The sequence below is a fragment of the Corynebacterium propinquum DSM 44285 genome (assembly GCF_000375525.1).
GTDB lineage: Bacteria > Actinomycetota > Actinomycetes > Mycobacteriales > Mycobacteriaceae > Corynebacterium > Corynebacterium propinquum.
On the sequence record NZ_AQXC01000003.1, the window covers coordinates 115,343 to 221,777 of the forward strand.

Genomic DNA, 106,435 nt, shown 5'->3' on the forward strand with positions numbered 1-106,435 from the left:
TGTTTAACACCATGAATGCCGCGACCTCGGCAAAGAAGGCGTCGACAAGCTCGGCGCCAGTAACCGATGAAGTCAGCGACGTCGTTGTCGTCGGCGGCGGATCTGCAGGATCGGTTGTTGCCAACCGTTTGACCGAAGACCCAGACACCCGCGTCGTCGTGTTGGAGGCTGGCCGCCCCGACAGCATCTGGGACCTTTTCATCCACATGCCGTCCGGCTTTTCCTTCCCCATCGGCGACAAGGACTACGACTGGGTGTACGAAACCGAGCCAGAACCAGAAATGAACGGCCGCCGCGTGCCACACGCACGCGGTAAGGTGCTGGGCGGTTCCGGTTCCATCAACGGCATGATCTTCCAGCGCGGCAACCCGCTCGATTATGAAAAGTGGGCGGAAAACCCAGGCCTGGAACACTGGGACTACGCGCACTGCCTGCCGTACTTCAACAAAATGGAAACCGCGAAGGGCGCCGACGCCAACGATCCGCGCCGTGGCCACAACGGCCCGCTGTACTTGTCCCGCGGCCCGGCCACCAGCCCGCTGTTCCAGGCACTGTTCAAATCCGTGCAAGAATCCGGCTACGAGCTGACCAACGACGTCAACGGCTACCGGCAGGAAGGCTTCGCGCCTTTCGACCGCAATATTAAAAAAGGCCGCCGCCACTCGTCGGCACGCGCCTACCTGCACCCGATCTTGCAGCGGGAGAACCTGGAAGTACGCACCCAGGCTTTCACCCGTCGCGTAATTTTCGACGGCACCACCGCCAAGGGCGTGGAATACGAATGGCAGGGTGCTACCCGCCGCATCTACGCGGACAAGGTCATCTTGGCTTCCGGCGCTATCAACACGCCACAGCTGCTGCAGCTTTCCGGTGTGGGCCCACGCGAGTTGCTGGAAGAACACGGCATCGACGTTGTCAAGGAACTGCCCGGCGTGGGCGAAAACCTGCAGGATCACCTCGAGGTCTACATCCAGTATGAGGTGGACACGCCGCACTCCTCGCAGCCGTACCTGCGCAAATGGCGTTGGCCGTTCATGGGCCTGCAGTGGTTGCTGACCCACAAGGGACCAGTGGCAACCTCCCACTTTGAGGCCGGTGGCTTCGTGCGTTCCAATGACGACGAAGAATACCCGAACCTGATGTTCCACTTCCTGCCGATGGCCGTGCGTTACGACGGCACCCCAGCCAAGGTCAAGCACGGTTTCCAATGGCACGTCGGCCCTATGTTCTCCGATACCAAGGGCTGGGTGCGCATCCAATCGGCAGACCCACACGTCAAGCCAAAGATGCTGTTTAATTACCTGCGCACCGAGCAAGACCGCCGCGAATGGGTCGAGGCCGTGCACAAGGCGCGTGAGCTGATGGCCACCGACGCGATGGCAGAACACGGCACCCGCGAATTCTCCCCAGGCCCGGACGTGCAGACCGACGAGGAGATCCTGGAGTGGGTACGCAACGACGGCGAAACCGCTTTGCACCCATCCTGTACAGCAAAAATGGGCGCTGAGGACGATCCGATGGCCGTCGTGGACCCCGACACCATGCAGGTGTGGGGAACTGAAGGCTTGTACGTCGTCGACTCTTCGGTATTCCCATCTATTACCAACGGCAATATTTACGCGCCGACGATGATGGTGGCCGAGAAGGCAGCAGATTTGATCAAGGGCAAAAACCCACTGCCTGCCAACAATGCGCCGTTCTACCGCGCTGGCAAAAATATGCCGTTGTACGCCGAAGGAGAAGAACGCCGCGACCACGTCGAGGCGCCTAGCTCCTGGGAGTAATAAAAACCGGGCTTAGTTAAGCACGTGCGCCATCGACAGCTGCGCGCCTGGTTTCGTGCCCGGCGTGCCCGGCGCGCTTGCTCAGCAACACATCGGCAAGCAGCATCGCTGCCAAGCTAATTCCGAATAGCGGCAAGAAACCGCCCACGGCAACCAGGAATACCGCGACGATGATCCACTGCTTGGTGCTCAGCTTCGTGCGTGGCCCCGGGATGCCCGCGGTTGCACCTGGGGTTGGGCGGCGCTTCCACCAGATCAGGTAGCCTAACACCACCAGCCCGGCGATGGCCAGGGCGGTGACCAGCAGCAGGATCTGCAGCGGCAGGCCGAACATGATTCCCATGTGCAGGTAAATGCCCCACGAGGTCAGCTTAGAAAACAGCGGCAGTTCGGAAAATGGCAGGCGGTCGATGACTTCGCCGGTTTCGCCGTCGACAGAAATCGCATCCGAGGTGGTGCGCCATTCGGTCCAGCGCTCGCTGACCTGCCAGCCGTGCTCCACCGATTCGCCTGGGTACATGCGCAAAGAACCAGTCAGGCCCTCTTCGCGCGCCGTCGCCAAGACCTGGTCGGACTGCTCCGCGATTTCTTCGGGGGTCCAGGCGCGAGCTTCGGACTCGGACGCCGCGCCACCGCCATGCCCAGCGTGTTCTGCGTGCGGGTCTGCGGCTTCTGCTGATTCACCGCTGAGTTCCGTGGTGATCGGATCCGCCCGCCACTGCAACGCTTCCACGGTGCGGTTCACATTTCCGCCAGCGTAAGTAGACCACGTGATTCCGGTAACCGACAGCGCCAGCATGCCGACGAGCATCCAGGTGCCCGTCACGCCATGCAGGTTGACCAGGCGACGACGTCCGGAGCCTTTGTTTTTCGCTTCTTTGCCGGTACGCGCGTTACCGAACCCGAATAGCTGCTGCACCTTTTTATTGCGGGAAGCCCACAACACCAGCCCACCCAAGGCAAAGAACCACAGCCAGCTGGCAGCCAGCTCCGAGTACAACTCGCCTACAGGTCCCAGATGCATGCTTTCATGCAGGTGCGAAATCCACCGGCGCAGCGGCAACTCGCCCAGACCGGAATAAGATGGCTCATCACCAACGACGGCTCCGGTGTACGGGTTGACGAACACGCTGCGCAGTTCTGCCTCGTCAATGGTTTCGTCGATAAGCAGCACGCGGGTGGTTTCACCTGGTTCCGACGATGGCCACACCTGGGCAATATCCAAATCCGGGAAGGCTTCGTGGGCCTGCGTCACCTGCTCTTCCAACGAGATCGTGTTGGTAACACCTTCCGAGCCAGGTGGAGGAGTGACGGTCAAAACGTCCTGGTACACCAACTTTTCGGCGGTGGGTGCGACTGCGTACAACGCGCCACTGATGGCTGCGATGAGCAGGAACGGCCCGATGAACATGCCAGCATAGAAATGCAGGCGTCGGAGCAGCGCCACAAGTGCATTGGGTTTGCGTGCGCCACGTTTATTGCGCGCAGAGGTCTCGTCGACGGCGCCAGCAGGCATCGTGGTAGATGCTTGCGCTGGGCGATCTTGGCGTAGAGTCATAGACATGAGCCTTCGGGTTCGGGGACTAAAACTTGTGTGGTGAAGTTCTCGTCTGCAGCCGCGAACTACACAAAGTAGTCGCACCCCGAGTGGGAAAAGTTCCCAAGTAATTTTTAACGTTTCGGATTGGTGATCTTTTCAAGTCAACCTGTTGAAACTTCCCAGTGAAATACGCACGCGGCGCAAAATTGTTAGATTAGCACCCCCTCTAAATTAACAATTTTCGCCAATTCTCCGAATAATGCGCAATTAGCCGACAGCTGCCAACAACTGCCAACAACTACTGCGCACCTTCTACACTGCACATCATGACTTCTCACACTGCAGTGCAGATCTCCGCCGGCGCCTACACCGCCACGATCGACCCGCATGGCGCTGGCCTAGCCGCACTCGATTTCCACGAAAAACCCCTGGTTACAGGCTATACGCGCACCCGACCGATGACCGCCGGCGCACTTTTGGCCCCATGGCCGAACCGCACTGGCGACGGCATCTTCTCCCACCACGGCACCATCCACCGCCTGCCCTGCACTGAGCCCGACCGCAACAATGCCTTGCACGGCTACGCCGCCGATGCCACCTGGGAAATCACCGACCGCTCCCCCGGTTCCGTCACTATGCAGTGGCAGGGCCCGGCGCGCACCAAATGGCCCTGGCCGCTGGTGTATTCCATAACGTGGGCGCTTGCCGACGATGGCCTGTCCGCAGAACTCACCGTCACCAATAGCGGCGCCGACGCCAGCGCTGGCACCAGCACCGAAACTGCCCACCCCAGCACAGCATCCAGCCCTTTCGGCGTGGGCTGGCACCCGTACCTCAGTGCGCAGGGAGCACCGCTGGATGAATGCACGCTGGTTATGCCAGCAGCCACGAACCTGCCGTTGGATCCGGAGCGTTTGCTGCCTGCAGGGCCGGAAATTCCGGCCACGGAGATCGTCGGCAAGCACCAACACATGGCGGGAATCACGCTGGATCATTGTTTCCGGTTAGATGCGCCACCGGCCAGCAGTAACCACGCAGCCCACCACATCGAGCTGCGCAACGCCGCAGGTAGTGGCGCCAGGCTCTGGGCGGATGAACGTTTTGGCTGGTGCCAGGTTTATACGTCCCCGGAATCCGCCCCAACGATCGGGCGTGCCGTTGCCGTGGAACCGATGACCTGCCCGCCGAATGCACTGCGCAGTGGCGAGAGCTTGCTGCAGTTGGCGTCGGCAAGCAGCACGAGGTTCCGCTTCGGAATTTCCGCGATCTAGGCCCCACCTCACCCTAAACTTGCCCTTTAGGGTTATGATGAATGCGCCGCATCGCACCTAACATGTGATGGTTACCTAACTTGGGTAGTTTTCGCTGCTAGGCGCACATCCATTTTCCTTCGCACAGGGACCGAGCAGGCCAGCAATGCAGGTTGTCCTCGGCCGTGGGGAAGGCCTATTTTTCCGGGAGGTTCCCGCTATGCAGGAAGACGGCCTGCTTTTGAATGCGTCCTGGGTGGACTACACCCTGGTGGCGATTTATTTCTTGTTCGTGCTCGGCATCGGCTGGGCCGCGAAATCGAAGGTGTCGAGTTCCATCGACTTCTTCTTATCCGGACGCTCGCTACCAGCGTGGGTGACGGGCCTGGCCTTCATTTCCGCCAACCTGGGTGCTGTCGAAATCGTCGGCATGTCCGCCAACGGTGTGCAGTACGGCTTCGAAACCATGCACTACTTCTGGATCGGCGCCATCCCGGCGATGGTGTTCCTGGGTATTGTCATGATGCCGTTCTACTACGGTTCGAAAGTGCGCTCGGTGCCAGAGTTCATGCGCCGTCGTTTCGGCAACGGCGCGCACCTGGTCAACGCCTTGTCTTTTGCCCTGGCACAGCTGCTGATCGCCGGTATTAACCTGTTGCTGCTGGCCAAAGTTGTGAACTCGCTGCTGGGCTGGCCGCTGTGGGTCACGCTGGTGATCGCCGCGGTCATCGTGCTGTCCTATATCACCTTGGGTGGCCTGTCGGCTGCCATTTACAACGAGGTGCTGCAGTTCTTCGTCATTATCGCTGCCCTGCTGCCGCTGACCCTGATTGGTCTGCACAGCGTCGGCGGCTGGTCTGGCTTGAAGGAAAAAGTCGCTGATCCGAGCCACTTCAGCGCCTGGCCGGGTACGGAAATCTCCGGTTTCGACAACCCCATCGTCTCCGCGATTGGCCTGGTCTTCGGCCTCGGCTTCGTGTTGTCGTTTGGTTACTGGACCACCAACTTCGTCGAAGTGCAGCGTTCCATGGCTGCGGATTCATTGTCGTCGGCACGCAAAACCCCGATCATTGGTGCGTTCCCGAAGATGTTCGTGCCGTTCATCGTCGTCATCCCGGGCATGATCGCTGGCGCCACCGTCACCCCGCTGATGGATGGTTCCGCGGAACCGAACGACGCCATGCTGTACCTCATGCGCGATCTGCTGCCGAACGGCCTGCTGGGTGTCGCTTTGGCTGGTCTGCTGGCTGCTTTCATGGCTGGTATGGCCGCGAATATTTCTGCGTTCAACACCGTGTTCTCCTATGACCTGTGGCAAACCTACGTGGTCAAAGACCGTGAGGACGACTACTACACCCGCGTCGGCCGCTTGGCGACGATCGGCGCCACCGTCATTGCCGTATTCACCGCGCTGCTGGCGTCGAACTTCGGCAACGTCATGGACTACCTGCAAACCTTATTCGGTTTCTTTAACGCGCCGCTGTTCGCCACCTTCATCCTGGGTATGTTCTGGAAGCGCATGACCCCGACCGCTGGTTGGGCTGGCCTGGTCGCCGGTACTGGCTCCGCGATTGTTTATTGGGCGATTGCTACCTTCTCCGCCGCGGAATCCGGCCTGTTCAACCTGCCGGGCCAGGGCACCGCGTTCGTCGCAGCATCGCTGGCCTTCGTCGTGGACATCCTGGTTTCCATCATCGTGTCCCTGGTGACCAAGCCAAAGCCGGACGAGGAGCTGGTGGGCTTCGTCAAGTCCGTCACCCCGAAGGAAAACCTGACCGACGCCACCGAAAATGGCTTGCCGTGGTACCGCCGCACCGTCCCATTGGGTGTGCTGTGCCTGGTGTTGGTCGTTATCCTCAACATCATCTTCGTTTAATAAGGAGCACGCATAATCATGAGTACACAAGGATCGCAGCGCTCCCACACCGCCGGAGCATTCGACATCCGCAACGTCATCGGCGCACTACTGGGCCTGTACGGGCTGATCTTGCTGCTGAGCTTCCTCTTCCTGGACCCAGGCGTCGATGCCGCGACCGGTGCGGCGAAAGATTCCTCATACAACCTGTGGACCGGCGTGGCCATGCTGATTGCCGCCGGTGTGTTCTTCTGGTGGACGAAGGCCAACCCGATCAAAATCGACGAGGCTAAGGCTGGCACTGAGGCTGCAGCTGAGCCGCAATCCGGCGATTCCACCACCCGCTAAGTCTGGAGTTTTCCATGCAGCATCCGATGCGCATTACCCGCACGCAGCTTGCCGACGGCCGCGAGCTGCTCTACTTCGATGACACGCCTGAGTTTGTCTCCGGCGAGCGTACCCGCACGCTTGTCGACGAACGCGAGTTGCCCGCCGCCACCAGCGCTTCGGAGCTGCGCCAGGACCCGTTGACTGGCGCCTGGTACACCTACGCCGCGCACCGGATGAACCGCACGTTTTTGCCGCCGGCGAATGAAAACCCGCTGGCACCAACGCGCCCCGGTCAGCTGCCCACCGAGATTCCTGCCGACGACTACGACGTCGTGGTTTTTCAAAACCGCTTCCCGTCGCTGGCGCAGTCGGAATCGCAGGCTACCCCTGCAACAGGCACGGCCACGCCTGTTTTCGTGCCCAGCAAACCCGGGCACGGCCGCTGCGAAGTAGTCTGTTTTACCCCCAATTCGCAGGTTTCTTTCCGGGACCTGCCGTATACCCGGGCACGCACCATCGTCGAGGCCTGGGCGCACCGCACCAAAGAACTTTCCGCGCTGCCTGGCATCGAGTACGTCTACCCGTTTGAAAACCGGGGCGAGGAAATCGGTGTCACCCTGCAGCACCCGCACGGCCAGATTTATGCTTATCCGTTCGTTCCGGAGCGCGCCGCGCAGATCGCTGCCCGCGCGCAGGAATTTCGGGAAGCGCAGGGTGAATCTGGCGCTGGCGCTGGCGCTGAAACCGGCCCGGATCTGTTCGATCACATCCTGGAATGCGAGCATGCCGACGGCCAGCGCGTCGTCGTCCAGGGCGAGTATTTCACGGCGTTCGTGCCCGCCGCGGCAAAGTGGCCGGTAGAGATCATGCTGGTCCCGCACCGCGCGGTGCCGAATTTCGCGGAACTGCACGATGCCGAAAAAGACGAGTTGACGCGGTTGTACCTGGATATTCTCGAGCGCATGGATCGCTTTTTCGACGGCGTCGAACGCACCCCGTATATTGCGTCCTGGAACCAGGCGCCAGTGAATGCGCCGGAGGATGGCCGCTTGCATTTGCAGCTGTTTTCGCTGATGCGTTCGCCGGGTCGCATGAAGTTCTTGGCTGGTAGTGAATCGGGCCAGGGTGCTTGGATTTCCGATACCACCCCGGAGCGCATCGCCGCACGGTTCCGAGAAGTCGCTGAAGAAGAGGTCGCCGATCACGATGGTTAATTGGTTTTCCACCCGCAGCAACGAGCAGGCAATCGCCGATGTCACCGCGCTGTTTCGCGAGCATTTTGCGGAACCCGCTGGTGTGTGGTCGGCGCCGGGACGGGTGAACCTGATCGGTGAGCACGTCGACTATGCCGGTGGTATCTGTTTGCCGTTCGCGTTGTCGCAGCGCACTTATGTGGCGGCGGCGCTTAATCAGGATGGCGTCTACCGCGTGGTCTCGCAGTTCGGTTCTAAAACCATGCGCGCAGAGATCGCCATGGACCAGGTATGCCCTGGTTATCCGGATGATTGGGCGGGCTATGTTGTGGGCACCATCTGGGCCGCAGGCTTGGACCTGCCGGGCCTGGATATCGCGATTGTCTCTGACGTTCCGGTGGGCGCTGGGTTGTCGAGTTCGGCGGCGCTGGAGTGTTCGGTGGCTTTAGCAGCGGCGGATCTATCTGCGCCGGACCTGGCAGAAACCAGCACTAACGGCAAAACTCAGCCAGACCGCACTGCGTTGATGCAGGCCGCGATCCGCGCGGAAAACGAGGTCGTCGGGGCTTCCACTGGCGGTTTGGACCAGCGCATTGCCCTGTTTGCCGAACCCGGCCACGCCCTGGCGATTGATTTCGCCACCGATTCCACCCAGCAGGTGCCATTCCAGATCGCTGACCGTGGTTTGGCCGTGCTGATCACCAACACGAATGCACCGCATTCGCTTGCCGACGGCCAGTACGCCTCACGTCGCGCCGTCGTCGATGGCGTGACTGCTGACTTGCAGGTGACGAGCCTGCGGTATGCCACTGATGCCGAGGCCGCATCTGCGCGCTGGGCGGAGGCCAACACCCCGGATGGGGTGGATGCTGCTGCGTGGCAGGAGGTCGTCGGCAAGCGGGTCCGGCATATCGTCAGCGAGATTGCCCGTACTGCCACTGCGATCGAGCAATTGCAGCGTGGTGATCTGGCCGGTTTTGGCGAATCCATGCAGGCCAGCCACGCTTCGCTACGTGATGATTACGAGGTCAGCGTGGCGCAGTTGGATGTTTCGGTCGACGTCGCGATGGAACACGGTGCACTTGGTGCGCGCATGACCGGCGGCGGTTTTGGTGGCTCATCGATTGCGTTGTTGCCTTCCGAGAAGGTGGAACAGGCCGCGGAGGCAATCGCGCGGGCTTTTGCCGAGGCAGGTTTTGCCGAACCCGAATTTGCGGTGGCTCTTCCGGGTGCGGGTGCGCGTCGGGAAGCGTAGCGTGAACTGCGGCACTAGCCCAATAATGCGAGAGGAACAACTGCGCATCCGTCGGCACGCCGATACGCATGACTTCCCGTGGTGACCACGATTTTGTCGACAAGCCGGGAACCAAGTTGTTCCCCCAACCAATTCAGATGCCGCACGTCGCGGTCTGTGGGGACCGGGTTGAGTTTAACCTCAAAAGCAATGACCTTGCCGTCGTAACGCTCCAGAATCAGATCGACTTCTCTGCTTCCGCCTTGCAACCGCAGGTGTGCTGTCTCTGCCTCGGCTGCCTGGCCGGCTGCGCGAACCGTCAGGGTAACCAAAGATTCAAACAGCTGACCGAACAGCTCCCAGCTGCCCGGATCACGCGAGACCAACATTTCTGCTGTGACGCCCAGCAAGGCTGCTGCGATTCCCGGATCAAAAATCTGATGTTTGGGCCCTACGGTCAGGCGTTTCAACGGCGTGCGGTTCGGGTGCCACGCCGGAACGGGATCAAGCAACCAAAGTTTCTGGAGCATATCGCGGTAGCCCTGGGCGGTTTCTTTGGAAGTTTTGTTGCTGTCTCCTGCCGTCGCCGCATCGAGTATTTTGTTGTATGCCGTCGGCGTCGACGATGCTGCAGCGTAGGCGCGCCACCAGGCCCGCAAGGATTCCGGTTTGCGCACCAATAGTCCTTGCTCCGGAATATCGCGGTCAATCACCCGGTGGATATAAGACGCTACGTGCTGCCTGCGGGCGCGCGGCGGCAGCGTGCAGATGCCCGGCAGCCCGGTCGAACAAATAGCTTCGGCGTAATCGGTCAACTGCCAATCGGTTGCACCACTAATTTCTGCGCGGGAATCATTGTTCTGCTCGAATAGTTCCGCTATCCGGACGCTAGGCTGCGTGTTGTCGCGTTCTGCCACCGATAGCGGGCGCATGCGCAATGACAGAATCCGACCTGCACCGGAGTGCGTGTCGACGCCACTTGTGGGGGTAGCGCTACCAGTCAGCAAATACCTGGTAGCCACGTGCTTATCGACGTTGCGCCGCACCGCGTCCCACACCTGCGGGACATGTTGCCACTCATCTAGACAAATTGTGCCTGGACCCTGCAAGATGTTATCCATCTGGGCGTAGAGCAATTCGCGCTCGTTATCCCGGTCTAGATGCCAGGTTTCATCTGCACGACGGATGCTGGTTTCGGACTTGCCGACGCCTTTTGCCCCATCGATCGCGATCGCTGTCAGACCATCCAGTGCTTCCAGTTCGTCATCGATGTAGCGCCAAAGGTAGTTCTTTGTGTTGCTTGTTTTGGCGCTGCTACTTGAATTTTCGTGGCCGTCTGATTGATACCCGCTAAGAGCCATGACCTCGATATTAGCACTGAACCCGACTGTTTATCACGGATCTACTAGTCTATTTATCGCTTTTCTACCCGACCATTCATCATCCCATTAGCACGCCGTTTATCACGCCGTTTATCACGCCTTTATCCGACCGTTTATCACCACACCACCACGACGACTAAGGTATGTGCCGTGTTGCGTACCATGCTGAAATCCAAGATCCACCGAGCCACGGTCACCCAGGCTGACCTGCATTATGTCGGTTCCTGCACCATCGACGCCGCGCTGATGGAGGCCGCGGATATTCTCGAAGGCGAGCAGATCGACATCGTCGACATCAACAACGGCAACCGCCTGACCACCTACGCGATCACCGGCGATCGAGGCACCGGCGTCATCGGCATCAACGGTGCGGCCGCGCGGCTGATCAACCCGGGCGATCTGGTGATCATCATCGCGTATGCGCAGTACAGCGACGAGGAACTACGCGACTACCGTTCTCGCGTAATCTTCGTCGACGAGCAGAACAGGCAGCTGGAGGCCGGCGCCGATCCCGCACATGCACCGGAGGGCTCGGATCTGCTGAACCCGCGGCACCCGGAGGGCTAGCTAAGACATCGGGCTCACATACGGCGTCGACAAGCCGCTGATGGTGAGCTAACTCCCAGCCGAAAACCCTTCCCGACGCCTGCCCACCCGCGTAGCATGACCCGTGTCCAAAGCTTGAATAATTGCGAAACGAACGGGCATGAGCACCACTCCAGAAACAACACACGCGGATTCGTCGAGAAGCGCGAAGCCACAGTTTTCGAAGAAAACCGCCATCCACGTCGCGATCATCGTCGCCGTAACCGCCATCATCTATTTCCTGCCCGCACCCGAGGGCGTCGACCCGCGCGGCATGCACATGGCGGGGATTTTCGTCGGCACGATTTTGGGCTTGATTTTACAACCCTTGCCGACGGCTTCTGTTGCGTTGATTGGCCTGGCAGTGGCCATGGTTACCGGCACGATGGATGCCAAGGAAGAGGCACTGCAAGGCTTCGGCAACTCCACGATTTGGCTGATCGTCGCCGCGTTTTTCATTGCTGATGGTTTCTTGATCACCGGTTTTGGTCGGCGCATCGCGTTGTTGTTTGTGTCGGCGTTGGGGCGGAGTTCGCTCGGGCTGTCTTATGGCATGGCGCTGACGGATTTGGTGTTGGCTCCGGCGACGCCGTCGAATACCGCGCGTGCTGGTGGTGTGGTCTACCCGATTATTAAATCGCTGGCGCACGTGAATGATTCCCGGCCGGATACGGATGAATCGCGTAGGCGGCTGGGGTCTTACCTCTCGTTGACTGCATTGCAGGTCAACACGATTACTTCCGCGATGTTTATTACCGCTATGGCGGGCAACCCGGTGGCGGTGAATCTGGCTGCTGACCAGGGAATTGATATAAGCTGGGGCACGTGGGCGCTGGCTGGTTTGGCACCGGGCTTAGTCGCGCTGATTGTGATGCCGTGGGCCATGTCGAAGGTGTATCCGCCGACGCTGAAGAAAACCCCGAATGCTCCGGGTCACGCCCGCGATGAGCTGCGCGATCTTGGGCCAATGACCGCCGCCGAGTGGATCATGCTGGCGACGTTCGTGTTGCTGCTGGGGCTGTGGATGTTTGGTTCACAGTTGGGTGTTTCGGCGACTTCAGCGGCGTTTTTGGGTATCGCCATTTTGTTGGTGACGAAGGTGTTGACCTGGAAGACGATGGCTGCGAATAATGGCGCGTGGTCGACACTGATTTTCTTTTCCGTGCTGGTGGGCATGGCTAGCCAGCTCAACGAGTTGGGCGTCGTCGACTGGATCGGGGAAGGTGTCGCTGGTGTGATCGGCGGAATGCACTGGATTGCGGCCTTCGTGGTGTTGGCGCTGGTGTATTTCTACGTGCATTATCTTTTTGCTTCGAATACCGCGCAGATCATCGCGTTGTATTCGGTGTTTTTGGGTGCGGCTGTTGCTGCGGGTGCGCCGCCGCTGTTTGCCGCGCTCATGTTGGGTTTTGCCAGCAACTTGATCGGCGCGTTGACGCACTATGCTTCCGGCCCGGCTGGTTTGATTTACGGTTCCGGCTTCGTGAAAACCGCGGAGTGGTTCCGCGTATCGTTTATCGCTTCGGTGATCAACATTGTCATCTTCGGCGTCGTCGGAACCGCCTGGCTCGCGTTGCTAGGCATGATGGGCTAGCAGCAGCCACCGAATAGCTAGATAATCACAGAACCGAAGAGGTATCCCAGCAGCACAGAGCTGGCAATGCTGACCACGCCGGGAATCAGGAATGGGTGGTTGAACACTGCTTTGCCGATACGCGTGGTGCCGGTGTCGTCCATTTCGACGGCTGCCAGCAGCGTTGGGTACGTCGGCAAGATAAACAGTGCCGATACTGCGGGGAAGGCTGCGACGGCTGTGACCGGGTTGACGCCGAGGGCAAGGGCCGCTGGCATGAGCGCTTTGGTTGTCGCTGCCTGCGAGTACAGCAGTGCCGCACCGAAGAAGAGGACCACCGCGAGCAACCATGGCGAGGATTCCAGGACGCCGCCGGCGAGGTTTTGAATGTCGTCGAGGTAGTGGTTGATCAGTGTGGTTCCGAGCCAAGCAACACCCAGCACGCACACGCAGGCGGACATGCCGGATTTGAACACTGGCGTGTTGAGAACGTCGCCGGCCGGGATTTTCGTGAGCATGACGATGATTGTCGCGGCCGTCAGCATCACAGTCATGATGGCTTCATTGCGCGGCAGAGTTGGCTCGGAGATGAGTCCAACCTGGTCGGAAGTGATGGTTGCCCAGGCCATGACGATGACGATGGCAGCGAGGAAGATCAGAACGGACGCTTTAGCACCGGAGCTAGGCTGGTAGTTTTTCGCACCAAGGGGTTCTGCCACCAAGCCTTGCGCTTTACGTTCGAGGTACACCGGGTCGTCGACAAGTTCTTTGCCAAATTTATTGGCAATCCAGGCAGCTGGGAAGATGGAAATGAAGGTAGCCGGGATGACGACCGCGAGCACCTGCAGGTAACCGACGCCCATCGGTTCCAGCAGGCCAGCCAGCAAAACGACGGCGGCGGAGATCGGGGAGGCACAGATAGCCATTTGCGAAGCGACGACGGCCACCGACAGCGGGCGTGATGGGCGGACTTTGCCTTCTTTTGCGACTTCCACGATGACCGGAAGCGTCGAAAAGGCGGTGTGCCCAGTGCCTGCGAGGACCGTCATCAGCCAAGTAACGACCGGCGCATAGAAGGTAATACGCTTGGGGTGTTTGCGCAGGAAGCGTTCGGCGATATGCACGAGGTAGTCCATGCCGCCAGCGCGTTGCATCGCTGCAATGGCGGCGATGACCGTCATGATGATGGCGATGACGTCGAAAGGAATATCTTCCCGGGTGACGGGAATTCCAGAAAGGCCCAGCAGAACGACGCCTAAACCACCGGCCATACCGATACCGATGGAACCGATTCGTGCGCCAAGGAAGATGGCGCCGAGCACGATAGCAATGTGAACAATAACCATGCCCATGCTCCCTTTCACTTATTTGTAGTTTATTTGTAGCTAAAGTGGCCCTTCCATTGTCTCGCACGCAGTTGCTTTCGTTTTCACAATTAGTGCATTTGTGGTGCGCCCCATATGTGTTTTATCCCTCCCGCAGTTGGTTAATTTTTTGACTAGGCGTTTATCGCCCAATGACCAGGCGGTTGCAGCTGATTGCAGGTGATAGTGCAGACGATTCGGCAGTGACACCCTGATTCCCCGACAAAGCGCCACGCGGAAGCGATTCGAACATATATAATTTTTCACAAGCTTCATCTTAGCTGGAATACTCCCGCAATGCGAACACATCTTCCATACCTTTGGGCTTACTGCAGCGTAAGTTAATTCCCGCACCATACAGAACCAGGACACAAAATCCCATCATTATTAGCGCTTATGTTGCACTTATATCCGACTACTCTCGACGTCATGAGGTTCCATAACGCACTGCCCCAAATTTTTAGGGCACTACACCATTCGAACACCATTGCTTTTTTGAACATCCCCCACTAGACTGAAATCATCTTAATTAGCAATAACGTTCGGGGAGGGCGTCATGACACAGAACAACAACCACAGAAACCGTCACGGCGTCGAGCATTCTTCGGGCTCCCCGGAGGCATATTTCACCCACTGCAATCCACATAATAAAAATGCCATGGCAATGCTGGAGCTGCGTCGTCACGCGTACTTTGCGTGGAAACGAATTACTGATCTCGCCAGTGATGATTTCGATCTCATGCTGCGCGATATCACTGCAGCCAGTGGCATTAGCAATTACAAGGCCGGTGACATCGCCGCCGCGTTTTACCGCATGTCGGATCTTCCGAAGTTGCGCAAACTTGCAACCTCCATGTGGCAACTGGATATCGACCATTGGATCACCATTGACCGCGCACTGGACAAGGCAGGTGCCGTCAATGCCCACCTGTTTGCCGCCGTCGATGAGCTGCTCGTAGATCTTCTCACTCCAACGAAACCGAACCAACAGATGGCGTCGAGAAGAACCATCAGAAACCGGATCACTCGCGAAATTGATGCCCTTGATTCTTCGGTGCGCAAGGACAAAAAGAAGGAATCGCCCAGGAAAACCTACGGTGTCAACGATATTCCCGATTTTGAGCGCAACGATACCGATACGCATGAAATTCGCTTCGATACCGACGCCGCCACCGCCGTGACCATTGATGCGCACATCCGCGAACATGCACAACAAACCGGCCTTTCGCTTCGCGACGCCACCATCGACCTACTTTTGGGAAATGCACAAACGTCCGTGACGCTGAATTGCTACCGTGCGAACGACGTCGACGACGCCCCGCTGTTCGTGTCGACGACTACGGGCGCTGGCGAACAAACACTGTTCGGTGCGGCCGCCGACGCCCTTGCCGGTGAGGCAGCCAAGCACCACGACATGGACGCCGTAGCCAACCACGAAGTCGCAGGCTATACCACCACACCAACCATGCGCGCCGCAGTCACCGGCCGCGATGGACACTGCCGCTACCCAGGTTGTGAAGAACCAGCGACCACCTGCCAAATGGACCACGTCATCGAATATGACAACGGCGGCGCAACCACCCCGGCAAACCTCATCGCACTGTGCCAGCACCACCACAACATCAAAACTGATCGCCGCGCCCGCCCCATTTTCGAACCAGCCAGCGGAACCACTGTGTGGTTATTCGCCGACGGCACCTGGCAATCCACCGAAGCAGAAGGCCCATTGGCCAAACCGAACCGGCGCTGGGTACAAACCGTGGCACAGAAAATGGCGTGCTACCGCAATGCCCAGCGCGAAGAAGCGCAGAAGATGCAGCGTTTGACCGCAGAGAGCAACCAAGCACCTACGCCGGGGATGCCAACACCGTCGGAGACACCGAGTACATCGAAAACAAAGTCGGAAGGCCAACAGCTCTGGTATAGCGATATCTTAAAGCTGCAGAGCATGCTGAATCACGATAGTTTCCGCGTGATCAAGATTGCCGCCTGCCGGAAATACTTCGACAAAATCCAAGAAGCAATTACTGCAATTCGACACCTCGAACCAGAGGTTACCGGGGAGCGCGCAGACCAGAGCTCAGCCGCTAACCACGCAGTTGAAGGCGACCCCTGGGTGGCGGCTGCCCAGCAAAAGTCTTACGCCGAGCCGCCGTTTTAAATAACCAGGCGCAAAATCACGGAACTAGTCGGCCCAATTCACAAAAGTAGTGTGTTCCTTTTCCACACCAGTAAGCACATCATAGGAAGCACACAACTCACCATCCTGGTTCAACAACTGCGCATCCCAATAAACATCGCCATAAATTTCGGTCTCACGGGGCTTAATCTGTTTACAAGTCAGCACCACCTGGATGGAATCACCAGCAGGAACCGGGGTCAAAAACTTCAGGTTTTCCAAGCCAATATTAGCCAGCACCGGGCCCGGCGCGGGTTCCACGAACAATCCAGCTGCCCAAGAAACCAGCAAGTAGCCATGCGCTACTTGGCTCGGGAAAAACGGGTTCGCTGCGGCAGCCTTCGCATCTGTATGAGCATAGAACTGATCACCAGTAGAATCTGCAAACGCGATAATGTCTTCCAACCGCACCTCACGGAAATCGGAAACAAACTGGTCACCAATTTCTAGCTCCGCAATCGATTTCCGGAATGGATGCACCCCGCGGCCGGACTCCACGTCTTCCCGTGACACACTGTTCACCTTCGCTCCCCGATGCCAAATTCCGGTAATGGCAGTCAGGTGATCAGGCGTTCCTTGGATCGCAACCCGCTGCATGTGGTGCTTGATGGAACGCACGCCACCTAATTCTTCGCCGCCGCCAGCACGACCGGGCCCTCCGTGAATCAAATTCGGCAGAGGAGCCCCATGTCCAGTCGAGGTTTTCGCGTCGTCCCGGTCAAGGAAATGCAATCGACCATGGTGCGCCCCGATCCCACGAGCAAACTCAGCAGCAATTTCTGGGTCGTGAGTAACCACAGAGGCAACCAAAGATCCTCGACCAAGCGCAGCCAATTCAATCGCTTCCACGGTGTCCGAATATCCAACAATAGAAACCACGGGACCAAAAGCCTCAACTTCATGAACGGCCGGTGCATAAGCGTCATCGAAGGTGAGCACCGTAGGAGCAAAATATGCACCGTCTAATTCATCCGGTCCACCGCAGACCAACTGTCCACCGGCATCTACCAAGCGAGTCACTGCCGTCGCGACATCAGCGCGCTGGTCCACAGAAACCAACGGCCCCATCGTCGCATTCTCGTCACGTGGGTCTCCGGCAATCACTTTCGCCACTAAACGCTCGCGCAATGCCTGTGCAACAGCACCCTTCAAGTGGTTTGGCACCAATACACGACGGATGGCGGTACATTTCTGCCCAGCTTTTGCAGTCATTTCGGCGAAGACCGCCTTGATAAAGATCTCGAACTCAGGATCTTCCGGAGCTACATCCGCGCCCAAAATAGCCGCGTTCAACGAGTCAGCCTCAGAACTAAACTGCACACCGTTTTCGGAAACATTGCGATGCGCACGTAATTTCTGCGCTGTCGCTGCAGACCCTGTGAATGCCACTTGGTCCCGGTAATCCAAATAATCCAGCAAATCCCGCGCCGAACCCGAAATCAATTGAAGCGCACCATCTGGCAAAATGCCGGACTCAACCATGAGCTTCACACAAGCCTGGGTGACGTACCCAGAAGGAGTACCCGGCTTGACGATAGTGGGAACTCCCGCGATAAAAGCAGGAGCAAATTTTTCCAACATCCCCCATACCGGAAAGTTAAACGCGTTGATCTGAACGGCAATTCCCTGCTGCGGAACGAAAATATGGGTGCCCAAAAATGAGCCGTCGGCCGAAAGCACTTCCGGTTCTGCCTCATCAACGATGACCTGAGAATTGGGTAATTCTTTCCGTGCTTTGGATGAAATAACCAGCGCGGTGGTAATCCCACCATCAACGTCAACAAAATTGTCCCGCTTATTCGCACCGGTTTTATGCGCGAGCGCGTTTAACTCATCCCGGTGCTTTTTCAGGTAAAGCCCCATCTCTTTAATCATCATCGCACGCTCATGCAACGTGTATTTTTGCAGGTTACTTGCGCCTACTTCGCGTGCATAATCCACCGCGGAAGCAATATCCAAGCCTTTGGCGCTAAACCGGCAGACCACCTCACTGGTCGCGGCATCTCGCACTTGCGTTGCATCAGAAACGTCTTCTGGTGTTACCCACTGGCCGCGGAGATAGCTTGGTACGACCTGAGCCGTTTCTTCCGGCGTGGAGGTATCTGCTGTTGTCGTAGTCATTTTGTAGTCCTTTCTATTCTGGGAAACGATCTCTAGTGAGAGCCCTATAGTGGTTGTGACGATCCACCGTTGTTATGAATTTTTGAAGGAGCCTATGATGGCTGAAGATTCCACATGGAAAATTGTTCTTGGCGAATTAGATGAAAAGATGGGCGTAAAAGTTCTGGAAGAATCCCCAGAAACCGTCGTTGCGCGGATGCCGATTGACGGCAACCGCCAGTCTTTAGGCCTGTTACACGGCGGAGCCATGGTGTGTTTAGCAGAAGCGGTCGGTTCTTGGGCCGCAGTTATCCACGCCTCGCGGTTTGGCAAAGTCGCCGTTGGAGTAGACATTAATGCCACCCATCATTCGTCGGGAAGAAATGGTTGGGTAACGGCAACGGCAACGGCAATCAAACTGGGCAAAACAATGTGCAGCCACGAAGTCATCATCACGGACGACGTCGGCAAGCGATTGTGCACTGCGCGCATCAGCAATGCCATCGTTGATCCCCGAAATTAACATTGGGAATCACTGCTGTAATCGTAGAACCCTTTGCCTGCTTTTCGACCGAGCTCACCACGTTCCACCATTTCCCGCATGAGTTTCGGTGGAGCGAACCGCTTGCCCAGGGTTTCTTCCAAATATTCCGCAATCCCCAATCGGACATCCAAACCGACGATGTCAGTCAATTCTAGTGGGCCTACTGGGAATTTGTAGCCGAGCACCATCGCGTTGTCGATGTCTTTCGGGCTCGCAACACCCTGTTCCACCATGCGGATAGCTTCCAACGCGATAGCAACACCAAGCCGCGAGGACGCAAACCCCGGTGCATCTTTGACCACCACTGGCGTTTTACCGAGGGCTTCTACCCATTCTTGAGCATCACTCACCAGTTTCTCTGGGGTGCTCTTGGCGACGACGACCTCTACCAGTTTTGACGCTGGTACCGGATTGAAAAAATGTAGTCCGATCACATCGTTCGTGACCACGTCGGCAAGTTCTGTGACTGACAGCGACGACGTGTTAGTAGCAATCACAGCTTCGGGCGCTGCTTGTGAAATCGCGTTAAAGGCTTTAGTTTTCAGCTCCATCGACTCGGGCACTGCTTCAACAACGAGACGACAGTCAGCAAAATCGCCAGCATCCGTACTGAGCTGTACACGCTGCATCCATTCCTCAGCGGTTCCGGGAGCACCACGGTCGATCGATCCGGTAACAGATTTGGTGATGCGATTGCGTGCAGCTTCTAAAGCATCATCATTAATGTCGACGACTATGACGGTTGCGCCCGCGGACAAAAATGCATGCGCAATCCCTGCACCCATTCGTCCGCCTCCCATGACACCGACCCGATCTGGGAAGCTCTTCGCTGTGGTTGGTGACTCTGCGGTTTCACTCATTGTATTTTCTCCTGACTCCAGTTTTTATCGCTTATTCTTGCGGTCTAAAAATTCCTGCATACGTTCAAATTTGGCATCGGATTCAAATAAAATTGCTTGTGCCAAGTTATCGACCTGCGGATGAGCGGCCTCAGGCATGTCCAATACTCGCTTCGTGATGCGTACTGCTAAAGGATCCTGCTTCGCGATTCGTGCCGCGAGATCGTGCGCTCCTGCCACTAATTCGTCTGCTGAATACAATTCATTGACCAGATGGGTCTCTTTTGCTTCGGTCCCATCCAGAATTCGCCCGGCGAGCAGGATCTCCTTTGCGACGGCTTCACCCACCAAATTTTTCAATCGGTAAGTCCCACCAGCAGCAGCGATGATTCCGAGCTGTGCTTCTGGCTGACCAAATTTTGCTTCCGGGGTCGCAATCCGGAAATCAGCAGCTAATGCCAATTCCAGGCCGCCACCCAGTGCAACACCATCAACGGCAGCAATGACGGGAGCAGGTAGCTGCGCGATCCGTTGGAAAATCGTGGAATTGATACCGCGCAGCGCGTCGTCACGGCGTCGTTCACGCAATTGAGCAATATCTGCACCCGAGGCAAAGACGGCTTTTTCCCCATGGGAAGTCTCCACGGTACAACCAGTGATGACCAAAGTCTGCGGGTCTTTTTCCACAATCCCGCATAACTCATGCAACTCGTCGACCATGACCTGGTCTATGGCATTACGCACCTGTGGCCGGTCAAGCTGCGCAACTACGCAGTCGTCGTGCTGCTGGATTCGGAGGGTCCGGAATTCTGGAAAAGTCATATCGCTTCTTTCCTTATTTGTACTGGTCAGAACTTTGGCTGATCAGACTCGTTCAATAGCTATCGCACAGCCCTGCCCAACACCGACGCACAACGTGGCAATACCTCGTTGTTCCTGGGCATCTTCCAACCTGTGCAGCAAAGTAGTGACAAGCCGTGACCCAGAGGATCCAAGTGGGTGTCCAAGAGCAATTGCCCCGCCCCAGGCATTGACTTTCGCCTCAGCAAGGCCCAACTCCCGGATGCAGGCAAGGGATTGCGAGGCAAAGGCCTCATTGAGTTCGATTGCATCAACCGAAGATAATTCCCACCCGGTGACATCCAAGAGTTTCTTTGTTGCTGGCACCGGTCCAATTCCCATAATTTCCGGTGCTACGCCAACAGCTGTGGAGCCTGCTATACGAGCGCGCGGGCGCAGACCATATTTATCAATTGCTGCTTGTGAAGCCACAACCACCGCTGATGCGCCATCATTCAAGGACGATGCATTACCTGCCGTTGTGACTTCTCCGCCTGCCACAACCGGAGATAACCGGGATAAGACTTCGGCCGTTGTACCCGGCCGTGGTCCTTCGTCTGTATCAACGACCGTCACCGCACCTTTGCGTCCAACAACGCTAACTGGCACTATTTCCCGATCGAATTTTCCAGCAGCAATCGCTTGCAAAGCACGTTCGTGCGACTGTACAGCGAATTCATCAGCATCTTCCCGGGAAATATTTCGCTGCCGCGCGACTTCCTCAGCCGTTTCCGGCATGGAATAAGTCATTTTGTCCTTCGCAGCGAATTTTTCGTTGACAAATCGCCATCCAATCGCAGTATCAAATACTTCACCTGGTTTGGCGAAACCTTTGGTCGGCTTTTCCATCACCCAAGGCGCACGGGACATCGATTCCACTCCGCCTGCAATAACAACGTCGGCTTGTCCTGATTGCACCATGGCGCTGGCAACCGAAATTGCGGACATGCCTGATGCGCACAGCCGATTAATCGTCATGCCTGGAACAGATTCATCACCACCGGCAAGTAACCACGCCATTCGGGCCACGTTCCGGTTTTCTTCTCCTGCACCGTTGGCATTGCCATAGACCACTTCATCCACCGCCGTGGTTTCAAGCCCGGTGTCTTCAAGTACGGCTTTGACAGTCAATGCGGCGAGATCATCCGGACGCACAGCAGATAATGCCCCACCGTAGCGCCCAACCGGGGTGCGTTTCGCAGATATCAAAAAAGCATCGTTAGTAGCCATGTTTATTGCTCCTTTATTCGTGTGTTCATCTATTCATGCGTCCATTGACTGCCTACGCAGGGTTTTACTGACCAGTAAATTTCGGTTCACGTTTTTCGTTGAAGGCCGCAAATCCTTCCTTATAGTCCGCTGATGCGCACAATTGAGCTTGTAGCTTGTTTTCTTTATGCAGGCTGTCCCACAAACCCATTCGTCGGTCACGGATATCAGACACAAGCTCACGCGATGTCATAAAAGCTTGGGTAGCCCCTTGTGCTGCGGTTTTCGCTTGCCGATGTGTAAACTCCAACAATTCTTCTTCTGGCAGCGCCCGTGAGAACAAACCAAGTTTGACCGCTTCTTCCCCGCTTATGAGATCACCGGAAATAATCAAGTCCATCGTCCGGTGCGCGCCCAATCTCTCGACAAAAAGTGCGTGACCACCGGAATCGAGGGTCGCGCCAAGTTTGGCAAACGGAGAGCCGATTTTGGCATTCTCTGCGACATAAACCACGTCTGTCGCAATAGCGAGTCCCAGCCCCACGCCCAGGCATGGGCCGTGCACCGCCGCGAATGTGGGAGCAGGAAATTTGCTCATTTGTTTCAAGACTGGTGTTAGCTGGCGTTCCAAATATTCATAGGCATCATCATTTTCCGGTTCAATGCCCTTGATGTTTCGTCCTGCGCAAAATCCTTTACCTTCGCCCCGGAGAATTAGCGCTCGCACTCCTGCATTCGCTGCATCTGAGTACGCGCGGCTTAATTCAGCAATGTCAGCTTCTTGTAAAGAATTCATTGCTTTGGGAATGTTGAGAACAACCTCGGCCAAATTGGCATCGTGATCGAGATGGAGATCAATCATACTGGGTCCTTAGTTTCTGTAAATGGGCGGTTCGCTATCTAGGCGTTTCTGTATTTGAGGTGGTTCTATATTTAAGGTGGCTAGTTATGCGTCGTAGTCAACAGTGATGGAATTTCCGGTGGGCCGGGTTTGGCAAGTAAGGACATAGCCCTGCTCAACTTCATCTTTTTCCAAAGCAAAATTTTCTTCCATCTCGTATTCACCCTCAAGAACCTTCGCTCGACAGGTACCGCAAACGCCTCCCGCGCATGCAAATGGCACATCGGAGCGCTGCCGCAACGCCGCATTAAGGACGGTTTCTTTTGCCGATTCAGGTGACTGAACAGAATCCGAAGATCCATCAAGAGTGAATTTCACCGTGATGTTGTTTCCTTCTGGGTCTTCTTTCACAGAAGCACCAGCATCAGGCCGCGGACCATCTGTAGGCTTACCGGTACTGAAAAGCTCGTAGCGAATAGCTTTGTCTGCCACCTCACGCTCTTCGAGTTCACGGCGCACCAATTGCACCAGCTCATACGGGCCACACAGGAACCATTCGGACACATCTTCTGTCTGGACGACGTGATCGAGGAGATCGTTGAGCTTCTCCTCATCAATGCGCCCGGAAAACATGGGGTTCGGTCGTTGCTGGCGCGACAGGATGTGGTGAACTGAGAAACGAGTGGGGTACTTATCTTTCAGGTCGCCGATTTCTTCAGCGAACATGACGCTGTCACCGCCTTTATTGCCATAAATCAACTCAAAGGTAGCGTCGCTTGATTGCTGCAGTACCGACTGGGCAATAGCCATGATGGGAGTGATTCCTGATCCCGCAGCCACTGCCACGAGATGGGGGCTCGTGATCTGTTCAATTTCGTCGCTAATTTGCTGCGGATTATTCAGCCCGGTGACGCGCACTTGCGATGTAAAAGCCCCCTGTGGGTTCATTACATCAATCTCGTCACCGACTTGTAGCTCGGTATTTGCCCACGTCGAAAACACGCCGCCGAAATCACGCTTAATTCCGACCCTGATTACTCCTCCGCCTGGGGAATCGCAGATGGAATACGAGCGGCGCACTTCCTTTCCGCCAATCGTCGCACGCAGTGCCACATATTGGCCGGGCACATAATCGTAGTCATCGCGTAAATCTTCGGGGACGGCAAAACTTACCTCAACCGAGTCGTCGGTCAGCGGCCGCACCTGGGATACCTGTAACGTATTGAACGTCGCCTTTTTCTTTTTGTTTGACTTGTTTGTTGGCGTGGAACTCATTGCTAGTGCACCTTGAAATAATCGAATGGCTCAAAACATGCTTGGCAGTTATACAGCGCTTTGCAGGATGTTGAACCAAAATGGCTGATTTTTTGTGTCTTGGTAGAGCCGCAATGTGGACACGCCACCGGAGAGGGCATACCAATTTGCAGAGGAATTGGACCACTGTTTACCGTGGCTGATTTACCGGTCGGAGGAGCGATCCCGTAGTCGCGCAAGTCTTTGCGACCCTGCTCAGTGATCCAATCGGTGGTCCAGGCTGGTTGCAGCACGACGTTGACTTCTGCCTGGTCATACCCTGCATTATGCAACGCGGCTACGACATCATCTGTAATTGTTTCCATTGCCGGACAGCCGGAATACGTGGGAGTGATTGTGGCTACAGCTGTACCGTTGGACAATTGTGCGTCTCGCAGAATTCCCAGATCAGCAATGGAAATGACGGGAATCTCCGGGTCAGTCACTTGCGCTGCCGCGTCCCATATTTTCGCGTCCGCCTGATCCTGCGGCCGTAATGGATGTGCAGTTTTCTTTCTAGACATAAACTTCAACTCCTTGCCCGCACCGCAGTACTATTTACCACGTTGCACCCGGATGTTGCCGGGCAAGTGATTGCATTTCGGCCAAGATATAACCGCGTTGCTCAGAAAAACGACCAGTCCGCTGCCCGCTCATCGCTGGTTTCGAAGTCGGAACTTCCAGTCCAGCTTCACGCAGCACATACTGCACGCGCTCATCCCATTCTTCTCGCAAACTGGAGGGCAAGACTGCAACCCCTGATGGCGAGAGCTCTTCGTGAATTGGAAGATTTTCAAACAGCTCATCAACGTACGGCCACATATAGTAAAGACCGTCTTCAATGCGCTGCTTAGATTCTTCTGTGCCAAGACCAAGCCGAAGAATCCACTGATTCGCATGATCCACGTGATATTGCGCTTCCTTCAAAGCTTTCGCAGCGATAGCAGCAATAGTCGTGTCACTGCTATTAACTAAACGCGCATATAAGCCCAATTGGTAATAGCTAAACAAGAATTGTCGCGCAATGGTTTGCCCAAAGTCCCCATTTTCCTGTTCTACGAGCCGGGCCGAACGGAATTGTTCTTCATTACGAAAATATGCGAGGTCATCTTCGGTTTTATCCCAAGCAGTACCTGCGTAGCTCAGAAAAAAACGCGCATGCCCGATCAAATCCAACGCGATGTTCGCCAAAGCGACATCTTCTTCCATTTCAGGCGCCCGAGAAATCCACCACCCAAGCCGTTGTCCGAGCATCAGCGCATCGTCGCCAAGCATGAGTGCATATCGTGCGGTGGTCTCGTCGGCACGCGCATCGGATTGCTGAATGAACTCGGCCGTAATCCCTTCGCCTTGGTTTTGCTTCGTAGCGGATTCAGTATTAGCGAAACTCATAGGTGGGCCACTCCTTCAGATTTTTCGTAGTACGTCGCATGGCGGTAGTTCTTGCCAGAGGCCGATTCAAAAAATCCACCTTTGGAATCTGGGTCAGAAGAGGTAATTGCTTCTGAGGGCACCACCCAGACAGAGGTCCCTTCATTCCGTCGCGTATACAGGTCACGTCCATTACGCAGGGCCATCGTGGCATCGGGGGCATGTAAAGACCCGGCATGCACATGGGATAGTCCACGGCCGGAACGAACAAACACTTCCCACAGCGGCCATTGGTTCTTCGTATTATTTTCAGTCATGAGTTTTGCGTTCTCCTTAGAATTCATGCAACGGCGTTAGTAGCTCATCGCTACGCCCGATTACGCGCTCAAAGCCATATCGACGTGTTGATATTTTTCGGCATAAGCAGCGGCTGCTTCTCGGACCCACGCTCCGTCACGGTGAGCTTGCCGACGACGTTGCATGCGCTGCGTGTTGCACGGACCAGAACCTTTGATCGTCGTGAAGAATTCGTCCCAGTCCAACTCTCCGAAGTCGTAATGACCACGCTCTTCATTCCATTTCAGGTCTGGATCTTCAAAGTGCAGCCCCAGTGCTTCAGCTTGGGGCACAATCATGTCGACGAAGCGCTGGCGCAATTCATCATTCGAGTGCCGCTTGATCTTCCACGCCATGGACTGTTGCGAATTTGGCGAGTTATCGTCGGTAGGACCAAACATCTGCAGCGCAGGCCCATAGAACCGGTTAATTGCTTCTTGCGCCATCTGCTTTTGCTCTGGAGTGCCGTGCGACAACTCATACAAAATTTCCCAGCCTTGGCGTTGGTGGAAGGATTCTTCTTTACAGATTCGCACCATCGCACGCCCATAAGGTGCATACGATGCACGGCAAAGCGGAACTTGATTGCAGATCGCTGCACCGTCGACAAGCCAGCCAATTGATCCAATATCTGCCCAGGTGCGTGCTGGATAGTTGAAGATTGAAGAGTACTTTGCACTGCCGTCGAGCAGTGCCTCGACCATGTCGTCCCGGGAAGTTCCAAGGGTTTCGGCTGCCGAATACAAATACAGCCCATGACCAGCTTCGTCCTGTACTTTCGCCATCAGAATAGCCTTGCGCTTCAACGACGGCGCCCGGGTGATCCAGTTGGCCTCCGGCTGCATGCCGATGATTTCTGAGTGTGCATGCTGCGACATTTGCCGCACCAAGGTCTTGCGGTATTTCTCCGGCATCCAGTCCGTCGGCTCAATGCGTGAATCGTCAGCGATGATCTGCTCGAAACGCTCTTGCCCCTGTTGATCCAACGTGGATGAGGTAGCCGTGTTGATGTCAGTTGCAGTCATGGTTTCGCTCCTAAACCGATGGGATATTAACTGATCGTTCGGTCAGTATATGTGATAAGTGTGATCTGCGTCAAGTAATTTGCTTCTACTTTGAAAACAAACTCTTGACCAGCCATTTCTGGAGCAAAGTTAAACAGACAGCTGCTATCCCACGGCCTGTGGCACCCCTAAAAAGTGCCGTTATCGTAGCTCAACATTGCGCGAGCTATCGGGAATCGATCTGCCGGAAAGTTCCCCGGAACTCCGCCACTGTTTTGCCTGCAGGGTTTTTCACCGTCACATCGACGATTCCATGTTTGCCATACGCTTCCTGCAGCTTCGCCGTCGCCGTAACGATCTCACCTTGAAATGCAGGCCGCGCATAATGGATCGAGCAAAAAGCAGCCACCGCGGTTTTTCCCGCCGCGTTTGCCATGGCCGCAAAAATGGAATCCGCAAAAGTAAAAAGCATCCCACCCTGCGCAGATCCAAATCCATTACACATGTCCGGTCGGATCAGCATCTCGCCCGCAGCTGTTTCAGCTGTAATCCCCGTCAGCTTCATCCCCATCATCGCGCTGCATGCGTCTTTTGCAAACATTTCCCTCACGTGGCGAAATTCTTCAGTTTCTGCAACTCCCTGCACGATAATTTCAGATGTCATTCGTTCAATTCCATTCTTTTTGCTAGCTAAACTTTTTCTGGAATGAAACCTACCACATTTTGCGATCTACATCACTATTTTGCTACAGTGTCCCGCCGACAGGCCTCACATGACAGAAAACCCAATCCTGCACAGAACAGCCTCGTGGTCTAACCTAAATGATTGGATTACATACAATACATTGCTTCCGGAGTAGCCCCGATGACCGATCATTCAACCGCCGCCACGCCATCTTCACGGAACTCGCAACCAACTCGCGGCCGCCCCGGAAATTCCAAGGACGACATCCTCAAAGCTGGAGTTCGGGAATTTAATCACCACGGCTATGAAGCAACCAGCATGGGCAAACTTGCTCAAGCGTTAGGTCTAACCAAGTCAGCGATTTATCATCACGTGAATTCCAAGGAAGAGATCTTGGAATACGCAATCGATGTCGCACTGGACGGATTAGACGGCGCATTTCAGGCAGGCACAGAAAGTGCCGACCCCGTCGAAAATTTACGACAAATCATCCGACATTCCACAGAGGTACTGTGCGCCAACCCTGAGGAAGTAACTCTCTTACTCCGGCTACGCGGTAATTCGCCGGTAGAAAACCAGGCCCTGCAACGCCGCAGAAATTATACCCAGACATTAGTGACAATGCTCCGCGAAGCGCAGGACAACGGAGATGTCGCACCGTCATTAGAACCCGCAACAGTAGGACGCCTGATCTTCGGCATGATCAACTCGATAACCGAATGGTATGCCCCGAACGGAACTCTTTCGGCAGATGAATTAGCGAAGACCATTGAGTCAGTGGTCTTTTCAGGAATTTCCACCAGCAACCCCCATCCACAGACATAAGTCTCCGTCTCGTCTCGCATGACGGGCACTGCCAGCAGTTTTCCTTCACTAAGCAAATTTTTTCCGGACAGTGTTTGTAATCACAAACAAAATGTGTAAGCTGACTCACAGGCCAATTTACTGATTGATAGGTCAGTTAATGCAGTTGGCGGCTTGCTCCCGCTGTTCACTCGGCGTATGGAGCACATCGCACTATTCCCCAGCGTGAAGGAAATCTCATGACAGTTGCTACACCAAGTGACATCTATTCAGATCATCACGGTCCGCAGATGGGCATCGAATATGCCTCGCGTGACGAAATCATCGCGCTACAAACTGCGCGCGCAAAAAATACCTTGCGCCACGCGTATTACAACGTGCCTCATTATCGCCAAGCTTTCAACGAGCAAGGTGTTCACCCGGATGATTTTAAAGAACTATCAGATCTCGCCGCATTCCCTTTCACCGAAAAGGAAACACTGCGCAGTAACTATCCCTTCGGCATGTTCGCTGTAGAGCAAAGAAATGTCGCACGTATCCACGCATCTTCCGGCACCACCGGCCGTCCCACCGTCGTTGGCTACACCGAAAATGACATCCGCGTGTGGGCCTCATTGGTAGCGCGTTCTCTCCGAGCCGGCGGGATCTCCGCACGAGATAAAGTGCAGATCACTTTTGGCTACGGTCTTTTTACCGGTGGTTTAGGAGCTCATTACGGCGTAGAAGAGCTGGGATGCACGGCTATCCCTACTTCTGGTGGTCAGACCGACCGCCAAATCCAAATTATGCAAGATTTTCAACCGGACGCCATCTTAGGCACGCCGTCATACCTCCTCAACGTTCTCGACCAGATGCGCGCAAAAGGCTTGGACCCGCGCGAATCCAGCCTGCGGGTTGCGATCTGCGGTGCAGAGCCCTGGAGCGAAGGAATGCGTCGTGACCTGGAAGAAGGCTTTGGCATCGACGCCACAGATATCTACGGATTATCCGAAGTGATGGGGCCAGGCGTCGCACAAGAATGTGTGGAGACCAAGGATGGTTTAACTGTGTGGGAAGATCATTTCTACCCAGAAATTGTCGATCCAAAAACTTTACAGCCCGTACCTGACGGTGAAGTGGGAGAACTCGTGATCACCCCGCTCACCAAAGAAGCATTCCCTATTATTCGCTACCGGACGCGCGATCTAACCCGGCTTCTTCCTGGTACTGCACGCTCGATGCGCAGGATCGACCGCATTTCCGCACGGAACGACGATATGATCATTTTACGCGGCGTGAACTGCTTCCCTTCACAATTCGAAGAACTCATCGTCGAAGATAAAACACTGCGCCCTCGGTATCAATGCGTACTCGAAAAGCAGGGCCGAATGGATGCACTCACCCTGCTCATCGAACATGCGCCCAACGTTTCTGAATCCGAGATCACCGCAGCACGAGACCAGCTTGGCAAAAAGATCAAGGACCGCATCGGTGTTTCCGTCAAGATCGACATTCGTGACCACGTTGATTGCGGCGAAGGAAAAGCTAAACGCATCGTCGACAATCGCTAAGTCAAAAATCCAGTTTTACCGCGCCTAGCGCCCGAACCCCATGAGGCACCATCATGACAACACAAGCCCCAGCTTCATCAAAGAAGCTCACGAAAGAGCATAAGAAAGTGCTCGCCGGTTCCGTAGCTGGTACCACTATCGAATGGTTCGACTTCTTTATCTACGCACAAGCGGCAGGACTGGTTTTTGCCACCTTGTACTTCGATCCAGTCGGTAACAACAACCCATCTTTGGCGCAGATTATTTCCTGGGCCTCACTCGGAATCTCATTCCTGTTTCGCCCATTAGGCGCGGTTTTGGCTGGGTACCTCGGCGATCGATTCGGCAGAAAGATTGTCTTGGTCCTTACCCTCGCAGGAATGGGAGGAGCAACTGTTGCCATTGGCTTCCTACCGACATACAGCTCAATAGGGATGGCTGCCCCGATCATCCTGGTTCTGCTGCGCATCCTCCAAGGATTATCCGCTGGCGGTGAATGGGGAGGCGCAGCAATGCTCGCTGTTGAACACGCACCTCAAGGCCGACGCGGATATTTTGGATCGTTCCCGCAATTCGGTGTACCTGCAGGAATGCTCTTGGCGACGATCTTTATGTTAATCCTTTCGTCTATCCTCAGCCAAGAACAGTTTCTTGAATGGGGTTGGCGTATCCCATTCATTTCTTCGATCGTCCTTATCGTAATTGCGTTTTGGATTCGCGCATTGGTTGCGGAGTCCCCAGTATTCGCTGAAATGCAAAAGCTGAAGCAGCGTTCCTCGGCCCCTGTCCGCGTACTTTTCAAGAATCACACGCCAACCGTCATCAAAGCGGCCTTGATTTTCGCTGGTAACAACGCCGCTGGTTACTTGATCATCGCTTATTTCACCTCGTATGCAACTGGAGTTGTTGGACACAGCCGCACCTCCGCACTATTCGTTGCATTGCTTGGTGCTATCGCATGGCTCGTCGGCATGTACATCTCAGGTGGCCTGTCTGACCAAGTCGGCCGGAAAAAGCTCTTCACCATCGGTTACATCCTGCTGGCTTTATGGGCAGTTCCTACGTTCATGCTCATCGACACAGGATCACTATTCCTCTACGCCTTCGCGATCATTGTCATGGGTCTTCTGCTCGGGCCATCGTATGCTCCACAATCCGCGATGTATGCAGAAATGTTCCCCGTCAGCGTTCGTCTTTCAGGCGTATCCATCGGCTACGCACTCGGGTCAATCATCGGTGGCGCATTCGCTCCGATGATTTCGGAAATGGTCTTTAACGCCACCGGAACCTCGATTTCTATCGGTGTCTATATTGCGGTGGTTTGTGTAATCTCCTTGATCGCCGTTCGCACTGTGCCAAACGGCATCCAGGATCGCGATCTCCACGCACACTAATGCTGCCCAGCTATTCACTTATTCTGTGAATAGCTAACGGCTGCTGGCTTCAGGCTGCACTAGAACCCTTTCTCTAGTGCAGCCTTTTCGTTTTCGCAAGCCCGATAAAATTCGCTTAATTCCCCAAGTAGGTATATTCAAAGCGTTCGCCAATACTCACAGCATCAGTAATGATGTCCTGCGCATTGGCGGATCCCGCGCATATTGTCATCAACGGTAAATCAGGCGACTCCGACTGCATCTGTTGCCAGGCATAGCTTAAGGCACGTAGAGTTTCTGCATCGGCATCCTGCACGTCATCAATTAACAGAATAGCTCCGCTGTTAACTACTCGCTCTTGTTCGCCAACGAACGAAATCACTTCTTGTAACTGTCGAGACAGACTAGCTCGAAAACGAGACATAGGGGACTCAGCGATACCGGCAGCTTCCACGCCGCGATCACAGAAACTTTTAGAAGTTCGTTCCAGCAATTCCGAGAATGTCTGACGCGCCGATTCTGTCCAAGTGCCACTAATACGTCCACATTCCCGCAATAAGGAATCTAAAAATGCCCCATGAACAGCAGATACCCAGATTGTTGAGAAGTTCCGTTTCTCCGCCAATTTTTGCACGCCTCGAAGAAACATAGTCTTATCGGCGTCTCGAGCCCCTACGAAAACTTTAATGCGGCCCTCTAACCCCGGATCATCGGACATGAAGACGAGCGTGCGTTCTATATTTTCTAATTCACGTTGTCGGCTAGTTAGATGGTCAGCGTCATGCCTCGGCGCATGAGGGCCACGCTGCATCATCTTTCTCTCCGGTTTCTGGTTTGTCATTCAATGAATATCAATTTCATCAGATTAAACTTGAAGGCTCAAGTCTTAGGCAGGCCGTCGCCATTTCTGCACGCCCTGCTTACGCACTGTTCACCCTGTTGATAAAAAGGCAATCGAAACCGTTGAGCTCTGGTGAGAATGAACATAATCATATATGATTGACCTCACATAAATCGTGCTTCTTTTCTGGAAACTAAGGAGTTCCCCGTGTCTGAAACCCACACCCTCACCACCTACGACGCCATTATGAACGCCATCACCACCAATGATGGTGGTGGCACCAAGATCCACAACCCCGCCACCGGCGAGCTGGTCGGCAGCTACCAGGTCCACGACAACAACGACCTCAACGACGCTGTGGCTGCCGCACGTGCCGCACAACCAAACTGGGAAGCCCAAGGCGATCACGCCCGCTGCGAACTGCTCAACAAATTCGCCGATGCCATCGAGCAAGCCGCCGAGCCACTGGCCACACTGCTCTCACAAGAACAAGGCAAACCACTCAACGGACCCAACGCCCGCTTCGAGGTAGGCGCATGTGCCGCCTGGCTGCGGGCAACCGCCTCGTTTGAATCACCGGATTACACCGCCGTTGATGATGACATCACCGCTACTGTGCACTACCGGCCCCTGGGTGTTGTCGGCGCGATTGGTCCATGGAACTGGCCGATGATGATCACCATCTGGCAAATCGCCCCAGCGCTACGCATGGGCAACACCGTCGTCGTCAAGCCATCCGGCTACACCCCGCTATCGGTCAGTGCGCTGGTTGCTATTGCCAATACCGTGTTGCCGCAGGACGTGCTGCATATCGTTACTGGTGATGGTGGGGTTGGTGCAGCACTGACAACCCACCCAGGCATCGACAAGATCATGTTTACTGGTTCGACTGAAACCGGCAAGAAAATCATCGAGGCTTCTGCCAACAACATCACCCGCCTGACCCTGGAGCTTGGCGGTAACGATGCTGCCGTAGTGCTTGACGACGTCGACCCGGAAGCGATTGCCGAAGACTTGTTCTGGGGTGCGTTTATCAACACCGGGCAAACCTGTGCTGCAGCTAAGCGTATCTACGTTCCGGATGCGATCTATGATGAGGTGGCCGAGGCCTTGGTGGCTATTGCGAAAAAGATGCCGATGGGCAATGGTCTGGATGAGAACAACGTGCTAGGCCCGCTGCAGAATAAAGCGCAGTTCGACATTGTCGACGGTTTGGTCAAAGCCGCAAAAGATGGTGGTGGGCGTGTGCTAGTTGGTGGTGATCCGGATTATGATGCGCCGGGGTTTTTCTATCCGGTAACGATCGTGGCGGATATTGATCCGGATAACCCATTGGTTGCGCAAGAGCAGTTTGGCCCGGCTGTGCCGTTGATTCGTTATTCTGAGTTGGATCAGGCGATTGCGTGGGCGAATAGTTTGGATGTGGGGTTGGGTGCGTCGGTGTGGTCGGCGGATGCGCAGAAAGCCCGCGAGGTGGCTGCCCGCCTGCAGGCTGGGACGGTGTGGATTAATAAGCATGGTGCGGTGGATCCGCGGGTGCCGTTTGGTGGTATTAAATCTTCTGGTTATGGGGTGGAGTTTGGTACTGAGGGGTTGAAGGGTTTGGCGTATCCACAAGCAATCAACACTTAGCACGAACCGCTACAGAGCTGAGAAACTAACCAGAAAACCAGCCATAATGGGTTGGCATGAAGGTCATCTCCACCAACGTCGCCGTCCGTCGTGCCGATCCGAGTGGGCGCCATGACTACACAGGCATCGACAAACAGCCGCAGCCCGCGATCGAACTCAAAATTCCCGGCCCACACTACGGCGATGGTTCGGGTATCCACGGTGATTCCATCGGCGACCACCAACACCACGGTGGCGCCGACAAGGCTGTGTACGCCTTCGCGCGCGAAGAACTCGATTACTGGGAAACCGCACTGCACCGTGAATTCCGTGACGGATTCTTCGGCGAAAACCTCACCACCAGCGGAATCAACCTGGCGGAACTGCTGATCAACCAACAAATAAAAATTGGCGATGCACTGCTAGAAGTGTCTATCCCCCGCAGCCCTTGCGCCACGTTCGCCGGCTGGATCAACGCACAAGGTTTTCTGAAATCCTTCACCGACCACGGAGACTGCGGCGCATACTTCCGCATCATCACGCCCGGCACAATCGCCGCAGGTGACAGCATGGAATTCGTCGGCAAGCCAGACCACGACGTGACCATGGGGATGGCCTTCCGCGCGAAAATGGGCGATATGGAACTAGCCCGCCACGTCGTCAAGATCGGCTGCCTGGCGCCAGTGCATCACGAACAACTGTGCGCAAAAGTCGCCAAATACGACGCGCGGCAGCAGCGCTAAGGCAACCGCTTGCCTATTTCACAAACTTATCCGCTAAGCCCCGGGCCGCACCAGCAAGCAGCTGCACGTCAGCGCCGACCAGGACAAATGACGCGCCGGCGTCCAAATAAGCTTGCGCCTGCTCCAAATTAAAAGCATTCACGCCAACGGGTTTGCCCGCATCCTGGCATGCCTTCATCGCACGGGAGACGGCATCCAGCACATCTGGGTGAGTCTGCTGGCCCAGCACGCCCATCGAGGCAGCCAGGTCAGAAGGCCCAATGAACAACTGATCCACGCCATCAACGGCGGCGATCTCTGCCGCGTTGTCCACGGCAGTCGCCGATTCCAGCTGGATAGTCAGGCTCACCAGGTCAGATGCATTTTGCAGGTAATCTTCCACGGCATTCCACCGCGACGAACGTGCCAACGCGGCACCGACCCCGCGCACGCCTCGCGGCGGGTAGTGCATAGCGGCCACCGCATCGCGGGCTTGCTCAGCGGTATCCACCATCGGCACCATGAGATTCTGCGCACCGAGATCCAGGTACTGCTTAATCAAAGCGGTATCGCCCACCGGCACGCGCACCACGCGGGTCGCACCATACGCATCAGTGGCACGCAGCAGATCAGTGACGGTTTCCAAACTATACGGCGAGTGCTCGCCGTCGACAAGCAGCCAATCAAAGCCTGCGGAAGCAACGATTTCTGCCGCGACCGGCGAGCCCGAAGAAATCCACGCGCCGACCTGCGGGCCGGATTCTTGTTGCAGCTGCTGGGCAAACGTGCGGGGCAGTTTTACTGGAATCGGCATGTGATGGTTCCTAGCTTTCCATAATCGGCGTGGACGGTATCTCCTGGATGCACCCACATTGGTTTGGTGAATGATCCTGCCAAAATAATATCCCCGGCGCGCAAGTGCTCATCGTGCGCATGCAGCTTATTAGCCAGCCACGCCACACCCATGGCCGGATGATTCAGCACTGCCGCCGCAACCCCAGTGTCTTCAATCGCTTCGTTGCGGTACAACAACGCGGACACCCATCGCAGGTCCACAGCATCCGGTGCCACGGGGTTTCCCCCATAAATCATCGCGCCCAGAGCAGCATTATCCGAGATCGTGTCGACGATAGTGCGGCCCTGCATTTCAATCCGGGAATCCAAAATTTCCAGAGCAGGAACGACGTATTCGGTAGCGCGCAAGACATCAAAAATGCTTGCCGACGGGCCGTGCAGATCGTCTTTCAGAACAAACGCCAGCTCGACCTCGATTCGCACGCTGGAGAAACGGTCATGGTCGATCACGGAACCGTTTTCAAAAATCTGGTCTGCGAAAATCGCCCCGTAGTCTGGCTCGGTGATGCCGGTTGCCTCTTGCATCACCTTCGAGGTCAGCCCGATTTTCCTGCCGACGAGCTTACGGCCGTCGGCGATTCCGCGACGAACCCATTCTGCCTGCACCGCGTAGGAATCCTCCACGGTCATCTCCGGAAAGCGCTTGGTCAAAAGCTCCACTGGTTTGTGGTCTTTTTCCGCCTGCGCTAGTTCGTCGGCAATGACTATCTGCTGCTGTTTGCTCAACATGACGTTCCTCCTTGTAGCCTGGTTCCTAGCCTGATCCCCGCCTAGGTTTACAGTTGGTTGCCCAGCTTGTATTCGCCCTTCTTCCAATCGGGAAGCTTGTCTTTATCGTCGTCCGGGCGAGTGTACGAGAAGCCGTCAGCACCAATGGTCTGCTCCATCTCGGAGGCGTCGGTACGCGAGGTCAGCGGAACCGGGTTGCCGTCTAAATCCAGAACGAGTGATCCCTCGCTATACCAGGACGGAACGACTGGCGTGCCCCACCAGTCGCGGCGCTGGTTATCGTGGACGTCCCAGGTCACGGCCGGGTTGTCTGGGTCTCCGGTGTAGTAATCCTGGGTGTAGATCTCGACGCGGTGTCCGTCTGGGTCGCGCAGGTACAGGTAGTACGCGTTGGAAACGCCGTGTCGGCCTGGGCCTCGTTCAATGCGGTCCGATTCACGCAATGCACCCAGCTTGTCGCAGATAGCGATGATGTTGTGCTTTTCGTGTGTCGCAAATGCGATGTGGTGCATACGCGGGCCATCGCCACCGGTCATAGCGGTATCGTGCACGGTGGGCTTCCGGCGCATCCAGGCTGCGTAGACCGTGCCTTCGGAGTCCCGGATGTCTTCGGTGATGCGGAACCCGAGATCTTCCATGTAGCCCACTGCGCTCGGTACATCCGGGGTGATCTGATTGAAGTGGTCCAGGCGCACGATTGCACCCGGGATGTGTGCATCGTAGCTCCAGGCAAGACGCTCGCGGTGTTCTACTTCGTAGAAGAATTCATAGGGAAAGCCCAGCGGATCCTGCACGCGCACGGAATCGCCAATGCCTTTGACGAATCCATCTTTGTTTCGTCGCACCTCACAGCCACGCGCTTTATAGAATTCCTCGGCCAGGTCAAGATCTTCTGGGCTGCGCACACGGTAGGCAAACGCCGCCACCGCAGCCTGCTCACCTTTCCGCAACACCAAGTTGTGGTGGATGAATTCCTCATAGGTGCGCAGGTAGATCGCATCATCATCCTCGTCGGTCACGACAAGACCGAGCGTGTCGACGTAGAACTTACGGGAAGCTTCCAAATCCGTGACGACGATTTCCATATACGCGCAGCGCAGGATATCTGGTGCTTGAACTTTTGGAGATTGGGTATCAGTCATGATGACTCCTTAAAACAGAGGGCTAGCGCCAGATCAGGAGCTGACCTGGCACTGAAGCGGCATGAGGGGTGGGCGGCGCAGCTAAATGTGCTTAGTCCTGCTTGCCGAACACAGGGTTGTGGACTTTGTCCAGGTTGATGTGGACTGCTTGCTGGTCGGTGTAGAAGTCAATCGAGCGGTAGCCGCCTTCGTGACCGAGCCCGGAAGCTTTCACACCACCGAATGGGGTGCGCAGGTCACGGACGTTGTTCGAATTCAGCCACACCATGCCGGCTTCCACGTTTTGCGCGAAGTTGTGGGCGCGCTTCAGGTCGGAAGTCCACACGTAGGCAGCCAGGCCGTACTTGGTGTTGTTCGCCAGTTCCAGGGCTTCTTCTTCGGTATCGAATGGGGTAATGGCGACGACTGGGCCGAAGATTTCTTCTTGGAAGATCTTCGCATCCGGTTTCACATCGATGAATACGGTTGGCTGCACGAAGTTACCCTCCGGGAATTCCTCCGGGCGCTCACCACCAGCGGCTAGGGTGGCTTCCTTCTTGCCGATTTCGATGTACGAGGTCACCTTTTCATAGTGTTCTGGGTGTACCAGCGCACCGACTTCCGTCTTCGGATCCGACGGCAGGCCAACCTTGACGCGCTTGGCCTGCGCAGCGTAGCGTTCGACGAACTCGTCGTAGATATCACGCTGCACCAGGATGCGCGAACCTGCGGTGCAACGCTCACCGTTCAACGAGAACACGCCGAAAATGCAGGCATCGATCGCGGTTTCCATATCCGCATCATTGAAAACGATGGCTGGAGACTTACCGCCCAGCTCCATCGACAAGCCCTTCAGGTGTGGTGCGGCATTGGAGAAAATTGCCTGGCCGGTGCGGGATTCACCGGTAAAGGAAATCAGTGGTACATCTGGGTGCTTGACCAGTGGATCACCGGCATAGCCTTCTTCACCGTAGCCATTGACCAGGTTGAATACGCCCTTCGGCAAGCCTGCTTCCTCAAAGATTCCTGCCCACAGCTGCGCTGAAAGCGGGGTGAACTCGGCAGGTTTCAGCACCACGGAGTTACCCGTCGCAATAGCTGGAGCCAGCTTCCAGGATTCCAACATGAACGGAGTGTTCCACGGGGTGATCAAGCCAGCGACGCCGATGGGTTTGCGGTTAACGTAGTTGATCTGACGGCCCGGCACCTTATACGCATCATCTGCCTGCGCGACGATGAGATCTGCGAAAAAGCGGAAGTTTTCCGCGGCACGCTTGGCTTGGCCGGTGGCTTGCGTGATGGGCAGGCCGGAGTCAAAAGATTCCCAGGCAGCCAGTTTTTCCGCACGCGTTTCGACGACGTCGGCAATGTTGTTCAGCACGCGAGCCCGCTCACGCGGAAGTGCGTTGGACCACGTGCCATTGTCAAAAGCTTCCTTCGCGGCAGCGACTGCTCTATCGATATCCTGCGGCTTACCCGATGCTGCAGTGATGTACGTCCGGTTGGTCACTGGGTCGACAACATCGAATTCTTCGCCATCAATGGATTCTACGAATTCACCATTGATGTAGTGCAGGATCTTTTCTGGAAGATCACTAGGTTTAGCTGCATCATTATTAATTGCGTTCATTGTTGGCTCCTTTTACTGGTAGCTATCCGTAGCTGAGTTGTTCGGTTCTGTAATTTCGCGGTAACTGCGTGCTGTCGCCATGCGGTGTTCCAGTGCTTTACGGCTGAGATAATCCGCATCCGCACCCGCTTCCATGAGGTCGACGAGCTGCGCATGCTCGGCAACGGATTTGCTGGCGCGCTGCGGAACATAGCGAAACGTGGACACTCGGTGATAATTCAATTGTTGCCACTGTTCACGCAGTAACTTCATCAAGCGGCTATTCGGGCATTTATTGAATAACACCTCATGAAATTGTTGGTTAAGCCGCGTGAATTCCTCTGGTTCTGTAGCAATGTCGAGCTGCTGCATCTGGCGATTAAGCTCGCGGGCTGCAGCAAAATCTTCAGCGCCCAGGTGAGGTGCCGACAGCGCGGTGGCCGCGGCTTCCAACGTGGCGACGATTTCCATGGTTTCGAAATAGGCGTTGCGGTTATGCATCGTCACTTTTGCGCCCACATTGCGCTCATAAGTGACCATGCCTTCTGCTTCCAGCTGACGAATTGCCTCGCGGACAGGTACGACGCTGACCTGGAGTTCGTCGGCAAGAGCAGACAAGACTAAACGGTGACCTGGTTCAAATTCGCGCGTGCGGATCTTTTCGCTGATCCATGCATAAGCGTGCTGCGATTTGGACTGGACCGCCGAGTCCCTCAGGGAAGTTTTCATGCCCCCTCACTATCACGGAATTGCTGATAGGCCTTTTTGTTTTCCCCAGTCGGCGGGAACAAACCGTCGAGGCTGGCGCCTTCAGCAACCCGGCCTGCGACCCATTCATCTTCGTGCTCTTTCGCCAGCGCGCCGTCGGCGATTTCTTCGGCTAGTTCGCGTGGAATCACGATCACCCCATCATCATCACCGACGATGACGTCACCAGGAACAACAGTGGCGTTACCACAGGAAATAGCGATATCGCTGTCCCACGGCACGTGTTTGCGGCCAAGCACGCACGGGTGTGCACCTTGTGTAAAGACGGGCAGCCCGATTTCACGTACTGCTTCATAGTCACGCACTCCGCCGTCAGTGACCACGCCTGCAGCACCGCGGGTTTGTGCCCGCAGCGCCAGAATATCGCCGAGCGTGCCCGAACCTGGTTCTTGGCGGCCTTCGATGACGATGACTTCGCCTTCGCGAACGGTATCGAAAACTTTCTTTTGCTCGTTCAGGCCGCCGCCGTGCTTTGTAAACAGGTCTTCGCGGCCTGCCACAAAGCGCAGTGTACGCGCACGGCCAACCAGCTTGGTGCCTTTTGTCTGTGGGTATACGCCCTCGATCACGGACTGGTTGATGCCATGTTTGCGTAATTGCGCAGACAGCCCGGCGGTTGGGGTTTTCTTGAGCTTGTCGACGAGTTCTGCGGGCAGAGCCGGCCCGGATTCTGCTGTGTTGTCGCTGTCTTCTTGGCCGACAGGTGGTAATCCTGCTGATTCACGGTCGCCGAATGCATCTTCCCGAAGTTTGTCGTCGGTGTGCGGCAGGCTGCCAACCTCTGCATTGAATTCGCCTGGGCCTTCGACAACGGTGGTGCGCAAACGACCACTGCTCATTGTCGTTTTGGCGCTAGGAACATCAACTTCTACTTCCACGACGTCGCCAGGCACAATCACGCTCGATCCACGCGGGGTGCCAGTCAAGATGATGTCGCCAGGCTCTAGTGTCATGTGCTGCGATAAGTCAGCGACAAACTGCGCAAGTGGGAAAATCAGGTCTTTTTCTGTGGTGCTATCTTCCTGCACAACGTCACCATTCACCCAGGTGCGCAAGCGCAGCGTGGCTGGATCAATAGCGGAAGCATCCAGTAGCTCTGGACCGATCGGGGTGTATCCATCGCGCGATTTGGAACGGGTATTAGACCCTTTATCCTGCGATTTATAGTCATACAAACCAAGGTCATTCGATGCGGTGACATAACCGACGTAATCCCAAGCGTCGGCAAGAGAAACGTTGCGGGCTGACTTTCCGATGATCAGCGCGATTTCACCTTCAAAAGCCAACAGTTCAGTCCCCGCAGGGCGCTCCACCTCCGAGCCAGAAGCCGCAAGAGTGCTCGTGGCTTTCAGAAAATAGCTGGGCTGTTTCGGACGACGACCGCGCTGAGCCGCACGGGACTCGAAAGCGACGTGGACGGCAATGACTTTGCCCGGTTTCTCCGGAAGGATGTCAGGAATAGCCATGAAAAATCCTTTTCTGTGACGAGCATTTTCGACGAGCTTTCGGACAAGCACTTGCCCAAATCGTATATTATCCCTACCATCACTGCAAGTGGTTCAATTCACACCATAGTGGTATATATAAGTCTCCACACACCACCGCGTTGGTGCCCACGCAGGCAGCAAGGCAGGATCAACTAATCCCACACTCCGCCTACCTCCCACAACACCCCCGAAAGGACGTTTATGTCGGTAACGCCCACCTCTGCCACGATCTCGGCGAAAGAACGTCGCCGCGTCGTTGCGGCGACCACCATCGGTACCGCGATCGAATGGTACGACTACTTCCTCTACGCCGCCGTCGCTGGCCTGGTGTTCAACCAGCTCATGTTCGGCCCGCTCGAAGGCGGTTTGGCGACGATCGTCTCCTTCGCCTCAGTCGGCCTATCGTTCCTCTTCCGCCCGTTGGGCGCATTCTTGGCTGGCCACTTCGGAGACAAAGTGGGGCGACGCACCGTTTTGATGGTCACGCTATTCGCCATGGGTGGCGCCACCACCCTGATTGGCTTGCTGCCGACGTATGACACCTGGGGAATCTGGGCCCCGATTTTGCTGATCACCTTGCGCATCATCCAGGGAATTTCTGCCGGTGGCGAGTGGGGATCAGCAGTTCTGCTGGCCGTTGAACACGCCCCGAACGATAAGCGCGGCTTGTACGGCGCCGGTCCGCAGATCGGTGTACCTATCGGCCTGCTGATGTCTTCTGGCGTGCTGTCCATCATGAACACCGTCGCGCCCGGCGATGCCTTCCTGGAATGGGGCTGGCGCATACCGTTCTTGTTCAGCATCGTGCTGGTCATTGTCGGTTACGTCATCCGCATGGGGGTTGACGAATCCCCGGTTTTCCAGGAAATCTCCGAACGCAAAGACGCGGAAGCGTCCAACCCCATCGGCATTTTGTTCAAGCGCTACCTGCCGCTGGTACTGACCGCGGCACTCGTTTTCGCTGGTAACGGCACCGTTGGATACATGACTACGGGCGGTTACATCCAGAACTACACCACTAACCCTGACGGCCCCATTGGCCTAGCACGCGGCGATGTCTTGAACGCCGTGACACTGTCGGCGGTGACCTGGATGCTCTCAACCCTGTTCGCTGGCTGGGTCTCGGACTATATCGGTCGCCGAATGACCTACCTGATCGGATTTATCCTCCAGGGCATCGGTGCCGCCGCGCTGTTCCCGCTGGTCAATACCGGATCACTGGGCATGCTGTACCTGGCATTGATTGGCCTCACCGTCGGCTTGGGCCTGACCTACGGTCCACAGTCCGCGCTATACGCGGAGCTATTCCCGGCCTCGATTCGCGCCTCCGGTGTATCCATCACCTATGCCATCGGATCCGTGCTTGGTGGCGCATTCGCACCCATGATCGCCGCAGCGTTGTTAGAAGCAACCGGTACGACTTTCGCCATCTCTGGTTACCTGGTCAGCGCTTGTATCGTCGGTTTCATCTGCGTATTCCTTTTGCGCGAACGCAAGGGAATCCCGCTGGGGCCCGAGCATGAGCACGAGCAAATGACTGGGCATTTCACGTTCGGCACAAAGTAAGTAGCCAGCAGCCAGTAACCGGCAATCAGTAATCAGCAATCAAGAGACGTGCATATAACACTTCCAAAAAACTGTTGTACAGATCGCAATAATCATATATGATCCTTGGATAAGACCCAGTTCACAGATCAAAGGATTATTTGATCTAGCTCATAAATTCTCCCACCGCTATCTCATGCGATCACCTTCCCGGAACCGATTACGCACACGCGGTGTCGAATAAGCAGCAAGGAGCAAAACAGTGCAGTTTCACCACAATGGCTACGTCTCTCAGGATCCACGCGTTCTCCCTGCCGCAGGATATGGCATTAATCGTGCAGAAGAACTCCCGGAGACCATGGACGTGCTCATCGTCGGCTCTGGCCCAGCCGGCATGATTGCCGCTGCCCAGCTGTCAAGGTTCCCGAATATCAATACCCGCATTATCGAACGCCGCCCGCACCGTCTTGAGCTCGGCCAGGCCGATGGTATTCAGGCACGTTCCGTAGAAACCTTCCAGGCTTTCGGTTTTGCTGCTGAAATCACCGAAGAAGCCTATACGATCACCGAGATGTCATTCTGGAACCAGGACCCAGAAAATCCAGATGCCATCACACGCGGTGCGCGCCCCATTGACGACGAACATGGCATTTCCGAATTCCCGCACCTGATTGTGAACCAAGCCCGCGTCTTGGATTATTTCGCCCGGGAGGCTCAGCGCGGGCCAGCGCGGATTACACCGGATTACGGTTGGAATTTTGTTTCCTTGGAAGTTGGCGGCTTGTCCGAAGAGTACCCAGTAACCGCCGTGGTTGAAAATGCTGCGGGCGAGCAGCGTACCGTCCGCGCCAAGTACGTCGTGGGTTGTGATGGTGCCCGTTCCAAGGTGCGCAAATCTATCGGCCGCAGCTTCCAAGGCAACCAGGCAAACCATGCTTGGGGCGTGATGGACGTCGTCGTCGATACGAACTTCCCGGACTGGCGGACAAAATGTGCAATTCATTCCAAAGCCGGCTCCATCCTGCACATTCCGCGCGAGGGCGGATACCTCTGCCGGATCTATGTGGACCTCGGTGAAGTTCCAGAAAATGACAATCACAAGATCCGGGAAACCCCGATTGAGAAGATCATTGAGAAGGCAAACGAGATCTACTCGCCATATTTCATCGATGTGAAAATGGTTGCCTGGCACTCCGTCTACGAAGTAGCACACCGGCTTGTCGACGGCTTCGACAATGAAAACACCACCCCGCGCGTATTTTTGACCGGCGATGCCTGCCACACGCACTCCGCAAAAGCAGGCCAGGGCATGAACGTGTCCATGCAGGATGGTTTCAATATCGCCTGGAAACTCGGGCATGTTCTCGACGGACGCGCCCCGGAAGAACTGCTGTGCACCTACCACGGCGAACGCCAACCAGCCGCGGAAAATTTGATTAACTTTGACCGCGAATGGTCTACCTTGATGGCTACCCCACCAGAGCAGCTGGAGTGCCCTGACGCGGTGGAAAAATACTATGTTGAAGCCGAGGAGTTTGCAGCCGGTTTCCGGACCCAGTACGAGCCCAACATGATCGTCGGCGACGCTACCCATCAGGATTTGGCGACCGGCTTCGACGTCGGCAAGCGTTTTAAATCCTATGAAGTACTGCGCCGCTCCGATGCCCTGCGCACGCATTTGGGTCACCAACACACAGCAGATGGCCGCTACCGTATTTACGCGTTCGCGGATCGGCCACAGCCCGGCGCAGAATCACAGATGACTGCCTGGGCGGACGCAGTCGAGGCGATCGTCGCCAAGTTCACCCCGACTGACCAGGATGAAAACGCCTATTTTGATATCAAGGCGATCTACCAGCAAACAAACCACTGGGATTGGGAAATCCTGGATGCGCCGCGGCTGTTCCGTCCGCGCAACGGCAAGTTCCAGGTCCCAAACTGGGACAACGTCTTCGGGGTGCTTTCCGAGGAGCATGACATCTTCGAAGCCCGCGGAATCTCGCGTGATGGCGCGGTGGTCATCGTGCGCCCGGACCAGTACGTCGGTGCGGTGTTGCCGCTGGATAAGCCCGAGGCCGTGGAGGAATATTTCGCCCAGGCTTTGCGCCCGCAACGGTAAATACCTGAATTATTCCCCCAGCACAGTCAGCGGGACGACGATGACACCGTCGTCTCGGCGGTACGCCAGGCCGCTCGGGACCACCACGACGAGTGCTTCCGGCGGCCGGATGATTTTTGCGCTGACGCGTAACAAGTTTTCCGCCGCTGCATCGATGGCGTGCTGGCCAAGTTTCACCTCACACCCGATCCACGCACCATCGGCTGCTTCCACAACCGCGTCGATTTCATCCCGGCCTTTCGCATCACGGTAATGAAAAACCCCGCGCGCTTTATTTTTTTGCGTATACACTCGCAAGTCATGGACCACCTGGCTTTCAAATAAAAATCCGAGAGACTCGGGCTCTGCCAATAATCGATCGGTATTCGCCCCGAGTAGTGCGGCTGCCAGCGAAGGATCGCACAAGTGCCGCTTCGGTGTTTGTAATGCGGCAGTCCGTGAACGCAGTTTTGGTGCCCAGGCTGGTTGATCCTCGGTTAAAAACATACGCTCTGCGAAATCATGTAGCGCCGATGGCGCAGTTTCGCCGATGGGCAGTGCCGCAGCATCATTCATCCTGCGGCCAATCGCACTAAAAGTAGCAGGTTGCGCCGATAAACCAGCGATCGCCTCCAGAAACGCGCGGATCCGACGTGGATCCCGGCGCGGACCAGCAACAGAAGGAAAATCGTGCTCACACGTGTCGTCAAGATACGAGTGGTTCATCTCTACTGCGGCCTCGTGCGACATATTCAAAGCGCCCGGCCAGCCACCTCGGACAACACGCGCGATGAGTTCGGAAAAATCACGTTCCGATTCCGCGATCGCAGGTGATTCCCCGCGCAATAACGCCCCCAAAGAAACCTCCCCGGTGGAATCGCCAGTTTCCTGCAGCGTCATCGTCCGCATGCGCAAGCGACGAAACCGCCCCGCCCCAGAATGGCGCATTGGATGCTCATCGGGAGTAGCGGAACCAGTCAATAAAAATTGCCCTGCTTGCCGACGACGGTCCACCTCGTGGCGCACTTCATTCCACACTTCCGGCACTACTTGCCACTCGTCCAGCAAGCGCGGAGTTTCGCCGTGCAGCGCGGTGGCGGGTTGTTCGCGCGCAAGCACTGCCCGTTTATCTGCAGAATCGAGATAAATTTGGGAAGCCGAAAACTGCGAGGCGCTTTCGGTTTTCCCGCAAGCACGTGGACCTGCGATCACTACGGCCGGCGCAGACTCCAGCGCCGTCGAAATTGACTGGTCAAGATGGCGTTTTTGATAATCATGCACACCCCCAGCCTAGCAGCCTGCGGCATTTCTCCACTTCTGCCTACTGGATTTCTCCATCATTGGGTAATGGATTTCTCCACCAGAAGGTGCGGCATTTTTCCACACATCAGCCGCAGTTACGTCAGGTCGATTCCAGCACTATCTCGCCACTATCTCGCGCAGACTTCATAGTCGCGGAGCTATACACTTGAGTTATTATTCCGCGATTCTTCCTCGGACAGTTTCTTGCCAAATGATCGTGTCTTGTACTCGCGCAGCAACACCAGGACCACGGCGCCAATTACAAAACCTAGGCCAACTGTCTGAGTAATTCCCCAGACATCAAAAATTGACAGTGCTTGCAAAATGCAGCCTGCGAGCACTATGCCAAGTGTATTACTGGAATGAGGAATAGGGTTTCGTACCAAGTACAACAGAACCGCGGCTGCTAAAGCGAATACCAAAAGGTTTTCAAAATTCAGACCACCCCCAAAAACCGTTGCCAGCATTAAAAACAAAATTAGACAAGCAACGAAGAGTGACTGTTTTCGAACTTTTTCATGCTCTACATCATGCTTGCGCATGCATCTACCTGTGCGTACCTGTAAACTGCGTACACTATCGAAGACCTAGTCACAGAGGAAAATGCGGCCACTATAATTCGAGGAAACAGAGACCGCATAATCACTACCCTTGCGTTAGTCACTTACGTTCATGATAATCACCAAAGTACCCAATGACTCATGTCGCGCCAACACCTTTCGTCTGAGATCCATCATTGGGTAATGGATTTCTCCACCTGAAGGTGCGGCATTTTTCCAGCCAGGGTGCAGTAGGCGCCGCACCCTCTACAGCAGGTCGATGCCGTCCAACGGGTCTTCCTCGCGGCCTTCCTCTGGGGCTTCTTCTACCTCGCATAACGTGACGGTGGCACCGGTCGGGTCCGCGATCAAGCACAGGCGCCCAAACGGCGAATCCCACGGCTCACGGATTACTTCCCCACCCAGCTCGGCACAACGACGCGCGGCCGCATCGGCATCGGCAACGCCCAAATACGTCTGCCAAAACCCCTTGACCTGCGGCGGGAACTGCCCTTCAGCCTTCCACAAGCCCGCGAACGGCGCACCGTCGGCCATCGCCGCGGCATAGGTCCCATTCGGGTACACACCGTCGGCATCGGGTTCCTCGTCGGTCAGCGTGCGGATGCCCCAGTCAAACAACTCGTGGTAAAACTCCACCGCGTCCTCGAAACCGGCATTGCAGGTCAGCTCATGCCACACCGGGGTCGACGGCTCACCAGCGGCGATGAACTTGTCCTCGCCCGCGGGCTGCAGCAGCCCAAACAGGCCACCGGCGGCGTCGGCAAGCACGGTCATGGTGCCTAACTCCACCTCACGCGGGTCGGCCAACACACTGCCGCCGAGCTTTTCCACCTTCGCGATGTCACCGGCGATATCGGCGCTCAAGAAATACGTCACCCACGTATCCGGCGCATTCGTGCCCTCCGGCTGCGGAATCAGCCCAGCAACCGGCAAGCCCTGCAGGCGCGCGATGCGGTAATCATCACCGCTGATCTCCCACCCCAACAGCTCGGAATAAAACTCGGCCGCGGCCTGCGGGTTCGAGGTGGTCAGGTCCGCCCAATACGGCATGCCAACTTCAGCAATAAACGCGGGCATTACAGGTTCCTCCACTTCTCGGGATCAAAATCGTCGTCGGCGGTAGCCTCGTCGAAGTAATCATCGTCGGCAAGATCGTCGGCAAGATCATCTGCCGCAGCCACCAGCACGCATTCGTCGTCAATGCAGACCACATCGCCGGGGTGCAGGGCGGTGCCACGCTTGTCGACGGGCGCGCCGTTGACAGTCACCGCACCGGCGGCGATCAGCTCTTTCGCCTCCCCGCCGGTGGCGACCAGGCTGGCCAGTTTGATGAATTGGCCGAGCTTGATCGACGCACCACTGATGGGGATCGAGGGGTAATTATCCGCAGTCGTCATAGCGGTCAGGTTACCGAACCGCGGCGGTGTTCCTTACACCTGGTCGCGCGGGGTGATCTGCATGGTGTCGATGTTCATGTGCGCTGGCAACGCCGCAACCCAACGCACGGCCTCGGCAATATCCTCGGCGCTCAGGTTCAGCTTGTCGGCGTAGACCTCGGCGGCTTTTTCGGCATCGCCGCGGAAACGATTCAGCGAAAACTCCTCGGTGGCCACCCGGCCGGGATCGATCTCGGTCACCCGCAGCGTACCCGGGTGTTCCAAGCGCAGCACCCGGTTGAACGCGCGCACCCCGTGCTTGGCGGCGTTATAGCCCGCGCCACCGGCATACGGGGTCCAGCCAGCAACCGAACCAATATTGACCACCAGGCCAGCGCTACCTTCCACCGCCAGCAGTGACGGCAAAAACGCCTTGGTCACGCGCACGGTACCGGCGACGTTGATCTCATACATGCGGTCCCAATCTTCCAGCGACGATTCCGCGATCGATTCCAGACCAATCGCCCCGCCGGCATTGTTCACCAGCAGGTCGATGCGCCCAACGCTGGCGGCCAGCTTGTCGACGCTGTCCTGGCTGGTCACATCCAGCTGGTGCGCGGTAGCACCGATTTGTTCTGCGAGTTTCTCCAGCCGGTCCATGCGCCGGGCGGCAATGACCACGCGCCAGCCGTCGTCGGCAAGAGCTTTCGCGGTGGCGGCGCCGATCCCCGAGGACGCGCCGGTGACCAGGGCGGTTTTCTGCTGAGTAGTCATGGCACACATGGTAGTGGACGCGCGGGGGCTGTGCGGAGGGCTACAGTGGAAGCGATGACTCTGTTTCCCTGGACACCGCATTCGTGGCGTTGGTTCCTGCTCGCACCGGCGTCCGTGGCGCTCGGTTGGGCGCTAGATGCGGTGGGGTTGCCCGCGGCGTGGATCATTGGCGCGATTGTGGTGGCTGGCACGTGGAGCTTGTCGACGGGCGAGCAGCTGGATGTGCACCCGCTGTTTTATCGGTTTGGGCGCGGGATCATCATGACGTTGGCGGCGGTGCCGTTGACGCAGATTCCGGCGGCTGACCTGCTGCATTTCCTGCTTCCCGGGTTGTTTGTCACCGCGTTTACCGTGACCGTCGGCGTGGCTGGTGGCGTGCTGTTATCGCGTGCGCAGCCGCGGCATATCAGCCCGGAAACGGGTGTGCTGTCCATGTTGCCGGGTGGCGCGTCGGTGGTATCCACGCTGGCGATCGATTTCGGGGCGAATTTCCGCTACGTCATGCTCACGCAGTATTTGCGGGTGCTGGTGCTGTCGCTGACGCTGCCGGTGATCGTGCATCTGTTTATGAGTGGGCAGCTGCACGAGGAGGGTTTGAGCAACGATAGCCCCTGGTGGATGCTGCTGGTTTTCACCGCGATCGCCCTGGGCGCTGAGCCGGTGGCGCGGAAGTTGCGTGTGCCTGCGGCGACGGCGTTGGGGCCACTCTTGGCGACGGTGTTGGCGGCCGCGCTTCTTCCCGACGACGTCGAGGTGGCACCGCCGGCGTATTTGGCGATTGTCGCGTTTTTGTCCATCGGCTGGGTCTGCGGTGGTTCTTTGCAGCGCGATACGCTGGCGTTTTTCGCGAAGCAGTTGCCCGCGACTTTCGCGTTCTTGGGTGCACTGATGGCGGTGTGCGCGCTGAGTGCGTGGCCGCTGACGGGGTGGCTGGATATTTCGTATTTCGAGGCCTACCTGGCCACCAGCCCTGGTGCGCTGGAGACGGTGCTGGCGTTGTCCGCGGAAGGTAGCGCGGGCGCCGAAGTAGTGGCGATCCAGATCATCCGCCTTTTGGCCGTGTTATTGCTGGCTAGCTGGTTGCCGCAGGTGTTGCATGGGGTGCGGAAACTGCGGCGTTAGGTGCGGTTCGGCCGGTGGGCGCAGTATGAACTGAGGCCAGAGTTAACAAAAGATGATAAGCGCTTCAGTCTCGTGAAAGCTGCTATCGTTCACTCAAGACACGTAAAGTAAGGAGCGGCTAATTATCTATAAGGCGTTACTCAATGGGCTACTTGGAATAGCCATTGGCGGAATTGCGATCCTTATAGTGTGGGTCACACTTCCCTCTCCTGAATCTCCTTGGTTCTTCTTTGCCGCTTTTCTAGCAATAACCGCTATCAGTGCTGTAGCTGAAATCATCCAAGGTTTAATAAAAAGAAAGAGAAGCAAGCCGGACTCAGACCCAACCTGAACATAACACTCAACATAACACCGGTGTTATGTTATGTGGGAAGTTAAGGTGTTATGTTCGCTCAGTATACTCATTTTTGGCGACATCCTACCCCTTTGACCAGTAGATTTAGCTCACCCGGCGCAACATAACACTACTTAACACAGGGTGTTATGTTGAGTGGGAAGTTAAAATTTTACTCATCACTTCCACTACTCATTTGCCGCTCCCGATACGCACGAACCGCATCTTCATTCGCCGCTTTCGCAACGATTTCCATAATGACAAATATGGCGTAAGCTACCCCGCCCGCAAGTATTGCGCTGACAATCACAGTGGCGGAAATGAGAAGGCCAGCAATAGCGCTTCCAGTGTCGTCTAAAGCAATAAAGAATGCGAGCACCCCGACAATCACGCCGGCGCCAGTAGCGTAGCTGGCAACTTTTTGCAGCTTCTCAGCAGTTTTGGTGTGGTGGACGAATGGTGCATTGAACGCCATATTGCGGCTCCTTATCGTTGGTTTATTTTCTCACCATTAAGCCTACGAGAACAGTGCACATACACCACACCCACATCGAACAATCAAGCGAATAAGCGCCATTAAGTAGGGCAATCCCGCCATTCCGTACCGTTCTGTCTATACTTTTTGAACTATTTGGTCTACTGTGTGTAGACGTACGATTTCCTGCCAAGAAATCAGGACGAAACCAAATCAATTCGAAAAACGACCTCGGACAAGGACCTACAAATGAAACCAACATTCTCCAAGATCACCGCAACAGTGGCAGCGGCTGCCGCCGCCCTTAGCCTCAGCGCGTGCGCCGGTGGTGACGCCGACGACGAGAACACAATTAAGGTCGGCACCTCCCCTGGGCCATATTCAGAACTGTTCAAAGACGGCATCGCGCCGATTTTGAGCGATGAGGGCTACACCATCGATTACACGGACTTCTCTGAATTGCGCCAGGCCAACGTCGCATTAACGGAAGACCGGGTTGACCTTAACGTCGACCAGCACATTGCTTATATGGACGTCTACAACAATGAAACTGGCTCGGACCTGATCAACCTGACCGACGTGCCTACGGTGAAAACCAAGATCTACTCGAAGTCCATTGACTCTCTCGACGGCGTCGACAAAGGCCAAACCGTGGCCATCCCACAAGATGGTTCTAACCAAACCCGCGCATTCCGTATCTTGGTTAAGCTCGGCTGGCTGACCATGAATGATGATGCCGACGAGAAGCTCCTCACCGTTAATGACATCAAGGACAACCCACACGACCTGAAAATCCAACCGATGGATTCGGCCACGATCCCACGCGCCCTGGACGACGTTGATTGGGGCATCATCCCGGGTTCCATTTCCTATTCTTCCGGTGTGGACCCTGCGTTTGCCCTGGAAAGTGAAGATCTTAGCGACGACCTGATCTTGCAGGCAGTAACCACTGAAGATAAGAAAGATGCCAAGTGGGCACAGGCTGTCATCGATGCATACAGGTCAGAAGAGTTCCTTGACTTCCTGGAGGGACAGAATGAGGACGACTACTGGTTCATCCCAGAGTCCCTCACCAAGTAACGCTGCCACACTCTCACCCTAATTCCCGTCATGGCTGAAGTATTATTTCGCGATTTACATAAAACATTCACCAGTAAATCTGGTGAGATCAAGGCGCTGCAAGACATCAACCTGGAAATACCATCTGGTTCGATCTTCGGGGTCGTCGGCACCAGTGGCGCTGGCAAGTCCACGCTGCTGCGCGCCATCAACGGCCTGGAAAAACCAACCAGCGGTACGGTGCGCGTACTCGACCAGGACCTTAGCGCACTGTCGAAAAAGCAGTTGCGTGGTCTGCGCAGCGAGGTCTCCATGGTCTTCCAGCATTTCAACCTGCTAGAGACCCAAACGGTGGCGCAAAATGTCGCCATGCCGCTGGTACTCGCGAAAGCGAAAAAGCGTGAAATTGACCAGCGCGTCACCGAAGTCCTGGAGATGGTGGGGCTAGCAGAACGCGCCGATCACCTGCCCAAACAGTTATCTGGCGGGCAAAGGCAACGCGTCGGCATTGCCCGTGCGCTAGTGACCAATCCGAAGATCTTGTTGTGCGACGAACCTACGTCTGCACTGGACCCGTTGACCACCGGCCAGATCCTCGATCTGATCATGCGGGTCAACGAAAAGCTTGGGATCACCGTCATCATCATTACCCACGAGATCGGCGTGATTGCCCGGATCGCCGACACCGTGGCGGTTATGGAAAACGGCCGGATCATCGAAAAAGGCTCGGTGACGGAGGTTTTTGCACACCCGCAGCAGCCGCTCACGCGCCGGTTCGTGGAAAATGTTCTGCCGCATTCGCTTCCCGACGCCGTGCAAGAAGTGACCGACGATGCCGGTTACGGGGCAGTCGTTCGCTTGGTTCACAGGCACGGTGCTGCGAAAGACCTGGTTAATCACCTGGTCAACAAAGGCATTTCTACCGATATCATTCACGCCTCCGATACCCTGCTGCGCTCGGGAACCGTCGGGACTCTGGTGCTGGGGCTCACGGTCCACAAGGCTGCGCACAAGACCACGGGCAACGATGCACAGGCCTCCAGCCTGCTCGACGAGGCGGTGCGGTGGATGAATGAGCAAGCCGATATTGATGTGGAGGTAGTCGGCTAATGGATATTACGCAGATCCTGGATACCAAGGTCACCCTGGAACAATATGCCGAGGCGGGCTGGCAAACCTTATACATGGTGGGATTTTCCCTGCTGTTGGGCACGCTGGGTGGTATCCCGTTGGGCATCATTTTGGTGCTGACCCGCCCACACGGTTTGTACCCGCAGCGCGTTCTTTTCCAGGTCACTAACTTCCTAGTGAATACGGTACGTTCGCTGCCTTTCGTGATTTTGATGGTGGCGATCATCCCGTTCACCCGCGCATTGGTAGGCACTTCGATTGGCATGACTGCCGCGCTCGTGCCGCTGACGGTCTTTATTGCGCCGTTCATGGCACGTCTCATCGAACAATCTGTGCTTGAGGTCAACGAAGGTATTTTGGAAGCCGCCGAATCCATGGGTGCATCCCTGTGGCAGACGATCCGCTACTTTTTACTGCCCGAAGCCAAAAGTTCGATCATTTTGGCGCTGACCACGTCGACAATCACCCTGATTTCCGCCACGGCTATGGCCGGCACCATCGGTGGTGGTGGTGTCGGTGACCTGGCGGTGTCCTATGGTTACCAGCAGTTCGATTCTGTAGCGATCATCCTCACCGTGATCATCTTGATCATCGTGGTGCAGGCGATCCAGGCGTTGGGCAATAAGCTCGCGCAGCGTGCTCGTAACGACGCCTAACCGCTCGCGGGGACAGCCGCGCAGATTCTGCCCTACCCAGCGATGTGCTCCGCAGCGCGCGAATCATCCGGCAGCAGCGCGCTTGCTTCACCGTGGGTGGTGATCACCAGCGCATCACGCGCACGCGAGGAAGCCACATACAGTGAAGTGCCCTAAGAATTATTACTGGGCATACCAAGGTATTTCAGTCCGGAGTTCTATAGTTTTGACGCGTATACCCTGAGGAAAATATCAAAGCTCCAAAAAGGAAAACACCGTACGGTATATACGATTTCACCATTACATATATCGCCAATCCGTAAAGAATAGATGACAAAATATACAGTGCTGGACTTAACCTATCTATACCATTTGAAAACAGCTGAAATATTTTTTTACAAAGGTTGCAAATGTTAGAAATAGGGAAAATATCGTCGTACAGAAAAGTGGTACAACGGGGAATATCAAGTATTCAAAGTTCCTTATTTTAATCCCAAAATCTAAAACTGCTCCTGCGGACCACTCATCCCCGCATGCGCGGGGAAAACAGCTGGACTACGCGGTGACCTAACAAAATGGCTGACAGAGGTCAGCCCAGGGGTATTTGTCGGCACCCCGTCTGCACGCATCCGTGAACTGTTGTGGGCAAGAACAGTGGAACTTTGCAAAGACGGGCGTGCTCTACTAGTACAAGCAGCCAAGAATGAACAAGGAATGGAATTCCGTACTCACCGACATGATTGGGAGCCCACGGATTTCGATGGCCTCACCCTGTTTATGCGGCCCAAAACCCGAAAGCCCGGACCCCGCCGAACCAGTTGGAGCAATGCCCGACGACAGCGACGTTCCTATAAGCAGCATTAACAAAAACGGACGCGCCGTCGACAGTCGACATTAAGTTCCCGCCTGCAGCATTTTGACGCAGATTTCTCGAACCTAGTCCAGGATCTGCTCCCGCAGAATCGACATCGGGATCGAGCCATAGCTCAACGCCTCCGCGTGGAAATGCGGCACACTCATGCCCTGCTTAACAGCAGCATCGCGCAGATCCGACCACATACGCTGGCCCAACGCATACGACGGCGCCTGGCCCGGCCACCCCAGGTAGCGGTCCAGCTCAAACGAGAGCGTCGCCTCATCCAACGCGCAGTTATCGCGCAAGAAGTTCTTGGCGTAGCACACATCCCAATGGCCCGGACCATCCGGAACCTTCTTGCCCAGGTGCATACCAATATCCAGCACCACGCGAGCCGCACGCAGACGCTGCGCATCCAACATGCCCAGGCGGAAGCCCGGATCATCCATATAGCCCAGGTTCGCCATCAACTGCTCGGCATACAACGCCCAGCCCTCACCATGGCCGGAGTTCCAGCAGGCCACACGACGCCACAGGTTCAGGTTGTCCCGTTCCATCAGCGTCTGCCCCAACTGCAGGTGATGCCCCGGAACTCCTTCGTGGTACACCGTCGTCAATTCCTGCCAGGTGTGGAAGGTGGTGGTTTCCTTCGGCACCGACCACCACATGCGGCCTGGGCGCGCGAAATCATCCGACGGCGGGGTGTAGAAAATACCGCCGGTGCCAGCCGGATCAATCTTGCACTCGATAGTGCGCACCGGCTCCGGAATATCAAACTCCGTGCCATGCAACGCGGTAACCGCGGCGTCGGCCTTCTCCTGCATCCACTCGACCAACGCGTCGGTGCCACGCAGCAGGTACTTCGGATCCTGATTCAGCCGACGGAAAACCTCGCGGCAATCCGTCTCGTCGTCGTAAATCTGCGCTGCGGTCTTGCTCTGCGCCTCGCTGATCTCCCGCAGCTGCTCTAGGCCCCACTGGTAGGCCTCATCCAAATCGACGCTATCGCCAACGAACAACCGGGAAAAACGCTCGTAGCGCTCACGGCCCACCCCATCACGGGAGCTGGACTGCGGCACCACCTCCAGCGTCAACCAATCGGCAAACTCACCAAACGCGGCTTTCGCTTCCTGCACCTCTTTACTGTGCGAATCCAGCCCCAGATCCTCCAACAGCGAACCCGGCTGCGCCAGATCCTCACACTGGTTCACCACGGCATCCACCTGGCGATACTTCGGCGCATGCCCATGCGCGCAGGCATCCTTCAGCGATTCGCGGTACCCATCCAAGCTGTTGCGCACCAAGCTCAAACGCGAACGCAGATTATCCAGATCCTCGGTGGACTCATTAGGCATAAGCACCAAGGTGTCGCGGATGGTCTGGACCGGCGAGGCAATATTGTTCAGCGCCGCCTCAGTCTCACCGGCATGGTGCAGGTCCAACTCCAACAGCAGCCGATCGCGCAGCACATTCGCGGTGACGTAATCGACTTCGTCGAAATCGTCGTCGTCATCCGACTCATCGGTGGCTTCGTCGAGCGCATTGACGTCCTCGATCATCTCGCGGGTGCGGTCAGCGACAGCCTCGTAATACTCCGGGGAGAAATCCTCCAGCTTGTCGTCGTAGCCCGCGATGCCCCACGCAGTGGCGTCGGTGGGGGAAAGTTCTGCTAAGTCATAGACAAAATTCTCGCAGGAAGCATCCAGCAACGACGGCGGACGCGGCTGGGTGCGGTCCTGGGTCCACTGCTGCCCGGCGCGGTTTTCGCGCACGTCTGCGGTCGGTTCGCTACTCATAGCAGGTGAGTCTAAACCTAGTAGCCTGTAAGTTTCCACCCAGGTTGGTGTTAGTCATCCCACCGTATGACCTAGCAGCTCACCCATCGGTCAACCCGGCCGGGGCTTTGTGGTGTTTTCCCCTGGTCAGTAGGCGCTTGGCAGGGTGTTCATAGTATCCTGTAATGCCATGGACGCACCCGGACAAGCTACTGGCAAAGCGACTGGTAAAGCTACTGGCAACGCGGGCAACGCAGCCGAATCTTTCCCGCAACCCCAAGCATTCGGCCAACCTACCACCCCGGCTGCGAAATGCCTGTACGTGATCCGGCAGAACTCGGTGATCAGCCGCGCGGACCTGATCACCGCCACTGGTTTGTCCCAACCGACGATCACCCGGGCCATTACTACTTTGTTGGCCGAAGGCTACGTCGTCGCGCGGGAGGATCTCGCCCGCTCACACGGCCGTGGCCGGCCCACCACCCCGGTGGAACTCGCCAAGCCGCAGTGGATGCTCGCGGGTATCGCGGTGGGCACGAAAGAAACGTTCCTGTCGGTTTTCGATATCCGTGGCCGCACGATCCGCGAATCCACCATCGACACGCCCGTCGCACAGTTGAGCGAAAGCGATTTCATTCAGCACATCATGGCTGGGTTGCACCGCCTGGTCACGGGCTTGGAGCACACGTTGTTGTCCGTGGGCGTGACAACATCCGGCCAGGTCAGCCGCGACGGTGTGGTCAGTGCGCCGAACCTGGGCTGGGAGCAGGTCGACGTCGCCGCCGCATTGCGTTATCAGTTCTCGGTGCCGGTGTCGGTCTCGTCGGCGGTGCCAGCAATCCTGGGTTCTGAGATGCAGGCCGGTGACCTATTAGTGACGGACGACGCCGACCGCACCCTGGTGCTGTTTGCCGACGACTCCCTCGGTGCCGCATTCACCAACACCCTGGGCGTGCACCCCATCGAAATCTTGCCGACGGTCAGCGATGACACGCTCGGGTTCGCGGAAGCCGCCCCGGAAAAATCGCTGATCACCAGCTCCATCCTGGCGCGTATCACGGAGAAATTCCCGGAGTTAGATCCCGCACCGGCCACCCTGGCGCAGGCCGTCGCACTGGCAGCCGACAACGAAGGCGTGCGGGAAATCCTGGATGCGCGCGCTAGTGCGTTGGCGCGGCTGACGGTGGATCTGGTGAAAAAGTACAGAATTTCCACCGTGGTGGTGGCTGGTTCGGCTTTTGTGGATGATTCACGTGCGCCGAAGCTCTTTGCCGCTACCGTGCGCGAGATCATGACCACCGCCAAAGCCCCGAAGATGCGCATGATCCCCACCCACGAAGAAGTGGTGCGTTCGATTACGCGGGCAGCCGCACTGGATCAGATGCTGCGCGAGCCGCTGGATCTGGTGCCGAGCGATACAGAATAGGCCGGAGTGCGCAGCGTAGCCGCAGCGTCATCGCACGGCAGGCGGCTTTGCTAGCCGTTGATTTCCTTGTGCGCCGCGGCGGTCTCGACATATTTCGCGGCGTGCGGGATGAACGCCTGGGATTCGTCGTCGGCAAGCTCCCGGCGCACCTTCGCAGCAACCCCGGCGGCCAAGGCTTTATCACCAATTTCGGCGCCTTCCAGCACCACCGCACCAGCGGCAATGAGCGAACCAGAACCGATCACGGAACGCGACAACAGCGCGGATTTCATGCCGATCAGCGTGCCATCCCCCACGTGCGCGCCGTGCACCAGCGCCATGTGACCGATGGTGACGTCGTCGCCAAGCACGCAATCAGCGTCGGCGTCGACATGCAGCACCGAATTGTCCTGGATATTAGTGCGCGCACCGACCTTGATGCGGTTAACATCCGCGCGCAGCACACACCCGTAAAACACGGAGGCCTCCGGGCCGATCTCCACATCACCGATCAGGGTGGCATTCGGCGCGATGAACGCAGACTCGTGCACGCGCGGGGTTTTGCCGTTAAAAGGAAGAATAAGTGCCATGCCACCATGCTAGTGGGGCTGGGCTTGCCGACGGCGTGCCGCCGCACGCCTGCCGACGGCATGTTTAACGTGAAACATTCTCCACGAGCTCGCAGAACTGTCCCACCCCCAGATACACCCGCGCGTGCATCCCGAGACCCGAAGCAGCCGCCAGGTGACCCTCGTTGGAGCTGATAAACATGGTTTCGCGGGCATTGGCGCCCATCGCGTCGACGGCGACTTCCAGCATGCGTTCGTCGGGAAGCGCCACCCCGATATCACCGGAAAGCACCAGCGCATGCAGCTCTTCCAGCTGCGGGTACTGGCGACGCAGGTTCTGCGACTGGCTCAAAGAACAATTCGCGGTACCACCGACGGTGATTCCAGCCCCCAGCAAACTATCGATGCAACCCCACACTTCCGCGTCCAACTGGCTGCGCGGGTGGGTATCAGCGGCGATGGCCTCTGCAATATCGCAGTCTTCCAGGCCCACGCGGGCGATCATCTGCTGCCAAAAGCGCTGGTCGCCGAGGTCGCCGCTGAAATATGCGGGGCGGAGCTCGCTGAAAACCTGCCAGAATTTTTGTGCCTGCGGGGCGGCTGGATCGTAAATACCGGCAGCGCGCAGCAATGCCTGGTCACGCCGCTCACGCGGAGTGTGCACCAGCGTGCCTGGCAAATCCACCAGCAGTTTCATCTGTGCCATGCCCGCCCAGTATAGAGCGGGAAGAAAACACGTGCCGCAGATTATGCGGGCGTATGTGGGGATACGGCTGCTACTTGTGCGGGTGAATCTTGCAAGCGGCGGTTCCATACCGGGTTCGCACCAGGCATAAACCAGATCAACACTCCGGAGATCGCAGCAATGACCACCCCGCCAATCACGGAATAATCGTGCGGGATCCACCAGAAGCCAGCCATGGCCATCGCGATGATCACCAACCAAATCAGCGGAATATACAGGTGCAAATTCAGCCGACTGGCGGTGCGGTATTCGCTCCAATCTTCAGCTGGGAAGCGATTTTTAGCTTCTGCCCGGATGCGCCGCGCCGTTTTTTGTGATTGCACCACGACGGCGAACAGTGTCAGAGCCAAGCCGACACCAGCAATGATCAATTCCCCGTTCACACACCCGTAGATCAGCACCATACAAGCAACTACTAAGGACACTCTTTCCACACCATTGAGGGGTAAACCATTAGTAGGGTTCACATCGGGATACAGACTGCGAAAAGGGCTGGCAGCGGGGGAATTCATGCTTTTCTCCTGGATAAAACGCAACAACGAGAACAATTAGTTTTAGCCTAGCCTATTATTTCTTAGGCTTTCCAGGTATTCTGCAGATACGCAAATTTCGGGCGCCTCCTCCAGGGCAATTCCTGCAGGAAAAACCCGCATTTCCCGCCGTTTTATCGCCGCGTCTTTCCACCGCCGCCTGCGCACACATCCCGCACAGGCCCGCACGGGCCCGGAAAAGACCTGAAAGACACCTGTATGAGGTTAGGAGTCCATAGTGTCCCAGCAGTCGAAATCTCGACTACGCACACTGTCCCGTCGCGCTATAGCCAGCAGTTTCGTTATATCTTTAGGCTCGCTCAGCGCAATGGCTGTCGCATTCGCCCCCGCTGCGCACGCCGCCGAGCACTGCACTTTCAACTGGGGCATCAAACAGTCCTACCGCAACTACATCCAAGGTCCAGTAGCCAAAGGCGGCTGGGGTGCTGATGGCATCGGGTTCACCGGAAGCGAAACCGGCCCTGATGGAGCTTTCGTATTTACTCCAAAGAAGACGGAGGCCAACGGCAACAGCGTCACCTTCAATTTCAACGGCACACTCAAATTCAATGGTCACGGCCACCACGGTAAAACCAACGTCGACCTGCTGGATATGACGATCTCGGACTGGAAAGTTCGCGCCGAAGGCAACCGGGCAGACATCATCGTCGACTATGTTTCCTATGACTCCGATATGGCCGACACCAGCAAGCGCGGCCCGCAAATCACCGGCGACGACGTCGCCATTGCCACCATCAACTTGCACAACCCGGTTGAATCCGGCACCAGTGAGGTGAACCTGGCTGGTACCACCAATCTGACTTCCGAAGGCCAGAAACTCTTCTTGGCTTATGACGCAGGCCAGGAAATGGACCCCACCTCCGGCGCTATTAAAACCGACGGCAGTTGCGATTCTGCAAGCGGCTCAGGTGGCTCAGGATCCGGCGGGACCAAGCGAACCCTGAACACCATCAAGGGCAACTTCACTGGTTTCAACAAAGAAATCATGTCCCTGCTGCAAGAATCCAATGACACCTTGAATGCCTTTACCACGTTCATGGGCAACAGCCAGGCGTTTTTGGATGAATACGAGTCATACCAAAAACGTTTCGGCGGCGGTGCTGGCACCGGGGGTAACGGAAACACCAGCGGCGGCACAACCTCCGGTGGCACCAGATCGGGCGGCGGCAATTCGAATTCCGCCCAGTCTCACTCTGGCGGCGCAGGCGGTCACAGTGGCGGTACCGGGGGCACCGGCGGCGGATCCACTGCGGGCGCAGGCGGAGCCAGCAACACTGCTGGTGGTGGCGGTACTGGGGGCGTCGCTGGAGGCAACTCAGGTGAAGCACACGCTGGCGGCGCCGGCGAACAATGCCACGCCACCGGGGTGACTTCTTCCACCCTGGGCTGGGGCCTGAAGAAATCTTTCCGCTCGTATATCACCGGTTCTATCGCCAAGGGCTCCTGGACGCTGCAGGGTAGTGACTATGTCGACGGCCAATACCGCTTCAGCGGCAACACCGGCAACGTGGATACCGGCGCGAAAACCGGCAGCATCCGCCATAACGGTGCCGTGCAATTCGACGGCCACCACGGCGTGCTGGATTTGAACGTGGCTAACCCCGAGGTCACTTTCAATGGCAACTCCGGACAGCTGCTTGCCGACGTGCGCTCGTCGACCATGGAAGGCGAAAAGCTCAACTTCGGCCGCGTCGTCGTAGCAGATTTGCAGTTCGACTCCCTCAACGTTGATGCCAACAAAGCCAGTGGTAAGGCACGTGCATTCCTTACCGATACCGGTGCGAAGGCCTTCGCCGGTTTCTACGAACCAGGCATGGAACTAGATCCGCTGAACTTCGACGCCCAACTTGGCGGCGCCGGTGACTGCTCTGCAGCTGGTGGTGCCTCTGGTTCCGGAACCGCGGGTGGTGCCAGCGGCTCCGGTGGAGCTGGCGGAACCGGCAAGGTCGCTGGTGGTGGCACCAGCAACGTCGCAGGTGGTGCCGATAACCCACTGTCTGGGGATGGCGAAACCACCGGCTATGAAAACGGCTCGGGCAACTTCAAAATCAAATCCGCCGGCGCCAACAACAACGGTGTGGGCGAGAACCCAGCCACCTACATCCTGCTATTGCTCGCCGGTCTGATCGTCGCTGGTGGTTCCATGAGCCACTTGGTCATGCGCAACCCGGCCTAAATCGTTCTGCCCCGACTGCCCAAACCCGTAAACCAGACCCTGAAAGGACCAGCCTGTGCTGCCTACTACTTCTGCGCTGCCGAAAACCGGCGCCCGGAGCATGCTCACGGCGATCATACTGGCGGCTTCACTCGTACTAGCCGCCTGTGGCATCCAGGGCGAATATGCCCACACCGGCGATTCCCAACTGCGAGAACAGCTTCCCGCAGCAGGAGATCTCAACGATCCCCGGTCTTTCACCGGTGTCACCCACGTCGACGATTTCGAAGACGTCGTTCCCATCGTGGACAACCCGGCACCGCAGTTGCCGGTCGAGTTAACTGACGCTGACGGCTACGATGTCGTCGTCGAGGATGTCTCGCGCATCCTGGCGCTGGATTTGTACGGCACCTACACCAAAACCCTGACTGGCCTGGGCCTGGCTGATAATATCGTTGGCCGCACAGTCTCTTCCACGGAAGACATCATGGCGGATAAACCCGTCGTCACCGAGGGCGGTCACAACATCAACGTCGAGGCAGTTCTGGAGCTGCAGCCGTCGATCGTGATCGTGGATCACTCCATTGGCCCACCGGATGCCATCGACCAGATCCGCAATGCGGGTGTAACCACCGTGGTCATGGAACCAACCCGCACCATTGATTCGATCGCAGAAGACATCACCACCCTGGGCGGAGTCGTCGGCTTGCCGGATGAGGCAGAAGAACTCGCCCAGCGTAGCGTCGACGAGCTAGAAAAGGACCTGGCCGCCATCCAAGAGCTCGTGCCAGAAGATCCAATGCGTATCGCGTTTTTGTACGCCCGCGGCACCGCTGGTGTTTTCTTCATCATGGGTGAGGGCACCGGCGCGAAAGACCTCATCGAAGGCGTCGGCGGTATTGACCTAGGCACCGAGCACAACTTGTCCTATGTGGAACCCGCGAACGCGGAATCGCTCGCGAGAATCAATCCCGAGCTCATCATCATGATGACAAAGGGGCTCGAATCCACCGGCGGCATCGAAGGTCTGATGGAAAGACCAGGCATCGCGCAAACCATCGCAGGACAGAAACAACGCATCGTTACGCTTCCCGACGGCCAGTCCCTGGCTTTCGGCCCCATGACCGGACAAACCCTTTTGCGTCTAGCACAGGCGATTTATGATCCAGAACAGCAATAAGACCACCACTGCCCCGTCGGCTGCGCGCACGGCTACGGCAACGACAACGCATACCGCACCGCCGACGCAGCGCAGCGACGTCTTCGCCCAACGCCACCGCTTGCGTGTGGGCACCTTCGTCGCGTTGCTTGTGCTGCTTATCGGCTCGGTTCTCGTGTCGACGGCACTGGGTCAGTATTACCTGTCGTTGCCGGACTTGCTCCGCATTTTGGCTTCCCGGTCCAGCGCAGAGACTGATATTGCCGCCAGCGTGGTGTGGGATATTCGCCTGCCGCGTATTTTCCTCGGGTTTTTGGTGGGTGCTGCCCTGGGTGTGGCTGGCTGTTTAATGCAGGCCGTGTTCGCCAACCCGCTGGCAGAACCCAGCATCGTCGGCGTGACCTCTGGCGCTGGCGTCGGCGCGGCGCTGGTCATCGTGTTTGAGGTCAGCTTTTTGGGTACGTTCACCGTCCCTGCCGCGGCTTTTCTCACCTCGTTGATCGTCACCGCCATCATTTATCGCCTGGCGCACAATCGTGGCAAGGTCGCCGTCGTCAACCTGATTTTGACGGGTATTGCCGTCAACGCGGTCTGTGGCGCACTGATTTCTTTCATGGTGTATTTGGCTCCGACAACTAGCCGCGAGCAGATCATTTTCTGGCAAATGGGTTCGCTCAATGGTTCCCAGTGGAAACACGTGTGGGTGGTTTTGCCCATTGTCATAGTGGGTTTTGCCATTGCCTCACGCCTCGGCGCGCAGCTTGATGTCTTAGCGTTGGGTGAGAAAGCGGCTGGGCACACGGGCATTAATGTGGCCGTACTACGGCTGGTCGCTATCGTTGCTTCGGCGGTATTGACTGCCGCGGCGGTCTCGTTCGCGGGCCTGATCGGCTTCGTCGGTTTGATTGTGCCGCACGTGTTGCGCACCATCGTCGGCCCGGAAAATAAAATCTTGCTTCCTGCCTCTGCCCTGGCGGGCGCGCTGTTGATCGCGCTTGCGGATCTCGCCGCCCGTACCATGATCCCATTTGCGGATTTACCGATCGGTATTTTCACCGCGTTGGTGGGTGGGCCCACCTTCTTCATTCTCTTGCGTAGGATGATGCGGAAAGGATCTGTGTAATGAGTATCGTCGATATTTCCGGTCTGAGTGTGAAAATTGGCCATAAGACCTTGCTGCGCGATATCAACGTGCACGCAGAAGCCGGGCAGGTTACCGGCCTGATCGGCCCAAATGGTGCGGGTAAATCCACGTTATTGGCTGCGATGTGCGGTGATCTGGAGCCCGCAACTGGCAGCATCAGCTTGGCAGGCGTCGATCCTGCACAGGCTTCACCGAAAGAGTTGGCGCTGATCCGTGCGGTGATGTTGCAGGATGTTTCGGTTTCTTTTGAGTTTTTGGTCCGCGATGTGGTGGCGATGGGGCGGCGCCCGTGGGCGAAGCGGGTGGAGCCGCACGTCGACGAGCAAGTCATCGATGCCGCGCTTGCAGCCACGGACACCACGCATCTTGCGGGACGCGATATTGCCACGCTTTCTGGTGGTGAGCGGGCCCGGGTGGCATTGGCGCGCGTTTTGGCGCAGCAAACTCCCATCGTGTTTTTGGACGAGCCCACTGCCGCCCTGGACATCAGCCATCAGGAGCAGGTGCTGGCGTTGGTGAAGAATCTGGCGCGTGAGGCCAATATCGCGGTTTTTGTGGTCATGCATGATTTGAATGCGGCCGCGGCTTATTGCGATCGCATCATTTGTCTTGCCGACGGCACCATAGCCGCCATGGGCGAGGTTTCTGAGGTTTATACAGATGAAATTTTATCTTCTGTCTATCAGTGGCCTATCGAAGTCACCTCGCACAACGGTCACTTTTTAGTAAGCCCGGCGCGCCAACACCCTACCCCCGAACAGGACGATTTGGTCCAGTTGTTGGGTGCTCGTTAAACGCTTGTCGACGGCGGGGTGTAACCCTATGACGCTATGATCTGCGCTTTCCGTCGTTTTCTTTTCCTCTTTACACGATTGTGCAAAGAGGCCATAGTTTGATTACCCCCATAAGTGACACCTTACCTAATTAGGTTATTGTAAACCTACCCTGTCTCTTCTAAACTTTACCTTGTCTAAATTGGTCATTTCTTCGAGGAGAGTACATGAAGAATAAATTTTCCCTGGGGGTTTCCCTCTGTGCTGGTCTGGCAGTCATCGGCGGCGCTCTGACGCCAGCAGCTTACGCACAAGAATCCCCGGGTAACGCCACTGCTACCTGTCAGAATCCAGGTGTTGAAATCGTTGACGGAAAGATCAACTGGGGAATCAAGCATTCCTACCGCAACTACATCTACAGCAATATTGCGCGTGGTTCTTGGACAACAGCAGGTGCTGTCACTGAGGACAGCACAGATGCAGCAGGACGACGTAAGCCAGATTTCCAGTTCCATTTTGACGTTGATCCGAACACCTCCACAGTCAAGCTTGATGCACAAGGCAACGTCGTCGAATCTGACATCCAGACTCAAGATTCCACTCTGATCTTCGAAGGCCACCACGGTGCTCTCTACAGCCAGATGAAATCACCGTATGTGAAAACCGAAGGAAACGTAGTTAAACCGGGCACTGGTTACGTCGGCTATTACGTCGAGGGTAAGCCAATGACTCAATATAAAGAATCCGATCGCACCGACGAAAACAAACGTACGGGTAAAGGTGAGTTCGGTGTTGGTAAGACCGAAGGCTGGAAGCTCGAAGGCAACAAACTAACAATGTCTGGCACAAACCTGTTCTATACCCCGCAGCCAGGTTCAGATCGCTGGAAAGACATCCACGAAGGTATAGACGTCCTCTTCATGGGAGCCTACGGCAGCGAAGACCCACTCGATGATCTACAGGTAGAACTCAACGTCAAGAACACCTGCTTGGACGAGGAAACAGATACCACTACGCCTGGTGGTACCACTGAAGACTCAACTCCTGGTCAGACCAACGAGCAGGGTGCCCAGCAGGAAAACACCAAGCCGCAAGGAGAAGCTACTCCTCCAGCTGCGCCGAAGAAGCCGGAAATTAAGCAGCCAGAGAACAAGCAACCAGAAAAGAAGCCAGAGGCTGAGAAACAACCTCCAGCTGCAAAACAGCCCGGTGACAAGACCAATCCTGGTAAAACCAACCCAAGCAAAGAAGAAGGCACACCAAAAGCACCTGGTTCTTCTCTGGGCAAAGACTTCAGCAGCAATGCCGCTGAAAGCAAAGGCCTCAACAAGTTCCAGCAGGCCTTCAACGTCGCTCTCGGCCTGGTTACCTTCGCTGGCATGGCAACGATGATCGGCAATCTGTTCCACAAGGCATTTGGTCCACAGGTGCAGCACTTCCTGAACAAACTGCCGTTTAAGTTCTAACAATGCTGATACCGTGCTCGTGCCGCCACCTCCCGGCGCAGCATAACCGAGCAGTTTAGACGGTACGTACTAGGCGGGTAATTCCCTCAACGTAGGGATTACCCGCCTTTATGCATACCTGCAAGAATCCCGGAACCCCCGCAGCCAGACCAGGGCATGAAAAATCCGGGGCCTGTACTCAGACCCCGGATAGGAAACGTAGTAGCTTAGCTAGCAGCTCATGTCAGTGCTACTAGCATCGAGTCGTGCCTTAGAGCTACACCAAGGAACGCAACCAACTAATGATTTGCTGGAAGATCATCGATACCGTGCCACCCAAGGCACCGAAGAATCCACCATTTTCATAGTACTTCGAGAGCATGTTGAAAAATGGCTCCATACCAGTGCTCGAACCGGCGCCATTCTGCTGCACAGAAGAAGTCTGTACACCGGCATCACCAGTGCTAGAACCTGATTGAGCGTTGTTATTGGCTTCTGCGACCGATTTTTCCACCTCAGCCAGCTTCTGCGAAACTTTCTCCACTTCTTGCTTGGTGGTAGCAAGCTCGGTCTGTGCAGCCTGCTTCGCTTGCTCAGCGTCGGCAAGCTTCTGCTCCAGCGCTTGCTTCGCTGCTTGTTCTTGCTCCAGTTCAGCGGCTACTTCAGCAGCCTTAGATTGCTGCGCATCACCAGATTCTTTGGCTTTGACATACTCGCTCTGGAGCTTTGCAATCAACTCAGCCTGGCTCTCGACCTGAGCTGCCAGTTCAGCAGACTTTTGCTGCGTCTCAGCCGCGGTTGCCTCCAGCTCCGCCAACTTAGCCTTTGCAGCTTCTGCATTGGTGACATATTCGGGGACGCTGATTCCTGCGCCGACAGCGAATGGCTCCGAAACAGTCTTGCCGAGGGGTTCCCATTTGCCACCACTCTGACGGTTGGCTTCAACCTCAGCGATATATACACCTGGGTCAGAATCCGCGAAAGTATATTCCCGGGCTACACCAGAGTTGACGTCATACTGCCGAGTTTTTTTGAAAATACGATCACAACTGGTGATGCACTGCAATGTCGTGCGCCAGCGCATATTCGGCAGATTGTGCTCAAACTCCCAGTTCAGCTTGACGTTATTCCGTGCGTCGACCTCTGCCTTCAAATTCGTGGGAGCAGCGATCTTGTCGATCTTCGGAGCATCTGGAATTTTAATATTGATGCCGCGGTCGAAGTACCGTTCAGTCAAAACTGGGCCGTGTGCCGCCGCAACGCCTACGGTGTAGGTCTTGCCAGGCTGGAAGGTTTCAGGCGGAACAACAATTTCCTTTTCCCATTCCCCGTCTTTCATCTCTGCACGGGTAATCCACCGCTCGACCAAGCCATCGCCCTGGCCCGAAATGCCCAGGCACTTGTTTAGCTTCCACTTCGCGTTATCAATGATGATGAGGTACACACCGTGCCGTGACGCAGGTTCATCTTGTGTATAGCCTTTGCCCTTGAAGTGGAACTTCGTTTCTCGCGTAGGGTCAATGGGCTCTGGCGAATAGGTGACGTCCAGTTGCACATTGGATTTCCTCTGGTCCAGTTTGTCTGGAACTTTACATCCGTGGTTGACGTCCGGTACAGAAGCTGGCTGTGCAGCCTGTGGGGCTACCGCATCTGGATTTGCTGCTGGTGCGGCTGTAGCAGCAGCGCCTGCACCCAGCATGATGGATGAGGCTGTCAAGGCAGAAAGAACGATCCGTCCTGCCCGGAAGTTGGCTCGCAAAGTAGTTCCTTTCTGAAAGGATGTGGATAAGGGGAATGTGCAGAGCGCACGTACTAATCATAGTTTATCAAGCTTTACCTAAGCTAGTTATTTTATTCACATATTCGCTTAGGCTAGCTGTAATAATAGCGGTCCGAAAATATGAAAAGGGCGCCGATGCTTACCGACGCCCTTAGCCAGAACGGCTAGCTAGTGAATGTTACGTAAACCAGTAACTCTTGCGTTTACACCTCTATGTTCTGAGTTAGGAAGAGAACAGCACGCGCGGCAACGAGAACAACCAGTTGAAGAACTTGGCGATCTTCTCAAAGCCGTTCGAGAACAGGCCAGAGATGCGCTCCCAGATGGACTGCGACTTCTTACCGTCTTTGTCCTTCGTGGAATCGGCTGGCTTTTCTTTCTGCTCAGGCTCGGTGGTCGATTCTGCAGCGGAGTCGTCAGCTGGCTTTTCTTCTGTGGCCTGCTCGTCTGCTGGCTTGGCTTCCGCAGAAGGCTTACCGGACTCAGCTGGCTTTTTATCCTCAGAACCAGGCTGTCCGTCAGCTTCACTTTCCGGCTTTTCTGGCTCTGCAGGTGCCGGCGGCTCTACCTGGTCAGTGTGGTCGCCGACCTGTGGATCAGTGGAATCCAGACGCAAAATCGCAGCGTGCTCCAAATAGGTCTCGTTATTCGTTTCAATAGAATATGCGAATAACTTATCTTTCCACGGCAACAGGTTGCGATGCTTTTTCGCGGTATCTTTTTGGTTCGGCAGTGAGATATTCTCAATGATTTCCCGGGTTTCTGGATTAACCCAGCTCAACTGCGAGGTTGCCTCATTAGTAACCAGCGCTTTGTCACCCACGAACGCAACCTCAGACACTTTCTTCAGGTCACCAACCACACCACGCTCAGACTGCGGTTTCAGTACGCCATCTTCATACCGGAAGAACTGCATTCCAGAATTATGGTGGTCTTGACTATAAAATGCCACGTTATTGCCATCTGTCGCCATCTCGGTGGCGTAATTCGCACCATTTCTCGGCGTTCCTAGCTCGGTACCGCCGTCGACAAGCTTCGCCGTACCGTCTGGGTGAATCAATAGCGGCGGCACACGATAGCTTCCACTTTCCAAATTGACTGCACTGGCAGGCAAATAGAGTATATTGCCATCCGGCATCACACTCATCTGGGTAGGAAGTGCAATATTCCCGATTTCACCATAAAGATCCCGGTTGTAGCCCTTACCGTAAAGGAAAAGTTCTTCATCATGTGCCTTTACGACGTCCTGCGGCGCAGTTAGTGTCGCAGTCGTTTTTTCACCAGAAGCCGTGACCCACGTCAGCGTCGAGTCATTATCGTTGGTGCCGCGGGCAATGATTCCAACTCGATCATTGGCAGCATCGTACGCAATTCCGGCAGGCTCGATACCAATGCCTTCAGTAACGACCACTGGATCAGACCAGCCCTCTGCAGACGCGGTTGCAGCCTTCAGGGTCTGCCCTTCAACCCAGTAAATCCGATTTCCAGCCCCCTTGGTATAAAGCTGAGATTCATTAAATGAAAGCGGCCGTTGCAATTCCCCCAACGACTGCATCGTTGCAGGGTCAATGAGCTCCAGCACTGACTGGTCGGCACCTTTCCGCGTCGCAAGCACCACATAATCTTGCAGCCCAATCATGGTGTCTTCGTTAGCTTCTTGTGCAGAAACAAATTTGCCACCAATGGTCAATGGTGCCGTGTCGTTACCCGGACGTTCGCCCTTGCCCTCATATTCGAAGCTCAGCGGAGCCAGCGGGCCACCCAAATCGTAGAAATTAGAGAAGGTTCGCACGCCGTCTTCGGTCAGCGAGGTGTTGATTCCGCTCCAGGAGACCTTGCCATCTTTTTCTTCGAACTTGGCGGTCTTGGTCCAAGCATTCGCGATCTTAGCGTCTTCTTTTTCGAAGATTTCACCGCTTGGGTACTGCTTGGAGCGCACATCAGCTTCCACATACGAGCCTTCAGGGCTCAGCACGACGGTGGGATCTTTGATGGTCAACTCCAGTGCGCAGTTACCGCGCTCTGCTGGCTTGCCCTCACAGTACTTGAAATACTCGATGCTGCCTTCAAATTCTGCGCGAGTGATCTTCGTTGCGTCGTCGAAACCAGCATTTTTCAAGTTGAACTTGTAGTACTGCTCAACGGTGTCGCTTTGCGACGATGGCGTGGTGGTTCCGTTGGAGTAGATCTTGCTGGCACCGCCGGTGACGTTGGTTGCTCCCAAGGAATAGCGCAGGAACGAATCACGCAATGCCCAGTTCAAGCTACCTTTTCCACTCTCGGCAGCGACACTGTGGGCTTGTTCGGCACCAACGGGTGCTTGTTCCGTTTGCGCTCCAGCGATTGGCGAAAACGCAGGGACTAAACTGAACAGTCCCAACGCGATACCCACCGAGCTGATCCGGCGGGATTTTTTAGCTGACACAATCGTCTCCTCGAAATGCAATAGTGCGAACTTACATAACCGAAGAAAGGTTAACCTACAGCTTAAAAATAAGTAAGGATTAGCTATATTGAATACCCCCGATATGCCCCCTAAGTTGGGGCCATACGGGGACATTTCCGCTGTTCGGAGTGAAAGATGCAGCGTTGTGAAAACGAATTCTATTTCCAGGGAATTTTAAAAATCCCAGTCATCATCTTCAGTTTCCTCGGCCTTGCCGATGACATACGAAGACCCAGAACCAGAAAAGAAGTCATGGTTTTCATCCGACCCTGGTGTTAGCGCAGCCAAAATCTCCGGCTTCACGGTAGATTCTTCCTCACTGAACCGCTGTGGCAGCCCGAGATTCATCAGCGCCTTATTCGCGTTGTAGCAAATAAACTTCACGACGTCGTCGTAAAGCGCCAACGGGCGGTACAGTTCCTCGGAATAGGCCAGCTCCAGCTCGTAGAGTTCGTCGAGAAGCTCATAGACAAACTCTGTCACCTGCGCTTGCGTTGCTGCGTCGTAGGTTTCCAGGCCCCGCTGGAATTTATAGCCCGAATAATAGCCATGCACCGCCTTATCGCGCAGAATGAGCCGAACCATGTCCGCGGTATTCGTCAGCCTGCCACGAGAGGCGAAAAACAGCGGCAGATAGAACCCGGCATACAACGAAAACGACGACAACAGGGTGGCAGCCGCCTTGCGTTTGAGCGTGTTATCGCCATAGTAGTGCTTGAGCACTGCTTTCGACCGAGCCTGCAACACGTCGTTGTCCACGGCCCACTTATACGCCGCGTCAATTTCTGCAGTATTCGAAAGCGTGGAAAACACAGAAGAATAGGACTTCGCGTGCACCGCCTGCATGAACGCAATATTCGTATACACAGCCTCTTCGTGTTCGGTGCGCGCATCCTGAATCTGGCTGACCTCGCCAACCGAAGCCTGCACGGTATCCAGCATGGTCAAACCAGTAAATACCTTCATCGTCAGTTCGCGCTCCAGCTCGCTGAGATTGCGCCAATCAGAATGATCATTGGACAGCGGCACCTTTTCTGGCAGCCAAAAATTGGAGGTCAGACGGTTCCAGACTTCCAAGTCCTTCTCGTCTTGGGTCCGGTTCCAGTTCACCGGCCGTAGGCGCACCGTGGGGTCATCGCGAAACGCCGTTGGGGTGGCGGAATAGTCATAGATGGTCATTAACTACTGTTCCTTCCAGAATTTATCCAGGCCTTCGCGCACGACTACAGCGTCGCGGTCTGTGCCCAACAGCTCATAGTGGTAGAGCTCGGGGACCTGGCATTTAGATGAAATGATTGCTCCGGCAATGCAAAAATCAGAGCCGAAATTGGTGTTTCCCGACGTGATGACACCGCGGATGAGGCCACGGTTGGTTTCGTCGTTAAGAAACGCAATAACCTGCTTGGGTACGGCGCGACGACGATCGCCGCCGCCGTAGGTCGGGGTGACCAGGATATATGGACGCGAAACCCGAATCATGCCCTCTTTTCGTGGGTGCACGGGGATGCGTACTGCAGGACGGCCTAGTTTTTGGATGAACCGGTGCGTGTTTTCAGAAACACTGGAGAAATACACCAGGTCTGGCGATTCCTCCGGGGCAAGTTCGGCGAAAGTGAGGGGTACTTTCGCTGTGGAAGCCACGAGAAAACCTCCTCGAGATAGACATATAAGGATTTACTTACTAGGCTTTTAGTTTACGAAAGAAGTATGACAGACGACGCTTGCATGCCACAAAAGCCCAGGTTTGCCTACCCTGAAGATTTGGCAGCCACGGTGAGGTAGAAGACAAAAAAAGAAACAACCGCCGACTCTCGCCGACGGTTGTTCCTATTCCCATGACTGATTATTTTAGATGGTTGAGCCGGAGCCTGCCCCTCCATCACCCCTTGAGGTAATCCTTACTTTAAGCTCATAACTTAGGGTTGTCAACCCCTAGTACTAAAACTTTCGTACTTTTTATTCAGCGGCAGACTACGCAAGGTAGATTTGGCACGTTTTCCCAGGCCAGAGCCATGACAAATAACAGCTGCCTATTTTCCCGCACTCCGCACTGCGCCCGGCACCTCAGCCCCCCAAGCCTCACCGCGTCTGAATCTACAATGGAGCCATCTGCAATCCCCGGAAGATGGATATTCGATATGGCACACGCGGAACGCAACACGGAATCCTTCACCGAATCCGTCAGCAACTCACTCACCCGCCTGAAAAACTCGCTGCGCAGGCACCTTAGCCAACAGTGGACGGAACTGACCTCCCCGTCGTTCAGCGTGCCCACCTCGAAACTGCCCGAACCACTAGCGCATCACGCCACGGAAGTCAGCGCCAGCAAGATCCCGGAAAGCGTCGTCACGGAGATCGCGGAATCACTCAACCTGCGCGGTAAACACGCCGACCACGATGCCACCGACCACAAATCGGATGACGCCGCACAGCATGCAGAAGAATCCGATTACAACTTCGATGCCTCCCGCCACCTGCCACTGGGTGCGCGCTTCAAACCACGCGGCGTTTTCGAAGACGATTGGTCCGACCGCCCCACCACAAACAAACCCTGGCCGGTGATCCTGATCCACGGCACCGTCGACACGAAAGGCGTGTGGCAAGAACTCGGCACCGAACTGCGTGCCGACGGCTGGTGTGTGTTCGCCCCGGACTACGGAAAGCGCGGCACCGCCGCCATGGAAGAATCCGCGGTGCAGCTCGGGGCCTATATCGAAGCCGTACGCACAATCACCGGCGCGGAACAAGTCATCCTCATCGGGCACTCCCAAGGCGGCCTGCTCGCCCGCTACTGGATGCGCACCAGCGGCCACGCGCACTACGTCAAACATCTCGTGAGTCTCGGCGCACCAAACCACGGCACCACCATGGGCGGAATCTTGAGCCCGCTGGTGTCCAACAATCTGACAGAAAACATCATGCGCTCACTGATTCAGCACTGGTTCGGGCCAGTTGGGTTTCAGCAGATCACCGGATCGGAAATCTTTGCGGTCTTCAACGACGGCGGCGGCGATCGCAAAGGCGGCAGAAGCACACACGGAAGCAGCGATGACAGCAGCGGCGAGCTAGAAGAGGGCGTCGACTACACCTGCATCGCCAGCCGGCAAGACACCGTCGTCCAGCCACCTGAAACCTGCTTCCTCAACGGTCCGGCACACCAAGTTCGCAACGTGTGGGTGCAAGACATCATCCCGCGCGCCAATGTGCAGCACCAGGACCTGCCCACGAACAAACACGTGCGGGCAATCATCCGCACCGGGCTGAAAAAGGGCGCCAGCGAGGCAACCCGAAAGCGCAGAACTTAAAACACCGAACCTAAAGCGCAAGAGCATCCAATAAATCATCAAACGCCGGGCCCACCTGCGTGCGCCACAAAACATTCACGCGCGCATCAGCCCGGCCCGGCCCACCGTTGATCACCGCCACCGGCCGCCCCGATGCCAGCATGTCCAACACAAACCGGTACCCGCTCATCACCGCCAACGACGAGCCCACCACCAGCAACGACGCCGATTCCGCCGCCATCGCCCGCGCCTGCTGCTTGCGCGACTCCGGAACGGCCTCACCGAAATACACCACGTCCGGTTTCAGACGCACCGAACCGCAACGCAGGCAACCCACCATCTGAAACTGCCGCACCGCAGACTGCGGCAGATCAACGTCACCATCGGGGTTTACCTGCTTAACCTGCGATAACAACGCCTCCAAATACCCCGGGTTTGCCGTTTCCAAGCGCTCATCCAACCCGTCGCGGTGCTCGCTATAACCGCAATCCAAACACGACACCGTATCCAAATTCCCGTGCAACGCCACCACATTGCTTTGGCCTGCTTCCGCGTGCAGCCCGTCGACGTTTTGCGTCAGCACGCCACGGACAAACCCGGCGCGTTCCAGTTCCACCAGCGCGTAATGCGTGCGGTTGGGTACGGCCCGGTCCAGCTGCCGCCAACCAATGAAGCTGCGCGCCCAATACCTGTGCGACGCCGCCGGATCGTGGCAAAACTCCTGGTAAGTCATCGGCCGGTGCGTGTTCATCTTGCCTTTGGGCCCGCGATAATCCGGGATCCCAGAATCAGTAGACACCCCTGCCCCGGTCAACACCATGGCTGGGCCGAGGTGTAGTTGGTCGACGATCTTGTCGACGACGTCCGGGTAGGGGTGTGGGGTGCCGGTTTCTTCCACCACCCGCTCCATCGAGCGAACCGCGCCACGATGGGCGCGGTTGATGGCTTCGGAAACAAAGGCTGGTTGCGGGCGGAAATCCTGCGGTAGTGAACTCACGCCCGCCAGTCTAAAGGCTGTAGCGCTCGCACATAATTAGCGACTAATTTATCTACGGCTGAGATCAGCCGCCGCTAGCGTGCACCCAAGCCGCTACCCTGCACCTAGTTTGCGGCGCAGTTGAGCTTCGAAGATCCACTCGGAATCGACCAGCCCGTGCCGGGAGCATTCGGCGTGCCAACCATCGGGACGAATCTGGACTTTCATCCGCCGCCCGCACAGCTGGCAAAAACGGGGAGCATCGTAGCCGGCTTGCTGTGAGGGGCTCAGCCGGATTTCTTCGCCGCTGGCAATCTCCGTGCCGGTATTCGGGTGGAAGATCGGCTCATCCTCGCCGCACATCGCCACCGCGAGCGGCGAGTTTTTCGTGTGCAGCGCGGGGTCTTTTGCTCGTGCCATTGCTGTACTACAGGGCCTTGATCGGCAGGTCGATGCGGTTCAAGGTTTCCAGGTCGGTTTCGATGCGCTCACCGAGCGTCGTCAAGTAGTTACCGGCGATGATCGCGTTGATGCCGCCGAGCAGACCCTTCTCGAAGCCCTCGGTGCCCAGCGAAAGCTCACGGCCACCGGCGAAGCGGATGACGGTGCGTGGCATGGCCAGGCGGAACATGGCGACGGCGCGCAGGGCTTCGCCGAGTGGAACCAGTGGGTAATCCGCAAACGGGGTGCCTGGGCGTGGGTCCAGGAAGTTCATGGGAACTTCGCGGGGCTCGATTTCAGCCAGCTGAGCAGCGAACTCGGCGCGCTGTTCCAGACTTTCGCCCATGCCGATGATGCCGCCGGAGCAGACCTCCAGGCCAGCATCGCGCACGTTTTGCAGAGTCTCGCGGCGCTCCTCCCAGGTGTGGGTGGTCACGACGTTCGGGAAGTGCGAACGCGCGGTTTCCAGGTTGTGGTTATACCGAGTCGCACCCGCGGCCTTGAAGCGTTCCACCTGCTCACGGGTGACGGTGCCCAGCGAACAAGAGATTTCGATATCGACTTCTTCTTTAATGCGTGGGATGGCGCGTTCTACTTGGCGCACCAGGTTCTCATCCGGGCCTTTCACGGCGGCGACGATGCAGAATTCCGTGGCGCCCACCTTTTGGTTGCGCTTGGCGGCTTCAATGAGTTCATTAATATTCAGCAACACCGCACGCACGGGCGATTCAAACAGGCCAGACTGCGAACAGAAGTGGCAATCTTCTGGACAGCCGCCGGTTTTCAGCGAGATAATACCTTCGACTTCGACGTCGGGGCCGCACCATTTCAGGCGGGTTTGGTGGGCGATGTCGGCGATTTCCTTCAGAGTCTCATCATCAACCTGCAGAACCTGCAGTAGCTCGTCTTGGCTCAGGCCGACGCCTTGCTCCAGTGCTTTCTCCCGGGCGATATCAACAATGCTCATGCCGTTATCCTAATCACAGCCCTTAAACACCGTTCAATTAACACGCCCACTAGGCGTCGTAAAGCACCCCCAATTGTGTCCTAGGACAACTCTGGCACATCTTACGTAAGCTAAATACTCATGAAATTAAAGAACGTCATCAGCCCCGAAAACCGCACCACAAAACCACTTTCGTTACAAAAACGATTGGTCAAGCGCATGATGTCCAGCCCCGACAGCCTGCGTCGCATTCTCAACCTCTGGCCACCCCTCCGCGCCTCCGGAATCCGCATCGAAGAAATCACCGCCGACGCCTCCTACGCGAAGATCGTCTGGAACCGCACCTGGAAAAACGTCAACATGCACGGCGTTGCCTTCGGCGGCACCCTCTTTTCCATGGCCGACGTGATGGTCGGAACCCTGCTGCAACGTCGCATCGGCAACGGCTTCGAGGTCTGGACTCGCTCCGCATCCTTCCAATACCTCAAGCCGGGGCGCAACGGCGTGCGCATCGACGTCGAATTCCCCCAAGAATTAGTCGACTGGGTCTCCGAAACCATCGAGCAAGACGGCTACTGCAACCTGCCATTTAGCTGCATGCTGCAAAACCCCGACGGTGAGATCGCCGCCATTAGCCACCAAGAACTCCACGTGCGCCCGAAAGGCGGCGGCAAGCGCGCAGCAAAGCCGCAACACGCCGAAACCCCACGCGGCTACATCCTGGAGCACATGGCCACCGCCATCGCCTGGGCCGCCTTCCACGACACGCCAGAAACCTTGACGACGCTACTAAGCCGCATGCGCCGGATTCCCAGCCAGGAAGAACAGCTCACCCACGTCTGCGCCAAGGCGAAAGCCGAGGCCGGGTGGAACGCTGAGCAACTGCAGAAATTCGGCGTACCAAGCAAATACCTGGAATAGCCCGCAACCACTACCCTGGCCCCTATGAGCCTGTACGACGACACTTTCACCCTGCTGCAAGAACTGATCCGCAACGGCTGCGTCAATGATCTCACCGCCGATTCCGGCACCGAGGAACGCAACGTCGCCACCCTGGAGAAGTTCTTCGCCGACACCCCCGGCATTTCCACCGAGAAATTCGAACCACACCCGCACCGGACGTCCCTGGCGGTGACGGTGGAAGGTTCCGATCCCGCTGCCGAGCCGCTCACCCTGCTCGGCCACATCGATGTCGTGCCCGTCGACGAGCCGAAATGGACCACCAACCCGTTCGGCGCAGAGGTCATCGACGGTTTTATCTACGGCCGCGGCGCGATGGACATGCTGTTTATCACCGCCACCATGGCGGCAGTTACCCGCGAGATCGCCCGGCGCGGTCAACCCACCGGCACCCTGACGTTTGTGGCGCTTGCCGACGAGGAAGCCCGCGGCGGTTTGGGTGCCAAGTGGATTTCCGAACACCAGCCGGAGGCTTTTTCCTGGAAGAACTGCTTGTCGGAAACCGGCGGTTCGCACCTGCCAGTGCGTGATGGCTCGGATGCCATTGTCATCAACGTCGGCGAGAAGGGTGCCGGCCAGCGTCGCGTGCGCATCAGTGGCGATGCCGGTCATGGTTCCACGCCGTATGGCAAGGACTTCGCCGTCGTCAAGATCGCCGAGGTTGCTCGCCGCATTGCCGCCATTACCCCGCCGATGCTCGATAGCGAGACCTGGCAGGGTTTTGTGCGCGCGTTCCGCTTTGATCCGGACACAGAAAAAGCGCTGCTTGCAGGCGCTTCCGAGGAGGCATACGAGGCATTCGGTCAGCTCGCCGGTTATGCGCACGCGTTTTCGCACACCACCATGTCGCAGACCGTGCTGCGCGCCGGCGGTGCCATCAACGTTTTGCCCTCCGATGCCTACCTGGAAATGGATATCCGCCCGCTACCTGGGCAAACCCAAGAAGATATCGACGAGCTGCTGCGGGAAGGTTTGGGTGATCTTGCCGACGACGTCGAGATCGAGCACCTGATCGTCGAACCGGCCTCAGAATCACCCGCCGCAGGCCCATTGTGGGAGGCCATCGTGGAGACCATCGGCGAGTTTTTCCCGGACGTTCCGGTGATCCCGGTGTTAGCCACCGGCGGTTCCGACCTGCGCTTTGCCCGCCGGTTGGGCGGGGTCGGTTACGGCTTTGCACTGCACGGGCGCGAGCGCACCCTGTTCGAGGCGAACCGGCAGCTGCACTCGCACGACGAATGCTTGGCGGTCGAGGACCTGGACCTGACGGTGCGCGCGTACTGGTCCCTGGTGACGAAGTTTATTGGTTCTGCTGCTTAAGCCTTCGGCCGCGACATTGCCATGCTGGCCACCAAGTATTACGCAAGCCCCCTCCGCATCATCGCACGCAGCAAAATGAAAAACGTCGGCCCGCCCACCAACGCGGTGAAAATGCCGATCGGCAGGTCCGCGAAAGCAATGATGCTGCGCGCAGCGGTATCGGCCAGCACAATCAACACCGCACCACCGAGTGCCGAAGCCGGAAGCACAATCCGATTCGACGGACCAGCCACCGTGCGAATGATGTGCGGCACCACCAGCCCAACAAACCCAATCAACCCGGCATAAGCAACCGCACCAGCTGTCAGCAGCGTCGCCAACACCAACGCACAAAACCGCAACCGGGAAACATCAATTCCGATGTGCCCAGCCGCGCGATCTCCCAGCGCGAGCACATCAAGCTTGCCGACGAGCACCAACGCCAAGGCAATACCCGCGGCGGTCAGCACCGCGACGACGGAAAGATGCGCCCACTTGGCCCCGGACAACGAACCCATCTGCCAAAAGACCACCTGCTCACGCGAACTCGTCGGCGCGATAAAAATAAAAAACGAGATCAGCGCCCCGGCCACCGCGTTGACCGCGATGCCCACCAGCACGAGGTTCACCACCCGTATGCGTCCGCCCATTCGGGCTAGCTGGTACACCAACCAGGTGGTCAGCAACCCGGTCACAAACGCGAACGCCGGAACCGTCGTCGCACCAAACCACGTAATGCCCAGCACGATCGCCACGGAAGCACCCACGCCGGCACCGGCGGTCACACCAATCACGGACGGTTCCGCCAGCGGGTTCGCGAACACGGCCTGCATCAGCGCGCCACCCACCCCCAGGGCGGCACCCACCAGCACACCCAGCAACAAGCGCGGCAGGCGAATCTGCCAAATCACGGATTCATCCATCGCCTGCGCACCCAACGGGCCCACCGACAGAATGCGCGGCAGTTCAGCAAGCGGCACCCGGTATTGGCCTATCACCAACGAGGCCAGCATGCCGCCGGCGAGGACAACCGCGAGCACGACAAACAACAGCACCCGGTTACGGTGCCGGGTGCGCAAAACTTGGTGCGTGTGCTGACTATCCATCACGATTCGTCATGATAGAGCGCCTTTGCCGTTGCCAACAGCAACTGCCCTGATTGTGGACCAAAAGCCAACGCCTGCCCGTCGGGAAGCGCAATCACTCGCTGTTTTTGCCCCGCGATGGTGTGTGCCACGCCCGGGCGATCCAGCAAGCCCTCAATATCGCCGATGGAACGCAAACTGCCAGACATCATGATGTAGACCTCCGGGTTTAACTCCGCGAGGGCTTCCGGGCTGGCCGGAGACTGCGAACCAATACCATTCGCCGTGGCCGCATCAATACCGCCGATACCTTCAATCAGATCATCAGTGCCAGAATCGCGGCCCAAGATATAAAACACGCCGCTTTCCCCGCGGGCATACAAAAACGCCATGCGCAGCGGGTCCTTCGGAGCGATCTGCGCAATCGCAGCCTTGGCGTCGTCCAGTTCTTCCTCACTGCGCTGGGCGAGCGCCTCGCCTTCGTCGGCAACACCCAAAACCTCACCCATCCGGCGGATCTGCGCGCCCATGGTTTCCAGACTGCGATCTTCCTCCAGCACAACGGTGGTCACTCCGGCCGCGCGCACCTGGTCAATGACCTCGCTCGGGCCAATCGAGTGATTAATCACCAGCACGCTCGGGTTCAACTCTAGGATCGCCTCGGCATTCAACGCGTGCGCACCATGGGTGACCACCGGCAGGTCAGCCAGAGACTTTTCCTGCGACGCAACGGTGCGCCCGACGAGGTTATCCGCCAAGCCCAGCCCGCGAACAGTTTTGGTAAACGTGCCATAAAAATCAATCGCCAAAATGCGGGAAACATCCTCGACGACGACGTCATAACCATCAGCGTCGGTGACCGACACCGGAAGCTGTGGTGCCGGAGAATTAGTCACCGGGACTACTTCATCGAGGTCCGAGACGATAGTGCCGCCCTGAAAACTGCGCGGGTCGGCCGCATTGCCATTGTCGACGACGTCTTTTGTGAGATTCTGGTGCGCCGAAGGCTCATCCCACGACGCGCATGCCGAAACCCCCAACCCGGCTACCGCACAGGCGGCAACGAAGGCGGGGGCGTGAAGCCAGCGGCGGCGGATACTCTGCGGCCGGCTGTGGGCTGAATTCTGGGAGAGATTCGTGACCAGATTCTGGGAGCTATTCTTGGGGTTATTCTTGGAGTTAATCCAGGCCATACTAGCTTTCTACCGGAGCCTCACCGGGAAACCGAGCCGACAAGGCAGCGAAAAGGTCAAAGTTGCATTGGAAAGCGGCGACGGCCTCGTCGAGAAGCTCTGTGCGCTGGGAGTCTGTCAGCACCAGGGAGTCAAGCATCGAGCGATAGGAATCGCGGTACGGCTTGGGTTTTCCGAGCGCGGAAAAGTCGTAGAAGCTGAGCTCCTGCTCACCCATGCCGTAGTGGCGCTGCAACATGCGCGCGATAACCTGGCCACCAGACACGTCGCCAAGATAACGCACGTAGTGGTGTGCAAGGATACGGACTTCGTTGCCGGGCACGTCCATCTTTTCGATGCGCTCGACATACGCTGCGGTCGCTGGCATGACGCGCACCTGTTCACCCCAGTTACGTCCAGCCATGCTGACCAGGTCAGAATCCAGCGCCATGCGGCGTTCTAGGCGAGGGTCTGCAAAATTGGCACCGATTGGGCTGTCTGCCACGGTACGCACGGCGTGCTCAAGAGCATCGTAGATGAACCACATTTGCGCGTGGTATTCAGCGATGGCGTCTCGTCCGAGCTGGCCTTTCAGCAGCCGGTGCATGAAATCCGAGGTCTCTGCATCCTCGTGGGCCGCAAGGGTGTGTTCGCGCAGCTGCTTGGAGAGTGGCTGCTGCGTGGTGTGCTCAAAGAGCGTGGTAGTCGCGGTAGGCATTGGTGTTTCCCTTCGTCGTCAGACTCTGGCTACGTGGCTACTGTGATCAGCATGATCTGCTGTGAGCATGGTCTACTGTGAACATGATCTGCTGTGATCTGCGTGCCGACGTCTGAGTCTCACCTTATTAAGTTAGCCTTAGCCTAACTGGAATGACGTGGGTAAAACAAGGTTTGCCACACCAAAATCGGAAATTTCGACCGAAAGTATGATTACCGTGACGCCCTCCTTGAACTCAAGGGGATGGCAAGCAAACAAAAGCCCCCCTCGAAGCCCAATTCGGGGTTTGGTTTACAAGTAATCCGCGAATCGGTCGGGGTAAGCCACCGCTAGTTGGTTAATGGTGCATTTTTACAAATAGTGCGCCTTAAACCCACCTTTTTTAGTCCCTATTTGCAAAAATGCACCATCTGCCAACGCAAGGCACCAAAAAGTCGGGTTAAACGCCAAAAAGTCGGCAAAAAGAGGTCGCCCAGGGCTAAACCCAGGCTAAACCCCGGGTTCAACGGCTTAAACCCCTACTCCACTTGCCTGGCAACAGAAAAACCAGACCACTAGATTGCTAGTGCAACCCTGTGACCTGGTAAAATATTGTGCCCGGGGCGGGACTTGAACCCGCACGTCCTATAAGGACACTGGCACCTGAAGCCAGCGCGTCTGCCAATTCCGCCACCCGGGCTGGGTGTCAATAGTGCCAAACACGCAGTGTCTGACTTGGCGACTTAATGAAGATAACACGATTCCCGCACTAATTAGCAAATCAGCAGCTCAATCGCAGTATTTCCCAGGAAGAAATTCCGGAAAAATCCTGCAAAAACCCGCTAACCACACCGGGCTGACTTACGTTTTTTGACCTAGGACACTTTATACTGGGACACACTTGGTTTTCAGCCAGCTTCCATCAATCGCGGATACCCGCAAGGTTGACTGAAAGAAACACCCAGTATTCGGATCCAGAAAGGAGGGCTCGCGCAATGGCATTAATGTCCCGGTTTGCCAAGCTCGACAGCGCCATGCAGCGCGGCCTCGACAACGGCATTGCCCTGATTTTCGGCGGCAAGGTCGTGCCAGCGGAAATTGAAGAGCTTCTCAAACAAGAAGCCCAAGATAATCTTTCCGCGACCGCCCGCGGCTACGTTCCCAACGTGTACGCCGTGGGAGTTTCCTCGAAGGACCTGGAGAATCTTTCCCGAGACAGGCAACTGCCCATCAGCCTGGCGGACCAGCTGGCGCGTTTCTTACGCAATGAGGGCATGGAAACCTTTGGCCCCGTGATCGTGCGCATCGCCGAAGAATCCGGCCTGCGCACCGGTCAGCTACGGGTCTCATCTTTTGCTGATGCGCAGCCGGTAGACCACTCCGGCTTCGACGCCATCATCACCCATGACGATAACGATAATCCCGAAAACGATGGCACTGGTCACCGCACCAGCAGCCAACAGGAGGAATCCCCTGCCATGACTAGCTCCCCGTATTCCGCCGGATCGAACCAACCGGCAGCACAAGACGCCACGACGACGATGTTCCGGAGCGAAGACGTCGACAAGCAAAACCGGGAAAGCCAGAATCGGCAGCCAGAAGAAGAAACCACCCGCGTCTCCCTGATGCTGCAAGATGGTTCTTCGCGCAGCTACTTGGTGGAAGAAGGCTCCAACGTCATCGGACGCAGCAACGACGCCGACCTACGCATCCCAGACACCGGCGTGTCCCGGCAGCACGCGGAGATCACCTGGGACGGCCGCGATGCCATCCTGGTAGACCTGCAGTCGACCAACGGCACAACTGTGAATGACACACCAATCGAAAATTGGCTCCTAGCTGACGGAGACGTCATTACTGTGGGACACTCTCATATTGAAGTCCGTATTACTTACCCTAATTCTTAATCCCGACTCCTAGCGAAGGAAGGCCACCATGGATTCAGTCCTCGTGTTTGGGCTACGCATCGGCCTACTAGTGCTGTTGTGGCTGTTCATTCTGGTGGCGCTTAATGCCATGCGCCGCGACGCCAAGTTCGCTGCGGCGGGCACCGCACCAAAGGCCGCAAGCAACACTGGTTTTGTGGCACCGGCTCCACGTTCCCGCAAGCCAGCCGCCCAAATCACGGTGATTGAAGGGCCTTTGCGTGGCTCGCACATGCAAATTAGTTCGCTAGAGGAGTTCACCGTCGGCCGGGCACCAGATTGTGATTTCGTCGTCGGTGATGATTACGCCTCGTCGCGCCACGCCCGGCTGTTCCGCCGTGGCAGCGAATGGTTCGTCGAGGATTTGGACTCCCGAAACGGCACCTTCGTCTCTGGCGCCCGCATTGACCAGCCAGAACGCATCGCCGTGGGAACTGATATTAAACTGGGGCGTTCACTACTGAGGCTGGTGCCATAGATGTCTCCATCGACAAATTCACTGAAACTGAACTACACCGCGGCTTCGGACCGCGGTCTTGTTCGTACTAACAACGAAGATTCCGCCTTCGCCGGCCGGAATCTTTTGGTGCTTGCCGACGGCATGGGTGGCCACGCCGCCGGGGAAGTTGCCTCCCAGCTGCTGGTCACCACCATGCAGCGCCTGGACCGCGACCCAGGTGACAATGACATGCTTGCCCTGTTGGGCACAGCTGCCGATGATGCCAACGCAGCAATCGCGGATACCGTGCGGCAACGCCCCGAAACCGAGGGCATGGGTACCACCTGTACCGCGCTGATGTTTAACGGCACCACGTTTGGCATGTGCCATGTGGGCGATTCGCGCGGCTACCGCCTTCGCGACGGCAAGCTGGAACAAATCACCATCGACGATACTTATGTGCAGTCCTTGGTGGATTCCGGCAGTTTGAAGCCGGAAGATGTGTCCACGCACCCGCAAAAATCGTTGATCTTGAAGGCCTATACCGGTCGCCCGGTGGATCCGACGTTGCGGATTCTCGACGCCAAGCCTGGCGATCGTTTACTGCTGTGCTCGGACGGATTGTCTGATCCCGTCACCTCCGACACCATCGAAACCACGTTGCGGGAAGGCACCCCGGAACAGGCCGCCACGCGCCTGATTGATCTGGCGCTGCGTTCAGGCGGCCCAGATAACGTCACCGTCGTGGTAGCTGATGTTGTCGCTGGTGATGACGACACTGCCACGTTGCCGGACGCCCCAGTAAGCGCCGGTGCGCTGGCGTTGCCAGAGGCTGAACGCGCCCACCCAGATACCGCCGCAGGCCGGGCGGCCGCATTGAGCCGTCGCCCGCAGGTGGTAGAGCCACAAGCGCAGGACGTGAGCAAGAACGACGCCCACGACGCGGGGAAAAGCAGCGCGGAAGCCAACGGCCCTGGTGCTGACGAATCCGCCGATCATCCCAGTAAACGCGGACGTAATTGGGCGCTAGCCGTCGTGGTGTTAATCCTGCTCGCCGGCGTAGTCGGCGGCGGTTGGTGGGCGTATTCGTCATCACAAAACAAGTACTACATCGCCACCACCGATTCTGATGAGCTGATCATCGAACGCGGCGTAGATTTTTCCCTATTCGGGCAAGACTTGCATGAGCCCTACCAGCGCGTGTGCTTGACCGAAAAAGACGAAGTACGCACCACCGATTTTGGCGAGAAACCCGCCGGCGATTGCCACCCATTTTCGTTGACAGACCTGCCGGGTTCCGTGCGCGGTTCGATCGATCACCTGGATTCCGGCTCTTATTCCGAGGTCACAGACCAGCTGCAGCGGTTATCCGATAAGGCGTTGCCGGTGTGCGTGAACCGCGCCGACAAAGCCGAGCACGCAGGCGCAGATTCTGCCGACGACGGTGGGCTTTCCACCCCGGGCGTGAACTGCAGGGAGGTGTCCTAAATGTCCCGAGTATTCATTCGCTCGACAGAACTAGGCTTGCTCATCGTCGCAGCCATCGCGTTTGCCGCCACTTTGGCCAGCTTTGAGTTGTCTCAGGGCGCGACGCTATCGGTGCAGTTTCTGTATTACGTCGGCGGGTTCGTCGGCGTGTTTGCCGTGGCGCATATCGCGCTGACGATCTGGGCGCCGTACGCCGATCAGGTCATGTTGCCGGTGGTCAGCCTGCTCAACGGGCTGGGTTTGATCATGGTATACCGCATCGACGCGGCAAAAGACTTAGGCCTGGCCAACCGCCAAATCATGTGGTCGGTGGTTGGCGTCGCACTGTTGATCGCGGTGCTGATCATCGTGCGGGATCACAAGGTGCTCACCCGTTATTCCTATCTGCTGGGTGCCCTGGGTTTGGTGTTGTTGGCGCTGCCGCTGGTGTGGCCGACGTCCATCAACGCCGATGCCCGCATCTGGATCCAGATTGGTAGCTTCACGCTGCAGCCGGGTGAATTCTCTAAAATCCTGTTGTTGATGTTTTTCGCCCAATTGCTGGTGCAAAAACGCGCACTGTTTACCGTCGCGGGCTACCGATTTTTCGGTATTTCTTTCCCACGTCTGCGCGACCTCGCCCCGATCTTGCTGGTCTGGGCGATCGCGATTTTGATCATGGCGGTATCCAACGACTTCGGCCCCGTGCTGCTGCTGTTTAGCACCGTGCTGGGCATGCTGTTTATGGCCACCGGTCGCTGGTCCTGGCTGATCATCGGCTTGGGCCTGACCGCCGTCGGTGGCGCTTTTGTGTACTCGCTGTCGGCGAAAATCCAAGATCGCTTTTCCGCTTTCCGGAACCCGCTTGACGACGTCGACGGCACCGGTTTCCAGCTGTCTCAGTCCCTATTCGGCTTGTCCTGGGGCGGCGTCACCGGCACCGGTTTGGGCGAAGGACACCCCGATATCATCCCGGTGGTGTGGACGGACTTCATCCTCGCCGCCATCGGTGAAGAACTCGGCTTGATAGGTCTGGCAGGCGTGTTGATCTTATTCGCGCTGCTGGTATCGCGTGGTTTCCACACCTCGCTGAAAGTCCGCGATTCCTACGGCAAGCTGCTAGCCGCCGGCCTTTCGCTGACGATGGCCATCCAGATCTTCGTCGTCGTCGGCGGCATCACTGCCCTGCTGCCGATGACCGGTCTGACCACCCCGTTTATGTCCGCTGGTGGTTCCTCGCTGATGGCAAACTACGTGTTGCTGGCACTTCTGCTGCGCATTTCGAATGCCGCGCGTCGTCCAGCGGATGAAGCCACCGGAAATGCGGCCAACGCTGGTGGGCCTGCCGCAGCACAGCCGGGCGCAGCTCAGTCGGGCGCAGGCAACGCACCGGGAATGGAACACACCGGTGTCTTCCACATGCAGCAATCCGCACAGTCATCGCACTACTCGCAGGAGGCGAAACGATGAACCGATCTATTCGCCTAGTCGCCGTATTCGCGATCATTTTGACCATCATTTTGCTGATCAATCTGACCGTCGTGCAGGCATTCCAGGAAGACAAATACGCCAACCACCCCGCCAACCAGCGCGGTTTCTACGATTCGCAAACCATCGCGCGTGGACAAATTTCTGCCGGTGGCCAAGTGCTGGCGGAATCGCTGCCGAACGCGGATGAGACGTATACGCGCAACTACCCCACCAACCCACCGGCTTTTAGCACCACGGTTGGTTATCTCTCGGACCTGTTCGGTGCTTCCCATCTGGAACAGTCGCACAACGAAATCCTGAATGGCACGGATCCTTCGCTGTTAAGCACCAATTGGCGCGATGTGATCACCGGTAAGCAACCCAACGGTGCCAACCTGGAATTGACCATCGACCCGAATATGCAGCAGTTCGCGTACCAGCAACTGGCAGAGATGGGCTACCAGGGAGCATCGGTGGCTATCCAGCCGTCGACCGGCGCAATCAAATCCATGGCGTCGACCCCAAGCTTCGACCAAAACGCCCTGGTGGGCGAGGGCGCAGAGGAAGCCTGGGCGGAGCTGACCAGCACCGAGGGTAACCCTCTGCTGAACCATGCCACCCAGGAAACGCTGCCTCCGGGTTCGATCTTCAAGATCATCACCGCCGCCGCTGGTATTGAGGCTGGCTATGGGCCGGAATCCACCCTGACCGGTGCCCCGGCGATCACGCTGCCAAATACCACCACCGAGTTGACCAACTACGCCGGTCAAGCATGCGCCGGTTCAGATGCGGTGAGTTTGCTGACTGCATTCCAGTATTCGTGCAACACTGCCTTCGTCGAAATGGGCATCGACATCGGCACCGACGCGCTGCGCGATACCGCGCACGCATTCGGCATCGGAGAAACCTATGACCTGGGCATTCCGACCTCACCGGGCGCACTCGGCGACCTGCCGGATGAAGCCGCCCTGGGTCAGTCCTCAATCGGACAGCGCGACGTCACCATGTCCGCGCTGCAGGCAGCCGTGATGGCAGCAACCATCGCCAACGACGGTGAACGCATGAAACCGTACGTCGTCGACAAGATCACCAGTTCTAACCTGCGCGATATCAAGACCATAAAGCCGCAGTCGCTCAACCGCGCGATCCCAGAAGAAACCGCAGCAACCATCGAGGAAATGATGCGGGCCTCGGAACAACACACCGCCGGTGCTTCCGCTCCCGATGTGGCGTCCAAGACGGGTACCGCAGAACACGCAGAAGGCTCCGCCCCGCACACCTGGTACGTGGCATACCTGCCGGATGCAGACTTGGCGGTTGCTGTCGTCGTCAAAAACGGTGGCGGCCAAGGCGAAGGTGCTACCGGCGGCTCTGTTGCCGCACCACTGGGCCGGGCTCTGCTCGACTTTGGTAGGGGGCAGTAATTTATGGCTGATGTGAACAACCGCGAAAGCATTCAGGCGCTGGTCGGCGATGAGTATGAGCTGCAGTGGGTGATTGGCCACGGCGGCATGTCCACGGTGTGGCTTGCCGACGATCACGCCAACGACCGCGAAGTAGCCATCAAGATTCTGCGGCCGGAGTTTTCCGATAACAACGAGTTTTTGGATCGCTTCCGCAACGAGGCCGATGCCGCGCGTTCCATCGAGTCGGACAATGTGGTCGCCACCTACGATTATGGTGAGGTCACAGAAGATAATGGCCACACGTTCTGCTTCATCGTCATGGAATACGTCCGCGGCGAATCGTTGGCGGATCTGCTGCAGCGCGAGGGCAACCTGGATGAATCGCTCGCGCTCGACGTGCTGGAACAGGCCGCACATGGTTTGTCCATCATCCACCGCATGGGTTTGGTGCACCGCGATATCAAGCCGGGCAACCTGCTGGTCACGCAAAACGGGCAGGTAAAAATCGCCGATTTCGGTATCGCGAAAGCCGCCGAGGCCGTCCCGCTGACCCGCACCGGCATGGTGGTCGGTACCGCGCAATACGTCTCGCCGGAACAGGCACAAGGCCACTCGGTGACCCCGGCATCGGATGTGTATTCGCTGGGCGTTGTGGGCTACGAAATGCTAGCGGGTAAACGCCCCTTCCACGGTGATTCTTCCGTGTCCGTGGCGCTCGCGCACATTAACCAGGCACCTGAGGCCTTGTCGACGCAGGTCAGCGCCCCGGCGCGCGAATTGATTGGGATTGCGCTGCGCAAGGATGCGCACACACGGTTTGCCGATGGCAATGAATTTGCCGTGGCCGCTTCCAAGGTGCGGTTGGGCCAGCGCCCACCAGCACCGAAATCGGCAGCCTTGGCGACGGTGGCGCAAGAACCAGCACCGTCGGCGTCGACCCAACAGTTAAGCCAGGTGACAAACGCGCGCACGGCCAGCCCGTCGACAGCGCGTCCGCGTACCCCGCAGCCGGTTCCGGCTCCGGCCGCCCACGTTGCGCAGGTGCAGCAACCGGCCGTCGGCCAGCCATACACGGGCACCGGGCAGGCGGTTCCCGTACAGCCGGTGCACCAAAAGAAGAGCTCGGGTGCCGGGGCTGGTTTTGGTTGCGGAATGTTTGTCGCCGTCGTGATCGCTGGTATTGCCGCTATTGCTCTGTGGTTCATGGCAACCTATAGCAATGCCTTGGACGGGATTTTGGATCGCGACCCGCGACCGGCATCGTCGACACCACCTACCGAGACTGATCCGGTGATCGTGACCGAATGGGTGGACCCACCAGCCAACCAGGGTGGTTCCGGCGGTTCTGGTAATTCGGGCGGCTCCGGGCAAGGTTCGGGTGCTGGCCAAGGATCCGGTGGCCAAGGCACCGGTGGCGGGTCTGGTCACGGCCGTGGCAACGGAACCGGCGCTGGTGATGGCACTGGTGGCGGCGCAGGCACCGGCGGCGGCAACGCGCCGCAGGGACCGAATCAACAACCGGGCCAGCAAGGCGGCCAGGGTGGCCAGGGCGGTTACGGTGGTCAAGGCGGCCAGGGTGGTCAAGGTGGCGGCAATGCCGGTAACGAATCCGGTGGTAATGCGGGCACCGGTGGCGGCCAAGATACCTCCGATGCCACCTCGGGCGTGGGCCAGCGTGGCGGGCAATCCGGCCACGGTGCAAACCAGGGTGCAAACCACGGTACGAACCGAGGTACAAACCAGGGCACAAACCGCGGCGCTAGCCAGGGTGCAAACCAGGGTGCAGGCAACGGCGCCGGATACGGTCAGGCTGGGCAGGGTAACGCCGGAAATGGCCAGCAATCTGGTGGATCCCGCCCACAGGGCGCGGCTGAGCAGGAGACGGAATAACAATGAATTACAGCTTGGCGCAGCGCTATGAATTAGGCGAGATCATCGGCAGCGGCGGCATGTCCGACGTGTACGCGGCGCAAGATACCTTGTTGGGCCGTGATGTAGCGGTGAAGATGCTGCGTTCCGAAATGGCGCGGGATATGAACTTCCGTGAGCGCTTCCGTCGCGAAGCCCGTAACTCGTCGAAGTTGAACCACCCGAATATCGTGGCGGTCTACGACACCGGCGAAGAAACCATCGACGGTATCGGCATTCCGTACATTGTCATGGAGCGTATTCACGGGTCTACGCTGCGGGATTTGTTGCGTAACGACGGGCCGATGAGCCCGCACGAGGCCGCCGAGATCCTGCAGCCGGTGTGTTCTGCTCTGCAGGCCAGCCACGATGCCGGGATTATCCACCGTGATATCAAACCGGCGAATATTATGCTCACCAACACCGGAATGGTGAAGGTGATGGACTTCGGCATCGCCCGCGCGTTGGATGATTCCACCTCGGCGATGACGCAGACTTCTGCCGTGATTGGTACCGCGCAGTACCTGTCGCCGGAGCAAGCCCGCGGCAAGAATGCGGACGCACGTTCTGATGTGTATGCGCTGGGTTGTGTCCTCTACGAGACCATTACTGGCAATACTCCTTTCCAGGGCGAAACCCCGTTTGCCGTGGCGTATCAGCACGTGCAAGAAGACGTCACCCCGCCGTCGGAACGCATGGCAGATGTGGATCTGTCGCCGACCTCATTGCTGAATGTCGATGCCGTGGTCATGACGTCCATGGCGAAACACCCGGGGGATCGCTACCAATCCGCGGCCGAGATGGGCCAGGATCTCGAGCTATTGTCTCGTGGTTCCGTGACTCAGGCGGCCCGCGCGCATGTGGCACCGTCGCAGGAGCAATTCCCCACCCAAACCGTGGGTTATCCAGAAACTCGTGCTGCACAACCGCAGCAGGCGTACCCAGAAACCGCGATGTCCGGTGCGGCAGGCCCAGCTAGTGCAGCTGGCATGGCCGCCGGTGCAGCGGGAGCGTTACCGGCCAATGCCCCGGGCGCGCACGCGGCACCCCCAACGGCGACAACGGCGAAACCATCAAGCCATGTCCGCTGGTTAGTCACGTTTATTGTGATTGCGCTGCTGGTGATTGGCGCTGGCTATGCCTGGAGTGTGCTCAACGACCGGGACTCGCGCAGGCAGTCGGATAACGTCGCGCAATCAGAAACCGTGTCATTGCCGAATATCATTGGCCTGGAACGCAACGAGGCCATCGCGAAGCTGGAAGAGGTTGGCCTGCGCCCAGAAATCGTCGACGCGCCCGATCCAGAGATTCCAGAACACCACGTCGTGCGCACCAATCCGAGTGTTGGTTCGCAATTGCAGCGCAACACCACGGTAACCGTGACGGTGTCGACGGGTAAGGAAGATACCCAGGTTCCACGTTTGGTGAACATGACCCCACAAGAGGCCTCGGCTGCGCTTGCCGACGCCGGGTTGGAACTGGAACCGGATGTTGACGAGGAGTTTTCAGACTCCGTGGAGCAGGGCCGGATTACCCGCCACGAACCAGCCGCTGGCGCAAGCTTGCCGAAGGGTTCCAAGGTGCGGGTGACGATCTCGCGGGGCCCAGAAATCGTGGATGTGCGCGTGCCTAGCCTGACCGGTATGAATTGGAATCAGGCACGAGAAACCCTGGAATCGTTGGGCTTTGTGCCGAAGCCACAGTTCGTCGATTCTTTGGAACCAGCCGACCGCGTACTCAGCGTGGATGGTGCGGGAACTAAGCGTCCGGAAGGTTCGGATGTGCGGGTAGAAGTTTCCAATGGCGCGCTGATGCACATGCCGGATATCACGCATAAAAACCACGGACAGGCGCTATCTGCGCTGCGTGATGCTGGTTGGGAAGGCAGCGAATCGAAGCTGATCACTGGGGAACCGGTTGATACAGCAGTGGTGACCGATCAAGGCTTGGTTTCGGTCACGGACCCGGCGCCAGGCGATACGATCCGCAAGGACCAAGAGATCCGGGTGCGCTATTACGAGTTCAACCTGCGCGCCCTGGTTCGATAAGCGAGCACGGCCAATTCCGTAACCGAGCACAGCCAACAGCGTAGAGTCAACGGCGTCGTCGTCCTGCTGATCAGGTGGCGGCGCTGTTACACTAAACAGCATTAAACTATCCCTAACCCAACGACGATTTTGATGAAGGTGCATCATGCCTAAGGCAAAGGTCTCACAGTCTAGTAACCAGTTTTCCGGCCAGTCGTCCAGCGCCAGCCGCACCCCGGTCAAGATCAACACCGGCGGCACCCCAAAGTGGTACAAGGGCCTGATGTTTTTCTTCATCCTGGCTGGGCTGCTGTACCTCGTGATCAACTACCTGGCTGGCCCGTCGATTCCGTTCATGCGGGATTTGCAGGCCTGGAACTACGGCATTGGCTTCGGCCTGTTCATCGTTGGTTTGTTGATGACGATGGGTTGGCGCTAAAAGCTGGCATAGTTGGAGCTAGCGACCATAGCGTCTGGCGATAGCTTCACCACGCAACTCGGTGCGATATTGATGAACGCCAAATGCAGTCACTCCGATGACTACTAAAGTCAATGTGAGATAGAAGATGACCATTGCGGGTGATGCGCTGTTCAATGCTAGGTTCGCCAGTTCCGCTAGGTAAAGAAATGCCAACATCAGCGCAGCCGCGGCTCCTCCGGCAAGACAAACTTTTGCTGTCGCACCCACCTTCGACGCCACTCCAAGGGCAAGCCCCAACCCTCCAGCTGCGCTAAAAATGCTGGCGAAAGTGGCAAACAACCCGACAACTAGTGGCAATTTATCCGCTGCCGACATAGCGGGAATTCCGCCATCTTCTAGCACGGTGAAAAACGAGGTCACCCCGGAAAAATACAGGTAAGAACTTCCAAGTGGCCCGAAAATCGTCACCGCTATAACCGCCAGACTGAAAATACTAGCTATCGCCACCACCGCTAACAGAGCAGAAGACCACCACCGACGGGCAGTAACATTATATTTCAACGCTGGGATGCTCGATCGGGCGCTGACTGTAAAAATTGCTGTGAGACTGAAGAACGTTGCGAACAACAACAGGTGACCATCAATGTGGCGTAATCTTCCTAACACCATAACCACGAGGGTGAGAAGCAAGCTTCCGTAAGCAAAAGGCGCGGTGGGAGCAAAAAATAATGGTGATCTCATGTTTTATCCCTTCAGTAGGAGATTGTTCTGCTTCGGATTCTTCGTTTCTGTATTCACAGGCCAGCTGTCCCCTTGTTCTGAATAACGCGAGGTTTCAGCTACTACGGCATCGAGCAGTTCGATATTGTTGAGGTAATTCACCTCGATAGCGAGCTGGTGTGCGCGACGACGAGCAGAGTCGCTGAGAGGCTGCGCGAGAACTACCTCCCTATAACCAGCTAATGAACTCTGTCGGACCATCGGCATTTCTCGGGTCAATTCTGCTATGGCATCATTCGGACCACGCAATACGGGATGATTGTCACGAAGCTCATCAATACTGATCGCATCGCTTGCATGATAATCGCGCAGAGTGATGATCTCAGATGCGATCGTCGCTAGATCTGATGCGTGATGCGAACTGATAAGGATTTCTTCGGGAGCATCAGTGCTCGAAACAAGCGTTATGAGTGCGGTATGCAATTTCTGACGCTGCGATGAATCCAAGCCATTGAATGGCTCATCCAAAAAGATATATGGCTCTCTCGCTGCCAATGCAGTAGCTGTCACGAGTAGTTGGCGCTGGCCAATGCTTAAATCCCGAATCCGTGTCGCAAGTGGGAAATCCAATAAAGATTCCACCGCTTCCGCATCCAGTCTCTGCCATCCGCGCTGTACTACGCGAAGATGGTCTTGAGCTGTGCGTCCGAAAAGCTCGGTTTCCATGAGAGAAAGCGATAGTGCAACGGATGAGGAATTCGCTGCACGGCGGCGCAAAAATGTTGTTTTCCCGGCACCGTTGGCTCCAATGATGCCAATTATTCGCGTCGACGTATCCATAGTCATACTCCTTTCATTTCTGCCGCTGTTCGCGGTCTAGTGCTTTCGGTCTCTTTCATATCTGCGATGACTTCGTCGACGGTGAGCCCAAGAAGCTGTGCTTCTTCTAGAAGCGGGGCAACAAAATTGTCATGGAATTGGCGCTGCCGCTGTTCACGAATTCGCTCACGCGCCCCTTCAGTGACGAACATTCCAACCCCACGCTTCTTTTCCACTAAGCCCTCAGTATTGAGTAACGTCAGCGCTTTTGCTGAGGTGGTGGGGTTCACGGAATGGTGTATGGACAATTCATTCGTCGATGGTGCGCGCTCACCCTCTTTGAGATTGCCCAGCAAAATCATATGTTTGAGCTCATCAACGATCTGTTGGAATAAGGGTCTCGGATCCGTTTGCGAGATAGCCACTGCGCAGCACCTCCTTTCTGGTCACTAACTTTCTTAGTTAATAGGTTTACCACTTAACCCATAAACCCACAAGGATGCGGTGACACCGGCCCAAGAAAACTTTTTTCTCTCCGCGTGTAATAACTCCGGGTGTAGCGACACAAACAAGACGTAAGCACTTTCCGCCCGTGAGTTAAGGAGAAACAACATGAAAACTCGTGGCACTGCTATCACCGCCGGAATCATCGGAGCCGTAGCTATTGCCGGTGGCGGCATCGCACTGGCAACCTCCGCGCAGGAGCCATTCAGCGAAAATGCTTTTGAGGTCACCGGCCAGAACGAAAACTTGGATGTCACCGTCGACGGCGTCGTACAGCCGGGCGAAGAGCTTCTGATCGCAGCCACCTGCCCAGGCCAGGACGTACGCGCCGATCTGGACACCAGCTTCGGCGAGTCCACCACCATGTCTCCGGGTGCAGACGTCGGCAAGCTGATCGGCTATGTCACCCTGCCGGCTGATTTCACTGACGAAGGCGCCACCGCCACCATCACCTGCTCATCGGGCGTGACTGATACCGTTACTATCAACTAAGCAACGGACCTAACGGTAACCCCTGCATTAGTACCCGCAAAGCACCCCGCGCAGTAGGAATTATTTGTGACCAGCGATTCCAGGTCGCCGCACGATCAGGCGGCCTTCACCACGATCTACCGGGAACACTACCCACAGATTTTGGCTTACCTTCGTCGGCGCGTCGCGGCTGCGGCCGCAGAGGAATACTGCGCGGATGTATTCGGGCGCGCATGGGCGAATTTTTCTTCGTTGCACAACCCGCAGCGCCCCTTGCCGTGGCTGTATGGCATCGCCGGCAATGTGGTCAAGGAATATTACCGCGGAAAATCCTCCCGCCAGGATCACGTGGAAGAAGAAGCAGAGCTTGACCAGATTGCTGCCGACGACTTCAGCCAAGTCGCGGATTTGTCGCTTGATATCAACCGCGCATTGAACACACTGCCGTTTGCGGATCGCGACATCATCGCCCTGCACGCGTGGGAGCAGTTGAGCATTCCGGATATCGCTGCCAGTTTAGGCATCACCGAAAATAATGCCCGCGTGAAACTGCACCGTGCACGCACCAGACTCAAAGAAGCGTTGGAACCAGAAAATTTAGGTCAGCCATAATGACACACTTTGATGACGAGCTCACCCGGCAACTTGCCGACGCCAACCCGGTACGCAACCCCGAGCTGACCGAGCTGGAACGACGCCGCAGCGAAAAACACCTGCAGGCGATTCTGGGCGACGCCCACGCCGGTCGTGGGGCGCGCGCTGGCTCTGGCGCTGGTGCTGGAGCTGGCCGGGGCCACCGCGGCCGCTGGTTACTGGGTGCTGCCGCTGCCGTCAGCGCGATCGCGCTGGGTACCGGCCTGTTGCCGAGCCTGTTCAATGGCCACGAAACGACGGCCACGGCAGAAGAAATCTTGCACACCGCTGGAGAATCCTCCCTGCACGCCGCCGATGCCACGGATATTGCCGTCACCGCGCAGGAATACCTGGAGCGCACCGACCGCTTGGGCGAGGAGTTCGTGTCTACCGCGTACGAAGTCTCCGCCGATGGGCAGGTGCGTACCACCACGACGCAGAGCAATAATGCACCCGTCGAATTACAAAACGTAGACCGGGGCTTAGCCGTGGATCCAGTGCACCTGCAGGCCACCGGCGCGGATGTTGGCAGCCTGCGGGCGCTGGCAGATTCTGTGGATGATTCCACCGCACGTGGTGTGCTGAAGCTGCTGTTGCACCCGGCGTTGTCGAGCGAACAACAAAAAGCGTTGTATGAGCTGATGGCCTCGCTCGACGGAAATGACTTGGCTGGTGTGGAACAATCTGCGACCGACGGCGACGATGAAATCGTGACCGTGATCCGTGACGTGGATCAGCTGAGTTTTTCGGTTATTCCCGCAACCGGTCAGTTAGTACGCGTCCACGGTTTGGTGGGGCCAGAGATCACTACCGACGTTGCTGCCACCGCGATTGTGGATTGTGTCCACGTCACCGGCTTGGAAGGCCCGGAGATGATTTCCACTGCATGTGCCGATAACAACTACTACGTGGAAGATCTCGAGTGGGAGAACTGGGGCGCTGATACGGCTACTGCCACCGGCACCGCGTGGATCAATGATTGCGATCCGCTGTGCGCCGATGGCGAATTCGAGACGTTCCCGGTTCGGCTGACGCTGGATAAGCGCGAAGAATGTGGTTATAACGCCCGAATTTACTCCCGGATGGTGCTGGATTACCCAGAAAACCCGGAGCGCAACGAGGAATTTTCTATCGGCTGCGCCGAGCCAGGCGAGTCGGCGTAGCCCCAGTCCATCGACAACAACGCAACGCCCCCGCTCTTTCTCGGCGTATCATCCAGGATTCTCATAATCCCCATGGTGTCCACAATGTGTGAATTGTTGTGGATAACTATGGGGATTTTTCTGTTGAATAACCACAAGTTGGCGACAAAGTTATCCACAAGCTGTGGACTAATTTGTGAACAACGTGAATTGTGGACAAACTACAGACCATCATTTCACCGCCTGTGAACAAAGCTGCGGAACAAAATCTGGGAATCTGTGCCTCTAGCTGCCTAAATAACATTCAAGTGAAACTTGAGGTTCTAAATTACAACAATGGTTTTCCACATTATCCACAAGAGCTGTGGATAACTTCCCGGGTTCTGTCCACAATACATTTCGGTGGATAACCCCGTGAATTAGCGGTGAATAAGTGATCAATAGGCAGTCAATACTGTCCATAAGCCCCAATATCGTGCCAAAGCGAGGTACACACCGCACAGAAAACCCGGAGCCGACACACTGTGTGTGCCAACTCCGGGTTACGAAGTACAAGCAGTAAAAGCTAGAACTTATGCGAGCTTATGCTTCCTCGGAAATCTCCACGGACTCGATGACGACGTCGTCATGCGGACGATCCATGCGGTCAGTGGAAACCTTAGCGATCTTGTCGACGACCTTCTGCGAATCCTTATCAGTGACCTCACCAAAGATGGTGTGCGCACCGGTCAGGTGTGGGGTCTTGCCAACGGTGATGAAAAACTGCGAACCGTTGGTGCCTGGGCCGGCATTCGCCATGGCCAACAGGTATGGGCGGTCGAAGGAAAGCTCCGGGTGGAACTCATCGCGGAACTGGTAGCCCGGGCCACCACGGCCGGTGCCGGTAGGGTCGCCGCCCTGGATCATGAAACCGTCGATGATGCGGTGGAAGATCGCGCCGTCGTAGAACGGGCCTTCCTGGCCACCCTGTGCATTCTGGGTGGAGTATTCCTGGGTTCCCTTGGCCAGACCGACGAAGTTCTCGACGGTTACTGGTGCGTGATTGCCGAACAGCTCAATCACGATATCGCCATGATTAGTGTGCAAAGTTGCCTTGGCAGTGGATTTACTCATGCCCACCACTATAGACGACACCACGCTCCCGCTCATTTCCTTTCTCGCCCCGCTGCCACCACTCACAGTGGCTTTTCAGTACACTACGGTGGTCCCCTAAGCCCCGAGATCGTTAGGACGCTACCACCATGGCCGGCGCCCACCGCGCAGAACCCGTCACTCCCCCGCCACGGCCACAACTGACCCGTGTCGGCTGGTGGTACACGATCCGCCGCATCGTGGTGCAATCACTCCGGCTACAAATCCCGGACATGGGCGCAGGGCTCACCTATTTCACGCTGCTGGCACTAGCCCCAACGCTGCTAGTGTTTTATGGCATCGGTGTGCTCATCATGGCGAATAACCGCGAGCTGCTAGAAAACCTGCTGTGGGATTTCCTGGGCGGAATTTTGCCGGTCAACCAAACCGAAACCGTGCTCAACACCGTCGATACGGTTTTATCCAGCACGTCGACAAACCTGCTCGGCCTGCTCGCCGGTGTCGTCTTAGCCGCGATCTCCTCCTCCGCCTACGTACGCGCCTTCGCCAGGTTTTCTACCCGCGTGTACGGCGATATCGACGGCCGTCCACTCCTGCACGTCTGGTCATCCATGGCGTTATTATCCGTAGCCATGATTTTGGGCGTGTGCCTGATCTTCTTGGCACTCGTCGTCAATGTCACCGTCGTGGAAACACTGATCCAGCCCATCGCGGGGCCACTGGGCATCTATGAAGAAATTGAATTTCTCACCACCGCCATCCTGCCCATCTGGGCGTGGGTGCGCTGGCCAGTCATCGTGATCATGGCCGCAGGACTTATTTCCGTGCTGTATTACTATGCACCAAACGTGCGCCCATACCGGTCCAAGTGGCGGATCTTCACGCTTGGGGCATTCGTCGCGCTGGTACTGATCTTCCTCACCGGCGGCGGCTTATACGTGTATTTCGTGTACCTATCGTCGTTGAATTCTTATGGTGCGCTGGGCTCAATCGTGACGTTTTTCTTTGGCTGCTGGATCGCCAATACCAGCCTGGTCTTCGGCGTCGTCATCGATGCTGAGGTCGAACGCACCCGCCAATTGCGCGAAGGCATCCTGGACAATGACCCGACTGGCACCACTCGACTGGCGGAACAAGCACCACACTTAGAGCACCGTTCGACAAAACAGCAAGAAAAAATGGAGCGCATCCTCGGCTCGCTGGAAAATGATGCCCAGCAGCTCAAGGACGCGCCCCAGAATTAAAGTCCGGTAAAGCCAGACTTAGGCGCTAGCGCCTAGTTCCGGCTAGTTCTGCCTACTTCAGTGATTCCACCACATTGTTGCGGGCAGTAACCATGTTGCGCAGCGACTCCTCGGTCTCTTCGTAACCGCGGGTCTTCAAACCACAGTCCGGGTTAATCCACAGGCGCTTCTCGTCGACGTTCTTCAACGCCGCACGGATCAGCTCTTCCATCTCCTCGACCGACGGGATGCGTGGCGAGTGGATGTCGTAGATGCCTGGTCCGATTTCGCTGGTGAAGGAATCGTTGAGATCCTCCAGCAGCTCCATGCGGGAACGAGCAGCCTCGATGGAGGTGACGTCAGCATCCAGTGCGGCAACCGCATCGATGATCTGACCAAACTCGGAGTAGCACAGGTGGGTGTGGATCTGCGTCTTTGGCTTCGCCTCCAGCGAGACCAAACGGAAGGCACGCACAGCCCAATCCAGGTAGGAAGCGCGGTCGGATTCGCGCAGTGGCAACAGCTCCCGCAGGGCTGGCTCGTCGATCTGGATGATGTCGATGCCAGCTTCTTCCAGGTCAGCGACTTCGTCGGCAAGCGCGACACCGATCTGGTCAGCGGAGACGGACTGGTGGACGTCGTCACGAATGAACGACCACGCCAAAATGGTCACCGGGCCAGTCAGCATGCCCTTGACGTGTTTGTCGGACAGCGACTGCGCATACTTCGCCCACTCGGTGGTCATGGCCTCCGGGCGGGAGACATCGCCAACCACGATTGGGGGACGGGTGCAGCGGGAACCGTAGGACTGTACCCAGCCGTTTTCGGTGACCACGAAGCCGTCGAGAAGCTCCGCGAAGTACTGCACCATGTCGTTGCGCTCTGGCTCGCCGTGTACCAGCACATCGATGCCCAGGTCTTCCTGCAGCTTGATCACCGAAGCGATCTCGCCGCGCAGCTCTTCCACGTACTGCTCGTCGGTGAGCTTGCCGGCGCGGTGGTCGGCGCGGGCACCACGGATCTGCTTGGTCTGTGGGAAGGAACCGATGGTGGTGGTCGGCAACTTCGGCAGGCCCAGTTCCTCTTGGATTTCGGTGCGCTCAGCAAACTTCGGCTCACGAGCGACCTGGCCTTCTGGCAGCGTGGCGACGCGCTTGGCGACGGCCTCGTTGTGCGTGCGCTCGGATTCCTTGCGGGTGCGCAGGGCGCGCTCGGAGCGGGCGAAGGTCTGCTCAACCTCATCGCGCTTGCCGTCCAGGGCTGCGGCGACGGCGACGACCTCGGAGATCTTCTCGTCAGCGAAGGAGAACCAGCCAGCAACGTCGACAGGCAGGTTCTTTTCTGCCTCGACGGTGTGCGGCACGTGCTGCAGCGATACGGAGGTGGTGACGTGCTTGACGCCGAGTTCCTCACCGGTTTGAACCAGCGCGTTCAGGTCGCCAGCCCACACGTTGCGGCCGTCGACCAGACCTGCCACCAGGGTGGTCTGTGGTGACTTGGCGACGGCTTCTTTGATGCGGCCCAGGTAGTTCGAATCCAGCGCCTGGGTTGGGCGGGAAACATCCACCTGGAAAGCCTCTGGGGCAGCGGCCAGCAACTTATCCAGGCCAGCCTGCAGCGAACCATATGGGGTGGTCAGGTATACCTGCGGGCGGTCTTCGCTGCTCAGCAGCTCAGTCCAGATGGCACCGGCGCGGTCGGCGAGTTCGGCATCGGAAATTCCTGTGTGGTCGGCGACCAAGGCAGGTTCTGCAACCTGCACCCATTCCACGCCAGCTTCCTTCAGCGCGGCGAAAACCTTCGCGTAGGATTTCGCGAGATCATCCAGGCGATCCAGCGGGTTGGTGGTGCCGTCAGCGGCGGTGGATTCAGCGGCCTTGGATAGAGCCAAAACGGTGACTGGGCCTACCAGGTATGGGCGGATGGTGTGTCCGGCTTCGCGGGCCTCGTCGACCAGCTTCAGCAGGCGCTGCGGACGGGCGGTAAAGGACTGGTCAGCGCTGATTTCTGGGACGATGTAGTGGTAGTTGGTGTCGAACCACTTGGTCATTTCCAAAGGCGCGGTATCTGCGTTACCGCGGGCCAGAGTGAATTCCTCATCCAGGCTGACTTCTTCCGCCTCGCCGCCGAGAGCACCGACGGTCAAAGCGGTTTCCAGTACCTGGTCGTAATACGCGACGTCGGCTGGGATGGCGTAGTCGTCGTCAAGACCCAGATCTTTCAGGCGGGCATAAGTATCTACGCGCAGCGAATGTGCGGCGGATTCGAAGGTGGGGCGGTCGATGCGGCCAGCCCAGTAAGACTCAAGAGCGCGCTTGAGCTCGCGGTTAGCGCCAACGCGAGGATAGCCCTCGATGGTTTTGGTTGGGAATGGTGTCTGCGACATGTTTGTCGTGTCCTTCCTCAAGACAAGTGATGTGTTCGTTGTGGGTTCTGTAGGGGTTGTGGGGTGCGGCGGGCGTAGCCAGAGAATCAACCGGGCGCGGTTGGCGGGCGAATCCCGACCGCGTCCAGGAGCTCTTGGGTGACCTCCGCGTTGTTGTGGGTGTAGATGTGCAAGCTGCCGACATCGTTGTCCACCATCGCTTGCACGAGTTCGGCGGTGATCGCAATGCCCTCGGCGCGCTCGTCCCGGGCGTTTTCTAGCCGACGCACCAGGTGCTCCGGTACCGGCAGGCTTGAAAATTCCGCCATACGGCGCAGGCGGCGCACGCTGGTGATCGGCATGATGCCCGGGATTTGCGGGATGCGCACGCCAGCCAGTTCTGCACGACGGCGGAACTGCAAGAAATCTTCGGCTTCGAAAAACAGCTGGCTAATGGCCAGATCGGCGCCGCTGCGTTGTTTGGATAGCAGCACGTCGAAGTTTTCGTCGTCGGTGCGCGCCTGATAGTGGCCATTCGGGTAGCTGGCGACGGCGACGGCCAAGCGTCCGGCGGCAAAGCGGGCTGCCTGCTGGCTTTCTACTTGGCGGATCAGGCGCACGAGTTCGTCGGCATACTGCAGGTGATCGGCTGGCAGTGAAACCTCGCCTTCTGGCAGGTCGCCGCGCAGGGCCAGCAAGCCGCGCACGCCGGAATCGATCAGGCGGTTGATCCACGCGATCATTTCTTGCTTGGTGCCCGCCGTGCACGCGAGGTGCGCCAGGGTGCGCATAGTGGTCTCGCGGTCGATGCGGGAGATGAATTTCGCGGTGCCATCCAACCAGCCGGAACGGCGTGAGCTGGTGACCGAGATATAGTCCGGCCGGTAGGATTCCAGCGTTTCCAGCAAGTGGGAAATCTTCTTCTCGTCGGCGTCGTGGCGCGGCGGGATGACCTCGAAAGACAGTGCTGTGCGCTCGGATGCGGTACGTGGCTGTGGCTGCGCGTTATCGCTGGAATCATCCAACGGTGCAGAGGCAGATACTCGTGGGGCCATTGTTGGTCACCTCCTTCCGGCTGATTGTTTCTTGATTGTTTGTGGCTTGATTGTGTACCAAGCTGTCTAGTGTTGGCATCAATCTAATGCTTGCGCAGTTAACAAGGAAGAATCCAGAAAGGTATTACCATTCGGTGGGGCGTTCATGCTGGAAAAATAGCACTTGGGCGAACTGAATATAATTCGTCGGCAAGCGGAAAAACTGAACCAAGCTGTCTATGGTATTACCATTAAGATGTGCTGGAAACACTTTATTTTCGCTGTTATCGCCCACATCGGCTTTCACAGCAACTATCCTTAGAACTAATAACTAGTGACAACCGTGTGATTAACGAGGTGAACACACCATGAGTTCTGCAAACGTCAACCTGCGCATCGCGCGGGACCTCAGCTCAACTGGCTGGGAAAAATTCAAAGATTACCGCGACAAGAAGTCCCAAGAAGCATTCGAATTCCTGGAAAGCGCGGCGAAAACCGTCGACAAGAGTGCAGAAAAGCACTTCCCGGAAGCACGCAAAGAAGCTGGCAAACTGACCAAAGCTGCGCACGCGCGTCTAGAAAAAAGCATTGAAAGCCTGCAGGATGTCGGCCGGGAACTTGCCGACGGCGACGTCTCCGAAACGGTAGAAAACGGCCGCGAGGCCGCCAGCGAGAACTTCTCCAAGGCCACCAAAAAAGCCCAGAAGCAAGCCAAGAAATTGCGCAAGAAAGCTAATAAAAAGCTGGGCCGGAAAAACCGCAAGCGCCTGTCCCGCGCAGAGAAAAAAGCCAACGCTGCTGCACAGAAAGTCAAGGACAAAGCAACCCAGAAGCTAGATAAGAAGAACGCGAAAAAGACTGCGAAGAAGGCTTCGAAGACACTGCAGAAGCAGGCCGACAAGCTGGCAGATAACGCACCAAAGAAACTGAAGAAAGCCCAGAAACAAGCCGAAAAAACGGCTAAGCAGCAGGCCAAGAAGGCGCAGAAGCAGTTCAACAAGAAGACAAAATCGAACTCGCGCGGCGTCGGTTTCTACGCCCTGTGGGCCGCTGTTCTCGCCGCAATCGTTGGTGTCATCGCCTATGTGCTGAACAAGCGCAACTCCGGTGCACAGGAGCAGCCACCAAAGGCCAGCGATTACAGTTCGAATACCACCAGCACTCTGGTGTACTCCTCAACCAGCGATGATGACCTGGAAGCACCAAACGCAGACGCTTCCGAGGAGAACAAGAAGGCGGAAAAGAAAGCCGGCGAGTTGGCTGAGGACCCAGCCGAGCGTGACGAGGAACTGCTGGCAGATATCGACGAACAGCTGGCCAAGAACCTCTCCCAGGGTGCTGCGGAAAACCTGGCGGCTTCCGAGGCCACCCGTGCCGTTGCTCACGGTGATGCCGACGCCGCAGAAAAGGCAGCGCAGATCGACGAGCAGCTGCAGGACAAGCTGGAATCGGATGCTGATTCGGATTCTGCGGCTGAAGGCGACGACAAGTAATCGTCGGCAAGAGGCGTCGTAAAGAGACATATGCCATAAAGTCGTTACGTGAGCCAAGCCATCTGCTTCGATAGGGTTTGTGGTGCAAGGGAATTAGCAACACCACAGGCCCTATTTCTATGGCCAAATTTTGTTTGGCCACGGCCCATCGTCGGTCGGTTATAGGACAGCGGTGTGAAGGACGAGGAGGAAAGCTTTGGGCGTTCAAGAACTGTCAGTAAAACTCGACAACGGCGCAACCTACTATTTCCCCGCCGGAATTGCCCCAGGTGAACAAGGTAACCGCATCGAAATGCTGCGCGAGGCTATCGAAAACGATTCCGTATTCCAGAGCGTGGATATCGACGGCAACGAGCGCACCATTCACGGCCACGAAGTGAAAAACTATCACCTCAGCGACGCGCTATAACCACCGACCATGCCGAAAACACTGCTGGTCACCAACGATTTCCCTCCGGTAATCGGGGGGATTGAATCATATCTACGGGATTTCGTTTCCCTGCTGGACCCCAACGAGATCATCGTTTTTGCGCCCACGCGGGATCACGCCGCCTGCCAAAGCTACGACGCGCAGCTGGATTATCCCGTGATTCGCTGGCCACACCGCCTGTTACTGCCGACGCCGCGGGCGGCGAAGAAACTCCGCGAAATCATCCGCACCCACGACATCGACACCGTATGGTTTGGTGCGGCCGCTCCCCTGGCTTTGTTGGCAAAGACCGCGAAACAGGCCGGCGCGAAGAAGGTTATTTCCACCACGCACGGCCATGAGGTCGGCTGGTCCATGATCCCGGGGGCGCGCCAGGCACTGCGCGTGATCGGCAATAACTCTGACGTGCTGACGTATATCTCGTCCTACACGCGCCGTCGCCTGGAAAAACCCTTCGGTAACCGCCCGCGGTGGGTGCATCTTCCTTCCGGGGTCAACGCGGATAATTTTGGGGTGGCGAGCCCACAGCGGCAAGTGGAGGCGAAGCAAGCCTTTGGCATTGCCGCGTCCGCGCCGACGATCGTGTGCATTTCGCGTTTTGTCCCGCGCAAGGGCCAGGACAAGCTGTTGCAGGCGTTTCCGGTGCTGCGTCGGCAGTTCCCGGACGTGCAATTGATTTTGGTGGGCCGCGGGCGTTCGTACCGGCGCCTGGAACGGCTGCGGAAGAAATACGCTCCCGATGCTCTGTTACTGAACAACACGGATTATCAGCAGAACCGGGTGCGCGTCGACGATGCGTTGGCTGCCGCGGATGTGTTCGCGATGCCCGCTCGCACGCGCGCGGGAGGGTTGTCCGTGGAAGGTCTCGGCATCGTGTATTTGGAAGCGCAGGCGTGCGGTATCCCGGTGGTCGCGGGCAGCTCCGGGGGTGCACCGGAAACCATCACCGACGAAACCGGCGTGGTAGTCAACGGACACCGGGTAGGCAGCATTGTGCGTGGTATCCAAGGCTTGCTTGCCGACGCCCAGCTGCGCTCTGAGATGGGTGCTGCGGGCAGGGCGCACGTCGTGAAGAATTGGAACTGGGATCTGCTGGGTGCGCGGCTGAAACAGGAGCTCCGGGAGGTCTAAAGCAGCGATTTCCCGCCCAGTGGCCGAGCTTTTCAACGGCGATAACATTCACCGTGTTGGGGTGTATGGCCTCCGCGGCCCTGTGTCTTGCCACTTAACTCAGTGATTGTCTCGCCACTCAACTCAGCTGATGGTGCATTTTTGCAAATAGTGCGCCTTAAACCCGCCTTTTTAGTCCCTATTTGCAAAAAAGACACAACTGAAGTGTCCCAGGTTTTGTTCCGTTTGAGTAGATGGGAAAATCTGGACCATGCCCAAAAAATTTGACCAGGATGCCAAGGACCGTGTGGTCCGTCTCGTGGAAGACCGCATCTTGGCGGAGAATCTTTCAATGCAACAAGCGTGCAAGATTGTGGCGCCGAAACTAGGGGTCTCATGGCACACAGCAAGACAATGGACGCAAGCCGTTCGACGCGAAAGACATGTTGTCGAACGCATGCCAGAGGATATGCAAGCCGAAATCTCCAGGCTGCGACGTGAAAACCAAGAACTACGAGATACCAACGAACTGCTGAAGGCTGCGTCAGCTTTTTTCGCCTCACGACCAGGCCCGAAACCTCGGTGATGATCCGATTCATCGATGAATACCGGGATCGTTTCTCAATCGAGTTCATCTGTACGACGTTGAAGAATAACCGGGTTGGCGGGTTTATCACCTCGCGTGGTTATCGCCAGTCCAAAGCTCGTGGGCCCAGTGCTCGTCGCCTTCGCGATGCTGCTCTAGTCGAACGTATCAGCACCGTTCATAGAGATAATTACGGTGTCTACGGTGTGCGAAAAATGTGGCATGCTCTTTACCGTGAAGGAATTGATATCGGTCGTGAACACACTGCCCGGCTGATGCGCCTGGCTGGTGTTTCTGGCAAAGGCAAAGGCCGATCACCAATCACAACGCGTAAGCCCAACGTGGCGGATCTGCGCCCGGACTTGGTGGGGCGCGAATTCACAGCTTCGGGGCCAAATAAGTTGTGGGTGGCTGACATTACCTATGTGCGCACGAAGAAAGGCTTTGTGTATGCCGCGTTTGTCACCGATGTGTTTTCTCGGCGCATCGTCGGATGGGCGCTATCGGATTCAATGCGCACTTCAGGTTTTGCCCTTGCAAGCTCTCAACCAAGCGATCATGTGTGCTGAAGAAACAACAGGTTTGGTGCACCATTCTGACCACGGCTCACAGGGTGGATTCAATTGGTTGTCGCAACACCCTGAGCATGGAGGTATGAGAAGGTGGCTACCAAGGACTGGAGTAAGAAGACCAGTGATATGCCGGTGGGGGTGCGGCGTCAGTGGCGTGCGGATCGGGCGTTGCGGCCTGCGATGCGTTCCCCGGGTAGGCCGGTTCCGTCACGGGCAGTGCAACGCCAGTTCTGGGGTCTGATCGCGACGGGAATCACCACTGCGCAGGCCGCCCTTCAGGTGGGGGTGTCCGTACCGGTGGGAACGAGGTGGTTCCGTCATGCT

General features: G+C 56.9%; 95 protein-coding genes, 1 tRNA gene and 2 pseudogenes. 49 read left to right on the forward strand and 49 right to left on the reverse strand.

Annotated elements, in window-relative coordinates:
- The first annotated feature begins 11 nt into the window (after positions 1-11).
- Positions 12-1,784, forward strand: coding sequence for a choline dehydrogenase (betA, locus tag B142_RS0103940; RefSeq protein WP_039733772.1), 1,773 nt, complete (start codon positions 12-14; stop codon positions 1,782-1,784).
- Between the two features lie 16 nt (positions 1,785-1,800).
- Here the strand turns inward: betA and B142_RS0103945 are convergent, their stop codons facing one another.
- The gene (locus B142_RS0103945; protein ID WP_018120248.1) at positions 1,801-3,342 is read right to left on the reverse strand and encodes a PepSY-associated TM helix domain-containing protein; all 1,542 of its coding nucleotides are present in this window, start codon (positions 3,340-3,342) and stop codon (positions 1,801-1,803) included.
- Between the two features lie 308 nt (positions 3,343-3,650).
- On the opposite strand from B142_RS0103945, the gene B142_RS11845 reads away from it, so the two are divergent.
- The 5 genes from B142_RS11845 to galK all read left to right on the forward strand — a co-directional run bounded on the left by B142_RS11845 (position 3,651) and on the right by galK (position 9,207).
- Positions 3,651-4,595 (forward strand): aldose epimerase family protein, encoded by a 945-nt coding sequence (locus B142_RS11845; protein ID WP_018120249.1) that lies wholly within the window; start codon positions 3,651-3,653, stop codon positions 4,593-4,595.
- Positions 4,596-4,794: 199 nt separating this feature from the next.
- Positions 4,795-6,450, forward strand: coding sequence for a sodium:solute symporter family protein (locus tag B142_RS0103955; protein WP_026167821.1), 1,656 nt, complete (start codon positions 4,795-4,797; stop codon positions 6,448-6,450).
- A gap of 18 nt (positions 6,451-6,468) precedes the next feature.
- The gene (locus B142_RS0103960; RefSeq protein WP_018120251.1) at positions 6,469-6,777 is read left to right on the forward strand and encodes a hypothetical protein; all 309 of its coding nucleotides are present in this window, start codon (positions 6,469-6,471) and stop codon (positions 6,775-6,777) included.
- A 14-nt stretch (positions 6,778-6,791) separates the two neighbouring features.
- A complete protein-coding gene (galT, locus tag B142_RS0103965; protein WP_018120252.1) occupies positions 6,792-7,973 on the forward strand; it encodes a galactose-1-phosphate uridylyltransferase in 1,182 nt (393 codons plus the stop codon).
- Positions 7,966-9,207: a galactokinase gene (gene galK, locus B142_RS0103970; protein WP_018120253.1), complete on the forward strand. Its 1,242-nt coding sequence runs from the start codon at positions 7,966-7,968 to the stop codon at positions 9,205-9,207. Before galT ends, galK begins: the two co-directional genes overlap by 8 nt.
- 14 nt (positions 9,208-9,221) lie before the next feature.
- Here galK and B142_RS0103975 read toward each other — a convergent pair whose 3' ends face one another.
- Complete coding sequence (locus B142_RS0103975; RefSeq protein ID WP_018120254.1) at positions 9,222-10,547, reverse strand: ATP-binding protein; 1,326 nt, start codon at positions 10,545-10,547, stop codon at positions 9,222-9,224.
- Between the two features lie 171 nt (positions 10,548-10,718).
- On the opposite strand from B142_RS0103975, the gene panD reads away from it, so the two are divergent.
- Together panD and B142_RS0103985 are read left to right on the forward strand one after the other, a co-directional pair.
- Positions 10,719-11,135, forward strand: coding sequence for an aspartate 1-decarboxylase (gene panD, locus B142_RS0103980; protein WP_018120255.1), 417 nt, complete (start codon positions 10,719-10,721; stop codon positions 11,133-11,135).
- Between the two features lie 139 nt (positions 11,136-11,274).
- Positions 11,275-12,747 (forward strand): anion permease, encoded by a 1,473-nt coding sequence (locus B142_RS0103985; protein WP_018120256.1) that lies wholly within the window; start codon positions 11,275-11,277, stop codon positions 12,745-12,747.
- A gap of 17 nt (positions 12,748-12,764) precedes the next feature.
- Here the strand turns inward: B142_RS0103985 and B142_RS0103990 are convergent, their stop codons facing one another.
- Positions 12,765-14,072 (reverse strand): anaerobic C4-dicarboxylate transporter, encoded by a 1,308-nt coding sequence (locus tag B142_RS0103990; protein ID WP_026167824.1) that lies wholly within the window; start codon positions 14,070-14,072, stop codon positions 12,765-12,767.
- A 574-nt stretch (positions 14,073-14,646) separates the two neighbouring features.
- Here B142_RS0103990 and B142_RS12870 point away from each other — a divergent pair.
- Positions 14,647-16,251 carry an HNH endonuclease signature motif containing protein gene (locus tag B142_RS12870; protein ID WP_018120258.1) on the forward strand — a complete coding sequence of 535 codons (1,605 nt, stop codon included), beginning with the start codon at positions 14,647-14,649 and terminating at the stop codon, positions 16,249-16,251.
- A 24-nt stretch (positions 16,252-16,275) separates the two neighbouring features.
- On the opposite strand, the gene paaZ is transcribed toward B142_RS12870, so the two are convergent.
- On the reverse strand, positions 16,276-18,390 hold the full coding sequence (gene paaZ, locus B142_RS0104000) for a phenylacetic acid degradation bifunctional protein PaaZ (protein ID WP_018120259.1): 2,115 nt from the start codon (positions 18,388-18,390) through the stop codon (positions 16,276-16,278).
- Between the two features lie 94 nt (positions 18,391-18,484).
- Here paaZ and B142_RS0104005 point away from each other — a divergent pair, with 94 nt between their 5' ends.
- The gene (locus B142_RS0104005; protein WP_018120260.1) at positions 18,485-18,892 is read left to right on the forward strand and encodes a PaaI family thioesterase; all 408 of its coding nucleotides are present in this window, start codon (positions 18,485-18,487) and stop codon (positions 18,890-18,892) included.
- On the opposite strand, the gene B142_RS0104010 is transcribed toward B142_RS0104005, so the two are convergent.
- The 10 genes from B142_RS0104010 to paaI form a co-directional block, all read right to left on the reverse strand.
- On the reverse strand, positions 18,889-19,773 hold the full coding sequence (locus B142_RS0104010) for a 3-hydroxyacyl-CoA dehydrogenase family protein (RefSeq protein WP_018120261.1): 885 nt from the start codon (positions 19,771-19,773) through the stop codon (positions 18,889-18,891). The genes B142_RS0104005 and B142_RS0104010 overlap by 4 nt on opposite strands.
- A gap of 24 nt (positions 19,774-19,797) precedes the next feature.
- Entirely contained in the window at positions 19,798-20,574 is a 777-nt protein-coding gene (locus B142_RS0104015; protein ID WP_018120262.1) for an enoyl-CoA hydratase/isomerase family protein, read from the reverse strand.
- 42 nt (positions 20,575-20,616) lie between these two features.
- Positions 20,617-21,822 (reverse strand): acetyl-CoA C-acyltransferase, encoded by a 1,206-nt coding sequence (locus B142_RS0104020; protein WP_018120263.1) that lies wholly within the window; start codon positions 21,820-21,822, stop codon positions 20,617-20,619.
- Positions 21,823-21,886: 64 nt separating this feature from the next.
- On the reverse strand, positions 21,887-22,663 hold the full coding sequence (locus B142_RS0104025; protein WP_018120264.1) for an enoyl-CoA hydratase/isomerase family protein: 777 nt from the start codon (positions 22,661-22,663) through the stop codon (positions 21,887-21,889).
- An 84-nt stretch (positions 22,664-22,747) separates the two neighbouring features.
- Positions 22,748-23,917, reverse strand: coding sequence for a 1,2-phenylacetyl-CoA epoxidase subunit PaaE (gene paaE, locus B142_RS0104030; protein WP_026167826.1), 1,170 nt, complete (start codon positions 23,915-23,917; stop codon positions 22,748-22,750).
- 2 nt (positions 23,918-23,919) lie between these two features.
- Positions 23,920-24,459 carry a 1,2-phenylacetyl-CoA epoxidase subunit PaaD gene (gene paaD, locus B142_RS0104035; RefSeq protein ID WP_018120266.1) on the reverse strand — a complete coding sequence of 180 codons (540 nt, stop codon included), beginning with the start codon at positions 24,457-24,459 and terminating at the stop codon, positions 23,920-23,922.
- A gap of 34 nt (positions 24,460-24,493) precedes the next feature.
- Positions 24,494-25,327: a 1,2-phenylacetyl-CoA epoxidase subunit PaaC gene (gene paaC, locus B142_RS0104040; protein WP_018120267.1), complete on the reverse strand. Its 834-nt coding sequence runs from the start codon at positions 25,325-25,327 to the stop codon at positions 24,494-24,496.
- A complete protein-coding gene (gene paaB, locus B142_RS0104045) occupies positions 25,324-25,623 on the reverse strand; it encodes a 1,2-phenylacetyl-CoA epoxidase subunit PaaB (protein WP_018120268.1) in 300 nt (99 codons plus the stop codon). Before paaB ends, paaC begins: the two co-directional genes overlap by 4 nt.
- Positions 25,624-25,683: 60 nt before the next feature.
- Positions 25,684-26,667, reverse strand: a complete 984-nt coding sequence (paaA, locus tag B142_RS0104050) for a 1,2-phenylacetyl-CoA epoxidase subunit PaaA (protein WP_018120269.1) — start codon at positions 26,665-26,667, stop codon at positions 25,684-25,686.
- A gap of 205 nt (positions 26,668-26,872) precedes the next feature.
- A complete protein-coding gene (paaI, locus tag B142_RS0104055; protein WP_018120270.1) occupies positions 26,873-27,310 on the reverse strand; it encodes a hydroxyphenylacetyl-CoA thioesterase PaaI in 438 nt (145 codons plus the stop codon).
- Positions 27,311-27,511: 201 nt separating this feature from the next.
- Between paaI and B142_RS0104060 the strand changes: the two genes are divergently transcribed.
- From B142_RS0104060 to B142_RS0104070, 3 genes are all read left to right on the forward strand, one after another.
- The gene (locus B142_RS0104060; RefSeq protein WP_018120271.1) at positions 27,512-28,156 is read left to right on the forward strand and encodes a TetR/AcrR family transcriptional regulator; all 645 of its coding nucleotides are present in this window, start codon (positions 27,512-27,514) and stop codon (positions 28,154-28,156) included.
- 218 nt (positions 28,157-28,374) lie between these two features.
- Positions 28,375-29,685 carry an AMP-binding protein gene (locus tag B142_RS11855; RefSeq protein WP_018120272.1) on the forward strand — a complete coding sequence of 437 codons (1,311 nt, stop codon included), beginning with the start codon at positions 28,375-28,377 and terminating at the stop codon, positions 29,683-29,685.
- A gap of 53 nt (positions 29,686-29,738) precedes the next feature.
- Positions 29,739-31,058, forward strand: a complete 1,320-nt coding sequence (locus B142_RS0104070; protein ID WP_018120273.1) for an MFS transporter — start codon at positions 29,739-29,741, stop codon at positions 31,056-31,058.
- A 115-nt stretch (positions 31,059-31,173) separates the two neighbouring features.
- On the opposite strand, the gene B142_RS0104075 is transcribed toward B142_RS0104070, so the two are convergent.
- The gene (locus tag B142_RS0104075) at positions 31,174-31,878 is read right to left on the reverse strand and encodes an ATP-binding protein (RefSeq protein ID WP_018120274.1); all 705 of its coding nucleotides are present in this window, start codon (positions 31,876-31,878) and stop codon (positions 31,174-31,176) included.
- Between the two features lie 246 nt (positions 31,879-32,124).
- Between B142_RS0104075 and B142_RS0104080 the strand changes: the two genes are divergently transcribed.
- Positions 32,125-33,510, forward strand: coding sequence for an aldehyde dehydrogenase family protein (locus B142_RS0104080; protein ID WP_039733781.1), 1,386 nt, complete (start codon positions 32,125-32,127; stop codon positions 33,508-33,510).
- Between the two features lie 56 nt (positions 33,511-33,566).
- Positions 33,567-34,232: an MOSC domain-containing protein gene (locus B142_RS0104085; protein WP_018120276.1), complete on the forward strand. Its 666-nt coding sequence runs from the start codon at positions 33,567-33,569 to the stop codon at positions 34,230-34,232.
- 13 nt (positions 34,233-34,245) lie between these two features.
- On the opposite strand, the gene B142_RS0104090 is transcribed toward B142_RS0104085, so the two are convergent.
- The 6 genes from B142_RS0104090 to B142_RS0104115 all read right to left on the reverse strand — a co-directional run bounded on the left by B142_RS0104090 (position 34,246) and on the right by B142_RS0104115 (position 40,759).
- Positions 34,246-35,025, reverse strand: coding sequence for an HpcH/HpaI aldolase family protein (locus tag B142_RS0104090; RefSeq protein WP_018120277.1), 780 nt, complete (start codon positions 35,023-35,025; stop codon positions 34,246-34,248).
- A complete protein-coding gene (hpaH, locus tag B142_RS0104095; protein ID WP_018120278.1) occupies positions 35,010-35,795 on the reverse strand; it encodes a 2-oxo-hept-4-ene-1,7-dioate hydratase in 786 nt (261 codons plus the stop codon). Before hpaH ends, B142_RS0104090 begins: the two co-directional genes overlap by 16 nt.
- 47 nt (positions 35,796-35,842) lie before the next feature.
- Positions 35,843-36,937, reverse strand: a complete 1,095-nt coding sequence (hpaD, locus tag B142_RS0104100; RefSeq protein ID WP_018120279.1) for a 3,4-dihydroxyphenylacetate 2,3-dioxygenase — start codon at positions 36,935-36,937, stop codon at positions 35,843-35,845.
- Between the two features lie 91 nt (positions 36,938-37,028).
- Positions 37,029-38,546 (reverse strand): 5-carboxymethyl-2-hydroxymuconate semialdehyde dehydrogenase, encoded by a 1,518-nt coding sequence (hpaE, locus tag B142_RS0104105; RefSeq protein WP_018120280.1) that lies wholly within the window; start codon positions 38,544-38,546, stop codon positions 37,029-37,031.
- A gap of 12 nt (positions 38,547-38,558) precedes the next feature.
- Complete coding sequence (locus tag B142_RS0104110) at positions 38,559-39,254, reverse strand: GntR family transcriptional regulator (protein ID WP_018120281.1); 696 nt, start codon at positions 39,252-39,254, stop codon at positions 38,559-38,561.
- A complete protein-coding gene (locus B142_RS0104115) occupies positions 39,251-40,759 on the reverse strand; it encodes a fumarylacetoacetate hydrolase family protein (protein ID WP_018120282.1) in 1,509 nt (502 codons plus the stop codon). The genes B142_RS0104110 and B142_RS0104115 overlap by 4 nt, the downstream gene beginning before the upstream one ends.
- Positions 40,760-40,981: 222 nt before the next feature.
- On the opposite strand from B142_RS0104115, the gene B142_RS0104120 reads away from it, so the two are divergent.
- Both B142_RS0104120 and B142_RS0104125 read left to right on the forward strand, forming a co-directional pair.
- On the forward strand, positions 40,982-42,346 hold the full coding sequence (locus tag B142_RS0104120) for an MFS transporter (RefSeq protein ID WP_018120283.1): 1,365 nt from the start codon (positions 40,982-40,984) through the stop codon (positions 42,344-42,346).
- A 241-nt stretch (positions 42,347-42,587) separates the two neighbouring features.
- A complete protein-coding gene (locus B142_RS0104125) occupies positions 42,588-44,444 on the forward strand; it encodes an FAD-dependent monooxygenase (RefSeq protein ID WP_018120284.1) in 1,857 nt (618 codons plus the stop codon).
- A 9-nt stretch (positions 44,445-44,453) separates the two neighbouring features.
- On the opposite strand, the gene B142_RS0104130 is transcribed toward B142_RS0104125, so the two are convergent.
- The 5 genes from B142_RS0104130 to B142_RS0104150 all read right to left on the reverse strand — a co-directional run bounded on the left by B142_RS0104130 (position 44,454) and on the right by B142_RS0104150 (position 48,444).
- Positions 44,454-45,704 carry an ATP-binding protein gene (locus tag B142_RS0104130; protein ID WP_018120285.1) on the reverse strand — a complete coding sequence of 417 codons (1,251 nt, stop codon included), beginning with the start codon at positions 45,702-45,704 and terminating at the stop codon, positions 44,454-44,456.
- A 179-nt stretch (positions 45,705-45,883) separates the two neighbouring features.
- A complete protein-coding gene (locus tag B142_RS0104135) occupies positions 45,884-46,267 on the reverse strand; it encodes a hypothetical protein (RefSeq protein WP_018120286.1) in 384 nt (127 codons plus the stop codon).
- Between the two features lie 264 nt (positions 46,268-46,531).
- Complete coding sequence (locus B142_RS0104140; RefSeq protein WP_018120287.1) at positions 46,532-47,362, reverse strand: VOC family protein; 831 nt, start codon at positions 47,360-47,362, stop codon at positions 46,532-46,534.
- The gene (locus B142_RS0104145) at positions 47,362-47,682 is read right to left on the reverse strand and encodes an RNA-binding S4 domain-containing protein (RefSeq protein ID WP_018120288.1); all 321 of its coding nucleotides are present in this window, start codon (positions 47,680-47,682) and stop codon (positions 47,362-47,364) included. The genes B142_RS0104140 and B142_RS0104145 overlap by 1 nt, the downstream gene beginning before the upstream one ends.
- Before the next feature lie 33 nt (positions 47,683-47,715).
- Positions 47,716-48,444 carry an SDR family oxidoreductase gene (locus B142_RS0104150; protein WP_018120289.1) on the reverse strand — a complete coding sequence of 243 codons (729 nt, stop codon included), beginning with the start codon at positions 48,442-48,444 and terminating at the stop codon, positions 47,716-47,718.
- Positions 48,445-48,489: 45 nt separating this feature from the next.
- On the opposite strand from B142_RS0104150, the gene B142_RS0104155 reads away from it, so the two are divergent.
- A complete protein-coding gene (locus tag B142_RS0104155) occupies positions 48,490-49,557 on the forward strand; it encodes an AbrB family transcriptional regulator (RefSeq protein ID WP_018120290.1) in 1,068 nt (355 codons plus the stop codon).
- Between the two features lie 506 nt (positions 49,558-50,063).
- Here the strand turns inward: B142_RS0104155 and B142_RS0104160 are convergent.
- A complete protein-coding gene (locus B142_RS0104160; RefSeq protein WP_018120291.1) occupies positions 50,064-50,366 on the reverse strand; it encodes a hypothetical protein in 303 nt (100 codons plus the stop codon).
- A 249-nt stretch (positions 50,367-50,615) separates the two neighbouring features.
- Here B142_RS0104160 and B142_RS0104165 point away from each other — a divergent pair, with 249 nt between their 5' ends.
- The 4 genes from B142_RS0104165 to cas2e all read left to right on the forward strand — a co-directional run bounded on the left by B142_RS0104165 (position 50,616) and on the right by cas2e (position 54,055).
- On the forward strand, positions 50,616-51,446 hold the full coding sequence (locus tag B142_RS0104165) for a MetQ/NlpA family ABC transporter substrate-binding protein (RefSeq protein ID WP_018120292.1): 831 nt from the start codon (positions 50,616-50,618) through the stop codon (positions 51,444-51,446).
- Between the two features lie 30 nt (positions 51,447-51,476).
- Positions 51,477-52,535, forward strand: coding sequence for a methionine ABC transporter ATP-binding protein (locus B142_RS0104170; protein ID WP_018120293.1), 1,059 nt, complete (start codon positions 51,477-51,479; stop codon positions 52,533-52,535).
- Positions 52,535-53,212 (forward strand): methionine ABC transporter permease, encoded by a 678-nt coding sequence (locus B142_RS0104175; RefSeq protein ID WP_018120294.1) that lies wholly within the window; start codon positions 52,535-52,537, stop codon positions 53,210-53,212. Before B142_RS0104170 ends, B142_RS0104175 begins: the two co-directional genes overlap by 1 nt.
- A 504-nt stretch (positions 53,213-53,716) precedes the next feature.
- Positions 53,717-54,055, forward strand: a complete 339-nt coding sequence (gene cas2e / locus B142_RS13170; protein WP_081604918.1) for a type I-E CRISPR-associated endoribonuclease Cas2e — start codon at positions 53,717-53,719, stop codon at positions 54,053-54,055.
- Positions 54,056-54,127: 72 nt separating this feature from the next.
- Here cas2e and B142_RS0104185 read toward each other — a convergent pair whose 3' ends face one another.
- Positions 54,128-55,843, reverse strand: coding sequence for a DUF885 domain-containing protein (locus B142_RS0104185; RefSeq protein WP_018120296.1), 1,716 nt, complete (start codon positions 55,841-55,843; stop codon positions 54,128-54,130).
- Between the two features lie 169 nt (positions 55,844-56,012).
- On the opposite strand from B142_RS0104185, the gene B142_RS0104190 reads away from it, so the two are divergent.
- Positions 56,013-57,248 carry an ROK family transcriptional regulator gene (locus tag B142_RS0104190; protein ID WP_018120297.1) on the forward strand — a complete coding sequence of 412 codons (1,236 nt, stop codon included), beginning with the start codon at positions 56,013-56,015 and terminating at the stop codon, positions 57,246-57,248.
- A 50-nt stretch (positions 57,249-57,298) separates the two neighbouring features.
- Here the strand turns inward: B142_RS0104190 and B142_RS0104195 are convergent, their stop codons facing one another.
- From B142_RS0104195 to B142_RS11865, 3 genes are all read right to left on the reverse strand, one after another.
- On the reverse strand, positions 57,299-57,817 hold the full coding sequence (locus B142_RS0104195; protein WP_018120298.1) for a gamma carbonic anhydrase family protein: 519 nt from the start codon (positions 57,815-57,817) through the stop codon (positions 57,299-57,301).
- 64 nt (positions 57,818-57,881) lie between these two features.
- Positions 57,882-58,502: an HAD family hydrolase gene (locus B142_RS11860; RefSeq protein ID WP_018120299.1), complete on the reverse strand. Its 621-nt coding sequence runs from the start codon at positions 58,500-58,502 to the stop codon at positions 57,882-57,884.
- Between the two features lie 41 nt (positions 58,503-58,543).
- Positions 58,544-59,053 carry a hypothetical protein gene (locus tag B142_RS11865; RefSeq protein ID WP_155860928.1) on the reverse strand — a complete coding sequence of 170 codons (510 nt, stop codon included), beginning with the start codon at positions 59,051-59,053 and terminating at the stop codon, positions 58,544-58,546.
- 346 nt (positions 59,054-59,399) lie between these two features.
- On the opposite strand from B142_RS11865, the gene B142_RS0104210 reads away from it, so the two are divergent.
- The 5 genes from B142_RS0104210 (at position 59,400) to B142_RS12875 (ending at position 65,789) form a co-directional block, all read left to right on the forward strand.
- Complete coding sequence (locus B142_RS0104210; RefSeq protein ID WP_018120301.1) at positions 59,400-61,268, forward strand: HtaA domain-containing protein; 1,869 nt, start codon at positions 59,400-59,402, stop codon at positions 61,266-61,268.
- A gap of 100 nt (positions 61,269-61,368) precedes the next feature.
- Positions 61,369-62,427: a heme/hemin ABC transporter substrate-binding protein gene (locus tag B142_RS0104215; protein ID WP_026167830.1), complete on the forward strand. Its 1,059-nt coding sequence runs from the start codon at positions 61,369-61,371 to the stop codon at positions 62,425-62,427.
- Complete coding sequence (locus B142_RS0104220) at positions 62,408-63,529, forward strand: FecCD family ABC transporter permease (protein WP_018120303.1); 1,122 nt, start codon at positions 62,408-62,410, stop codon at positions 63,527-63,529. Before B142_RS0104215 ends, B142_RS0104220 begins: the two co-directional genes overlap by 20 nt.
- Complete coding sequence (locus tag B142_RS0104225; protein WP_018120304.1) at positions 63,529-64,344, forward strand: heme ABC transporter ATP-binding protein; 816 nt, start codon at positions 63,529-63,531, stop codon at positions 64,342-64,344. Before B142_RS0104220 ends, B142_RS0104225 begins: the two co-directional genes overlap by 1 nt.
- 206 nt (positions 64,345-64,550) lie before the next feature.
- Positions 64,551-65,789 carry an HtaA domain-containing protein gene (locus B142_RS12875; protein ID WP_018120305.1) on the forward strand — a complete coding sequence of 413 codons (1,239 nt, stop codon included), beginning with the start codon at positions 64,551-64,553 and terminating at the stop codon, positions 65,787-65,789.
- A gap of 256 nt (positions 65,790-66,045) precedes the next feature.
- Here B142_RS12875 and B142_RS0104235 read toward each other — a convergent pair whose 3' ends face one another.
- The 4 genes from B142_RS0104235 to nrdI all read right to left on the reverse strand — a co-directional run bounded on the left by B142_RS0104235 (position 66,046) and on the right by nrdI (position 71,635).
- Positions 66,046-67,527: a hypothetical protein gene (locus B142_RS0104235; RefSeq protein ID WP_155860929.1), complete on the reverse strand. Its 1,482-nt coding sequence runs from the start codon at positions 67,525-67,527 to the stop codon at positions 66,046-66,048.
- 244 nt (positions 67,528-67,771) lie between these two features.
- On the reverse strand, positions 67,772-69,973 hold the full coding sequence (locus B142_RS0104240; protein ID WP_018120307.1) for an HtaA domain-containing protein: 2,202 nt from the start codon (positions 69,971-69,973) through the stop codon (positions 67,772-67,774).
- Between the two features lie 195 nt (positions 69,974-70,168).
- Complete coding sequence (nrdF, locus tag B142_RS0104245) at positions 70,169-71,173, reverse strand: class 1b ribonucleoside-diphosphate reductase subunit beta (protein ID WP_018120308.1); 1,005 nt, start codon at positions 71,171-71,173, stop codon at positions 70,169-70,171.
- A gap of 3 nt (positions 71,174-71,176) precedes the next feature.
- Positions 71,177-71,635, reverse strand: a complete 459-nt coding sequence (gene nrdI, locus B142_RS0104250) for a class Ib ribonucleoside-diphosphate reductase assembly flavoprotein NrdI (RefSeq protein WP_018120309.1) — start codon at positions 71,633-71,635, stop codon at positions 71,177-71,179.
- Positions 71,636-72,132: 497 nt separating this feature from the next.
- Here nrdI and B142_RS11875 point away from each other — a divergent pair, with 497 nt between their 5' ends.
- Positions 72,133-73,299: an esterase/lipase family protein gene (locus B142_RS11875; protein WP_018120310.1), complete on the forward strand. Its 1,167-nt coding sequence runs from the start codon at positions 72,133-72,135 to the stop codon at positions 73,297-73,299.
- Between the two features lie 10 nt (positions 73,300-73,309).
- Here the strand turns inward: B142_RS11875 and B142_RS0104260 are convergent, their stop codons facing one another.
- The 3 genes from B142_RS0104260 to bioB all read right to left on the reverse strand — a co-directional run bounded on the left by B142_RS0104260 (position 73,310) and on the right by bioB (position 75,662).
- Positions 73,310-74,275: a Sir2 family NAD-dependent protein deacetylase gene (locus tag B142_RS0104260; protein WP_018120311.1), complete on the reverse strand. Its 966-nt coding sequence runs from the start codon at positions 74,273-74,275 to the stop codon at positions 73,310-73,312.
- Positions 74,276-74,368: 93 nt separating this feature from the next.
- Complete coding sequence (bsaP, locus tag B142_RS0104265; protein ID WP_126844033.1) at positions 74,369-74,617, reverse strand: biotin synthase auxiliary protein BsaP; 249 nt, start codon at positions 74,615-74,617, stop codon at positions 74,369-74,371.
- 64 nt (positions 74,618-74,681) lie between these two features.
- The gene (bioB, locus tag B142_RS0104270; RefSeq protein WP_018120313.1) at positions 74,682-75,662 is read right to left on the reverse strand and encodes a biotin synthase BioB; all 981 of its coding nucleotides are present in this window, start codon (positions 75,660-75,662) and stop codon (positions 74,682-74,684) included.
- 120 nt (positions 75,663-75,782) lie between these two features.
- On the opposite strand from bioB, the gene B142_RS0104275 reads away from it, so the two are divergent.
- Positions 75,783-76,562 carry a PaaI family thioesterase gene (locus B142_RS0104275; RefSeq protein ID WP_018120314.1) on the forward strand — a complete coding sequence of 260 codons (780 nt, stop codon included), beginning with the start codon at positions 75,783-75,785 and terminating at the stop codon, positions 76,560-76,562.
- 24 nt (positions 76,563-76,586) lie between these two features.
- Complete coding sequence (locus tag B142_RS0104280) at positions 76,587-77,921, forward strand: M20/M25/M40 family metallo-hydrolase (protein ID WP_018120315.1); 1,335 nt, start codon at positions 76,587-76,589, stop codon at positions 77,919-77,921.
- Between the two features lie 38 nt (positions 77,922-77,959).
- Here the strand turns inward: B142_RS0104280 and B142_RS0104285 are convergent, their stop codons facing one another.
- The 4 genes from B142_RS0104285 to B142_RS0104300 form a co-directional block, all read right to left on the reverse strand.
- On the reverse strand, positions 77,960-79,006 hold the full coding sequence (locus B142_RS0104285) for a FecCD family ABC transporter permease (RefSeq protein ID WP_018120316.1): 1,047 nt from the start codon (positions 79,004-79,006) through the stop codon (positions 77,960-77,962).
- Positions 79,006-80,178, reverse strand: a complete 1,173-nt coding sequence (locus B142_RS0104290) for a heme/hemin ABC transporter substrate-binding protein (RefSeq protein ID WP_018120317.1) — start codon at positions 80,176-80,178, stop codon at positions 79,006-79,008. The genes B142_RS0104285 and B142_RS0104290 overlap by 1 nt, the downstream gene beginning before the upstream one ends.
- Position 80,179: 1 nt before the next feature.
- Positions 80,180-80,875, reverse strand: a complete 696-nt coding sequence (locus B142_RS0104295) for a biliverdin-producing heme oxygenase (RefSeq protein WP_018120318.1) — start codon at positions 80,873-80,875, stop codon at positions 80,180-80,182.
- Positions 80,876-81,469: 594 nt separating this feature from the next.
- Positions 81,470-81,554, reverse strand: a tRNA-Leu gene (locus B142_RS0104300).
- Between the two features lie 295 nt (positions 81,555-81,849).
- Between B142_RS0104300 and B142_RS0104305 the strand changes: the two genes are divergently transcribed.
- The 8 genes from B142_RS0104305 (at position 81,850) to crgA (ending at position 91,935) form a co-directional block, all read left to right on the forward strand.
- Positions 81,850-82,761, forward strand: coding sequence for a DUF3662 and FHA domain-containing protein (locus B142_RS0104305; RefSeq protein ID WP_018120319.1), 912 nt, complete (start codon positions 81,850-81,852; stop codon positions 82,759-82,761).
- Positions 82,762-82,789: 28 nt separating this feature from the next.
- Positions 82,790-83,257, forward strand: a complete 468-nt coding sequence (locus B142_RS0104310) for an FHA domain-containing protein FhaB/FipA (RefSeq protein ID WP_018120320.1) — start codon at positions 82,790-82,792, stop codon at positions 83,255-83,257.
- A complete protein-coding gene (locus B142_RS0104315) occupies positions 83,258-84,706 on the forward strand; it encodes a PP2C family protein-serine/threonine phosphatase (protein WP_018120321.1) in 1,449 nt (482 codons plus the stop codon).
- Entirely contained in the window at positions 84,707-86,155 is a 1,449-nt protein-coding gene (locus tag B142_RS0104320; protein WP_018120322.1) for an FtsW/RodA/SpoVE family cell cycle protein, read from the forward strand. It begins immediately after the preceding gene.
- Complete coding sequence (locus tag B142_RS0104325) at positions 86,152-87,579, forward strand: penicillin-binding transpeptidase domain-containing protein (RefSeq protein ID WP_018120323.1); 1,428 nt, start codon at positions 86,152-86,154, stop codon at positions 87,577-87,579. The genes B142_RS0104320 and B142_RS0104325 overlap by 4 nt, the downstream gene beginning before the upstream one ends.
- 3 nt (positions 87,580-87,582) lie before the next feature.
- Complete coding sequence (locus B142_RS13955; protein WP_236588407.1) at positions 87,583-89,451, forward strand: serine/threonine-protein kinase; 1,869 nt, start codon at positions 87,583-87,585, stop codon at positions 89,449-89,451.
- 2 nt (positions 89,452-89,453) lie between these two features.
- On the forward strand, positions 89,454-91,517 hold the full coding sequence (gene pknB, locus B142_RS0104335; RefSeq protein ID WP_018120324.1) for a Stk1 family PASTA domain-containing Ser/Thr kinase: 2,064 nt from the start codon (positions 89,454-89,456) through the stop codon (positions 91,515-91,517).
- 145 nt (positions 91,518-91,662) lie between these two features.
- Positions 91,663-91,935 carry a cell division protein CrgA gene (crgA, locus tag B142_RS0104340; RefSeq protein WP_018120325.1) on the forward strand — a complete coding sequence of 91 codons (273 nt, stop codon included), beginning with the start codon at positions 91,663-91,665 and terminating at the stop codon, positions 91,933-91,935.
- 18 nt (positions 91,936-91,953) lie between these two features.
- Here crgA and B142_RS0104345 read toward each other — a convergent pair whose 3' ends face one another.
- From B142_RS0104345 to B142_RS0104355, 3 genes are read right to left on the reverse strand one after another with little or no spacing between them, the layout of a single operon-like run.
- Complete coding sequence (locus tag B142_RS0104345; RefSeq protein WP_018120326.1) at positions 91,954-92,658, reverse strand: hypothetical protein; 705 nt, start codon at positions 92,656-92,658, stop codon at positions 91,954-91,956.
- A gap of 3 nt (positions 92,659-92,661) precedes the next feature.
- On the reverse strand, positions 92,662-93,477 hold the full coding sequence (locus tag B142_RS11890; protein WP_049149829.1) for an ATP-binding cassette domain-containing protein: 816 nt from the start codon (positions 93,475-93,477) through the stop codon (positions 92,662-92,664).
- A gap of 2 nt (positions 93,478-93,479) precedes the next feature.
- Positions 93,480-93,881, reverse strand: a complete 402-nt coding sequence (locus B142_RS0104355) for a GntR family transcriptional regulator (protein WP_018120328.1) — start codon at positions 93,879-93,881, stop codon at positions 93,480-93,482.
- A gap of 187 nt (positions 93,882-94,068) precedes the next feature.
- Here B142_RS0104355 and B142_RS0104360 point away from each other — a divergent pair, with 187 nt between their 5' ends.
- From B142_RS0104360 to B142_RS0104370, 3 genes are all read left to right on the forward strand, one after another.
- Positions 94,069-94,452: a hypothetical protein gene (locus B142_RS0104360; RefSeq protein WP_018120329.1), complete on the forward strand. Its 384-nt coding sequence runs from the start codon at positions 94,069-94,071 to the stop codon at positions 94,450-94,452.
- A 66-nt stretch (positions 94,453-94,518) separates the two neighbouring features.
- Entirely contained in the window at positions 94,519-95,043 is a 525-nt protein-coding gene (locus B142_RS0104365; protein ID WP_018120330.1) for an RNA polymerase sigma factor, read from the forward strand.
- Positions 95,043-96,227, forward strand: a complete 1,185-nt coding sequence (locus tag B142_RS0104370) for a hypothetical protein (RefSeq protein WP_018120331.1) — start codon at positions 95,043-95,045, stop codon at positions 96,225-96,227. The genes B142_RS0104365 and B142_RS0104370 overlap by 1 nt, the downstream gene beginning before the upstream one ends.
- Positions 96,228-96,788: 561 nt before the next feature.
- Here the strand turns inward: B142_RS0104370 and B142_RS0104375 are convergent.
- Complete coding sequence (locus B142_RS0104375; RefSeq protein WP_023018627.1) at positions 96,789-97,319, reverse strand: peptidylprolyl isomerase; 531 nt, start codon at positions 97,317-97,319, stop codon at positions 96,789-96,791.
- A 128-nt stretch (positions 97,320-97,447) separates the two neighbouring features.
- On the opposite strand from B142_RS0104375, the gene B142_RS11895 reads away from it, so the two are divergent.
- The gene (locus tag B142_RS11895) at positions 97,448-98,542 is read left to right on the forward strand and encodes a YihY/virulence factor BrkB family protein (RefSeq protein WP_018120333.1); all 1,095 of its coding nucleotides are present in this window, start codon (positions 97,448-97,450) and stop codon (positions 98,540-98,542) included.
- Between the two features lie 52 nt (positions 98,543-98,594).
- On the opposite strand, the gene metE is transcribed toward B142_RS11895, so the two are convergent.
- From metE to B142_RS13475, 3 genes are all read right to left on the reverse strand, one after another.
- Positions 98,595-100,907 (reverse strand): 5-methyltetrahydropteroyltriglutamate--homocysteine S-methyltransferase, encoded by a 2,313-nt coding sequence (gene metE, locus B142_RS0104385; protein ID WP_018120334.1) that lies wholly within the window; start codon positions 100,905-100,907, stop codon positions 98,595-98,597.
- 86 nt (positions 100,908-100,993) lie between these two features.
- The gene (locus tag B142_RS0104390) at positions 100,994-101,941 is read right to left on the reverse strand and encodes a methylenetetrahydrofolate reductase (protein WP_018120335.1); all 948 of its coding nucleotides are present in this window, start codon (positions 101,939-101,941) and stop codon (positions 100,994-100,996) included.
- 124 nt (positions 101,942-102,065) lie between these two features.
- Positions 102,066-102,227 carry a hypothetical protein gene (locus B142_RS13475; protein WP_018120336.1) on the reverse strand — a complete coding sequence of 54 codons (162 nt, stop codon included), beginning with the start codon at positions 102,225-102,227 and terminating at the stop codon, positions 102,066-102,068.
- A 61-nt stretch (positions 102,228-102,288) separates the two neighbouring features.
- On the opposite strand from B142_RS13475, the gene B142_RS0104400 reads away from it, so the two are divergent.
- From B142_RS0104400 to B142_RS13175, 6 genes and pseudogenes are all read left to right on the forward strand, one after another.
- Positions 102,289-103,413 (forward strand): hypothetical protein, encoded by a 1,125-nt coding sequence (locus tag B142_RS0104400; RefSeq protein WP_018120337.1) that lies wholly within the window; start codon positions 102,289-102,291, stop codon positions 103,411-103,413.
- A gap of 196 nt (positions 103,414-103,609) precedes the next feature.
- On the forward strand, positions 103,610-103,822 hold the full coding sequence (locus B142_RS0104405; RefSeq protein WP_018120338.1) for a hypothetical protein: 213 nt from the start codon (positions 103,610-103,612) through the stop codon (positions 103,820-103,822).
- Positions 103,823-103,831: 9 nt separating this feature from the next.
- A complete protein-coding gene (locus B142_RS0104410) occupies positions 103,832-104,974 on the forward strand; it encodes a glycosyltransferase family 4 protein (RefSeq protein ID WP_018120339.1) in 1,143 nt (380 codons plus the stop codon).
- A gap of 204 nt (positions 104,975-105,178) precedes the next feature.
- A pseudogene (locus B142_RS0104415) lies at positions 105,179-105,539 on the forward strand (transposase).
- Positions 105,539-106,108 (forward strand): IS3 family transposase, encoded by a 570-nt coding sequence (locus B142_RS0104420; protein WP_026167836.1) that lies wholly within the window; start codon positions 105,539-105,541, stop codon positions 106,106-106,108. The pseudogene B142_RS0104415 and the gene B142_RS0104420 overlap by 1 nt, the downstream one beginning before the upstream one ends.
- Before the next feature lie 129 nt (positions 106,109-106,237).
- Positions 106,238-106,435 (forward strand): annotated as a pseudogene (locus B142_RS13175) (IS30 family transposase); the annotation flags it as partial.

Excerpts from the sequence above, each read along its gene's own strand:
- betA (WP_039733772.1), top strand. The coding sequence starts at position 12 with ATGAATGCCGCGACCTCGGCAAAGAAGGCGTCGACAAGCTCGGCGCCA.
- B142_RS0103945 (WP_018120248.1), bottom strand. The coding sequence starts at position 3,342 with ATGACTCTACGCCAAGATCGCCCAGCGCAAGCATCTACCACGATGCCT.
- B142_RS11845 (WP_018120249.1), top strand. The coding sequence starts at position 3,651 with ATGACTTCTCACACTGCAGTGCAGATCTCCGCCGGCGCCTACACCGCC.
- B142_RS0103955 (WP_026167821.1), top strand. The coding sequence starts at position 4,795 with ATGCAGGAAGACGGCCTGCTTTTGAATGCGTCCTGGGTGGACTACACC.
- B142_RS0103960 (WP_018120251.1), top strand. The coding sequence starts at position 6,469 with ATGAGTACACAAGGATCGCAGCGCTCCCACACCGCCGGAGCATTCGAC.
- galT (WP_018120252.1), top strand. The coding sequence starts at position 6,792 with ATGCAGCATCCGATGCGCATTACCCGCACGCAGCTTGCCGACGGCCGC.
- galK (WP_018120253.1), top strand. The coding sequence starts at position 7,966 with ATGGTTAATTGGTTTTCCACCCGCAGCAACGAGCAGGCAATCGCCGAT.
- B142_RS0103975 (WP_018120254.1), bottom strand. The coding sequence starts at position 10,547 with ATGGCTCTTAGCGGGTATCAATCAGACGGCCACGAAAATTCAAGTAGC.
- B142_RS0103985 (WP_018120256.1), top strand. The coding sequence starts at position 11,275 with ATGAGCACCACTCCAGAAACAACACACGCGGATTCGTCGAGAAGCGCG.
- B142_RS0103990 (WP_026167824.1), bottom strand. The coding sequence starts at position 14,072 with ATGGTTATTGTTCACATTGCTATCGTGCTCGGCGCCATCTTCCTTGGC.
- B142_RS12870 (WP_018120258.1), top strand. The coding sequence starts at position 14,647 with ATGACACAGAACAACAACCACAGAAACCGTCACGGCGTCGAGCATTCT.
- paaZ (WP_018120259.1), bottom strand. The coding sequence starts at position 18,390 with ATGACTACGACAACAGCAGATACCTCCACGCCGGAAGAAACGGCTCAG.
- B142_RS0104005 (WP_018120260.1), top strand. The coding sequence starts at position 18,485 with ATGATGGCTGAAGATTCCACATGGAAAATTGTTCTTGGCGAATTAGAT.
- B142_RS0104010 (WP_018120261.1), bottom strand. The coding sequence starts at position 19,773 with ATGAGTGAAACCGCAGAGTCACCAACCACAGCGAAGAGCTTCCCAGAT.
- B142_RS0104015 (WP_018120262.1), bottom strand. The coding sequence starts at position 20,574 with ATGACTTTTCCAGAATTCCGGACCCTCCGAATCCAGCAGCACGACGAC.
- B142_RS0104020 (WP_018120263.1), bottom strand. The coding sequence starts at position 21,822 with ATGGCTACTAACGATGCTTTTTTGATATCTGCGAAACGCACCCCGGTT.
- B142_RS0104025 (WP_018120264.1), bottom strand. The coding sequence starts at position 22,663 with ATGATTGATCTCCATCTCGATCACGATGCCAATTTGGCCGAGGTTGTT.
- paaE (WP_026167826.1), bottom strand. The coding sequence starts at position 23,917 with ATGAGTTCCACGCCAACAAACAAGTCAAACAAAAAGAAAAAGGCGACG.
- paaD (WP_018120266.1), bottom strand. The coding sequence starts at position 24,459 with ATGTCTAGAAAGAAAACTGCACATCCATTACGGCCGCAGGATCAGGCG.
- paaC (WP_018120267.1), bottom strand. The coding sequence starts at position 25,327 with ATGAGTTTCGCTAATACTGAATCCGCTACGAAGCAAAACCAAGGCGAA.
- paaB (WP_018120268.1), bottom strand. The coding sequence starts at position 25,623 with ATGACTGAAAATAATACGAAGAACCAATGGCCGCTGTGGGAAGTGTTT.
- paaA (WP_018120269.1), bottom strand. The coding sequence starts at position 26,667 with ATGACTGCAACTGACATCAACACGGCTACCTCATCCACGTTGGATCAA.
- paaI (WP_018120270.1), bottom strand. The coding sequence starts at position 27,310 with ATGACATCTGAAATTATCGTGCAGGGAGTTGCAGAAACTGAAGAATTT.
- B142_RS0104060 (WP_018120271.1), top strand. The coding sequence starts at position 27,512 with ATGACCGATCATTCAACCGCCGCCACGCCATCTTCACGGAACTCGCAA.
- B142_RS11855 (WP_018120272.1), top strand. The coding sequence starts at position 28,375 with ATGACAGTTGCTACACCAAGTGACATCTATTCAGATCATCACGGTCCG.
- B142_RS0104070 (WP_018120273.1), top strand. The coding sequence starts at position 29,739 with ATGACAACACAAGCCCCAGCTTCATCAAAGAAGCTCACGAAAGAGCAT.
- B142_RS0104075 (WP_018120274.1), bottom strand. The coding sequence starts at position 31,878 with ATGACAAACCAGAAACCGGAGAGAAAGATGATGCAGCGTGGCCCTCAT.
- B142_RS0104080 (WP_039733781.1), top strand. The coding sequence starts at position 32,125 with ATGAACGCCATCACCACCAATGATGGTGGTGGCACCAAGATCCACAAC.
- B142_RS0104085 (WP_018120276.1), top strand. The coding sequence starts at position 33,567 with ATGAAGGTCATCTCCACCAACGTCGCCGTCCGTCGTGCCGATCCGAGT.
- B142_RS0104090 (WP_018120277.1), bottom strand. The coding sequence starts at position 35,025 with ATGCCGATTCCAGTAAAACTGCCCCGCACGTTTGCCCAGCAGCTGCAA.
- hpaH (WP_018120278.1), bottom strand. The coding sequence starts at position 35,795 with ATGTTGAGCAAACAGCAGCAGATAGTCATTGCCGACGAACTAGCGCAG.
- hpaD (WP_018120279.1), bottom strand. The coding sequence starts at position 36,937 with ATGACTGATACCCAATCTCCAAAAGTTCAAGCACCAGATATCCTGCGC.
- hpaE (WP_018120280.1), bottom strand. The coding sequence starts at position 38,546 with ATGAACGCAATTAATAATGATGCAGCTAAACCTAGTGATCTTCCAGAA.
- B142_RS0104110 (WP_018120281.1), bottom strand. The coding sequence starts at position 39,254 with ATGAAAACTTCCCTGAGGGACTCGGCGGTCCAGTCCAAATCGCAGCAC.
- B142_RS0104115 (WP_018120282.1), bottom strand. The coding sequence starts at position 40,759 with ATGGCTATTCCTGACATCCTTCCGGAGAAACCGGGCAAAGTCATTGCC.
- B142_RS0104120 (WP_018120283.1), top strand. The coding sequence starts at position 40,982 with ATGTCGGTAACGCCCACCTCTGCCACGATCTCGGCGAAAGAACGTCGC.
- B142_RS0104135 (WP_018120286.1), bottom strand. The coding sequence starts at position 46,267 with ATGCGCAAGCATGATGTAGAGCATGAAAAAGTTCGAAAACAGTCACTC.
- B142_RS0104140 (WP_018120287.1), bottom strand. The coding sequence starts at position 47,362 with ATGCCCGCGTTTATTGCTGAAGTTGGCATGCCGTATTGGGCGGACCTG.
- B142_RS0104145 (WP_018120288.1), bottom strand. The coding sequence starts at position 47,682 with ATGACGACTGCGGATAATTACCCCTCGATCCCCATCAGTGGTGCGTCG.
- B142_RS0104150 (WP_018120289.1), bottom strand. The coding sequence starts at position 48,444 with ATGTGTGCCATGACTACTCAGCAGAAAACCGCCCTGGTCACCGGCGCG.
- B142_RS0104155 (WP_018120290.1), top strand. The coding sequence starts at position 48,490 with ATGACTCTGTTTCCCTGGACACCGCATTCGTGGCGTTGGTTCCTGCTC.
- B142_RS0104160 (WP_018120291.1), bottom strand. The coding sequence starts at position 50,366 with ATGGCGTTCAATGCACCATTCGTCCACCACACCAAAACTGCTGAGAAG.
- B142_RS0104165 (WP_018120292.1), top strand. The coding sequence starts at position 50,616 with ATGAAACCAACATTCTCCAAGATCACCGCAACAGTGGCAGCGGCTGCC.
- B142_RS0104170 (WP_018120293.1), top strand. The coding sequence starts at position 51,477 with ATGGCTGAAGTATTATTTCGCGATTTACATAAAACATTCACCAGTAAA.
- B142_RS0104175 (WP_018120294.1), top strand. The coding sequence starts at position 52,535 with ATGGATATTACGCAGATCCTGGATACCAAGGTCACCCTGGAACAATAT.
- B142_RS0104185 (WP_018120296.1), bottom strand. The coding sequence starts at position 55,843 with ATGAGTAGCGAACCGACCGCAGACGTGCGCGAAAACCGCGCCGGGCAG.
- B142_RS0104190 (WP_018120297.1), top strand. The coding sequence starts at position 56,013 with ATGGACGCACCCGGACAAGCTACTGGCAAAGCGACTGGTAAAGCTACT.
- B142_RS0104195 (WP_018120298.1), bottom strand. The coding sequence starts at position 57,817 with ATGGCACTTATTCTTCCTTTTAACGGCAAAACCCCGCGCGTGCACGAG.
- B142_RS11860 (WP_018120299.1), bottom strand. The coding sequence starts at position 58,502 with ATGGCACAGATGAAACTGCTGGTGGATTTGCCAGGCACGCTGGTGCAC.
- B142_RS11865 (WP_155860928.1), bottom strand. The coding sequence starts at position 59,053 with ATGAATTCCCCCGCTGCCAGCCCTTTTCGCAGTCTGTATCCCGATGTG.
- B142_RS0104210 (WP_018120301.1), top strand. The coding sequence starts at position 59,400 with ATGGCTGTCGCATTCGCCCCCGCTGCGCACGCCGCCGAGCACTGCACT.
- B142_RS0104215 (WP_026167830.1), top strand. The coding sequence starts at position 61,369 with ATGCTCACGGCGATCATACTGGCGGCTTCACTCGTACTAGCCGCCTGT.
- B142_RS0104220 (WP_018120303.1), top strand. The coding sequence starts at position 62,408 with ATGATCCAGAACAGCAATAAGACCACCACTGCCCCGTCGGCTGCGCGC.
- B142_RS0104225 (WP_018120304.1), top strand. The coding sequence starts at position 63,529 with ATGAGTATCGTCGATATTTCCGGTCTGAGTGTGAAAATTGGCCATAAG.
- B142_RS12875 (WP_018120305.1), top strand. The coding sequence starts at position 64,551 with ATGAAGAATAAATTTTCCCTGGGGGTTTCCCTCTGTGCTGGTCTGGCA.
- nrdF (WP_018120308.1), bottom strand. The coding sequence starts at position 71,173 with ATGACCATCTATGACTATTCCGCCACCCCAACGGCGTTTCGCGATGAC.
- B142_RS11875 (WP_018120310.1), top strand. The coding sequence starts at position 72,133 with ATGGCACACGCGGAACGCAACACGGAATCCTTCACCGAATCCGTCAGC.
- bsaP (WP_126844033.1), bottom strand. The coding sequence starts at position 74,617 with ATGTGCGGCGAGGATGAGCCGATCTTCCACCCGAATACCGGCACGGAG.
- bioB (WP_018120313.1), bottom strand. The coding sequence starts at position 75,662 with ATGAGCATTGTTGATATCGCCCGGGAGAAAGCACTGGAGCAAGGCGTC.
- B142_RS0104275 (WP_018120314.1), top strand. The coding sequence starts at position 75,783 with ATGAAATTAAAGAACGTCATCAGCCCCGAAAACCGCACCACAAAACCA.
- B142_RS0104280 (WP_018120315.1), top strand. The coding sequence starts at position 76,587 with ATGAGCCTGTACGACGACACTTTCACCCTGCTGCAAGAACTGATCCGC.
- B142_RS0104285 (WP_018120316.1), bottom strand. The coding sequence starts at position 79,006 with ATGGATAGTCAGCACACGCACCAAGTTTTGCGCACCCGGCACCGTAAC.
- B142_RS0104290 (WP_018120317.1), bottom strand. The coding sequence starts at position 80,178 with ATGGCCTGGATTAACTCCAAGAATAACCCCAAGAATAGCTCCCAGAAT.
- B142_RS0104295 (WP_018120318.1), bottom strand. The coding sequence starts at position 80,875 with ATGCCTACCGCGACTACCACGCTCTTTGAGCACACCACGCAGCAGCCA.
- B142_RS0104305 (WP_018120319.1), top strand. The coding sequence starts at position 81,850 with ATGGCATTAATGTCCCGGTTTGCCAAGCTCGACAGCGCCATGCAGCGC.
- B142_RS0104310 (WP_018120320.1), top strand. The coding sequence starts at position 82,790 with ATGGATTCAGTCCTCGTGTTTGGGCTACGCATCGGCCTACTAGTGCTG.
- B142_RS0104315 (WP_018120321.1), top strand. The coding sequence starts at position 83,258 with ATGTCTCCATCGACAAATTCACTGAAACTGAACTACACCGCGGCTTCG.
- B142_RS0104320 (WP_018120322.1), top strand. The coding sequence starts at position 84,707 with ATGTCCCGAGTATTCATTCGCTCGACAGAACTAGGCTTGCTCATCGTC.
- B142_RS0104325 (WP_018120323.1), top strand. The coding sequence starts at position 86,152 with ATGAACCGATCTATTCGCCTAGTCGCCGTATTCGCGATCATTTTGACC.
- B142_RS13955 (WP_236588407.1), top strand. The coding sequence starts at position 87,583 with ATGGCTGATGTGAACAACCGCGAAAGCATTCAGGCGCTGGTCGGCGAT.
- pknB (WP_018120324.1), top strand. The coding sequence starts at position 89,454 with ATGAATTACAGCTTGGCGCAGCGCTATGAATTAGGCGAGATCATCGGC.
- crgA (WP_018120325.1), top strand. The coding sequence starts at position 91,663 with ATGCCTAAGGCAAAGGTCTCACAGTCTAGTAACCAGTTTTCCGGCCAG.
- B142_RS0104345 (WP_018120326.1), bottom strand. The coding sequence starts at position 92,658 with ATGAGATCACCATTATTTTTTGCTCCCACCGCGCCTTTTGCTTACGGA.
- B142_RS11890 (WP_049149829.1), bottom strand. The coding sequence starts at position 93,477 with ATGGATACGTCGACGCGAATAATTGGCATCATTGGAGCCAACGGTGCC.
- B142_RS0104360 (WP_018120329.1), top strand. The coding sequence starts at position 94,069 with ATGAAAACTCGTGGCACTGCTATCACCGCCGGAATCATCGGAGCCGTA.
- B142_RS0104370 (WP_018120331.1), top strand. The coding sequence starts at position 95,043 with ATGACACACTTTGATGACGAGCTCACCCGGCAACTTGCCGACGCCAAC.
- B142_RS0104375 (WP_023018627.1), bottom strand. The coding sequence starts at position 97,319 with ATGAGTAAATCCACTGCCAAGGCAACTTTGCACACTAATCATGGCGAT.
- B142_RS11895 (WP_018120333.1), top strand. The coding sequence starts at position 97,448 with ATGGCCGGCGCCCACCGCGCAGAACCCGTCACTCCCCCGCCACGGCCA.
- metE (WP_018120334.1), bottom strand. The coding sequence starts at position 100,907 with ATGTCGCAGACACCATTCCCAACCAAAACCATCGAGGGCTATCCTCGC.
- B142_RS0104390 (WP_018120335.1), bottom strand. The coding sequence starts at position 101,941 with ATGGCCCCACGAGTATCTGCCTCTGCACCGTTGGATGATTCCAGCGAT.
- B142_RS0104400 (WP_018120337.1), top strand. The coding sequence starts at position 102,289 with ATGAGTTCTGCAAACGTCAACCTGCGCATCGCGCGGGACCTCAGCTCA.
- B142_RS0104410 (WP_018120339.1), top strand. The coding sequence starts at position 103,832 with ATGCCGAAAACACTGCTGGTCACCAACGATTTCCCTCCGGTAATCGGG.
- B142_RS0104420 (WP_026167836.1), top strand. The coding sequence starts at position 105,539 with ATGATCCGATTCATCGATGAATACCGGGATCGTTTCTCAATCGAGTTC.